97 protein-coding genes and 3 tRNA genes (1 of these 100 running past the window's edge) are annotated in these 115,343 nt (G+C 36.4%); 70 read left to right on the top strand and 30 right to left on the bottom strand.

What is annotated here, in order from left to right; translation table 11 throughout:
• Nucleotides 1-505, bottom strand: the 5' portion of a protein-coding gene (locus ABDJ41_RS14940) for an AraC family transcriptional regulator (protein ID WP_349786868.1). 365 nt of this gene lie to the left of the window's left edge; 505 of the gene's 870 nt are visible here — the first part of the coding sequence; the start codon lies at nucleotides 503-505; the stop codon falls past the left edge of the window.
• A 434-nt stretch (nucleotides 506-939) separates the two neighbouring features.
• Between ABDJ41_RS14940 and ABDJ41_RS14935 the strand changes: the two genes are divergently transcribed.
• From ABDJ41_RS14935 to ABDJ41_RS14920, 4 genes are read left to right on the top strand one after another with little or no spacing between them, the layout of a single operon-like run.
• Nucleotides 940-1,509, top strand: coding sequence for a UbiX family flavin prenyltransferase (locus ABDJ41_RS14935; RefSeq protein ID WP_349786867.1), 570 nt, complete (start codon nucleotides 940-942; stop codon nucleotides 1,507-1,509).
• Nucleotides 1,510-1,556: 47 nt separating this feature from the next.
• Entirely contained in the window at nucleotides 1,557-2,876 is a 1,320-nt protein-coding gene (gene mtaB / locus ABDJ41_RS14930) for a tRNA (N(6)-L-threonylcarbamoyladenosine(37)-C(2))-methylthiotransferase MtaB (RefSeq protein WP_349786866.1), read from the top strand.
• A 30-nt stretch (nucleotides 2,877-2,906) separates the two neighbouring features.
• Entirely contained in the window at nucleotides 2,907-4,061 is a 1,155-nt protein-coding gene (locus ABDJ41_RS14925) for a prolipoprotein diacylglyceryl transferase (RefSeq protein WP_349786865.1), read from the top strand.
• An 11-nt stretch (nucleotides 4,062-4,072) separates the two neighbouring features.
• Nucleotides 4,073-4,864, top strand: coding sequence for an inositol monophosphatase family protein (locus ABDJ41_RS14920; protein ID WP_349786864.1), 792 nt, complete (start codon nucleotides 4,073-4,075; stop codon nucleotides 4,862-4,864).
• Between the two features lie 88 nt (nucleotides 4,865-4,952).
• Here the strand turns inward: ABDJ41_RS14920 and ABDJ41_RS14915 are convergent, their stop codons facing one another.
• From ABDJ41_RS14915 to ABDJ41_RS14905, 3 genes are all read right to left on the bottom strand, one after another.
• The gene (locus tag ABDJ41_RS14915; RefSeq protein ID WP_349786863.1) at nucleotides 4,953-5,504 is read right to left on the bottom strand and encodes a NifU family protein; all 552 of its coding nucleotides are present in this window, start codon (nucleotides 5,502-5,504) and stop codon (nucleotides 4,953-4,955) included.
• A gap of 90 nt (nucleotides 5,505-5,594) precedes the next feature.
• Entirely contained in the window at nucleotides 5,595-6,941 is a 1,347-nt protein-coding gene (purB, locus tag ABDJ41_RS14910; RefSeq protein ID WP_349786862.1) for an adenylosuccinate lyase, read from the bottom strand.
• Nucleotides 6,942-7,043: 102 nt separating this feature from the next.
• Complete coding sequence (locus tag ABDJ41_RS14905; RefSeq protein WP_349786861.1) at nucleotides 7,044-7,256, bottom strand: hypothetical protein; 213 nt, start codon at nucleotides 7,254-7,256, stop codon at nucleotides 7,044-7,046.
• Between the two features lie 466 nt (nucleotides 7,257-7,722).
• Here ABDJ41_RS14905 and ABDJ41_RS14900 point away from each other — a divergent pair, with 466 nt between their 5' ends.
• The 4 genes from ABDJ41_RS14900 (at nucleotide 7,723) to ABDJ41_RS14885 (ending at nucleotide 11,142) form a co-directional block, all read left to right on the top strand.
• Nucleotides 7,723-8,289, top strand: coding sequence for an RNA polymerase sigma factor (locus tag ABDJ41_RS14900; RefSeq protein ID WP_349786860.1), 567 nt, complete (start codon nucleotides 7,723-7,725; stop codon nucleotides 8,287-8,289).
• Between the two features lie 7 nt (nucleotides 8,290-8,296).
• The gene (locus ABDJ41_RS14895; protein ID WP_349786859.1) at nucleotides 8,297-9,397 is read left to right on the top strand and encodes a S1C family serine protease; all 1,101 of its coding nucleotides are present in this window, start codon (nucleotides 8,297-8,299) and stop codon (nucleotides 9,395-9,397) included.
• A gap of 75 nt (nucleotides 9,398-9,472) precedes the next feature.
• Nucleotides 9,473-10,414 carry a DUF72 domain-containing protein gene (locus ABDJ41_RS14890; RefSeq protein WP_349786858.1) on the top strand — a complete coding sequence of 314 codons (942 nt, stop codon included), beginning with the start codon at nucleotides 9,473-9,475 and terminating at the stop codon, nucleotides 10,412-10,414.
• A gap of 92 nt (nucleotides 10,415-10,506) precedes the next feature.
• A complete protein-coding gene (locus tag ABDJ41_RS14885) occupies nucleotides 10,507-11,142 on the top strand; it encodes a peroxiredoxin (protein WP_349786857.1) in 636 nt (211 codons plus the stop codon).
• Nucleotides 11,143-11,206: 64 nt separating this feature from the next.
• On the opposite strand, the gene ABDJ41_RS14880 is transcribed toward ABDJ41_RS14885, so the two are convergent.
• From ABDJ41_RS14880 to ABDJ41_RS14850, 7 genes are all read right to left on the bottom strand, one after another.
• Nucleotides 11,207-11,932: a hypothetical protein gene (locus tag ABDJ41_RS14880; RefSeq protein ID WP_349786856.1), complete on the bottom strand. Its 726-nt coding sequence runs from the start codon at nucleotides 11,930-11,932 to the stop codon at nucleotides 11,207-11,209.
• A gap of 88 nt (nucleotides 11,933-12,020) precedes the next feature.
• Nucleotides 12,021-12,203, bottom strand: coding sequence for a hypothetical protein (locus ABDJ41_RS14875; RefSeq protein ID WP_349786855.1), 183 nt, complete (start codon nucleotides 12,201-12,203; stop codon nucleotides 12,021-12,023).
• A gap of 137 nt (nucleotides 12,204-12,340) precedes the next feature.
• Nucleotides 12,341-13,525, bottom strand: coding sequence for a THUMP-like domain-containing protein (locus tag ABDJ41_RS14870; protein WP_349786854.1), 1,185 nt, complete (start codon nucleotides 13,523-13,525; stop codon nucleotides 12,341-12,343).
• A gap of 5 nt (nucleotides 13,526-13,530) precedes the next feature.
• Complete coding sequence (locus ABDJ41_RS14865) at nucleotides 13,531-14,805, bottom strand: aspartate kinase (RefSeq protein WP_349786853.1); 1,275 nt, start codon at nucleotides 14,803-14,805, stop codon at nucleotides 13,531-13,533.
• A gap of 5 nt (nucleotides 14,806-14,810) precedes the next feature.
• Complete coding sequence (locus ABDJ41_RS14860) at nucleotides 14,811-15,614, bottom strand: DUF3298 and DUF4163 domain-containing protein (RefSeq protein WP_349786852.1); 804 nt, start codon at nucleotides 15,612-15,614, stop codon at nucleotides 14,811-14,813.
• 28 nt (nucleotides 15,615-15,642) lie between these two features.
• Nucleotides 15,643-16,107 carry a GNAT family N-acetyltransferase gene (locus ABDJ41_RS14855; RefSeq protein WP_349786851.1) on the bottom strand — a complete coding sequence of 155 codons (465 nt, stop codon included), beginning with the start codon at nucleotides 16,105-16,107 and terminating at the stop codon, nucleotides 15,643-15,645.
• On the bottom strand, nucleotides 16,108-16,800 hold the full coding sequence (locus tag ABDJ41_RS14850; protein ID WP_349786850.1) for a YggS family pyridoxal phosphate-dependent enzyme: 693 nt from the start codon (nucleotides 16,798-16,800) through the stop codon (nucleotides 16,108-16,110).
• Nucleotides 16,801-16,870: 70 nt separating this feature from the next.
• Here ABDJ41_RS14850 and ABDJ41_RS14845 point away from each other — a divergent pair, with 70 nt between their 5' ends.
• From ABDJ41_RS14845 to ABDJ41_RS14825, 5 genes are all read left to right on the top strand, one after another.
• Nucleotides 16,871-17,440 (top strand): DUF4296 domain-containing protein, encoded by a 570-nt coding sequence (locus tag ABDJ41_RS14845; RefSeq protein WP_349786849.1) that lies wholly within the window; start codon nucleotides 16,871-16,873, stop codon nucleotides 17,438-17,440.
• A gap of 2 nt (nucleotides 17,441-17,442) precedes the next feature.
• Entirely contained in the window at nucleotides 17,443-19,815 is a 2,373-nt protein-coding gene (locus ABDJ41_RS14840) for an endonuclease MutS2 (RefSeq protein ID WP_349786848.1), read from the top strand.
• Between the two features lie 79 nt (nucleotides 19,816-19,894).
• On the top strand, nucleotides 19,895-20,998 hold the full coding sequence (locus tag ABDJ41_RS14835) for a PQQ-dependent sugar dehydrogenase (RefSeq protein WP_349786847.1): 1,104 nt from the start codon (nucleotides 19,895-19,897) through the stop codon (nucleotides 20,996-20,998).
• Between the two features lie 50 nt (nucleotides 20,999-21,048).
• Entirely contained in the window at nucleotides 21,049-21,750 is a 702-nt protein-coding gene (locus ABDJ41_RS14830) for a CoA transferase subunit A (protein ID WP_349786846.1), read from the top strand.
• Nucleotides 21,751-21,767: 17 nt separating this feature from the next.
• Entirely contained in the window at nucleotides 21,768-22,424 is a 657-nt protein-coding gene (locus ABDJ41_RS14825) for a CoA transferase subunit B (RefSeq protein ID WP_349786845.1), read from the top strand.
• Between the two features lie 38 nt (nucleotides 22,425-22,462).
• On the opposite strand, the gene ABDJ41_RS14820 is transcribed toward ABDJ41_RS14825, so the two are convergent.
• Nucleotides 22,463-23,104 (bottom strand): uridine kinase family protein, encoded by a 642-nt coding sequence (locus ABDJ41_RS14820; protein ID WP_349786844.1) that lies wholly within the window; start codon nucleotides 23,102-23,104, stop codon nucleotides 22,463-22,465.
• Nucleotides 23,094-24,293: a LysM peptidoglycan-binding domain-containing protein gene (locus tag ABDJ41_RS14815; protein ID WP_349786843.1), complete on the bottom strand. Its 1,200-nt coding sequence runs from the start codon at nucleotides 24,291-24,293 to the stop codon at nucleotides 23,094-23,096. The genes ABDJ41_RS14820 and ABDJ41_RS14815 overlap by 11 nt, the downstream gene beginning before the upstream one ends.
• 200 nt (nucleotides 24,294-24,493) lie before the next feature.
• Between ABDJ41_RS14815 and ABDJ41_RS14810 the strand changes: the two genes are divergently transcribed.
• Both ABDJ41_RS14810 and ABDJ41_RS14805 read left to right on the top strand, forming a co-directional pair.
• The gene (locus tag ABDJ41_RS14810) at nucleotides 24,494-24,973 is read left to right on the top strand and encodes a Dps family protein (protein WP_349786842.1); all 480 of its coding nucleotides are present in this window, start codon (nucleotides 24,494-24,496) and stop codon (nucleotides 24,971-24,973) included.
• Nucleotides 24,974-25,067: 94 nt separating this feature from the next.
• Complete coding sequence (locus ABDJ41_RS14805; RefSeq protein WP_349786841.1) at nucleotides 25,068-26,900, top strand: UbiD family decarboxylase; 1,833 nt, start codon at nucleotides 25,068-25,070, stop codon at nucleotides 26,898-26,900.
• Nucleotides 26,901-27,002: 102 nt separating this feature from the next.
• Here the strand turns inward: ABDJ41_RS14805 and ABDJ41_RS14800 are convergent, their stop codons facing one another.
• Together ABDJ41_RS14800 and ABDJ41_RS14795 are read right to left on the bottom strand one after the other, a co-directional pair.
• On the bottom strand, nucleotides 27,003-28,541 hold the full coding sequence (locus ABDJ41_RS14800) for an OmpP1/FadL family transporter (protein WP_349786840.1): 1,539 nt from the start codon (nucleotides 28,539-28,541) through the stop codon (nucleotides 27,003-27,005).
• Nucleotides 28,542-28,558: 17 nt separating this feature from the next.
• Nucleotides 28,559-29,581, bottom strand: a complete 1,023-nt coding sequence (locus ABDJ41_RS14795; RefSeq protein ID WP_349786839.1) for a hypothetical protein — start codon at nucleotides 29,579-29,581, stop codon at nucleotides 28,559-28,561.
• 104 nt (nucleotides 29,582-29,685) lie between these two features.
• On the opposite strand from ABDJ41_RS14795, the gene proS reads away from it, so the two are divergent.
• The 5 genes from proS to ABDJ41_RS14770 all read left to right on the top strand — a co-directional run bounded on the left by proS (nucleotide 29,686) and on the right by ABDJ41_RS14770 (nucleotide 34,539).
• Nucleotides 29,686-31,158: a proline--tRNA ligase gene (gene proS, locus ABDJ41_RS14790; RefSeq protein WP_349786838.1), complete on the top strand. Its 1,473-nt coding sequence runs from the start codon at nucleotides 29,686-29,688 to the stop codon at nucleotides 31,156-31,158.
• A gap of 5 nt (nucleotides 31,159-31,163) precedes the next feature.
• Nucleotides 31,164-31,859, top strand: a complete 696-nt coding sequence (locus ABDJ41_RS14785) for a hypothetical protein (RefSeq protein ID WP_349786837.1) — start codon at nucleotides 31,164-31,166, stop codon at nucleotides 31,857-31,859.
• Nucleotides 31,856-32,995: a cystathionine gamma-synthase gene (locus ABDJ41_RS14780; protein WP_349786836.1), complete on the top strand. Its 1,140-nt coding sequence runs from the start codon at nucleotides 31,856-31,858 to the stop codon at nucleotides 32,993-32,995. Before ABDJ41_RS14785 ends, ABDJ41_RS14780 begins: the two co-directional genes overlap by 4 nt.
• A 6-nt stretch (nucleotides 32,996-33,001) precedes the next feature.
• Complete coding sequence (locus ABDJ41_RS14775; protein ID WP_349786835.1) at nucleotides 33,002-33,865, top strand: TIGR02757 family protein; 864 nt, start codon at nucleotides 33,002-33,004, stop codon at nucleotides 33,863-33,865.
• A gap of 155 nt (nucleotides 33,866-34,020) precedes the next feature.
• Entirely contained in the window at nucleotides 34,021-34,539 is a 519-nt protein-coding gene (locus tag ABDJ41_RS14770) for a YdeI/OmpD-associated family protein (RefSeq protein WP_349786834.1), read from the top strand.
• Here the strand turns inward: ABDJ41_RS14770 and ABDJ41_RS14765 are convergent.
• The 5 genes from ABDJ41_RS14765 to ABDJ41_RS14745 all read right to left on the bottom strand — a co-directional run bounded on the left by ABDJ41_RS14765 (nucleotide 34,520) and on the right by ABDJ41_RS14745 (nucleotide 41,143).
• Entirely contained in the window at nucleotides 34,520-35,248 is a 729-nt protein-coding gene (locus tag ABDJ41_RS14765) for a polyprenol monophosphomannose synthase (protein ID WP_349786833.1), read from the bottom strand. The genes ABDJ41_RS14770 and ABDJ41_RS14765 overlap by 20 nt on opposite strands.
• Nucleotides 35,249-35,351: 103 nt before the next feature.
• Nucleotides 35,352-36,905: a peptide MFS transporter gene (locus ABDJ41_RS14760; protein ID WP_349786831.1), complete on the bottom strand. Its 1,554-nt coding sequence runs from the start codon at nucleotides 36,903-36,905 to the stop codon at nucleotides 35,352-35,354.
• Nucleotides 36,906-36,988: 83 nt separating this feature from the next.
• On the bottom strand, nucleotides 36,989-38,761 hold the full coding sequence (locus ABDJ41_RS14755; protein ID WP_349786830.1) for a peptide MFS transporter: 1,773 nt from the start codon (nucleotides 38,759-38,761) through the stop codon (nucleotides 36,989-36,991).
• Nucleotides 38,762-39,037: 276 nt separating this feature from the next.
• The gene (locus ABDJ41_RS14750) at nucleotides 39,038-39,961 is read right to left on the bottom strand and encodes a hypothetical protein (RefSeq protein ID WP_349786829.1); all 924 of its coding nucleotides are present in this window, start codon (nucleotides 39,959-39,961) and stop codon (nucleotides 39,038-39,040) included.
• Between the two features lie 3 nt (nucleotides 39,962-39,964).
• A complete protein-coding gene (locus ABDJ41_RS14745; protein WP_349786828.1) occupies nucleotides 39,965-41,143 on the bottom strand; it encodes an acetyl-CoA C-acyltransferase in 1,179 nt (392 codons plus the stop codon).
• Between the two features lie 350 nt (nucleotides 41,144-41,493).
• Between ABDJ41_RS14745 and ABDJ41_RS14740 the strand changes: the two genes are divergently transcribed.
• The 6 genes from ABDJ41_RS14740 (at nucleotide 41,494) to ABDJ41_RS14715 (ending at nucleotide 45,967) form a co-directional block, all read left to right on the top strand.
• On the top strand, nucleotides 41,494-43,575 hold the full coding sequence (locus ABDJ41_RS14740; protein ID WP_349786827.1) for an HD family phosphohydrolase: 2,082 nt from the start codon (nucleotides 41,494-41,496) through the stop codon (nucleotides 43,573-43,575).
• Between the two features lie 69 nt (nucleotides 43,576-43,644).
• A tRNA-Ser gene (locus tag ABDJ41_RS14735) sits at nucleotides 43,645-43,731 on the top strand.
• A 92-nt stretch (nucleotides 43,732-43,823) separates the two neighbouring features.
• Nucleotides 43,824-43,900 (top strand) — tRNA-Pro (locus ABDJ41_RS14730).
• A 50-nt stretch (nucleotides 43,901-43,950) separates the two neighbouring features.
• A tRNA-Pro gene (locus ABDJ41_RS14725) sits at nucleotides 43,951-44,024 on the top strand.
• Nucleotides 44,025-44,945: 921 nt separating this feature from the next.
• Complete coding sequence (locus tag ABDJ41_RS14720) at nucleotides 44,946-45,665, top strand: pirin family protein (RefSeq protein WP_349786826.1); 720 nt, start codon at nucleotides 44,946-44,948, stop codon at nucleotides 45,663-45,665.
• Between the two features lie 2 nt (nucleotides 45,666-45,667).
• Nucleotides 45,668-45,967 (top strand): response regulator, encoded by a 300-nt coding sequence (locus tag ABDJ41_RS14715; protein WP_349786825.1) that lies wholly within the window; start codon nucleotides 45,668-45,670, stop codon nucleotides 45,965-45,967.
• 21 nt (nucleotides 45,968-45,988) lie between these two features.
• On the opposite strand, the gene ABDJ41_RS14710 is transcribed toward ABDJ41_RS14715, so the two are convergent.
• Complete coding sequence (locus ABDJ41_RS14710) at nucleotides 45,989-46,738, bottom strand: murein L,D-transpeptidase catalytic domain family protein (RefSeq protein ID WP_349786824.1); 750 nt, start codon at nucleotides 46,736-46,738, stop codon at nucleotides 45,989-45,991.
• 265 nt (nucleotides 46,739-47,003) lie between these two features.
• On the opposite strand from ABDJ41_RS14710, the gene ABDJ41_RS14705 reads away from it, so the two are divergent.
• The 15 genes from ABDJ41_RS14705 (at nucleotide 47,004) to ABDJ41_RS14635 (ending at nucleotide 65,025) form a co-directional block, all read left to right on the top strand.
• The gene (locus tag ABDJ41_RS14705; protein ID WP_349786823.1) at nucleotides 47,004-47,960 is read left to right on the top strand and encodes a GDSL-type esterase/lipase family protein; all 957 of its coding nucleotides are present in this window, start codon (nucleotides 47,004-47,006) and stop codon (nucleotides 47,958-47,960) included.
• A gap of 131 nt (nucleotides 47,961-48,091) precedes the next feature.
• The gene (locus ABDJ41_RS14700; RefSeq protein WP_349786822.1) at nucleotides 48,092-48,688 is read left to right on the top strand and encodes a 3-keto-disaccharide hydrolase; all 597 of its coding nucleotides are present in this window, start codon (nucleotides 48,092-48,094) and stop codon (nucleotides 48,686-48,688) included.
• Between the two features lie 83 nt (nucleotides 48,689-48,771).
• A complete protein-coding gene (locus ABDJ41_RS14695) occupies nucleotides 48,772-49,683 on the top strand; it encodes a DUF4886 domain-containing protein (RefSeq protein ID WP_349786821.1) in 912 nt (303 codons plus the stop codon).
• Between the two features lie 170 nt (nucleotides 49,684-49,853).
• Nucleotides 49,854-50,438 (top strand): RNA polymerase sigma factor, encoded by a 585-nt coding sequence (locus ABDJ41_RS14690; protein ID WP_349786820.1) that lies wholly within the window; start codon nucleotides 49,854-49,856, stop codon nucleotides 50,436-50,438.
• A gap of 132 nt (nucleotides 50,439-50,570) precedes the next feature.
• The gene (locus ABDJ41_RS14685; protein ID WP_349786819.1) at nucleotides 50,571-51,773 is read left to right on the top strand and encodes a FecR family protein; all 1,203 of its coding nucleotides are present in this window, start codon (nucleotides 50,571-50,573) and stop codon (nucleotides 51,771-51,773) included.
• Between the two features lie 196 nt (nucleotides 51,774-51,969).
• Entirely contained in the window at nucleotides 51,970-55,365 is a 3,396-nt protein-coding gene (locus tag ABDJ41_RS14680; protein WP_349786818.1) for a SusC/RagA family TonB-linked outer membrane protein, read from the top strand.
• Nucleotides 55,366-55,374: 9 nt separating this feature from the next.
• Nucleotides 55,375-56,808, top strand: coding sequence for a SusD/RagB family nutrient-binding outer membrane lipoprotein (locus tag ABDJ41_RS14675; protein WP_349786817.1), 1,434 nt, complete (start codon nucleotides 55,375-55,377; stop codon nucleotides 56,806-56,808).
• A gap of 9 nt (nucleotides 56,809-56,817) precedes the next feature.
• Complete coding sequence (locus ABDJ41_RS14670; protein ID WP_349786816.1) at nucleotides 56,818-58,110, top strand: DUF5689 domain-containing protein; 1,293 nt, start codon at nucleotides 56,818-56,820, stop codon at nucleotides 58,108-58,110.
• A 17-nt stretch (nucleotides 58,111-58,127) separates the two neighbouring features.
• Nucleotides 58,128-59,504, top strand: a complete 1,377-nt coding sequence (locus tag ABDJ41_RS14665; protein WP_349786815.1) for an NHL domain-containing protein — start codon at nucleotides 58,128-58,130, stop codon at nucleotides 59,502-59,504.
• A 123-nt stretch (nucleotides 59,505-59,627) separates the two neighbouring features.
• On the top strand, nucleotides 59,628-60,161 hold the full coding sequence (locus ABDJ41_RS14660; RefSeq protein ID WP_349786814.1) for a dihydrofolate reductase family protein: 534 nt from the start codon (nucleotides 59,628-59,630) through the stop codon (nucleotides 60,159-60,161).
• A 44-nt stretch (nucleotides 60,162-60,205) separates the two neighbouring features.
• A complete protein-coding gene (locus ABDJ41_RS14655) occupies nucleotides 60,206-60,658 on the top strand; it encodes a DUF2059 domain-containing protein (protein ID WP_349786813.1) in 453 nt (150 codons plus the stop codon).
• Between the two features lie 103 nt (nucleotides 60,659-60,761).
• Nucleotides 60,762-62,099: a BNR-4 repeat-containing protein gene (locus ABDJ41_RS14650; protein WP_349786812.1), complete on the top strand. Its 1,338-nt coding sequence runs from the start codon at nucleotides 60,762-60,764 to the stop codon at nucleotides 62,097-62,099.
• Nucleotides 62,100-62,218: 119 nt separating this feature from the next.
• Nucleotides 62,219-63,076: a COG1470 family protein gene (locus tag ABDJ41_RS14645; RefSeq protein ID WP_349786811.1), complete on the top strand. Its 858-nt coding sequence runs from the start codon at nucleotides 62,219-62,221 to the stop codon at nucleotides 63,074-63,076.
• A 3-nt stretch (nucleotides 63,077-63,079) separates the two neighbouring features.
• Nucleotides 63,080-64,027: an ABC transporter ATP-binding protein gene (locus ABDJ41_RS14640; protein ID WP_349786810.1), complete on the top strand. Its 948-nt coding sequence runs from the start codon at nucleotides 63,080-63,082 to the stop codon at nucleotides 64,025-64,027.
• A 5-nt stretch (nucleotides 64,028-64,032) separates the two neighbouring features.
• The gene (locus ABDJ41_RS14635) at nucleotides 64,033-65,025 is read left to right on the top strand and encodes an ABC transporter permease (RefSeq protein WP_349786809.1); all 993 of its coding nucleotides are present in this window, start codon (nucleotides 64,033-64,035) and stop codon (nucleotides 65,023-65,025) included.
• Nucleotides 65,026-65,041: 16 nt separating this feature from the next.
• Here ABDJ41_RS14635 and ABDJ41_RS14630 read toward each other — a convergent pair whose 3' ends face one another.
• Nucleotides 65,042-65,821, bottom strand: a complete 780-nt coding sequence (locus ABDJ41_RS14630; RefSeq protein WP_349786808.1) for a DUF4846 domain-containing protein — start codon at nucleotides 65,819-65,821, stop codon at nucleotides 65,042-65,044.
• Between the two features lie 88 nt (nucleotides 65,822-65,909).
• Between ABDJ41_RS14630 and ABDJ41_RS14625 the strand changes: the two genes are divergently transcribed.
• The 7 genes from ABDJ41_RS14625 (at nucleotide 65,910) to ABDJ41_RS14595 (ending at nucleotide 76,237) form a co-directional block, all read left to right on the top strand.
• On the top strand, nucleotides 65,910-66,593 hold the full coding sequence (locus ABDJ41_RS14625; protein WP_349786806.1) for a phosphoribosylaminoimidazolesuccinocarboxamide synthase: 684 nt from the start codon (nucleotides 65,910-65,912) through the stop codon (nucleotides 66,591-66,593).
• A gap of 212 nt (nucleotides 66,594-66,805) precedes the next feature.
• A complete protein-coding gene (locus ABDJ41_RS14620) occupies nucleotides 66,806-67,384 on the top strand; it encodes an RNA polymerase sigma factor (RefSeq protein WP_349786805.1) in 579 nt (192 codons plus the stop codon).
• 89 nt (nucleotides 67,385-67,473) lie between these two features.
• A complete protein-coding gene (locus ABDJ41_RS14615; RefSeq protein ID WP_349786804.1) occupies nucleotides 67,474-68,670 on the top strand; it encodes a FecR family protein in 1,197 nt (398 codons plus the stop codon).
• Between the two features lie 202 nt (nucleotides 68,671-68,872).
• Entirely contained in the window at nucleotides 68,873-72,205 is a 3,333-nt protein-coding gene (locus tag ABDJ41_RS14610) for a SusC/RagA family TonB-linked outer membrane protein (RefSeq protein WP_349786803.1), read from the top strand.
• Nucleotides 72,206-72,229: 24 nt separating this feature from the next.
• Nucleotides 72,230-73,714 carry a SusD/RagB family nutrient-binding outer membrane lipoprotein gene (locus tag ABDJ41_RS14605; protein ID WP_349786802.1) on the top strand — a complete coding sequence of 495 codons (1,485 nt, stop codon included), beginning with the start codon at nucleotides 72,230-72,232 and terminating at the stop codon, nucleotides 73,712-73,714.
• A 15-nt stretch (nucleotides 73,715-73,729) separates the two neighbouring features.
• Entirely contained in the window at nucleotides 73,730-75,070 is a 1,341-nt protein-coding gene (locus ABDJ41_RS14600; protein WP_349786801.1) for an SGBP N-terminal domain-containing protein, read from the top strand.
• A 27-nt stretch (nucleotides 75,071-75,097) separates the two neighbouring features.
• Nucleotides 75,098-76,237 carry a DUF4855 domain-containing protein gene (locus ABDJ41_RS14595; RefSeq protein ID WP_349786800.1) on the top strand — a complete coding sequence of 380 codons (1,140 nt, stop codon included), beginning with the start codon at nucleotides 75,098-75,100 and terminating at the stop codon, nucleotides 76,235-76,237.
• A gap of 58 nt (nucleotides 76,238-76,295) precedes the next feature.
• Here ABDJ41_RS14595 and ABDJ41_RS14590 read toward each other — a convergent pair whose 3' ends face one another.
• Nucleotides 76,296-76,619 carry a phosphoribosylpyrophosphate synthetase gene (locus ABDJ41_RS14590; protein ID WP_349786799.1) on the bottom strand — a complete coding sequence of 108 codons (324 nt, stop codon included), beginning with the start codon at nucleotides 76,617-76,619 and terminating at the stop codon, nucleotides 76,296-76,298.
• 121 nt (nucleotides 76,620-76,740) lie between these two features.
• Between ABDJ41_RS14590 and ABDJ41_RS14585 the strand changes: the two genes are divergently transcribed.
• Entirely contained in the window at nucleotides 76,741-76,908 is a 168-nt protein-coding gene (locus tag ABDJ41_RS14585) for a hypothetical protein (RefSeq protein ID WP_349786798.1), read from the top strand.
• 24 nt (nucleotides 76,909-76,932) lie between these two features.
• Nucleotides 76,933-77,418: a YdeI/OmpD-associated family protein gene (locus ABDJ41_RS14580; RefSeq protein ID WP_349786797.1), complete on the top strand. Its 486-nt coding sequence runs from the start codon at nucleotides 76,933-76,935 to the stop codon at nucleotides 77,416-77,418.
• A gap of 51 nt (nucleotides 77,419-77,469) precedes the next feature.
• On the opposite strand, the gene ABDJ41_RS14575 is transcribed toward ABDJ41_RS14580, so the two are convergent.
• Nucleotides 77,470-77,928 (bottom strand): hypothetical protein, encoded by a 459-nt coding sequence (locus ABDJ41_RS14575; RefSeq protein ID WP_349786795.1) that lies wholly within the window; start codon nucleotides 77,926-77,928, stop codon nucleotides 77,470-77,472.
• 91 nt (nucleotides 77,929-78,019) lie between these two features.
• Between ABDJ41_RS14575 and ABDJ41_RS14570 the strand changes: the two genes are divergently transcribed.
• From ABDJ41_RS14570 to ABDJ41_RS14555, 4 genes are all read left to right on the top strand, one after another.
• The gene (locus tag ABDJ41_RS14570; protein ID WP_349786794.1) at nucleotides 78,020-78,601 is read left to right on the top strand and encodes a MiaE family protein; all 582 of its coding nucleotides are present in this window, start codon (nucleotides 78,020-78,022) and stop codon (nucleotides 78,599-78,601) included.
• A 107-nt stretch (nucleotides 78,602-78,708) separates the two neighbouring features.
• Nucleotides 78,709-79,683, top strand: coding sequence for a 3-keto-disaccharide hydrolase (locus ABDJ41_RS14565; RefSeq protein ID WP_349786793.1), 975 nt, complete (start codon nucleotides 78,709-78,711; stop codon nucleotides 79,681-79,683).
• A 119-nt stretch (nucleotides 79,684-79,802) separates the two neighbouring features.
• A complete protein-coding gene (locus ABDJ41_RS14560) occupies nucleotides 79,803-81,203 on the top strand; it encodes a DUF6794 domain-containing protein (RefSeq protein WP_349786792.1) in 1,401 nt (466 codons plus the stop codon).
• A 164-nt stretch (nucleotides 81,204-81,367) separates the two neighbouring features.
• Nucleotides 81,368-82,387 (top strand): OmpA family protein, encoded by a 1,020-nt coding sequence (locus ABDJ41_RS14555; protein ID WP_349786791.1) that lies wholly within the window; start codon nucleotides 81,368-81,370, stop codon nucleotides 82,385-82,387.
• Between the two features lie 69 nt (nucleotides 82,388-82,456).
• On the opposite strand, the gene ABDJ41_RS14550 is transcribed toward ABDJ41_RS14555, so the two are convergent.
• Nucleotides 82,457-83,857 carry an alkaline phosphatase gene (locus ABDJ41_RS14550; RefSeq protein WP_349786790.1) on the bottom strand — a complete coding sequence of 467 codons (1,401 nt, stop codon included), beginning with the start codon at nucleotides 83,855-83,857 and terminating at the stop codon, nucleotides 82,457-82,459.
• 209 nt (nucleotides 83,858-84,066) lie between these two features.
• On the opposite strand from ABDJ41_RS14550, the gene infC reads away from it, so the two are divergent.
• Complete coding sequence (gene infC, locus ABDJ41_RS14545) at nucleotides 84,067-84,633, top strand: translation initiation factor IF-3 (RefSeq protein ID WP_349786789.1); 567 nt, start codon at nucleotides 84,067-84,069, stop codon at nucleotides 84,631-84,633.
• 29 nt (nucleotides 84,634-84,662) lie between these two features.
• On the opposite strand, the gene ABDJ41_RS14540 is transcribed toward infC, so the two are convergent.
• Both ABDJ41_RS14540 and ABDJ41_RS14535 read right to left on the bottom strand, forming a co-directional pair.
• Nucleotides 84,663-85,511 carry a prephenate dehydrogenase gene (locus tag ABDJ41_RS14540; RefSeq protein ID WP_349786788.1) on the bottom strand — a complete coding sequence of 283 codons (849 nt, stop codon included), beginning with the start codon at nucleotides 85,509-85,511 and terminating at the stop codon, nucleotides 84,663-84,665.
• A 31-nt stretch (nucleotides 85,512-85,542) separates the two neighbouring features.
• Complete coding sequence (locus ABDJ41_RS14535; protein ID WP_349786787.1) at nucleotides 85,543-86,688, bottom strand: pyridoxal phosphate-dependent aminotransferase; 1,146 nt, start codon at nucleotides 86,686-86,688, stop codon at nucleotides 85,543-85,545.
• A gap of 214 nt (nucleotides 86,689-86,902) precedes the next feature.
• On the opposite strand from ABDJ41_RS14535, the gene msrA reads away from it, so the two are divergent.
• The 7 genes from msrA (at nucleotide 86,903) to ABDJ41_RS14500 (ending at nucleotide 96,774) form a co-directional block, all read left to right on the top strand.
• On the top strand, nucleotides 86,903-87,394 hold the full coding sequence (gene msrA, locus ABDJ41_RS14530; protein WP_349786786.1) for a peptide-methionine (S)-S-oxide reductase MsrA: 492 nt from the start codon (nucleotides 86,903-86,905) through the stop codon (nucleotides 87,392-87,394).
• Nucleotides 87,395-87,497: 103 nt separating this feature from the next.
• Nucleotides 87,498-88,073, top strand: coding sequence for an RNA polymerase sigma factor (locus ABDJ41_RS14525; protein ID WP_349786785.1), 576 nt, complete (start codon nucleotides 87,498-87,500; stop codon nucleotides 88,071-88,073).
• Between the two features lie 81 nt (nucleotides 88,074-88,154).
• The gene (locus ABDJ41_RS14520; protein WP_349786784.1) at nucleotides 88,155-89,279 is read left to right on the top strand and encodes a FecR family protein; all 1,125 of its coding nucleotides are present in this window, start codon (nucleotides 88,155-88,157) and stop codon (nucleotides 89,277-89,279) included.
• 183 nt (nucleotides 89,280-89,462) lie between these two features.
• A complete protein-coding gene (locus ABDJ41_RS14515; protein WP_349786783.1) occupies nucleotides 89,463-92,852 on the top strand; it encodes a TonB-dependent receptor in 3,390 nt (1,129 codons plus the stop codon).
• A gap of 50 nt (nucleotides 92,853-92,902) precedes the next feature.
• Nucleotides 92,903-94,696 (top strand): RagB/SusD family nutrient uptake outer membrane protein, encoded by a 1,794-nt coding sequence (locus ABDJ41_RS14510; RefSeq protein WP_349786782.1) that lies wholly within the window; start codon nucleotides 92,903-92,905, stop codon nucleotides 94,694-94,696.
• A gap of 18 nt (nucleotides 94,697-94,714) precedes the next feature.
• Nucleotides 94,715-95,929, top strand: coding sequence for a BT_3987 domain-containing protein (locus ABDJ41_RS14505; RefSeq protein ID WP_349786781.1), 1,215 nt, complete (start codon nucleotides 94,715-94,717; stop codon nucleotides 95,927-95,929).
• A gap of 20 nt (nucleotides 95,930-95,949) precedes the next feature.
• A complete protein-coding gene (locus ABDJ41_RS14500) occupies nucleotides 95,950-96,774 on the top strand; it encodes an endonuclease/exonuclease/phosphatase family protein (protein WP_349786780.1) in 825 nt (274 codons plus the stop codon).
• A 54-nt stretch (nucleotides 96,775-96,828) separates the two neighbouring features.
• On the opposite strand, the gene ABDJ41_RS14495 is transcribed toward ABDJ41_RS14500, so the two are convergent.
• The 3 genes from ABDJ41_RS14495 to ABDJ41_RS14485 form a co-directional block, all read right to left on the bottom strand.
• On the bottom strand, nucleotides 96,829-97,149 hold the full coding sequence (locus ABDJ41_RS14495) for a pentapeptide repeat-containing protein (RefSeq protein ID WP_349787084.1): 321 nt from the start codon (nucleotides 97,147-97,149) through the stop codon (nucleotides 96,829-96,831).
• A gap of 179 nt (nucleotides 97,150-97,328) precedes the next feature.
• On the bottom strand, nucleotides 97,329-99,281 hold the full coding sequence (gene hepC, locus ABDJ41_RS14490) for a heparin-sulfate lyase HepC (RefSeq protein ID WP_349786779.1): 1,953 nt from the start codon (nucleotides 99,279-99,281) through the stop codon (nucleotides 97,329-97,331).
• Nucleotides 99,282-99,296: 15 nt separating this feature from the next.
• A complete protein-coding gene (locus tag ABDJ41_RS14485) occupies nucleotides 99,297-100,505 on the bottom strand; it encodes a glycoside hydrolase family protein (RefSeq protein ID WP_349786778.1) in 1,209 nt (402 codons plus the stop codon).
• 314 nt (nucleotides 100,506-100,819) lie between these two features.
• Here ABDJ41_RS14485 and ABDJ41_RS14480 point away from each other — a divergent pair, with 314 nt between their 5' ends.
• The 8 genes from ABDJ41_RS14480 (at nucleotide 100,820) to ABDJ41_RS14445 (ending at nucleotide 115,171) form a co-directional block, all read left to right on the top strand.
• Complete coding sequence (locus tag ABDJ41_RS14480; protein WP_349786777.1) at nucleotides 100,820-102,463, top strand: sulfatase family protein; 1,644 nt, start codon at nucleotides 100,820-100,822, stop codon at nucleotides 102,461-102,463.
• Nucleotides 102,464-102,473: 10 nt separating this feature from the next.
• Nucleotides 102,474-103,970: a sulfatase family protein gene (locus ABDJ41_RS14475; RefSeq protein WP_349786776.1), complete on the top strand. Its 1,497-nt coding sequence runs from the start codon at nucleotides 102,474-102,476 to the stop codon at nucleotides 103,968-103,970.
• Between the two features lie 7 nt (nucleotides 103,971-103,977).
• Complete coding sequence (locus tag ABDJ41_RS14470) at nucleotides 103,978-105,372, top strand: sulfatase family protein (RefSeq protein ID WP_349786775.1); 1,395 nt, start codon at nucleotides 103,978-103,980, stop codon at nucleotides 105,370-105,372.
• A 9-nt stretch (nucleotides 105,373-105,381) separates the two neighbouring features.
• The gene (locus tag ABDJ41_RS14465; protein ID WP_349786774.1) at nucleotides 105,382-108,009 is read left to right on the top strand and encodes a DUF4962 domain-containing protein; all 2,628 of its coding nucleotides are present in this window, start codon (nucleotides 105,382-105,384) and stop codon (nucleotides 108,007-108,009) included.
• 12 nt (nucleotides 108,010-108,021) lie between these two features.
• A complete protein-coding gene (locus ABDJ41_RS14460) occupies nucleotides 108,022-112,086 on the top strand; it encodes a hybrid sensor histidine kinase/response regulator transcription factor (protein ID WP_349786773.1) in 4,065 nt (1,354 codons plus the stop codon).
• Nucleotides 112,087-112,187: 101 nt separating this feature from the next.
• Nucleotides 112,188-113,105, top strand: coding sequence for an ROK family protein (locus tag ABDJ41_RS14455; RefSeq protein ID WP_349786772.1), 918 nt, complete (start codon nucleotides 112,188-112,190; stop codon nucleotides 113,103-113,105).
• A 16-nt stretch (nucleotides 113,106-113,121) separates the two neighbouring features.
• Entirely contained in the window at nucleotides 113,122-114,375 is a 1,254-nt protein-coding gene (locus ABDJ41_RS14450) for an MFS transporter (protein WP_349786770.1), read from the top strand.
• Nucleotides 114,376-114,526: 151 nt separating this feature from the next.
• Nucleotides 114,527-115,171, top strand: a complete 645-nt coding sequence (locus ABDJ41_RS14445) for a peptidase M16 family protein (protein ID WP_349786769.1) — start codon at nucleotides 114,527-114,529, stop codon at nucleotides 115,169-115,171.
• The last annotated feature ends 172 nt before the right edge of the window (nucleotides 115,172-115,343 follow it).

Here is a 115,343-nt window from a genome sequence, read left to right as displayed (position 1 = left end):
ATTGTTTTTCTTTCGCACTGCTTTCAATTTCAAGTAAAGCTTCCATCAGCAATATGATTCTCTGTGAACCTGAAGCGACCAGAATGAGCTCCATAATTGAGGCAATATTTTTTCTATTCGTATCTGAAATCTGAATACCACGCTGGGCTTTTTCTAAAGTCTGTTTAATTCCTTTATTCTCAGGAAGAGATAAGAAATGGTTGCCCCAAAAGTTTTCACAAAAATGAATGACAATAACATCCGCATGATCAGTTTCTCCTTCATTAAAATAGTTGTCATCAAACTTCCAATAATGTGGTAAATGAGCACCTACCAACACTATGTCGCCAGAGCTAAATCTTTTAATACTATCGCCAATAAATTGCGTTCCGCTTCCTTTTTTAAAATAAATCAATTCTACCTCTTCATGATAATGCCATCTGTTATTGATATAAGGGACATTGTCCCTTCTGGCACTGAATGAATTAACAAGATTATTAGAAACTTTTAGCAACTGAGGTTTCATGTGTTCAATTTTATTTCTTTAGCAAGAAGGAAGTCTTTTGATAATTATTTTAACCATGACCACCTCGTAATATCTTAACTCATATTATGAAGATTGAATATATTAAAAATACTTTATATATACATATTTGATGCTGTTTTTGTAATATATTATGCCAATATTGTTTAATTATTTGGCTGTAATATAATTTTTTTGAGATGAAGGATGTTGTGAAAAACTATTAGTTTTTGGATCAACTTTCGTTATTTGATTGTGTGATTATACTAAAAGGCAAATGAGTAGAAAAAAATATGTTTAAACTTTTATTTATTAAAAAAGATTAGTTACATTTGGGCTTACCCTTTCGAGGGTATGTTTTTCATAGGTAGATGTAGGGTCGAAATTAATTTTTCGACCCTTTTTTGTTCAACAGGCTTCCGTATCTTTGCTCTGTTATGGGGAAGAAAAAAAAAGTGATTGTTGCTGTTACCGGGGCCAGTGGGTCTGTTTATGCTAAGTTGTTGCTAGATAGTTTGTTGAAGCTTTCCGGCCAGATTGAAAATGTTGGTGTGGTAATGTCTGACAATGCAAAGGAAGTATGGCGCTTTGAATTAGGTAATGAAGATTATGATAAATATCCTTTTGCTTTTTATCCCAAAATGGATTTTAATGCCCCCTTTGCTTCTGGCTCTGCAAAATATGACACGATGATTATTATTCCCTGCTCTATGGGAACGCTGGGAAGGATTGCTCATGGTATCTCAAATGATCTCATTTCAAGAGCTGCGGATGTTGTGCTTAAAGAACGTAGAAAATTAATTGCTGTAGTGAGAGATACGCCTTTTAGCCTTATTCATATCAATAACATGAAGATTGTGACCGAAGCAGGAGGAATTATTTGTCCGGCTAATCCTTCATTTTACAGCTTGCCGAAATCAATAGAAGAGGTAGCGCAGACCGTTGTAAGCAGGGTAATAGACCTGGCAGGGTTGGAGCAGGATAGTTACCGCTGGAATGAGGAATAAATCACCAAAAACCTTACCTTTGCAGACTTATTAGAATGTCTGGTTAAATGAAGAAAGTTGCATTTTATACATTAGGTTGTAAGTTGAATTTCTCTGAAACATCAACAATAGGCCGTTTATTTACTGATGCAGGTTATGCTGTTGTAGATTTTACAGACGGAGCGGATGTATATGTAATCAATACCTGTTCTGTTACAGAACATGCAGATAAAAAATGCCGTAAGGTTGTGAAAGAAGCATTGAAATATTCGCCACAAGCTTACGTTACAATTGTAGGGTGTTATGCACAGCTTAAACCTACAGAAATTGCAGAGATTGAAGGCGTAGACATGGTGTTGGGAGCTGCAGAGAAATTTAGGATTGTTGAATTTATATCTGATCTTACCAAACAACCCAAGGCAGTTGTTCATCAGCAAAATATAGAAAAAGTAAATCATAATTTTATTGCAGCTTATTCAATTGGCGACCGTACCCGTACTTTTTTAAAAGTACAGGATGGCTGTGATTATCCTTGTACTTATTGTACCATTCCTTTAGCTCGTGGTGGCAGTAGGAGTGATACAATAGAGAACGTGGTTAACCGTGCGAAGCAAATTGCTGAAAGTGGGGTGAAAGAAATTGTATTGACAGGTGTGAATCTAGGCGATTTTGGAATCCGTAATGGACAAAGAGAAGATAAGTTTTTTGACCTTGTAAAAGCACTGGATGAAGTTGAGGGAATTGAAAGAATCAGGATCTCTTCAATAGAACCAAATCTTTTAAGCAATGAAATTATAGAGTTTGTTGCTGGTTCAAAAAGATTTGTTCCTCATTTTCATATTCCATTGCAATCGGGTTCCAATAAAATCCTTGGACTGATGAAAAGACGTTACCAAAGAGAGCTGTATGTAGAACGAGTAGCCAAAATTAAGGCAGTAATGCCAAACTGCTGCATTGGGGTTGATGTTATTGTTGGATTTCCTGGTGAAACACATGAAGACTTTTTAGATACTTACCAGTTTTTAAATGAATTAGATATTTCATATTTACACGTATTCACTTATTCTGAAAGGGAACAAACTGAAGCTGCTGAGATGAAAGGACGTGTTGCAGGAAGCACTCGTTCTGATCGTAGTAAAATGCTTCATATTTTATCAGATAAGAAGCGAAGAGCTTTTTATCAGTCGCAACTTGATACAGTTGGTGAAGTTCTTTTTGAGGATGACCAGAAGAACGGCTTTATGCATGGATTTACAAAGAACTATGTTAAAGTAAAAGCAAAATACGATCCTGTAATGGTGAATGAAATAAAAACCGTAAAACTAGTTGAACTGACTGCAGATGGTGAGGTAGAAGTTGCCGAAACACAAGAAGTATTAGCCCATTAATCCTATATTCGCATAAAACCTTTTTAATTTATGTTTCCTACCGTATCTCATTTTATAGAATACCTTTTCGGAATACAGATTCCGCTTCCATTTAATACGTTTGGTGTTTTTGTAGCATTAGCATTTATTGCTGGTTACTGGGCTTTTTCCAAAGAGTTTAAAAGAAAAGAAGCACTTGGGATCCTTCATCCGGTAAAGAAAAAGGTTACCATTGGTAAACCTGCAAGTACCATTGAATTAGCTTCTAATGCCATTTTTGGTTTCCTTATTGGTTATAAACTGGTTTATGCGCTTTTGAATTATAAACTTTTTGTAGCCGATGCGCAGGTTGTATTATTATCTACTCAGGGAAGTGTTCTTGGTGGTTTGTTTTTTGCAGGTCTGTTTGCTTATTGGGATTATCAGGAGAAAAACAAGGTTAAACTGGATAAACCTAAAACTGTTGAAGTAACTCAACATCCGCACGAACTGATGGGGAACTTGATTGTATGGGCTGCAGTTTGGGGCTTTTTGGGTGCTAAAATATTCGACAATCTGGAACATTGGGATACTTTTGTTGCGGATCCGATAGCTGGCTTACTTTCATTTAGTGGCTTAACTTTTTACGGTGGTTTGATCTGTGGAGGTGCTGCGGTATTGTATATCGCTCGTAAGAATGGTATTAAGCCATTACATATGTTAGATATTGGTGGGCCGGGTATGATGCTTGCATATAGTGTCGGACGGATAGGTTGTCATATGTCGGGCGATGGAGATTGGGGTATTACAAATCTGAACCCTAAACCTTTTTCATGGTTGCCAGACTGGTTATGGGCTTATAAATATCCTAATAACGTAGCTAACGAGGGTATTCCAATTCCAGGATGTGTTGGTAAATTCTGTAATGAACTGGCTCAGCCGGCTTATCCAACACCACTTTACGAAGTGATTGTATGTTTCGTTCTTTTCCTGATTTTATGGAAAATCCGTGACCGCATTAAATTACCTGGGATGATGTTTGGAATTTACCTGATGATGAACGGTGTAGAACGTTTCTTTATTGAATTGATCAGAGTAAATACAAAATATAACGTTTCTGGAATACAATTTACACAAGCCGAACTGATTTCATGTCTGATGTTCTTGTCTGGCTTGCTTCTTGTGCTCTATTCTATAAGAAATAAGGAAAAATTAGCCAATTATTAAACCTGCTGGATTTGAATTACGAAATATTGTGTTCCAAGGTTGTGGCAATTGCGCGACTTACAGGTAATTTTATTAGAAAAGAGTCGATGAACTTTGATGCTGATGCTATAGAGTTCAAAGGACTGAATGATCTGGTTTCTTATGTAGATAAGTCTGCAGAGAAACAATTGGTTAGAAACCTTTCCAAAATTCTCCCTTTAGCGGGATTTACGACCGAAGAAAAGACTATAAACCGTACGGGGAAAGTTTATAACTGGATCATTGATCCTCTTGATGGTACAACCAATTTTATTCATGGGGTGCCTACTTATTCTATAAGCATCGCTTTGTATGAAGAGAACCAGCCTGTAATTGGTGTAGTTTATGAAATCAACAGAGGAGAGATGTTTTATACATTTAAAGGAGGAACTGCTTTTCTTAATAATAAGCCTATTAGTGTCTCAAAGAGAACTGAGCTTGCTGATTGTTTGTTGGCTACAGGCTTCCCTTATTATGATTTTGATAAACAAGCTGAATACATAAAACTGTTTACAGAAATGATGCGCAGGTGTCGTGGTTTAAGAAGAATTGGTTCTGCAGCTGTAGATTTAGCCTATGTGGCATGTGGACGCTTTGATGCTTTTTTTGAGTATAATCTTAATGCCTGGGATGTTGCTGCAGGTGCTTATCTTGTACAGCAGGCTGGTGGACAAATTATGAACTTTAGTGGTGGCGAGGAGTTCATCGAAAAGAGGGAGATTTTAGCAACAAATGGTGGGATTTCTGAGGAGATCCTGGTATTAATGAATGATTACTTCAAATAATATTTAGAGAAATATCTTTAATAAAAGAGAGGGGCTATTCAATTACGAATAGCCCCTCTCTTTTATATTTTGAATTAGTGAATAGTATTTATAATGCTTCAGATATTACTTCTTTAACTTCCGGAACCATACGTTGCAATAAGTTCTGTATACCAGATTTTAAAGTGATGGTAGAAGAAGGGCAGCCGCTACAAGAACCTCTAAGCTCTACGGTAACCACACCTTCATCAAAAGATTTATAGCTAATTGCTCCACCATCCTGTTCAACCGCAGGGCGAACGTAATCGTGCAGAATTTGCTGTATCTTAATCTCCAGGTCTGTTCCTTCAAAAACAGGAGCCTCATCAGAAGTATCTTCTTTAATTTTATATTCAGATTCTACAGCACCTTTAACGAACTCCTTTAAAATCGGTTCGATATCCGGCCATTCCGCATCTTCAGTTTTAGTAATCGTAACGAAGTTACTGGCAAAGAATACACCGTTAACAAAGTTGAACTTAAACAGTTCCTTAGCAAACGGAGAATGCTCAGCACTTTCTTTAGTTGCGAAATCTTCACTGCCATTGATCAATAATTTATTGACCATGAATTTCATTGTAGCAGGGTTTGGTGTTTGTTCTGTATATACGTTGATAGTCATTGTCTTAATATTTTATACAAAAATAGATAATTCATTGCTGCAATTGCAGGGCCAGGTGTCTGTTTTAGGTCATTATATAGGATAACCTGCTTAAAATACTCCTGTATAGTTGAAAGGAGTAATCTGCTTTAACTCTGCTTTTAACTGATCACTTACATTTAAGCCATCAATAAAATTGGCCATTGTAATCGCTGTAATCTGTTGATTTGTTCTTGTCAGGTCCTTCAATGCCTCATAGGGGTTAGGATAAGCTTCTCTTCTCAATACGGTTTGAATAGCTTCTGCAACTACAGCCCAATTGTTTTCAAGGTCTGCAGCTATGGCATCATTATTTAATAATATTTTATTTAAACCTTTTAAAGTTGATGAAATGGCAATTATAGTATGAGCCATTGGAACACCTACATTTCTAAGTACAGTTGAATCTGTCAGATCTCTCTGTAAGCGGGAAATTGGAAGTTTTGAGGCAAAGAATTCAAACAAAGCATTAGCAATTCCAGCATTACCTTCTGCATTTTCAAAGTCGATAGGATTAACTTTATGTGGCATAGCAGATGAACCTACTTCGCCCTCTTTAATTCTTTGTTTGAAATAGTTTTTAGAAATGTAAGCCCAGATATCTCTGTCAAGGTCAATAATGATATTGTTGATTCGTTTCAATGCATCGCATTGTGCAGCAAATTGATCATAATGTTCAATCTGAGTGGTGTGTTGTGCACGTGTTAATCCTAAAGCCTCATTTACAAAACGATTAGAGAATTGTACCCAATCAATATTAGGATAAGCAATGTGGTGTGCATTGAAATTTCCTGTAGCACCACCAAATTTAGCACTGTTAGGGATGTTTTTTAAATTGTTTAGCTGGATTTCCAGGCGTTCTGCAAATACAAGAAACTCTTTACCCAATTTGGTAGGAGAGGCCGGTTGTCCATGTGTATGTGCTAATAGTGGCACTTCTTTCCATTCATTTGCCAGATCCTTTATTTTGCTGATTAACTCAGTGATATTGGGATAATAAACTTCGTTAAGCGCTAACTTAAAAGTGAAAGGTATAGCAGTATTGTTAATATCCTGAGAAGTTAAGCCGAAATGAATAAATTCTTTATAGTTTTCCAATCCAAGATTATCGAATTGCTTTTTTATAAAATACTCAACTGCCTTAACATCGTGGTTCGTTACTTTTTCAGTGTCTTTAACTTCCTGAGCATGCAGATCATTAAATTGCTCATGAATCAATCGTAATTTCGGGTAGTTTGCTTTGTCAAACTGTTCCAATCCGGGTATACCTGCTTCACATAGTGAAATGAAGTATTCAATCTCTACATAGACTCTGTATTTGATTAAAGCATATTCTGAAAAATACTTAGAAAGATTCTGTGTCGTATTTCTATAACGGCCATCAACTGGAGATATGGCTTGAAGTGAAGATAAATTCATGAATGTAACGATTTTTTACGTTGCAAAGGTACATTCCTGAGGGCAATAAAAAAAGGCTTCGGGAAATCCCAAAGCCTTTTTTTATAAGATAACTTATTTAGCTTAGTGAGCTGGAGCAGTTTCAGTAGTTGTAGTAGTTACTGTAGTATCTTTAACAGCTGAGTCAGTTACGTTAGTATCTACTGTAGTTACGATAGCTGAAGTGTCAGTTAACGTAGTATCTGTAGTTTCAGCAGTTTTTTCTGATGATTGACAAGCTGCTACTGATAAAGAAATTGCTAAAGCTAAAAAGCCAAATTTAAATGCGTTTTTCATTCTGATTCTATTTTAAATAATTAATTAATTTTACTGATTAATACCTGAAAGTTTAAAAGGTAACCCAGTTATTTCAAAAAAAGTTGAATTATTTTTAATAACACTTCCTTTTTATTCTAATTCGCTGTTTTACAGTTAAATAAGATTTTCAGGTCCTAATTCCGAGCCGCAAATATATCATCATTTCTTTAAATTCTAATATTTCTTTGTTTTTTATTTTTATGATATAATGGTTTATTCTTATTTGCGTTTGAACCTTAGACAGTTTCGTTTTGATACTCATATTGTTTACTGTAGTTATTAATACGCCCTGATTATGCATTTTTATTGGTGCGGGCAAAAGGATAGCAAAACAATAGCAAAAGGATAGCAAAAGAATAGCAAAAGGAATCTGTACCAATTGACAAGAAAAAATAATTATTTTACTTAACATTGGGTTACCATTCACGTATAAAGGTATTAATTAGTGAGTAATAAGTTAAGCAGTTCAGTTCCAACAGATAGAGAGGTTGTTTTAGGTATCTTAAATAACTCAGAAGAAGCGCTGAATAAACTGTATAGCGGGTATTTTCCGATGGTTTTGCAGTTTATTTTGAATAATAATGGTGATGAAGATGATGCAAAAGACGTGTATCAGGAAGGAATCATTGTTTTATACAATAAGATTAAAGGTGGCAATTTCGAGTTAAGCAGTAAACTAAAAACATATATCTACTCAGTTTGCAGAAGAATTTGGTTGAAAAAGCTTTCGCAGCAAAGCAAAAAATCAAATGATATTTCGGACTTTGAAGATGTGATAGCTGTAGAGACAGATGTAGAACACCATGAAGAGAAAGATCAGCAATTTGAAAAAATGCAATCGGCACTGCTTCATTTAGGGGAACCCTGTAAAACCATTATTCAGGATTTTTATATAAATAACCTTTCAATGCAGGAAATCTGTGAAAAGTTTGGCTATACCAATGCAGATAATGCCAAAACGCAGAAATATAAATGCCTTCAGAGGTTAAAGAAGTTATTTTTTCAATCTTAATATTGATATGAGGAACGAGATAGAATTAGAGGGGATAATTGAAGATTATCTGAATGGTAAGTTAAATGATGATGAAGTTAAGGCTTTTGAAGAACTACGTTTAAAAGACGTTACTGTTGATCATAAGGTTGTAGCTCATAAAGTTTTCCTTGAGTCATTAAATGATTATGCTTCAATTGCTGATCTGAAGAATAAAATGAATGAGGTACATGCAAAAATCGATGTTGCTGCGTTAAGTAATGAGGTTGGTCCACATCCATCATTTATTATAAATATATGGCGTAAGAATAAAGCAGCTATTGCTGTTGCGGCTTCATTTATATTACTTACCGTTGTTACGTTATACTCAATACAACAAACAACACAGCAAAGTGGAAGTGTAGAACTGGTGAGCAGGGAACTTGCAAAAATTAAAACATCTCAAAGTAACCTGATCAGAAAAATAAATTCTACAAATAATTCTGCTAATGTCACGAAAGAGTTAAAGCCTGCAAATTTTGGGGGTACTGGTTTTGCCCTGACTGCAAACGGATATATTTTAACTAATTTACATGTGGTTGACGGGGCAGATTCTGTTTATGTTCAGGATAGTAAAGGTAATTCATACAAGGCAGTGGTTAAGCGCAGAGATTCTCAGTATGATCTTGCAATTCTTAAAATTACAGATGATTCGTTTTCTGCCTTATCAAATTTACCATATCGCTTGAAACAAAATGTAATAGGTATGGGTGAGTCTGTATACACTCTTGGATTTCCTAAAGATGATGCAGTTTATGGACAGGGTTATGTAAGTTCTAAGTCTGGTTATAATGGAGATACTACTCAATACCAGGTTTCTATTCCTGTTAATCCAGGTAATAGTGGTGGTCCTTTATTAGATCATGATGGAAATATCATTGGTGTAATCAGTGCTAAACAAAACCAGGTTGACGGTGCAACATTTGCAGTTAAATCTAAGTACATTCAGGAAGCGTTAAATTCTATTCCAAATGATTCTTTAGGTAAAAAGATTGCTTTCAGTAAAAGAAACTCATTACAAGGCTTAAGTAAACCTCAGCAGGTTAACAAAATAAAAGATTATGTATTTATGATTAAGGTCTATAAATAATAAGGTCTGAAAAAAAGTATTTAAACCCCGAAACTAATTGATAGTTTCGGGGTTTAATTTTATATAGCATTTGATATGGATTTTGGAAAAGTAGCAGAACATGAAATCGCATCTGTAGATTTCACACTTCCAGAAGATGGAAAGCAAACAGCAATAACACTTACCGGACATGAGCCTGTTAAAGATCCTGCATTTTATATAGGTTGTGCGAAGTGGGGAAGAAAGGAATGGCTGAATATGATTTATCCAGCCAAAACTAAAGAAGCTGATTTTTTAGATCAATATGTAAAGCACTTTAATTCTATTGAACTTAATGCAGTATTTTATAGCATACCAAATGCAGAGCTTATCCGAAAATGGAAGCAGAAAGCGGAGGAGAATTCTACCAACGGGTTTATATTTTGCCCGAAATTTTCCAGAACAATCAGTCACATTAAAAGGTTAAAAGACGCTGAAGTTCCAACAGATCTTTATTTATCAAGCATTCACGAATTTGGAAGGTATCTGGGACCTTGCTTTTTACAGCTTGGAGATAATTTTGGTCCGAAGAATTTTGATATTCTGGAGAATTACCTGAAGTTATTACCTGTGGACTTCCAGGTTTTTGTAGAGCTGAGACATGAAGAATGGTTTGCAAATGCGGCTGAACGTGAGCGTTTGTTCGGAATGTTGCACAGATTAAAAAAGGGAGCGGTAATTACAGATGCAAGTGGAAGAAGAGATTGTGTCCACATGGAGCTGACTATCCCTGAAATATTTATTCGTTTTGTTGGAAATGGACAGGATTTTAAGGAGTCTGACTTCGCCAGAATTGATGAATGGGTAGTAAGAATTAAGAATTGGTTAGATAAAGGGTTAGAAAAAGTTTATTTCTTTCTTCATCAGCATGATGAAAAAGATACGCCTGTTTTAGCTGATTATACCATTAAGCAATTTAATAAGCATCTTGGTTCGGATGTTCCTGAAATTAAGTTTTTGTCTGATGATACACCTCCGAAGCAACAGCAAATGTTCTGAGCCTAATTATTACAAAAATAGTATACTTGTTTTGTAGTCTTTATCTGTTTTATTTTGTAGTTTTAAGTTTTAATCTTTAAAAACATAATATTATGAGTTTAAGAATAGGGGACGCAGCTCCCAATTTTAAAGCGGATACATCTATAGGGCCTATTGATTTTTATGAATTTTTAGGAGATAGCTGGGGTGTTTTATTTTCACATCCGGCAGATTATACACCTGTTTGTACTACAGAACTTGGCCGTACAGCGGCTTTAAAAGGTGAGTTTGAAAAAAGAAATGTAAAAGTTTTGGCTTTAAGTGTTGATTCGGCTGAGTCGCACAGAGGTTGGATTCAGGACATTAACGAAACGCAAAATACGGAAGTTGAGTTCCCTATTATAGCGGATGAAGATAAAAAGATTGCTGATTTATATGATATGATCCATCCTAATGCTTCAGAAACGTTAACTGTACGTTCTTTGTTCATTATAGGTCCTGATAAAAAAGTTAAACTGATGCTTACTTACCCTGCTTCTACAGGTCGTAACTTTAATGAAGTATTAAGGGTAATTGATTCTTTACAGCTTACTGCTAATTATAGTGTAGCTACACCGGCAGATTGGGAAGATGGACAAGACGTAGTGATTGCAAACAGCATTAAAAATGAGGACATCCCTGCAAGGTTCCCTAAAGGACATAAAGAGATAAAGCCTTATTTAAGGATGACACCACAACCGAACAGATAATCGGTTTTCAATAAGATTCTAAGCCTGCTACAGAAATGTGAGCAGGCTTTTTTATGTTAAAATTTTAGCTGAAATTCTCTTCCAGTTCTTTAAAACGAATCTTTATTTTTTCGCTTAATTCATTTTGACCGTAACTGGCAGTCATTTTATACAGATTATCAAACTTCATCATATTGTTGTACATCACATCAGTATGGCTACGTTCCGTTTTGTCACGGGTGTCTTTAGGATTTGTTTTAAAAGGAAGTAAGCGCAAGGCATATCCTTCGAGATATAAATAATTGTCCAGGCCAATGTAAGTATCCTTTGATACATTGGTTTCAAAATACACGGGCCTTTCCCAATTGTTATTTGCAAGGATGTCTAAGACGGCCAGGTCTGACTTAAATACATAATCTTTATTGTAAGTCCATTTTTTAGATGGAAGAAAGTTCTGATAAGTGCCATTTGATAATTCTAATTTGTCGGCCTTGTTGTCTGAGGTCATTACAGCTAAAAGGTCTTTTAATTCTACACTATCTTTAAAGCCGTAGTCGAAATAATGCAGGTAATCTCTTACACCATTTACATATTTTTCTTCTGGCATGGATATAGGGAGTGGAGCTGATCTGTTTAACTGAGGTTTCATCTGGTTGATGTAAGCATCGTCTGACAGGTATTGGATGTTTACAACACGGATATCTGTTCGGATACCTTCCACTTCTTGTGCATACCATAAAAGGAAAGTATCATTATCTGCGGTTACAAACAGGATAGCATTTGGTTCGCATGAGTTAAGAACCCTGACCATGTTTGTCATTCTGCCGGCCTGCAAAATTCCACAGGAAATAACGCCAATACATAAAGCCCCAAAGCCCAGGGTATTTACAAAGAACAAATCAGATTTTGCAGCAAACAATACGAAATACTGGATGGCCAACCTGTAGTTTGTCTGCTGCTGTTATAAATTCACCACAGTCCCAAAAACTTACTGTTGGTTCCATAGTAAGCCAGTAAACGAATCCTGATAATCCGAAAAGGCCAAAGCCAATCAGGTTATTAACACGTCTGAAGTTCCTCATAATTTAGTCGGTTATTTAATTAAAAATAACTAAAATATTAGTATTCAAGATCTTGTTGGTGTTAAAGTTTGTTAAAACTGATGGTTGGAGTAATTTAGAACATACCCGGTACAGATTTTATAAGAAGATGTGGTGTATTAATAATGCTGTACAATTGTGGCATCAATAATAAGATAGCCCTCAGTTTTACTTTGTGTGAAGATAAGAAAGCGATGCTGGTCTGGTTTAATTTTATATTTTTTTACCAGGTTCTCTGCTTTGTCTCTGTAATTCCTGGCGATGACATTTCCGGTCAGTTGCTTTTCCTTTTTCAATTCACCAGACTTAATAATTCTGTTGATTTTAAATATTCGACCAGGGAACAGCTTATTTGCTTCGGTAGCTGTATAAAGCTGAGTCTGATTATCCAGTTTTTGCAAACCGTAGGTTTTACCAATGAGATTAAATGCTCCGCTTTTAAGCAGAGCAGAATCAGGTTCATATAAATAAGTTGAAAGAGGGCCTGTAAGGAATGCAGGTCCTGTTAATTCCTCCTCATTTTTAAGAAAATGGAAATGTTTTTCCTGCTCGTTTAATGTCGTACATACAATTTTAGGAGTGCCAGAGGCATGAGGCTCAATAATCCAAAGCAGTTCTTTTACCTCATTTTTAACACTTACAATATGAATTTCAGCTACATTTTGAAGTTCTTTTAATCCTGCACTTAAGTCTAACAGCGGAGCAGTTTTAATGATGATCCGGTTCGATTTGGATAGTAATATATCCAGGTACTCTACTACATTTGGCGTGCAGTCTTTTAACATAAATACTTTTCCGGCTGTACTTCGTCTGGCAGGGTCTATGTAAATGGTGTCAAAAGTTGCTTTACTTTCCTGTATCATCGCAATGCCATCACCAGCAAAAAATGTAATGTTATTTTGGCCGAGTACTTTCGCATTATGAGTTGCTATTTCAGACAACTCTGTATTGATTTCACAATGAGTAACTGTTTTTGCCGTTTTTGCAAAGTATAGGCTGTCGACACCAAATCCACCAGTAAGGTCAATTAAACTATTTCCTTTCACAAGGCTCGCTTTGTAACTTGCAGTAGACTCAGAAGAACACTGTTCAATAGAAAGTAACGCTGGGTAATAAATGCTAGCAGCCTGATACCAGGTAGGTAGCTTACGTTGGGATTTATTTTTAGCAGCAATCTGATTGGCCAGTTCTTTAGCTTCAACAATTGTAAATGGACTTTTAGCCATAGCAATTTTCGCTACATCATCATTTAAGTGTTGATTAATGTATTCCTGAACTGGCTGATCTAAAATATGCTTGTTCAATCCTATTATTCCGTTTCTTTTTTATCCTTCATTACAATCTGGCAGGTATTCCTGCTTTTTACTTCTAAAAGGATGTTTTTGTTGACCGTTACCCGATCTATCGTTTCCTGATTGTAATATCTGATGGTAACCAGTTCTACACCAGTATTGTATTTTATTTTATAGTCTTTAGATAAATCTGTCATCAACTGATCCAGTTTCTTCGCGTCATAGTCAAAGCTGATGGAAAAACTAATGGCTGAGTTGAGCATGGTGTTTATTTTCACCTTATGCTTATGGAATAAGCTAAAAATATCGCTAAGGTTTTCTTCAATGATGAACGAAAAGTCTTTAGGGAAAATTGATAGTAATGCCTGATTTACTTTAAAAATAAAGGATGGTACAGGCAAATGGTTTTTTAAGTCTGTAATCTCGGTACCTGGTGCATCAGGGTTCAGGAAAGACCGTACATATAATGGAATGTTCTTGTTCTGTATCGGTTTAATGGTTTTTGGGTGGATAACCGTAGCACCGTAATAAGCAAGTTCAATTGCATCGTGGTAGGATAGTTGTGGAATCATTTCGGTTACATCAAACCATTTTGGATCAGCATTTAATACTCCTGGAACATCTTTCCATATAGTTACTGATTCTGCATTGAGACAAGCAGAAAATATAGCGGCAGAATAATCAGATCCTTCCCGGCCAAGTGTAGTTGTAAAGTTTTCACTTGTACTGCCAATAAAGCCTTGTGTAACTACAATATTATTCTTTAAAACAGGAGCAAGACCTTTTTGTATTTCTGCTTCTGTTTTTTCCCAGTTTACTAGTCCTTCCCTGTAAGTATTGTCGGTATGAATAAAATTTCGGGCATCTACCCATTTTATATTGTTTTGCAATGTGCTCAGATAGGCAGCAACAATTTTAGTAGATACGATTTCACCTATTGAGACAATCTGATCATAAATATAATCAGGAGCATCTTCGGGTTCTTCTTCAATCAGCCAGTCTATTTCAACAAAAGTATTAATGATATCATTGAATATCGGATGATCATGGTTACTAAAGAGCTGATTTAGCAGGTTAAAATGGTAAAGTTTTACTTCTTCAAAAATTTGGTGAACATCTTCCTGTCCATTTATATAAGCTGAAGTAAGTTCCTCCAGTTTATTAGTTATCTTACCCATTGCAGAAATCACGATCAGTAGTTCATTACCTTTGTGATTCTGAATAATGGATGAAATGTTTCTGACCCCGTCAGCATCCTTAACTGATGCTCCTCCAAATTTATATATCTTCATTTTTTTTATTTCGCCGGATTTAATAAACTATTTGGCTTTGCAATATCCTTAAGTTCAGCAAAAGGAATGAGCAATTCTGTTGTTCCATATACGTATGCTTTAATCTCGTATGGATTGTAAAGGAATTTCAAGCCTTTTTCTGTAATTGTAAAGTTTTGATTTAAACTGAATGTATCGTTCTCAAAGAAATATTTGTCTTTTAAGCTCTCAGTAGGTGACAGCTTCTCATTTTTTCTGAATATTTTTTCCGCTACTTCAGTTAATTCAGGCATAGAATTCGGATTGATGAGGTCATTCAATACTATTTCTTTATGATTTATCGGATCATAATTCAGGTAAGTGAATACACTATTCGGATGTGCCCCTCCTTCATAAGTTACGTAAGTAACTAATGCAGAAAAGTAATGAGGTAGTTTTTCTACTACGTCAATTTTTCCATCCATAAACCAGGTTTGGTTATAGTCTTTATTTTCCTTAACAAAATTATCGTAGTTTTTAATGAAGGCATCGCCGAATTCCTGATAGGTCTTGAAATGTTCTCCTTCATTTGCAAAGGCCATTAGTTTTTGTTCTACGAATTTGTTTAATGCAGTATCAATGGAAACGGGATAGGTTAAGACTGCTTTTGTTGTATCAGTGTTGTTCTCGTTTTTAACAATATGTTTGCTGACAACCTTTACTGAGTCGTAAACGAAAGATATTTCGGCAGATCTTGTCACGCCCGTTGTATCAGATCCATTCCCTGTTTTTTTTTCAGTCTGACAGGCCAGAAGGCTGGCAGATAGTAAAAATAAAGCTAGTTTTTTCATAGTATATAGGTGTAGATGTTAATTAATTCTATTTCATGATTTGTTCCTTCGTGAAAGAGCCATTAAGCCATTCGGGATCAAGATCTGCATGATATTTTTTATAAAAGTTAATTGCAGGTTCATTCCAGTCCAATACCTGCCAGTTCATTCCATTGAAATTTTTGTCTTTTGCGTGTTGCAGAACGGTTTCAAAAAGCAATTTTCCGATTCCACGACCACGATAGGATTCTGTAACGATAAAATCTTCCAGATATAATCTGCGTCCTTTCCATGTCGAATAGCGCGTATAATAAATAGCAAACCCAGCTATAAAACCATTATCCTCGGCAACTATAGCATCCCATACTTTGTTTTGTCCAAAGCCGGCCTCAATAAATTCTTCCAGTGTAACTGTTACTTCATGGGGAGCTTTTTCAAAAACAGCCAGTTCATTAACCAGTTCCATTAATCTTACACAATCTTCTTTAACGGCAGTCCTTACAATAAAGCTCATTTATGATTCGGCTTTGTAATGTTTAATAACACGTTTTCCAAAAATATTACTTCCAATCCGTACCATGGTGCTGCCTTGTTCAATCGCAAGTTTATAATCTCCCGACATTCCCATAGAAACTTCTTTGAAATAATCTACTTTTCTAAAGAAACTCACTTTGATACCATCAAAAAGTACTTTTAACTCATTGAATTCATCTTTAGTCTGTTTTTCCTGGGCATGGTTACTCGCGATACCCATAATACCAACAATACGTACGTTTTGCATCGCTGCGAATTCTTCTGAACGAAGTAACTCTATTGCTTCATCATAGCCAAGTCCGAATTTAGTATCCTCATCGGCAATATAAATTTGTAGCAGGCAGTCAATCACTCTTTTGTTTTTAAGCGCCTGTTTATTAATTTCTGTTAGTAATTTTAAGCTATCTACCGATTGAATGAGGCTTATAAAAGGGGCAATGTATTTGACTTTGTTAGTTTGTAAATGACCAATAAGATGCCACTGAATGTCTTTTGGTAAAACTGCTTGTTTTTCAACAAGTTCCTGGACTATGTTTTCACCAAATATCCGTTGTCCGGCATTGTAAGCTTCCAGAACGGCATCAGCTTCTTTATATTTAGATACCGCAATTAATTTTACGGATAGGGGATCTAATTCGCTTTTATATTTTAATAAGTTATCTGCTATACTCATTTATCAGTATTTTTGGTAAAATTAACAACCTTAGCGAACTTTGTCTAAGAAATAATGATGTTTTAACATAATGAGGAACTTTCTTTATATAGCAATGATACTATTTTCTGTTTCTGGATGCAAACCGGGGGTTCCTGGCGACATCATTCAGCCCGACGAGATGGCTGAAGTGTTGCACGATATTCATATTGCGGACAGTTACCTGGGAATGACATCGCGTTCGGATTCTGTTAAAATAAAAGCTGCTGAATACTACAAGGGGATTTACAAAAAGTATGATATAGACTCAGTACTTTATCATAAGAGCATGGATTATTATTATAAACAGCCTAAAGTGCTAAATGATATTTATGTAAAAGTGACAGCAGAACTGACAAAGGAGAAAGACGGAATTATAAAAGCGGATTCTATTATCCAGGCAAAGGAGATTGCGAAGTTAAGAATGAAGTTTGTTCGAGATTCGACAAGAACTGCTGATTCTACTTTCTGGGCTAACTTTTTGTTAAGAGATACAGCCTTATTGAAAAAGCCAAAGCTTAAAGGCCAGAAAGATACAAGTCAGCAGGATACTGTTGTGAAGAAAAAGATTGATGTGATGATGTTAAAAATGGACTATAAAGGTCTGAAAGATTTAAAATAAGTATGTTATATCCAGAGAATTGTTTGGAGCGTTTGGGGTTTAATGAGGTAAGGCAACTTATTTTAAAACACTGTTTAAGTCCAATGGGACAACAAATGGTCGGGAAGATGCAGGTAATGACCAAATTTGACCAGATCAATAAGTTTTTAAGGCAAACTCATGAGTTTAAAAGTATTCTGGAGAATCAGGAGCCTTTACAGATCAGTACCTTTTTTGATATTAAAAGACTTGCCGAGAAAATCCGCGTAGAAGGAACTTATCTTGTAGAAGATGAATTGCATCAGATGTATGCTTCTTTGCAAACTGTATTTTCTGTGTTGAGGTTTTTTGAAGAAAGAGAAGGTATATATCCTAATCTTGAAGCATTATTTGAGCATTTACCGGTAGAGAGAAATATCCTTAAAAAGATTGAGACAGTACTTGATCCAAAAGGGAAAATTAAGCCGAATGCTTCGCCTCTTTTGCAGGAGATCATTGGTGATATTGCCAAAGCTGAGCAGGATGTACGCAAGCGGATGGACTCTATATATAAGCAGGCAGTAGGTAATAACTGGGTTGCAGATGGCAGCTTAACTATTCGTGATGGCCGGATGTGTATTCCTGTACTCGCAGAGAATAAAAGAAAATTAAGAGGTTTTATTCATGATGAATCGGCTAGTGGGCAAACTGTGTATATAGAGCCTGAAGAGGTATTTACATTAAATAATAAAATACGGGATCTGGAGTTTGATAAACGCAGGGAAATTATCAGAATTCTAATTGCGCTGACCAATGATTTACGGCCATATACCCCACTTTTATTGTCCTACCATGGTTTCCTTACAAAACTCGATTTTGTAAGGGCTAAGGCTTTATTTGCAATTGATATAGAGGCAGATATGCCTGTTTTAATGAATGGGGCGAAAACGAAATTGATTAATGCAAGACATCCATTATTGTATTTGTCCTTTAAAGAGGATAAGAAAACGGTAGTGCCTTTAAATATTCATATTAACGATAACCTTAGGATTGTGTTGGTATCCGGCCCCAATGCCGGAGGTAAATCTGTTTGTATGAAAACCGTTGGTTTATTGCAGCTGATGGTGCAGTCGGGCTTATTAATTCCCGTTCATGAATCAAGTGAGGTGGGGATATTTGATAATATCTTTGCTGACATCGGGGATGATCAATCTATTGAAAGTGACTTAAGTACTTACAGTGCACACTTAACCAAGATGCGTTATTTCGTCGCACATGCCAGTCCAAAATCATTGGTGCTGATTGATGAGTTTGGTACAGGTACTGACCCTCAGTTTGGCGGACCTATGGCTGAGGCAGTATTGGAAGTGTTGAATAACAAGAAAGTAAGAGGTGTAATCACTACTCACTATTCAAATTTGAAGCTTTTTGCAGGTAATACACCTGGTCTTGAAAACGCTTCGATGCTGTTTGATAATGACAGGATGAAGCCATTATATGTTCTGGAAATTGGTAAGCCGGGGAGTTCTTATGCATTTGAAATCGCACAGAATATCGGCCTGCAAAAAGAAGTGCTTGAATTAGCCAGGGCTAAAACCGGTACCAATCAGAATAGAATAGATAGCTTATTGGTTGATCTGGAAAGAGAAAAAAAGCAGATTTATGATACTAAACTCCAGTTGTCGAATCAGCAGAATAAGGTAAAAAATCTGGTAGCAGAGAATGAAAAGCAAAAGGCATATTTAGAAGAAAACAAGAAAATACTGATAAAAGAAGCTAAACTTGAGGCGCAGGCTATCATCAAGAATGCAAATAAACTGGTTGAGAATACTGTCGCCAAGATTAAAGAAAAGCAGGCTGATAATGCAGTAACAAAAGAATTAAGACAAAATCTTCAAAAAGCTTTGGTGCAAAACTATGTGAAAGAAGAGAAAAAGCAAGTGGTAGTAGAGCCCCTGAATACGCCAATTGTGGTGGGCGACTGGGTTCAACTTCGGGATAGTGAAACTACAGGTCAGGTTTTAGAAATCAACAGAGATAATTTAGTGTTGGCACTGGGTGATTTACGTTCAGTAGTAAAGAAAAACAGGGTGCTGAAAATTAGTAATAAACAAGCGAAAAAGGCTGCTCAGACGAATTCCTTTACAGGTAGTATTTCGGATGCGATCAGTAGTTTTAATGCTGAGTTAGATTTGAGAGGGATGCGTGGTGAACATGCTATTCACGAAGTGGAAAAATATATGGATAAGTCGATCATGCTAGGTTTTCCTGTGGTAAAGCTTATTCATGGAAAGGGGGATGGCATCCTTCGAAAAATGATCAGGGAGTATCTTAAAAAATATAGCCAGGTAAACCGATTGGAAGATGAACATGCAGACAGAGGAGGGGACGGTATTACTTATGTTTATTTTAATTAAGTAAACATATTTAAAATGAGTGTGTTATATTTATAATTCATCCTTTAACTGGCTTTTATTATAAATATAACATCATATCATGAAAACACTTGCCCTAGGTATTCTCGCTTTTATATTTGCTGCCGCCTCTTGTTCCAAAAGCAATCCATCTGCTAATGATGATCAGGTATTGCTGCCAGAGGTTGCCTTAAAAACAAGGGTAGTCAGTACGGGACTTTCTCATGTATGGGAAATAGTATATGGTCCGGACAAACAATTGTGGATTACAGAACGTGGGGGTAAAATAAGTCGTGTAAATCCAGAGACTGGTGCAGTAACATTGTTATTGAATGTAGCTGAGGTAGTAAGTCAGAACGAGGGAGGCTTGCTCGGTATGGCATTAAATCCGGAATTTTCTACAAATCCATGGGTATTTATCGTTTATAATTATAATTCACCATCAGGGTATCGGGAGAAAGTAGTACGCTATAATTATTCTGGTGGGACATTAAATACACCTTTAACATTGTTGGAAATGATTCCTGCGGCTTTTGTACACAATGGTTCGAGGTTGATGGTTACTACAGATCAAAAGCTTTTGATTACTACAGGTGATGCAAGTGTTTCTGGTAATGCACAAGACATGAGTTCTTTATCTGGTAAAATATTACGAATAAACCTGGATGGAACAACTCCATCCGATAATCCTTTCCCAAATAGCAAGGTCTGGACCTTCGGACATCGTAATCCGCAGGGTTTAGTACAGGTGGGTAATAAAATATATTCATCTGAGCATGGTCCTAATAGTGATGATGAAGTAAATCTGATTATTAAAGGACGTAATTATGGCTGGCCAAATGTAGAAGGCTTTTGTGATAAATCTTCAGAACAGACTTTTTGTACTGCTAATAATGTAGTAGAGCCCTTGATGGCCTGGACACCTACAATTGCTACATCAGGGCTTACTTATTATAATTCGAATCTTATTCCTCAGTTCAAAAACTCTTTATTACTGTTAAGCTTAAAGGCATCTAAATTTACACAACTTAGGTTGAATGAAGCTGGCGATAAGATAGATGGTAGCAGAGATTTCTTTGTAAATGAATTTGGCCGGTTAAGAGCTATTTGTCAGTCACCCGATGGCAAAATTTATATAGGCAGTAGTAATGGAGGAAACGATAAGATTATAGAAATCGATAAATAAGTTGGTCGGTACGCCAGATATAGTATAATTTAGCAGTAAAATCTAATTATATGATCAATAAAGTTGTTTCAGGTGCTGAGGAAGCTATAAAGGACATCAAAAATGGTGATACTTTAATGCTTGGTGGATTCGGTTTATGCGGCATTCCAGAAAATTGTATCAATGCACTTGTAAAAAAAGGTGTTACAGAGCTAACCTGTATTTCCAACAATGCGGGAGTGGATGATTTTGGAATAGGTTTGTTGTTGCAACAACACCAGGTGAAAAAAATGGTATCTTCTTATGTAGGGGAAAATGCTGAATTTGAGCGACAGTTGTTAAGTGGTGAACTTGAAGTAGAACTGATTCCACAGGGAACATTGGCAACCAGGTGCATGGCAGCCGGATATGGTATGCCTGCAATATTTACTCCGGCAGGGGTAGGTACGGAGGTTGCTGAAGGTAAAGAAGTGAGAAACTTTAATGGTAAAGATTATCTGATGGAATATGCTTTTGATGCGGATTTTGCAATTGTAAAGGCATGGAAAGGAGATACAGCAGGAAATTTGATTTACCGTTCAACCAGCCGTAACTTTAATCCTGTGATGGCTATGGCAGGTAAGATCACTATTGCTGAAGTAGAAGAGCTGGTAGAAGCAGGGGAGCTGGATCCTGATCAGATTCATACGCCAGGTGTATTTGTTCATCGGATTTTTAAGGGAGCAGATTACGAGAAAAGAATTGAACAACGTACAGTTAGAACTAAAGGATAATCCTATAAGATATTTATATGCTGGATAAAAATGGAATTGCGCAGCGCATCGCAAAAGAAATACGTGACGGTTATTATGTGAATTTAGGAATTGGCATACCTACGTTAGTTGCCAATTATATTCCTGAGGGGATAAATGTAGTGTTACAATCTGAAAATGGGCTATTGGGAATGGGACCTTTTCCTTTTGAAGGAGAAGAAGACCCCGATCTGATTAATGCAGGAAAGCAGACCATTACTACTTTGCCGGGATCATCTATTTTTGATTCTGCAATGAGTTTTGGAATGATCAGAAGTCAAAAGATAGACCTGACTATTCTTGGCGCTATGGAGGTTTCTGAAAATGGAGATATCGCTAACTGGAAAATACCGGGGAAAATGGTGAAAGGTATGGGAGGAGCTATGGATCTGGTCGCTTCTGCCAAAAACATAATTGTAGCCATGCAGCATGTAAACAAGGCTGGTGAAAGTAAGTTGCTGCCTAAATGTACTTTACCTCTAACCGGGGTAAAGTGTATTAAGAAGATTGTAACAGAATTGGCTGTTCTGGATGTTTTACCGGAGGGCGGTTTTAAACTGATTGAACGTGCACCGGGGGTAAGTGTTGATTTTATAAAGCAGGCGACATTAGGGAAGCTGTTGGCAGATGATAATGTGCCTGAAATGGTATTCTAAAGCATAAAAAAGGGAGCCGATAGGCTCCCTTTTTTATGCTATTTTGTTTTGCAATATTTCTCTTTTAAATCTACAGATATCTTTTCTGTAATGCTAATGATGTCGTCCGGTGTGTCATGATTATTAACTACAATGGTTTCGCATAAATTTTTATAAGGAAGCAAGAACTCCTGATATGCGGGTACTACATGATGATGCCATTTATAAAGCACATCATCTTCAGGATAGCCTCGTTCCATTCCATCGCGTTTTATGCGACGCTGTAATGCGACACTATCTTCGGCTTCTACGAAGATTCTATGGTTAAGCAATGCTGCGATTTCCTGGAAATGTAAGATGAAAAGTCCTTCTACAATAATAATAGGTGCTGGACTAATTTCCAGGATCTTTGTCACTGCAAGTGGATTATTAAAGTTGTATTCTTTTTTATAGATGACTTCGCCTTTGATCAGTTTTTTAATATCGAGTAAAAATTGCTCATGATCTATAGTACGTGGTAAATCAAAGTTATACAACTTGTTCTCTTCCTGGGTCATTTCTCCTGCAGGATGATAGTAATCATCTTGTGAAACCAGCGTAACTTCATCTTGCTTAAAATGATGAAGAAATGAGTTTAAGAAAAAGGTCTTGCCTGAACCACTTCCTCCTGCAATACCAATAATGAATGGCTTATTGCTCATTGTCTTGTCCGCCGTATGTTAAATTGCAATAAAATCTTTTATCTAATGCACCTAGCGCGTCAGCTACAGCTTTAGTCATTACAATGACAACATCCTTTGTAGATTCATTTTCTGTGAATTTACCTACAACTTTTGCGAAGGTCGAACGGTTAGTCATAGGGTTGGTAATTTTCATTACAGTGCCTATAGGTGCAGACCTGTGTAATACCAACATTTTAGAAGGATCAAGATATGGGTCTGCAATCCATAGTGCAGCTCCCTTTTCATCTATCTGGTTTAAACCATATCGGCTGGCAGGTAACCTTAAAGATGGGTCTTTGATAGAATTTAAGGTGTCAGGTCGCGTATCACCGGCTTGAGATACGTTTTTAGCTGGGTACTGTCCGCTGATTAGTAGTTTTTGACCAACACGCAGAGAATTGTCAGTAAGGTTGTTTTTAGCTTTTAATTGATCCATTGTTAATTTATAGCGAGTTGCTATAGAATACATAGTTTCATTAGAAGCTACAGTATGTTCTATGAATTTTTCAGGTTTACTGTTTTCTGCTTCTTTCTTTTCAGCCTCTTTTCTTTCAGCTTTTGTTGGTTTTTGATATCTGTTCTCTGGAGGAATTTCGGTTTTTACTACCGCGTTTTCTACTTTTTGATTTACTGGCTGTACAGGTGTTTGTACAGGAGTCTGATGTGTTGAAGGTTGTTCTGTAGAACCAGGTACTTTTAAAATCTGACCAATTTGCAGATTGTTATTTTTCAGATCGTTTATCCTTTTAAGTTCATTTACTGTCGTGCCATACATTCCAGCGATCATATTCAGATTTTCCTTTTTCTGAACTGTATGTTCTTTAAACTCAGTTTCAGTAGTTCTTGTGCTTATTGGATTCTGATTTCTATTTCCAGTGGTTGCAGGTGTTTTAGCACTTGCAGTAGCATTGACAAAAGGGATATTTGTAGGTACTTTAATGATGACGCCAATTTGTAAGAATTTGCTGTCGTTAAAGGTCATAATATCTTTAGGAACGACATTATAACGACGTGCAATAGAGTAATAAGTGTCTTTAGCAGCTACCTGATGAATAATTAGTTTCTTCCCTTTGTTGTTTTCCACTCCTATGGAATCTCTGGTGATGGCACTTGCGGCCGACAAGTTCATTAGAAGAGCAAATACGGAGACTATATAATATTTGTGCATTAACGTTTTTGTAAATTTTATTGGGCAATAATACGAATAATATAAATAATGAGCCTAATTCGAATATTAAACGTTCTTTTCTTGCTCCTATTGCACGGTTTGTTGATATTTATAAAAACCATTCTTTGCTTTCGCTGTTATATATATAACAGTGATTATTATAATAATAACACAACTAATAAACAATAAAAATTAACACTATGGCTGCAAATGCAATTAAATTAAGTGAAAATCAAGTGAAACCAGTAGTTGACATGTTGAATGATTACCTGGCTAATTATCATATCCATTATCAGAAATTAAGAGGATGCCATTGGAACATCAAAGGGCAAAACTTTTTTACCTTGCATATTAAGTTTGAAGAGCTGTATACCAATGCACAGTTGACGATTGATGAAATTGCAGAACGAGTACTGACTTTGGGTAAGCCACCACATAGTCGTTTCGCTGATTACATTAAAGAATCAACAATTAAGGAAATTGATACAATAGGTATGAAAGACCTGGACATGGTTAATGCAATTCTGGATGATATGTCTGAACTGATCAAACTGGAACGTGATCTATTGGATGAAACCGATAAAGTAGGGGATGATGGTACTAATGATATGGTCAACAAGTTCATGCAATTCAAAGAGAAAAATACCTGGATGTTACGTTCATTTGCAGGAAAAAAATAAGTTAAAAAGCAAAATGTAAAGAAGCTGTATCATTAATGATGATACGGCTTTTTTTGTATGTGTTTTACGCCTTTCTTTAATATCTTTGGTGACAATGGGATATAAAAGCTTAGCAGATTGTGTTGCTGATTTAGAGAAACACGGTCATTTGGTTCGTATTAAAGAAGAGGTAGATCCATACCTTGAAATGGCAGCTATTCATTTACGTGTTTATGAGAACAAGGGACCTGCATTATATTTTGAAAAAGTAAAAGGTAGTAAATTTCCTGCTGTTTCCAATTTGTTCGGAACACTTGAGCGCTCTAAGTTTATGTTCAGAGATAGTTTGCCTAAGGTAGAACAATTGGTAAACCTCCGTTCTGATCCTATTAAAGCATTAAAAAATCCTTTTAAGTTGCCTGGTATAGGTTTTACTGCGTTGACGGCTTTACCATTAAAGCAATCCTTTAAGTCTGTATTTAAAAAGACCACTATCAGTGCATTGCCACAAATTGTAAACTGGCCAATGGATGGAGGTCCTTTTATTACTATGCCACAGGTTTATACTGAGGATATTGATAAACCAGGGATTTTAAATGCTAATCTTGGAATGTACAGGATTCAGCTTTCGGGCAACGATTACGAGTTAAATGAGGAGATTGGATTACATTATCAGATTCACAGAGGGATAGGGGTGCATCAGTCTAAGGCCAATGCTAAAGGAGAACCGTTAAAGGTAAGTATTTTTGTGGGTGGACCACCTTCACATCCTTTGGCTGCGGTGATGCCATTACCTGAAGGCTTGTCGGAAATGACTTTTGCCGGTGCTTTAGGGAACAGAAGGTTCAGATACTTTTATGATCATGAAGGTTTTTGCCTTTCTGCTGATGCTGATTTTGTCATCACAGGTACTGTGTATCCTCAGGACAATAAGCCCGAAGGACCATTTGGTGATCATTTGGGCTATTATAGTCTTACCCACCCTTTCCCAGTAATGAAAGTGCATAATGTATATCATCGTAAAGATGCTATATGGTCATTTACTGTTGTTGGTAGACCTCCACAAGAAGATACGAGTTTTGGAGCTTTGATTCATGAAATCACCGGTTCAGCATTGCCCAAAGAAATCCATGGCCTGAAAGAAGTTAATGCAGTTGATGCGGCAGGGGTACACCCTTTGTTGTTTGCTATCGGCAGCGAAAGGTATACGCCATATCTTAATGAGCGCAGGCCACAAGAAATCCTGACCATTGCGAATCATATTTTAGGTAAGAATCAGTTAAGTCTTGCCAAGTATTTGTTTATAGCTGCCAGGGAGGATAATGAAACTCTAGATACAAATGATCTTTCTGGATTTATGCAGCATGTGCTTTCGAGAATGGATTTTAAAACAGATCTACATTTTCATACGCATACTACCATAGATACATTAGATTATAGTGGAGATGGACTTAACAGTGGTTCTAAAGTAGTTTTTGCAGCTGCAGGAGCAAAAAAGAGAGAGTTGACGGAAAAACTTCCAGAAAGATTTAAATTACCAGAACCTTTTAGTCATTATCAAATGGCCATGCCTGGAGTATTGGCACTGAAAGGTCATCCTTATATAGATGCTGCACATGCAGAGCAGGAAATGGTTTTGTTAAATGAACATTTAAAGCATCAGGAACTGACAGGTCTGGCACTAATTGTACTTTGCGATGATCATCAGTTTACAGCTGCTTCGATTAATAATCTGGTATGGGTTACTTTTACAAGAAGTAATCCCGCGGCAGATATACATGGGGTAGGAAGCTTTATCCGTGAGAAACATTGGGGCTGTACCGGGCCGGTTATTATAGATGCGCGTAGAAAGCCACATCATGCACCGGAACTGATCAAAGATGAAAGGGTAGAAAGAGAGATAGAAAGATTAGCTGTAAAAGGTGCGTCTCTACACGGAATCCTATAACCTTACAATTATACATATTGTGGATAAAAGAAAAGGCCTGTATCAATTTGCAGGCCTTTTCTTTTATTTAAAATTAAAACTTGACGTTAATAAATGCTTAGTTTAAAATCTTACTCCAAATGTTAAGAATACATTGTTGTTCGAATTTTTAATTGCTGCAACAGGTTCAGCACCATTTAACATATAAGGACTAAATCTGTTTTCAGATTGTACATGTTGATAAGCAATGTCAAAATAATATTCATTGATTCGGTATCCTAAACCACCAGTAAAATACTGAGTGTCAAATATTTTTTTAGTATCATCTTTTACTGGACTGCCATTTAAACCATAACCAGCCCTTAAGCTCAAATCGTTAATTTTATACTCGCCACCCACTCTGTAATTAACAGCAGAGGTATAAAACTTTTTAATTTCGGCATTGTCTGCAGCCATGTCCTGGGTCAGCATTCCGCCTCCATCCATAGAGAATTTTGTGCTTGAATAATCGATGAAATCTACATCGGCAGAAATAATTCCTTGCCCACCAATTACATAACTTGCCCCTAAGGATCCTTTTAATGGTGTTTTCAATCTATAGGTATAGGTGTATGATAGTGGATTAACTGGATTCTCAACTATTGATCCGGATAATGAAGTTAATAAATCTTCTGCAAAATAATCTTCCACATAGAACCATGTAGGTGTCTGGAATGTTGCACCAATTCTGAAATCAGGAACTGGTCTGAATATTAAACCTAATTTACCATTAATACCAGAACCTCTTGTTTCCTGACGACTTGTGTAGGAGAAATTATATTTTTCTTCACCTGTGTAACCTGGAAGCTCTGGAGGAGTAGGGTCATCGTCATAAGGATTTAGAACACCGTTCTCTGTATACTGTGAATCATTAATAAAACGTGTATTAACCATTCCAATAGTTGCACCTAAGTATAGTTGATTAGAAATATTTATTGCACCTGAAAAGTTCAGTTCAGAAGTACCACCGTAAGAAACCGAGTTCATACGCTGTAAGTTCGGGCTAGATGGGGTAGCACTGTAATCAGGAATTCCCCCTCCTGTTGGAGTGATCTTGTTAATTAAAAAGTTTTGGAAGGCCATATTCTCCAGAGAGTTGTTGGCTAGGTTTCCAAACTGATCCTTAGAGTTATTTGCAAGAGCTGCAAAATAATCACGCATTGAGGTTTCTGTATTATTACCACCGTAATTATATTGTTGAGTGAAATCACCGGTTCTGTTAAATCCAATACCGAAGACCACACTTAAAACGCCTTTTCTAGTGTCCTGACCTTCATATTTAAAAGTAGGATTGTACCAGACTACACCGGCCTGATTGATATTCATCTTATCTTTAGATCCGGTTCCTTTCTGACCAAGATAATCTGACTTAGAAGTCGCATTATTAAATTCCGGAGTTAAGCTGAATTCTGATCTGGTAAAAAGACCAAGTCCCGCAGGATTTCCACCCAACGAGCTCATGTCTCCACCAACACCAATCTGAGCGTTACCCATACCTTTAAATCTGGCAGAACTTCCGTAATCACCTTTAGCGGTACGAATTGCATCACCTACGTACTGAGCATATGTTGTGCCTGTGGTAGCTACTGTAGCTACCATAAGCATTTGTATAAATTTCTTCATTTGTGTCTTTCGCTAAATTATCTGCCTCCACCTCTTGATGGTCTGCTTGTACCGCCAGAGCTACCGCCGCCATAACTGCCGCCAGATGATCTTGATGGTGGGTTATACGATGGAGGTGGAGAGTAAGACTCTCTTGTTGGCCTGGAAGCAGGTCTTTCCTGAGGTTGTGGTCTTGATTCCGTTCTGCTGGGTCTTGTAGTTTCTCCTCTGCTTGGTCTGCTGGTTTCAGTGTTCGCAGGTCTTGTAGATTCTCCTCTGTCTGGTCTCGTAGCTTCGCCTCTGCTAGGCCTTGTCGTCGTATTTCCAGTAGGTCTTGAACCATCGTTATTTGATGGTCTATTTATTGTCCCGTTAGAATTGCCCCTTGATGGTCTGGTATTACTGTAACCCGTATTGTTGGATTGTCCTCTTGATGATCTTGGAGAAATTCCGTTATTACCATAGCCTCTGTTACCTGTATATCCGTTCATGCTTCCTCTGCTAGGTCTGGTTCCATAGTTTACAGGGGTTGTTCTGCCGGTATAGAAACCGCCACCCCAATAGCCACCGCCCCAAAGTCCACCACCATAAAAGCCATTACCCCAGTAACCACCGCCATAGTAGTTATGTCCCCAGAAAGGAGAATAGTAGTTACCCCATGAGTTATAATATGGTGAACCCCACATAGAACCATAAAATGGATTATATCCAAAGCCAAATCCTAAAGACATGCCGTAATTGCCATACCATCCACCATCAAAGTAAGGGTCGTAATAACCTCTCCATGATGGACCTCCATAAGAAAATCTATTGATACGCGAAGAATAATCCATATCATAATAAGGATCGCTTGTGCCATAGAATTCATCCTGATTATTGTAATCCGAATCTCTATTCTCCTGATTTCTTACAGGTACTTGTTGCTTATACTCTTTGGCCTGCGCTACAGAGTTATAAACATCGTCATACGAGTTATTCTGCGCAAACCTGGGTGCAGAGCATGACGCAACAACCAGGGTCGTAAGCGCCAGCATACTCGTGATTAAATAATTTGATTTCATAACTATCCCTTCTTTGTGTGTATTTGTGTTTTTTGTAGGTATAAATTTATAGATTTGTAGCCTACATTACAAGTCACTTAATACAAAAAACGTTCCAGATAGTTATGAGCAAAGGTATTACAAGCAAAAACGAAGATTATTCCCAGTGGTATAACGACATTGTTATAAAGGCCGACCTGGCAGAGCACTCATCCGTTAAGGGATGTATGGTAATTAAACCCTATGGATACTCCATTTGGGAGAAGATGCAGGCGGTTTTGGACCAGAAATTTAAAGATACAGGCCACAGCAATGCTTATTTTCCTTTATTCATCCCCAAGTCATATTTTTCTAAAGAAGCATCACATGTTGACGGTTTTGCCACAGAATGTGCCGTTGTGACACATTATCGTCTTAAAAACGACGGAAATGGGAACATTATTGTTGATGAAACTGCAAAATTAGAAGAAGAACTGATCGTCAGACCAACTTCTGAAACTATTATCTGGAATACCTATAAAGGCTGGATTCAGTCGTACCGTGATTTGCCAATCCTTGTTAACCAATGGGCTAACGTTGTGCGTTGGGAAATGCGTACGCGTTTATTTTTAAGAACTACGGAGTTCTTGTGGCAGGAAGGACATACAGCTCATGCAACAGCAGATGAAGCAATTGCGGAAACTAAACAGATGTTGGAAGTTTATGCTGATTTCGCAGAGAACTGGATGGCTGTACCAGTAGTAAAAGGTGTGAAAACACCTAATGAGCGTTTTGCAGGGGCATTAGATACTTATTGTATCGAAGCTTTAATGCAGGATGGAAAAGCTTTACAAGCCGGTACTTCTCACTTCTTAGGACAGAACTTTGCTAAGGCGTTTGATGTGAAGTTTACCAATAAAGAGGGTAAAATAGAACATGTATGGGCCAGCTCATGGGGTGTTTCTACGCGTTTAATAGGTGCCTTAATTATGGCACATAGTGATGACGCTGGTTTGGTGTTGCCTCCTAAATTAGCGCCGATACAGGTAGTTATAGTGCCTATTTACAAGAGCGAAGAAGAATTGCAGAAGATTAGTGCTTTTGTTAATGAACTAAGTGCTAAGTTGAAACGCATGGGAATCTCTGTTAAATATGACGACCGTGATTCGCAACGTCCAGGCTTTAAATTTGCAGAATACGAATTGAAAGGTGTACCGGTACGTTTAGCTATTGGTGGCCGTGATATGGAAAATGGTACTGTTGAACTTGCGCGTAGAGATACACGTGAAAAACAGACTGTTTTACAGGATGGATTAGATATTCACATTGCACAATTACTGGAAGATATTCAGGAAAATATCTTTAATAAAGCCTTAAACTTCAGAAATGAACACATCACAGAAGCCAATTCTTATGATGAATTTAAGGAGTTGTTAGATACTAAAACTGGTTTTATTGCTGCGCATTGGGATGGTTCTCCTGAAACGGAACAAAAGATCAAAGAAGAGACAAAAGCAACGATAAGATGTGTGCCTTTGGATAATAAAATGGAAGATGGCGTTTGTATTTACACAGGTAAACCATCAACCCAACGTGTACTATTTGCAAGGGCATATTAATGGATATGGATACAGATAACTACGGTAAAATATTAAATGAACTTGAGCATAAAGCTTCATTAAAGCAAGCCATTTATAGAAATACTGCAGAGGTATTTGCTTTGTTAAAAAAGCAGCTGTTTAAAACAGCTTCAAAATTGCAGGGTGATTATACGGTGAAAGACCCAAGTGTTGAGGTTCATTTTAAAGAGAGTAGTAAGTTTGAAGCAGAATTGAAATTTTCTGGCGATATGCTGATGGTTTCCATGCACAGTAATGTTTTTAGCTTCGATAGTTCATCATCTATTTTTCAGACCAATTATATTAAATCTGATGAATCGCTGGCTTATTGTGGTGCGATTTACATCCATAATTTTCTTGCAGATTCTGTTAAGTATAATCGTCAGGCAGATCAAGGCTCTTTAATAGCTCGTATTTTAGTGAATAAAGACAAGCATTTTATCGTAGAAGGCGAGGGGACATTAGATTTTCTTTATCAGAATATGGCTGAAAATGTAATTAATGAAGATATTCTTACAGATATCATTGAAAGGTCAATTTTGTTCTGTCTGAATTCTGACCTTATACTACCTCCTTTTGCAGAGATAAAAGATGTAACTTTATATCAGAAACAGACCATGTTAGCTGCAAGTGGTTATCCGACTGGTAAAAACCTGGGCTATCAGTTTAAATCAGAATTAGAGCAAAATAACGACATATGAAGTTTGCAACAAAAGCGATCCATGCAGGACAAGAGCCTGATCCTACAACAGGAGCAGTAATGACCCCAATTTATCAGACCTCTACTTATTGGCAGAAATCGCCAGGAGATCATAAAGGTTTCGAATATTCAAGAGGTACCAACCCAACTCGTGTGGCGTTGGAGGCTTGTTTAGCAGCTTTGGAAAATGCAAAGCATGGACTGGCATTCTCTAGTGGTATGGGCGCTACGGATGCAGTAATGAAATTATTAAGTCCGGGAGACGAGGTGATTACGGGTAATGATCTTTACGGAGGTTCGTACAGGATATTCACTAAGGTTTATGCTAAATATGGTATTAAGTTCCATTTTCTGGATCTTTCCAAACCTGAGAACATTTTACCTTACATCAACGATAAAACGAAGTTAGTCTGGATAGAAACACCTACTAATCCGACTATGCAGATTGTTGACATTGAAGGAATGGCTAAAATTACTAAAGAGCGTAATTTGCTGTTAACGGTCGACAATACTTTTGCGTCCCCATATTTGCAGAATCCTATGGATTTAGGTGCTGATATTGTAATGCATTCCGTTACGAAATATATCGGTGGACACTCTGATGTGGTTATGGGTGCTTTATTGGTTAACGATGAGCAATTGTATAAAGACCTTTGGTTTATTTATAATGCTTGTGGTGCTACACCTGGACCTCAGGATGCTTTCTTAGTACTAAGAGGGATTAAAACCTTGCATTTGCGTATGAAAGCGCATTGTGAGAATGGTGCTAAAGTGGCGCATTTCCTTAAAACCCATCCTAAGGTTGATAAAATATACTGGCCGGGTTTTGAAGATCATCCTAATCATGACATTGCTAAAAAGCAGATGCGCGATTTTGGAGGAATGGTATCTTTCACTTTGAAAGGGGCTGATCTGCAGGAAACCTTTAGGGTAGCGGGTTCGTTTCATGTCTTTACATTGGCTGAATCATTGGGTGGTGTAGAATCACTGATCAATCATCCGGTATCTATGACTCATGGTTCAATTCCTAAGGAAGAGCGTGAAAAGGTAGGTGTTACTGATAACTTGCTGCGTTTGAGTGTTGGTGTTGAGGATATTGAAGATCTTATTGCCGACCTGGAACAAGCACTTAAATAAATAGTATTGGAATTTTTAGAACTTAAGGATTTTCTGGACGTTAAAGTTGAGCAGTACAACAGACCCAATTTTATTCAAAACGACCCGATTTGTATTCCACATCAGTTTGCTAAGAAACAAGATATCGAAATTGCCGCATTTTTTGCGGCAATTTTGGCTTGGGGACAACGCAAAACCATTATTAATAAATGTAATGAGTTGTTTGCCAGAATGGATAATGATCCACATAATTTTATGTTACATCATGATGATGGGGATTTGAAAAGGCTCCTGGGCTTTAAACACAGGACTTTTAATGACACTGATCTTTTATATTTTGTATCGTTCTTTCAACAGCATTATCAGGATTTTGATAGTTTGGAAGCTGCATTTTTGCCTCCGGGAGATATGTTTCAAACGGATTTTTTAACAGATCAGGTTATCGGTAATTATGATGGAAGTTATGCTTCTTCAAGCTGTATGCTTACTGAACTGAATGATCAGGAACCCAAAATTGAGCGTTCGCTTAATTATTTCAGGTCGTATTTTTTCTCTTTACCAGATTTTCCGAGACGCACGATAAAACATGTGTCTTCACCGATGCAGAAGTCGACCTGCAAACGCTTGAATATGTTTTTGAGGTGGATGGTGAGGAAGGATAATAAAGGAGTAGATTTTGGGATATGGAGGTCTATTAAGCCTGCTGATTTGATTTGTCCTTGTGATGTTCATGTGGATAGGGTAGCGCGCAGATTGGGTATGATAGAGCGGAAGCAAACCGATTGGAAGACTGCTGTAGAGTTAACAGCGCGATTAAGAGAGCTGGATCCTCTTGATCCTGTTAAGTACGATTTTGCTTTGTTTGGATTAGGGGTTGAAGAGAAGTTTTAAAGCTTTAAAAAAGGCTTGTTATGTTCGGACTGGAACCTATTGCCTTGAAGAAAGGCAACATTTTCCTATGTCCTCACATTAACAAGCCTTTTTTTGGATGCAGAAAAATCATAGTTTTACCTTCATAAGGGTACTTTTATTAAATTCAGATGAAGATGGTCACTTTTAAAGCTGAAATAGAACGTTTTGCCGAAATGGGAGAGAAGTCTGGCTGGACTTATGTCTTCATTTCACAGGCGATTGCTAATGAGATCAAAGCGGATTGCAAGAAGAGTTTTAGGGTAAAGGGACATTTAGATCAGGTTGAGATTGAAGGCGTTTCATTGGTGCCAATGGGTGGGGGAGATTTTATCATGGCTTTGAACGCTACACTTAGAAAAAAGTTAAAGAAGGACCTCGGTGCTGTTGTGGCTTTAGAATTGGAGGAGGATAAGGATTTTAAAATCGAAATGCCAGAAGATTTGCAGCTTTGCCTTATTGATGAGCCTCATCTGTTGAAAAACTTCTTAAAACAGCCTAAATCTCATCAAAATTGGTATATCAATTGGCTCAATAGTGCTAAAACAGAACCTACAAGAACCAAGCGTATAGTCAAGATTGTATCTGCAATGGATAAGGGCTGGGATTTTGGTACGATGATGCGGGATGGCAGGCCTAGCGATCGTACTTCCTGAACCAGCTAGACACTTTCATCTGGATGACACCAAGAAAAGCTTCTCTGAATATACGGGTGCTCATTTTAGAAGTACCCTCAGTACGGTCAGTAAATATGATAGGAACTTCAACGACTTTAAAGCCGTATTTAATAGCTGTGAACTTCATCTCTATCTGGAAAGCATAACCTACGAACCTGATTTTATCAAGAGGGATAGTAGCTAGAACCTTGCGGGTATAGCATTTAAATCCTGCAGTCGCATCCTGAATGTTAATGCGTGTAATCAACCTTACGTACATGGAAGCAAAATAAGACATCAGTACTCTGCTCATTGGCCAGTTTACCACATTTACACCATTTACATAACGTGAACCGATAGCGACATCAGCACCATTTATACAGGCCGTTTTTAATCGGATCAGATCTTCAGGATTATGAGAAAAATCAGCATCCATCTCAAAAATGTATTGATATTTTGGACGTTCAAGTGCCCATCTAAAACCGTGGATATAAGCTGTACCTAGGCCAAGTTTACCTTTGCGTTCCTCAATATGTAAGGAAGGATATTCAGCCTGTAAACTTTTTACTATATCTGCAGTGCCGTCAGGAGAACCATCATCAATAATTAAAATCTCAAACGCGTCATTCAATGAAAAAACCTTTCGAATGATTTTTTCAATGTTCTCTTTTTCGTTATATGTTGGAATTATGATTAAGCTATCTGACACGGAAATATATTTAATATGCGAAATTATGGATTCTAAATGAGAAACCCTTAGCAAAATGGTCTGCTAAGGGTTAAATATTGTTAAATGACTATTTTTTGAAGTCTTATTTTACATCCTGCATCAGTTTTTTTACCACGGGAGAGATGATTATTAGAATTACCCCAGCAATAAGTGCATAAATTGCAAGTTGTTTGTAGCCTTCGGTATAACTTAAAAGCTTTTGTGTAGGACTGTCATTTTCACTTGCCTGAGCCATTCCGGCACCTAATAAACCAGCAACATACTGTCCATAAGCACTGGCCAGGAACCACATTCCCATCATTACCCCTTGTAGTTTCACAGGCGATAATTTGGTCATAATGGATAACCCGATAGGGGATAAACAAAGTTCTCCCAGAGTCATAACCAAGTAAGCGACAGTAAACAAGTCTAATGATGAAACCCCGTTCTCATCTGCAAAGAACCTGGTGGTATAGAAAATGAAGAATGATCCGGCCAGAAATAAAAAGGCAAGACCGAACTTAATTACAGTATTGGGCTCTAATTTTTTCTTTGCTAATCCAATCCAGATCAAACTGATAATGAATGCGAAAATGATCACAAAGAAAGAGTTTGCAGAGTTGTTAACTCCATTAGGGTCTAGTTTTATAACACCTAACAAGGTGTTATCTAAATTTCTGGCAGCAAAAAGACTTAATGACCCTCCAGATTGCTCAAAAAATGCCCAGAATAAAATGGAGAATATAATAAATATTAAAGCGGCAATAAGCTTTTTACGTTCTGCCCAGCTATACCTGGTCATTTCAAAAAATATGTATAGTAATGTTGCAGGGCCGATAATGTACATAAACCAGTCTGTATATTGAGTCTTGGCAACCATGATCATGATTACAGGAATGATTGCCAGTGAACCTACATAAACGGCATAATCATACCATTTTCTATTGCTTGCTTTACGCTGTATGATTGTCGGCTCAGTGGGTACTTTATCGTCAATCCCTGTCAGATTAATATCTGTTATTTCTTCATCCTGACCAGGAGGTAATCCAATAGGGCCTAAGCTCTTTTGAGTAAACAGGAAAGTAATTAAGCTGATTGTCATTACAATAGCTGCCAGACCAAAAGCCAGGTGCCATGAATACTCTTTACCAATGGTAATACAAGCATATCCACCAAGCAGTGCACCGATGTTTATTCCTGCATAAAACACTGAAAACCCTGCATCTCTGCGGGAATCGTCAGATTTATATAGTTTTCCAACCATGGTAGAGATATTGGGTTTAAAGAAACCAGTCCCTACGACTGTAAAGCTAATTCCCAGAAAAAAGAATTGATGTGGATCATAAGCTAAAATTCCACTGCCTACAATCATAAGAATCCCGCCCCAGAACAAAGACTTTCGGAAACCAAGTATTTTATCAGCGAACAAGCCGCCAATAAAGGTGAAAGCATACACAAATGCTTGTGTAGCACCATATTGTAAGTTGGCGTCTACATCCTTCATAAACAATTGTGTTACCATAAAATAGGTAAGCATTCCGCGCATTCCATAGAAGCAGAAGCGCTCCCACATTTCAGAAAAGAAGAGTGACCAGAGTTGTTTAGGATACTTCCCTTTAAAGTCCTGGATCTCTGCTAATGACAACCGATTAGCCATATAAGTTTTTTTAGAATATAAATGTAAAAATAAAAAAGTCTTTAGAATGTGCTCTAAAGACTTTTAATATTTTGTCATTGGTTTTATCTTACGCTGTGCATCAGCTTTTTAAGTAGTGGATGCAATAGCATTACCAGTACGCCTGCAACCATCGGTACGACAGTGAAAATCAGGAAGAAAGTAGATAGTGAGTATTCTTTGGTAATATTTTCAATTTGACCACCAAGAATGGCAGCTAATTTATTACCAATTGCAATAGCCAGGTACCACATACCAAACATAAAGGCAATCATACGTGCTGGTACCAGTTTAGAAACATATGATAACCCAACAGGAGATAAACATAATTCACCCAGTGTATGGAATAAGTAGGCTAGAACAAGCCAGATCATAGATACTTTTACACCTTCAGCTACACCATGAGAACCAAATGCCAATAATCCGAAGCCTAATGACATGATGATTAAACCCATACCATATTTTACAGCTGCTGGTGGATTGTACTTACTGTCCCAAATTTTAGAAACTACAGAAGCGAAAGCGATGATAAAGAATGAGTTCATGATGGAGAACCAGGAAACTGTTATCTCAGAGGTTTCTGCTGTAAATTCACGGTAAAGCATCCAGATCACAATACCCCAAATAAAGGTAAAGCATACAAATTGTGCAATGTTAGAGCCTGGAGCTTTTTTGAAAGTTTGCTGAGAAAGCTTAATTACTACGTAAGAAATCAGAATTAAAGGAATTACTGTCAGCAGTGTATTTACAATGTTAAATAGAATTAATGAGTTTCCTTGAAGTGTGCGATCAACATTATCACGGGCAAATATAACCAGCGAAGATGCACCTTGCTCAAACGACATCCAGAAAAAGATGGTAAAGAAAGCAAAAACGATTACGGCGATCATACGGTCGCGGATAACTTTTGTATAACGAATTAAACGAGATATAACCAGAAGCAGGAACAATAAAAGACCTACAACAACCACTACCGTTTGTCCTTGCATTCCATTAAATTCAAATGGAAACAGATTAATGTGACCTATTTTGTGTAGTGGATCACCAAAGGCATATAATAAACCGATTAAGGTAGTAATACCGATTAAGATTTTATCAGTTAGTGTAAATGGATTTAATTTATCTTCTTCGTTTGTCGAAGCTTTACTAGCATTATCAGCTGCTAATCTCGAAGCTTTGGTCGGTTTATCTCCAATATTACCAAATATAGGTTTAGCTAACCAAAATTGTAATGTGCCTAAGAACATAAATACACCAGCTAAGCCGAATCCCCAGTGCCAACCAATTTTTTCTGCGAGGTAACCACAAAGCATCATTCCGAAAAATGCGCCAGCATTAACGCCCATGTAGAAAATGGTGTAAGCACCGTCTTTTTTCTCAGGGAAATCTTTATACATCTGAGATAAGATAGAAGTCATGTTAGGTTTAAAGAAACCAGTACCGATCACCAATAAAGCTAGTCCGATGTACAAGAAAACTGGCGATTCAATAGCCATTGAAGCATGTCCGAGTGTCATTACTGCTGCACCAATCACTACAGCCCATCGATAACCAAGGTATTTATCAGCAAGGATACCACCAAAAATAGGTGTGATATACAAAAGCATGGCATAAGTTCCATAAAGAGCACCTGCATTTTCCGCTCCCCAACCCCAACCAGAGAAATGGCTTCCTGATATTACAGCGGTAGTTAGGAAGTTAATCAATAATACCCTCATCCCATAGAAAGAGAAGCGCTCCCACATTTCCGTAAAGAAGAGTACAAACAATCCCGAAGGATGTCCCATCACCTTACTCTCGAAAAAGTTATTTGGTGTGTCCAAACTTTGTGTATTCATATTAGTTTTTTTGTGTAATGAAGTTTAGTTAGTTATTATTAAGTATTTATTATTTCTTGTTTTTTTATGTAGTTTCTAATCATTTGGCAATAGAATCCCATATGCCAATAATGGTTTTGCGTAATTTAAATGCTTATTAATCTGTGTTTTGTTATAGGTCTAAACATTGCTTTCCGCGGTCTAATGAGTTATGGGCCCTATAAACCATCGCGCAAGATAGGTACACTAAGGCAAACTCACAAATTTTAGGGGCTTATTGCGCTTGTAACATATTCGTTAAAACTTTTTAGTAGCCTTAATTTGTTTATCCTTAGGGTCTATATAGTATTCATCATTGGTACTGGGCTCATTCTTTAATTCTACATTTTCTACCAGCTTAAGTCGGCCACCAACAAGCTTATATGCATCAAAGCTCAGGTCAGATGCATAAAATTCAAAGTTGCCCTCCATTTCCGGAGATAAAGGGGCAAGGTGATCGAATACGATCATTCCTACAGTTTTATCCAGTGCCAGAGTCATTGAATTTAATTTGTTATATTCAAAAACCACACGGTTTTTTATGGACTGCCCTTTTAACCCATCAATTATGGCTTTGCCGAATATAGGTTGATTCATTTTATCAAACGAAAGTATTTCTATTACCTTTTTTGATGATTTGGCATTGTTTCCTTTCCAACCTAACAGTACATAGAACGGTTGTTTACCATTTCCTTTAACCGGAATAATGTCGTAATAACGTGCACCGTACCAGTTTTTATGATCAGTAATCTGGTTGATATCCTTTATGTTATTGGTGCCATCAATAAGAGGAAACATTTTAAGCGTTCCATCTTTTGTGGCTATCTGCACACTACCAAAAAATCTATAAGTCCCATCTGAAAGAGGCAACTGCCAGCTAAAAATCCTGAATGAGTTATCTGGTGATTTTAGGATAGAGATTCTTTTTAAGGAATCAAAAGGAAAGCTGAAAGATGAAGGTGTTTTTAATGCAGCTACCAATGTTTTTATGAATTTTGCATTTGCAAAAGACTGATCTTCATTGTTTTTTGCATTATATAAATCATCAATAATCCGTAGGAGGGAGTCTTGATAAGACTTAAGCTGTGGCGTGTTGTTGAGGTTATAGCTATGCTGTGCCGAAATATTCGTTGCTGCACAGCATAGTATAAAAAGTATGATTAAAGGTTTTAAAGCCTTCATGATTTAATTTAGGTTTTCTATAACTATTGCACTTGCACCGCCACCGCCATTGCAAATTCCGGCTACGCCGATTTTGCCATTGTTTTGCGATAAAACGGATAATAAAGTAACTACAATTCTGGCTCCAGAGGCACCTAGTGGGTGACCTAATGAAACAGCACCGCCATTAACGTTTACTTTTTCATCATTAAGTCTAAGTTCCTTATTATTTGCCAGTGAAACTACAGAAAATGCTTCGTTAATTTCGAAGAAATCTACTTCGTTTATGTTTTTTCCTGCTCTTATAAGTGCCAAAGGTATAGCTTTAGATGGGGCAGTAGTAAACCATTCAGGAGCTTGTTGAGCATCAGCATATGAAAGGATTTTAGCCAGGGGTGTTATTCCAAGTTCTTTAGCTTTATGTGCACTCATTAACACCAATGCAGCAGCACCATCATTTAAAGTAGAGGCATTAGCTGCGGTTACAGTTCCGTCCTTTTGAAATACAGGTTTAAGATCTGGTATTTTATCAAATTTAACCGCAAAAGGCTCTTCATCTTTATCAATTAAGGTTATGTTCCCTTTACGATCTTTCACTTCAATTGCAATGATTTCAGAATCGAATTTGCCACTTGTTTGTGCTGCCTGCGATTTTTTGTATGAACTGATGGCAAAAGCATCCTGCTCTTCGCGGCTAAAACCACATTCTTTAGCACATAATTCGGCTGCCGAACCCATGTGATAATCGTTATAAACATCCCACAGGCCATCTTTTACTAGTCCGTCGGTAATCTGGCCATGTCCTAAGCGGTAGCCATTTCTAGCTTTATCCAGGTAATATGGTACATTACTCATGCTTTCCATACCACCGGCAACAATAATATCATTTTCACCCAATGCAATACTTTGTGCAGCCAGCATGATTGCTTTGGTTCCAGATGCACAAACTTTATTGATGGTTGTTGAAGGTAGGTCTGGTAAACCAGCAAATTTGGTTGCCTGGGTAGCAGGTGCTTGTCCTAAATTGGCAGACAAAACATTACCCATATAAACTTCCTGGACATCGTCTGGGTTAATCCCAGCCTTTTCTATAGCGGCTTTAATTGCAAATCCTCCTAGCTGAGTAGCAGAGAAAGCAGATAATGAGCCACCAAAACTCCCTATTGGGGTACGTACAGCAGATACAATTACAACTTCTTTCATTGATGTTTTTTTTAAGTTAGTCTTAGCAAAGTTAAGTATTTACAAGGTATAGGTGGTTAATTTGGAGGTAATTTAACAGCCTTCAAGTTATACTATATCTAAACAGGGTGCAAACAGGGTCTAAACAGGGTGATAACAGGGTCAATCATATGGTTAAGATATGGTTTGAACCGGGTTAATATTATCTATATTTTGACTAAAATATAGATGCTGTTTATTCTTTTATATAAGAGAATGGATTAGTATATACAATTAACGTTTGATTGTATGTCAGAATGGGTGCTAACCATTAAAATAGGATATACTGATGAAATTATATTATTTTTGAATAATAATCAATTTACATCGCTTTGGCTAAGATCAGAAAGAATTCTCATAAAGTACTTTACAGAAAGTATTCCTCAAACATTAAGTATGTGATGATGGTACTTTCCGTTTTGATTATCACAGTGTTTTTACCTAAGCAACCAAGGTTTAGGTATGAGTTTGAAAAAGGAACTGTTTGGAAAAATAAGGATCTGGTTTCACCATTCAGTTTTGCCATTCTGAAAACTAGTCCACAGGTGATCATCGATAAAAAGGATGCACTCGATAATGTTTTGCCAATTTATAAATTTAACAGGGACCTATTTAATGTTGTTGAGGAAGCCTATTTAATTGAGTTTGATGTAAAATGGCGATCTAATGCTTTTCCGGAAAATGAAAGTGCAACTAATAAGCAATCCTCATTTAAGCTATTAAAGAGTATTTACGATAAAGGGATTATTGCTTTAAATATAAAACATCAGAAAAGTTCATCAGGGAATTACGATTTCTCACTGCTAAATAATAACATTTCTAAAACTGTAAATACACAGGATGTTTTTACAGTACAATCAGCGCTGGCCTATTTCAAAAATAACTTTAAGTCGACCAATTTAAAAGAAAAAGAAGTTATTGAAAACCTTGTTGAGGATCATTTACAGCCTAATATTGTTTTTGATGAAAAGCTTACCGCGATTGTACAGAATAGTACAGTGAGCAGTTTATCAACTACAAGAGGGATGGTTCAAAAAGGAGAGCTGATCATATCTAAAGATAATGTGGTGGATGATGAGGCCTATCAGAAATTATATTCATTTAAGGAAGCTTATGAGGCACAAACTAAAACCATTGGTGACAGTAAGGTTGTTTACTTTGGACAAATCCTACTGGTAGGTTTTATTGTGAGCTTGCTGATGGTATTCCTTAAACTATTCAGAAAAGATATTTTTGCCGACAACAGACAGCTTTCTTTGATTCTGTTAGTAATTACTACGATGCTTTTGGCATTAACATGGGCTATTAAACTTAATTTGCCTAGTCTGTATTATATACCATTCTGTATTGTACCCATTATTATCAGGATATTATTTGATACCAGGCTTGCACTATACCTGCATTTGTTGGTCGTGCTTATTGCGGGATTCTTTGTGCCGAATAGTTTTGAATTTGTGTTTTATCAGGTTACAGCTGGTATGGTTGCCATTTACAGTATTCGGAATTTAGTAAAGCGTGAGCAATTGTTACTTTCTGCTTTATTTATTCTGTCAGCTTATTTTATTTCATTCTTTGGGATTTCCTTACTTAGGGAGGGGTCACTTACACAAATTGAATGGCTCAATTTTGTGCCGTTTATTGTAAGCGTATTGTTGTCGCTACTTGCTTATCCATTGATTTATGCTTTTGAGAAGATGTTTGGTATTACGTCCGATATCGCTTTGATTGAGCTTACGAATACCAATAACAGGTTGTTAAGAGAACTTGCATTTAAAGCACCAGGTACTTTTCAGCATTCTTTGCAGGTAGCTAATCTTGCAGAGGCAGCTATCTTTAAAATAGGAGGAAATTCCTTATTAGTTAGGGCAGGAGCATTGTATCATGACATTGGGAAAATAGAGAACCCACAATACTTTATAGAGAACCAGAATACAGGCCTTAGTCCGCACGATAAGCTACCTTATGAGCAAAGTGCTCAGATTATTATTAAACACGTCCATAAGGGTATTGAAATTACCCGTAAGCACCAACTGCCGGAAAGTGTGATTGATTTTATCAGAACGCATCATGGAAATACCCGGGTTGATTATTTTTATCAATCATTTTTAAAGAATTCTCCAGAAAAATTTGTGGACGAAAATATTTTCAGGTACCCAGGACCGATTCCTTTTTCTAAAGAAACGGGTGTTTTAATGCTGGCAGATTCGGTGGAAGCGGCGTCAAGAAGTCTGAAAAATCCGGATGCTCAGAGCATAAATGACCTGGTCGAACGGATAATTAACTACAAATTGGAACAAAATCAATTAGACAACTGCGATATTACATTAAAAGATATTGAGACTATAAAGTTGATATTCAAGACGATGCTAATGAGTATTTATCACGTGCGAATAGATTATCAACAAACTCTGTAATTTTTTTTTGCAAACATAAATGAATTACTATATTTGCACTCCCTCAGCGAGGATACGCAGGGTAAAAAAGGAGAGGTGCCTGAGTGGCCGAAAGGAACAGTTTGCTAAACTGTCGTACTGGTAACGGTACCGCGGGTTCGAATCCCGCCCTCTCCGCTGAAATAAAAAAAAGATGTCAAAGTAGGATTTATCAAATATAAATTGTTTCTTTGCACTCCCTTCGAAAAAGGGGAAACAGATACCAAGTTCGGGGTGTAGCGTAGCCCGGTATCGCGCCTGCTTTGGGAGCAGGAGGTCGTAGGTTCGAATCCTGCCACCCCGACCAAATTACTTGGAAGAGTAATTAAAATTGACCAGTAAAAACAGATACCATTTCGGGGTGTAGCGTAGCCCGGTATCGCGCCTGCTTTGGGAGCAGGAGGTCGTAGGTTCGAATCCTGCCACCCCGACTTAAAATGTTAAAAATTGAAAAAAGAGGCAAAGGCCTCTTTTTTCAATTATACGGCTCTCCGATGGCTATTTTTCTATGGTTCGAAGTAAGTTTATATTTGATTTTCAGTGTTTTTCAAATTGGCTTTAAGCCCGGTTAACTGATGTGTTGATTTATTTTTATGGATAGACTTAATATTATTCGAGCCTTTTTAATGTTTTGATTATTAATATGATGTTTCTTGGTTTTTTATCGAAATATAGATTTTTGCCCAGTCCGAAAGAAAATTTAGTATCGTTAGAGGGCATTGGCTAAAAAAGAGTCATTGTTAAGTCGCTGGCAAGCCAAAAAGGAGCGGAAGCTATCAAGAATACGATTGTCAAGGATATCTCAAAAGTGATAATTTCAAGACACTACTCACAGCCTGCCTTTCAAGTCATCAACCATCCTTTCCTTGAGCACTAAGCCAGCTAATAACCTCAAATCATGTAAAAAAAATCGAAATTTGTATAGGCAGGTCTGGGTGACTATATTGAAAATTTTCCCAGCTGTCTGGCTCCACGTAGTAACAATGGTTTACGTTCAGGGTTGTTTTTCCATTTAATGAGTTCGTGTGATTTGAAGTCGCTATTTTGCTTCAGATCTGATACAAAAGTATTTGGAGTTTTACAATATAGAGTCAGCCAGATAGGACGTGAAGTTAATTAGTTGGAAGCACTAAAGCTGCCAATAACCTCAAATCATGGAGAAAAAGGTTCGAAATAAGTACAGGGAAGACGACTTAAAATGTTATAAACGAAAAAAGAGGCAAAAGCCTCTTTTTTCGTTTATACAGATCTGTTATAGCTATTTTTGAATTCAATTTCATTACTTATCCTATGTCAATGACTGTCTGATGTTCTGGTTGTAATTTTGTGTGATAAATAAGAAAAGGAAAATTATGGCACAGATTGTTTTGCACCAAAATAACACGAGAGGACACGCCAGTCATGGTTGGCTTGATGCCCATCACACTTTTAGTTTTGCTAACTATCACAATCCCGAAAGAATGCATTTCGGTGTGCTTAGAGTATTAAATGATGATCGTATTGACGGAGGGATGGGCTTCGGTACACATCCTCATGATAATATGGAAATCATCACTATTCCTTTAAAAGGTGCCTTAGCGCATCAGGATAGTCTTGGTAATTCGGCTATTGTAAAGCAAGGTGACATACAGGTTATGAGTGCCGGAACAGGTGTAAAGCATAGTGAGTTTAATGCTAATGCGGATGAAGCGGTAAACCTGCTTCAGATTTGGTTATTCCCAAACAAGAAAAATGTGGTACCCCGATATGGACAACTTTCTTTAGATATTGCTGAAAGACACAACAATTTTCAACAAATTTTATCACCGGATCCTGATGATGCGGGCGTATGGATCCATCAGGATGCCTGGTTTTCTTTAGGTCAGTTTGACGAAGGTTTTGAAACTGACTATCAGATCAAAAGAAAGGGAAATGGCATGTATGCTTTTGTCATTAACGGCAAAGTTATCATTGACGGGCACGAACTAAATACCCGTGACGGGTTGGGAATCTGGGATACTGATGCCATTAATTTTAAAGCATTAACCGCCGATGCAGAAGTATTATTGATGGACGTACCTATGGAACTTTAAGAATGAAAAAACTAACCATTCTATATGTCGGCCGCGATGAAGGTATTACTGAAACAATGAACCGCCTGCTCAATGTAAGGAAAGAATGGACAGGTTTAACAGCGTGCTCGGATGGCGAGGCGCTAAAAATATGTCGTGATACAGAGATAGACCTGGTTTTATTGGGAAACGGGATTACAGCTGATGAAGAAGGGAAATTGATAGCTGATTTGAAGTTGATCAAGCCGGATATTAAAATTATTCAACACTACGGAGGGGGGAGTGGATTGTTGTATGGAGAAATTATGTCGGTGAATTTTTAGGGGCTATTTTTACTGTTTTTTCTATTTACTTGCCAAAACTTCGGGAGCCTCACTGTTAAGGTATTTTGAGGTGTAGAACTGCGAGGAATTATTGATAAATAAAACCGTTCTTCCTTCCATAGCATTAACAACTGTTTTAACCAGAGGCTGGGGAACTGCAGGACAGCCCTGGCTACGTCCTAACCGGCCAAGTGCATTAATTGTTCTCTGACTAACATAATCTGCTCCATGTACTACAATTGCTCTTTTTCGAGCGTTTGAGTTAAAATCTTCATCCATACCATCCAATCTTAAAGAGAGACCATGCTTGCCGTAATATTTCTCGCCTGTGATATAAAACCCGATGCTGCTTTTAAGAGATTGTACTACATTTGAGAATTTAGATGCCTTATCAGCACCACTGAATTCCCCGTGCGCAACCCAGGTATTAAGAATCAATTCCTTTTTGTCAAGGTCAATGATCCATAATCTTTTCTCCGTACTGGTCTGGTCAAAATCTACAATGGATAAAACTGCCTTACTTGTCGTCGCTTTGCCATCATTTCTTAAATTATAAAATCCGGTTACAGCTCTTTCGAAAACGGCATAATTAAGTCCGGATTCTGATAAACCAGTACTATCATATATTGATTTAAATGATTCGTTATCTGTTGAATCTGATGATATGAAAGCTGATGACGTTATTTTTCTTTCGGTAGGTTTCCAGCTAATCAAAGTTAAGGCAAATGCAATTGTAATTAATCCTGCTCCTCCTAAAATTCTTCTCCCCATAAGTTATTACTAGTGCTTTTGTTTATGATTTAATCCTTTTTTGTTTAATGTTATTGATTTAATCTTATACAAATGTAGTAGTAATAATTTAAAAATCTATTCATTTACAATGGATTGTGTTTTATTGATAAACGGAATTCTATTGGATTTGGTATAAAATGGAATAAAAGAAAGCAAAGCATAGTGCATTGGTCAATTTAAAAAAGTAAATAAAATATGTGTGTTGATGGGATAAAATGGCACTATATCATATAAAATAAACATAATGAAAGACCAGATTAAATTACTAGCAATACTTTTTTTATTAACATTCAGCGCACAATTATATGCGCAGAAAAAGCTTTCCCTAAATTATTACTCCGATGAAGTATTAAACAAAATACAAGTCACCACGATCCAGAAAGCTACTATTAAAGATATACGGTCAGAACTTGATTTAAAATTATCTGAAATTAAAAATGATCTCGATTTAAGTACTGAAAATAGAGCCAGTAAAAACCGTGAAGCGTATAACACAGCTTATTCAAAATATAATGCTGTTTTGTCTAATGACCAACAAGCAATTGTCAGGAAACTATTATTTGAAATTCAGGTTGAAAATGTAAAAAATGGTTTTGGAACATTCCATGAGAGTGCCCATTTTAAGAAGAGAATGGAGATTTTTAAGAATGATCCATTATCTAAGGGGGGGATTATTTTTCTAGGAAATAGTATAACGGAGCAAGGAGACTGGAAGAATTTATTTCCAGATAAAAATGTTTTTAACAGAGGAATAGGTGGGGATAATACTTATGGTGTATTAGCCAGACTTGATGAGGTTATTTCTAGTAAGCCTGAGAAAATATTTCTTATGATAGGAATAAATGATCTGGGAAGCCGTCAATGGGAGACTTCAGTAATCTTAGATAATTATAATAAAATAGTAGATAAAATTAAAAAGGGGTCGCCTAAAACTAAATTGTATGTTCAGTCTATACTTCCACTAAATGATAATATTTTAAAAGGAGGAACTTACAAAAATAAAGCGGACACTATTATAAAATTAAACAAGGTGTTAAAAAGTATTGGAAATAGTAAATGTGCCGGCTTTGTTGATCTTTATAGTATATTCCATACAGGAGACACTGTGCTGAATGCCAGGTATACAAAAGATGGTATACATTTGCTTCCAGATGGATATCTCATATGGAAAGAGTTTCTGGAAAAGAATAAATATCTTTAGATTTTATGGGTGTCATGCTAGGCATTTTGGTGGCGTTTAAGAAGAGATTTCAGGTATGCCTAACTTAATTTTTTGTCAGGTTTTAGCCGTGATAATAATTTGTAACTTAAGGGGATAAAAAAAACATAAATATGAAAAAATACATTTTAATCATTTTGGGTTTGATAATTACAACTGGGGCTTATGCGCAGGGTTATCAGAGTTTGTTTAATGGAAAAGATTTAGCTGGCTGGACGATTCATGGGACAGAAAAATGGTATGTAGATGCTGGTGAATTGGTTTGCGAAAGTGGTCCTGACAAAGCTTATGGCTATCTTTCAACCAATAAGTCGTATAAGAATTTTATCCTGGACTTAAAATTTAAACAAGAAGCAGATGGCAACAGTGGAGTTTTCATACGCTCTGATATTGACGGGGTAAAGATCAAAGGCTGGCAGGTAGAAGTTGCTCCGCTAAACCTACATACTGGAGGAATTTATGAATCGTACGGTCGAGGTTGGTTAATAAAACCAGATCCGAAAGATGAGAAGATGTTAAAGGTTGGTGAATGGAATCAGTTAAGAATCCAGGCCCGGGATGGAAAAATTACTACCTGGTTAAACGGGAAACAGATGGTGAATATTGATGACGAAAAAATTGGTGCAGCTAATGGCTTTATAGCTTTGCAGATTCACGATGGAGGAGGAATTAAGGTAAGATGGAAAGACATTAAAATTAAAAAGATATAGTAGTAAAAGGTTTGGCAGAAGTCAAAGATAATATGCATTTTGCAGAGACTCAATTAAATTGAGATCCAAATGTTAAACAAATTATGAGAAAAATTGCTTTAAACAGATTCACGAGAATTTGTATACTAGTTTTATCAATTGCTATTCTATCAGGAACCAATAATGTATTTGCTTTTAAACCGATAAAAGGAAAAGGCATTACCGGAATACATAAAGATAGTGTAATTAAGATTCTTGCGATTGGAAATAGTTTTTCAGACGACGCAATTGAACATTATCTATACGGATTGGCTAAAGCTGGTGGCTACCGTGTAATCATTGGGAACTTATATATTGGTGGGGCTCCATTAGATTTGCATTGGAAAAATGCTGAAGGAAATAAAGCGGCATACAGCTATAGAAAAATTGGCTTGGATGGGCAAAAGGTAATAAAACCAAAAACATCCCTGGAAAAAGCATTGGCCGATGAAAAATGGGATTTTATCAGTCTCCAACAGGCGAGTCCTAAGTCCGGACAGTTTGAAACCTATGTAGTACCGCTTCCTCTGGTACTTAATTACGTTAAGCAAAGGGCAAAAAATCCAAAGGTAAAATATGTATTTCACCAAACCTGGGCGTATGCACAGAATTCCAGCAATAAGAATTTCAGTAATTACGGGAATGATCAGATGAAAATGTACAAGTCAATTATGGAAGCCTCTAAAAAAGCAAAAGCGTTGGGGAAATTTGATGTATTGGTACCATGCGGTACAGCAATTCAAAATGCACGCACTTCATTTATAGGTGACAATCTTTGTAGAGATGGCTATCATCTGAATCTGGATATCGGTAGATATATAGCTTCCTGTACCTGGTACGAGGCATTGTTCAGTGAAAGTGTTATTGGTAATTCTTACAGACCTGAAAAGGTTACTGAGAAGGAAGCTGAGATAGGGCAAATTGCTGCTCATAAGGCTATAAAGAAGCCTTTTAAATTGACGAGCTTAAGCAAATAAATCACATAGGTTTGCTTAATTTACTAATATATAGCTAATATATTAGTAACATTAGATATGTTATTTTGCTGCTGTTATTTACTTTTTTATTACTTTTACTCATAGAGTACGGTCTCAAAAGAAAGTTAATGGCAGTAAAATAATAAATCAAAATTTGAGTCTTTAATAATATGCTTCCTTTTCGGACTTTAAGTAACGAGCTAATACAAAGCTATCGAGAAGGTGATGAAGCCGCTTTTAGGGAAATTTATGAATTTTATGCACCCCGGATTAGTAGGTTTGCTTATAGTTTTTTGAAGGATAAAGCACAAAGCGAAGAAATTGTACAGGAAACGTTTATTAGCCTTTGGGAAAACAGACAAAAATTCAATCAGGACAAGGCGCTCGAACCCTATCTGTTTACAATCTGTAAGCGTTTAATCCTAGATGGTTTTAGGAAAGCAACCAGTACAAATCTATTGAGGGAAAAGTTACTCTTGAAAATCTCACAGATTCATAATGAAACCGAAGACGGTATTATACTGTCAGATTTAATGGGATTTGCAGAAAGTGCAATCAAAGAATTACCAAAACAACAACAAATTGTTTTTCGGTTGAGCCGTTTTGAGGGGCTTTCATATGAAGAAATAGCTGAACGTTTAAACTTGTCAAAAAATACAGTTAAAAATCATTTAGTAGTTGCTGTAAAAACACTTAGAACTCAGTTTAGCAATCAGGAAATTATTTATCTGTTGTTTTTTGTGTTATTTTTTTAAAATTATCTGATTGATTATTAGTGTGTTGTTTGTTTTGTAAAAAAAAATAGATAACGAACTAGTCTTAAATTCTTTCTCGTACGTATTCTTAATATAAAGCTCTAATTGGAGAGCTTGAAAACCATTATGAACTTGAAGAACCATAGACTGCAATTTCTTTTGAAATCGCTGGTAGATAATACAATTAGTAAGGAAGAGTTAGATGAACTTGCTGAAATATTGAATCATTCTGGTGACAACGCAGATGTTCATTCTGAAATGAAGAGCATTTGGGAGGAAATGGAATCCTCAAATAATAATCTCAATGAGGACCTTTATGCAGGTATTGTCTCTAGTCCTCGTTTTTTTAAATCTACTAAAAAGAAGTATGCTAAAACTTTAGGATTAAAACGCAATAATTTAATTTATTATGCTGCTGCAATATTACTGGTATGCAGCTTTGGTTTGGGGATTTTCCTCTATAAGAATCAAGTTTCTGTAAACCTCACAAAGCATTATGCTTCTAATACAGATCATAAAAAGGCCCACAATACTGAGCATGTGGTTTTAACGCTCTCTAATGGGAAAAAAATAATTTTAGATCAATTGGCAGATGGGCAGTTAACTAAAGATGATAATGCCCTCATTTCCAAAGTAAACGACGGCCAGGTTGTTTATAATCTGAGTAATCTGAATACTGAAAATAAGGATAATAAGTTAGTCTATAACACTATATCTACCCCTGTAGGTAAAAACTATCAACTTATTCTGGCCGATGGAACAAGAGTATGGCTAAATGCGATGTCTTCCCTCAGGTTTCCTGTCTCATTTGTAAAGGAAGAAAGAGATGTAGAATTGAGTGGTGAGGGTTACTTCGAGGTAGCAAAAGATAAAACCAAGCCGTTTATGGTTGCGGCTAAAAATATGAAAATACAAGTATTAGGTACTCATTTTAATGTTTCTGCCTATTCTGAAGATAACATTGTAGAAGCGAGCTTGCTTGAAGGAGCTATTAAAGCTGACAACGGAACTTCTTCTATACTTTTAAAACCGGGGCAGCAAGCTATACTTCGGAATGGATCTGCAAACATGAAAGTGCAAAGTTTTAATTCTGAAGAAGTAACTGATTGGAAAAATGGCTATTTCATATTTAGGAATGAACCAATTGAGGAAATCATGAAAAAAATTAGTAGATGGTATAATATAGATGTTAAGTATCAGGGTATTATGAGTGAAGAAGCTTTTGGGGGAAAGTATTTAAAGAGCAATTCTCTTTCCGAGCTGTTAAGCAGTTTAGAGCTCACAGGTACTGTGAAATTTAAAATTGATGGAAGGAGGGTAACTGTAATGCAATAATTCTACCACTAACAGTTACAACAAAAAATCAGGAGAGCTTGGACCCTCTCCCGATTAATTCAAAGCATTAAATGCTTTCAGGTAACTAAACTGAAACGAGAAGAGACAGATTAATTAAACCCGTATTCAAATGTATCAAAAATATACTTTTTTAATGCGTAGAATTTTCTATGCGCCCACAAAAATATTGCTCATAATGAAACTAACTCTTGTTTTATTACTTATGGTAGGTTTACAAGTAGCTAGTGCAACTAGCTTTGCTCAGCAAATTACCCTATCTAAGACCAATGCAAAACTAGAAAGTGTACTGGCTGAACTGGAAAAGCAAACAGGTTATAACTTCATTTATAACTCTGCTATGATTTCCAAAATTAACAATGTTACACTATCAGTAAAAAAGGCATCTTTAACAGAGGTACTTAATAAAGCCTTAGAAAATCAATCATTAAGCTTTACCATCAATGGGAATACAATTGTTATTGTGGAAAGAGCCCAAGGTCAGAAGCAGTTAAGAATTACGGGAACTGTAGTTGATAAAGACAACTTACCTATGCCGGGTGTTTCGGTAATGATTAAAGGGACAAAGGTTGTTGAACAAACCAAAGCAGATGGAAATTTTAGCATTAATGTACCTAATGGTGACGCTATTTTGGTATTTAGCTTTTTAGGTTTTGAGACCGTTGAAATTAAAGTTGGCAGTCAGACTAAATTAAAAGTCGTATTAAAAGAAGATGTAAAAGCTCTGAGTGAGGTAGTAGTAACAGCATTGGGTATCAAACGTGAAGAAAAATCTTTGGGTTATTCAGTTACTCAGGTAAAAGGAGAAGAGTTAATGGATGCGGTTTCTAACAACTGGACAGACGCGTTAACGGGGAAGGTTGCGGGTTTAAATATGATTAAATCTGGTGGTGGTCCTGCGGGATCAAACAAAATTATTTTAAGAGGAGAGAGCTCTTTAGGTGGAGACAATTCAGCACTTATTGTAGTGGATGGTGTAGTGGTAAGTTCAAGAATTTCTGAAGGTAATAGTTCTTATTTAGGTACAGAAAATCCAGTTGATCACGGTAATGGCATCAGTGATCTAAACCCGGAGGATATTGAGAGTGTTTCTGTTTTAAAAGGGCCAGGTGCTGCTGCGTTATATGGCTCCAGAGGTTCTAATGGGGCAATTATTATCACTACAAAATCGGGTAAGGAAAGTCAGAAGGGGTTGGGTATTACATTTAATTCCAATGCTACCTTTGGTACTATAAACCGATGGCCGGATTTTCAATACGAATATGGTCAGGGAGCGATAGGAAATGATCAGTATTATTCCTGGGGTGCAACAGAAGATGGAACCAATACAAAAAACACAGGTGCTGCCTGGGGGCCTAAATTCGATGGACAGGAATATTACCAGTGGGATCCGAATTTGTTAACAAGAGGAACAGAGCGGACACCTTGGGTACCTTATAAAAACAATAGAAAAGATTTCTTTGATGTTTCGCAAACATACACCAACAGTCTTTCTGTTAGTGGCGGAAATGCAAAAACTACAGCTCGTTTAAGTTTTACCAATTTAACCAATAAATGGATTGTACCTAATACAGGTTATGACAGAAATACAATTGCTTTAAATGTATCTCAAAAAGTAAATGATAAATTGTCTATTTCCACTAAACTAAGCTATAACAATAAGTATAGCGATAATTTACCCTCAACCGGTTACAACAACCAAACGGTGATGTACAATATTATTGCCTTAGTACCTAATGCAGATATTGATTGGTATAAGCAATATTGGCTACCTGGAAGCGAAGGTTTAAAGCAGATCAGGCCTTTCTCTAATGGCTTAGATAATATTTATCTTTCTGTAAATGAGATGCTTAATAAGTCTAGTAGAAACCAGTTAATTGGTACAATTAGTGCAACTTATGAGTTTACAAAAAATTTAAACTTAATGGTTAGAAGCTCTATTGACTGGTCTGCAGAGGCAAGATCTCAGCTAAAACCAAAAGATGCAGCCAGATTTCCAGATGGGATGTTTCGTACGCAAGACATAGATCAGATGGAAACGAATACAGATTTCCTTTTAAATTATAAACACAAAATTACAAAGGATATTGAAGCTTCTTATTCAGTAGGTGGATCTACGATGATGAATAAGTATAAAATGGTATCGTTAAATGCAGATAAGCTAAGATACCCTGGTATTTACACTTTTGCAAACGTACAGGATAAAGTAGAAGCCAGGTCTAGAACTGCTGAATATGCGGTGAACAGCGTATATGCACTGGCACAATTTTCTTATAAAAATCGCTTATTCTTAGATATCACAGGCCGTAATGATTGGGCTTCTGTTTTAGCGACAGAATTTTCGACAGATAATGTATCGTTTCCTTATCCATCGGTGAATTTAAGTGGACTGGTTTCAGAAATGTTTACTTTACCTAAAGCGGTTTCTTTTTGGAAATTAAGAGCCTCCTGGTCACAAGTTGGTGGTGGTGGTGTCGTTCCTTATTTAACAGGTTATGATTATGATCCAAGAGCAACATACCCTTCAGGTATGGCAAATCCATTGTATATCGCTAATGAAGACCTAAAGAATGAGCTCTCAACCACGCTTGAGTTTGGTACAGATATCCGTTTATTTAATAGCAGATTAGGTGTAGATGCTACTTATTACAGAAGTAATATTAAAGATCAGATTTTAAGAGTTCCTTTAGACAGGGCTACAGGATATAATTATAAGGTAATGAATTCTGGTTTAGTCCAGAATAAAGGCGTCGAATTGGCCCTAAATGGTACTCCTCTTAAATCTAATAAAGGATTAACATGGGATATGACGTTAACTTTCGCTGCTAATAGAAATAAAATTGTATCGTTAGCAGACAGTGTAGATACTTATGTGATGCAAACAGGACCACGTGGTTCTATGGAAGCAAGGGTTGGTGGTAGAATGGGAGATTTGTATGGCTTAGGCTATTCACGTAATCCTGAAGGAAAAATTATCTATAACTCGCAGGGTTATCCGGTGATCACCGAAGAAGCTTTTTACTTAGGAAGGGCAACACCAGATTTTAACTGGGGGTTCTCAAATAGTTTCAGATATAAACAATGGAGATTAAAACTATTGGTGGATGGTCAGTATGGTGCAGTAGCTTATTCGCATACTCACGTAGCAGCATCTATTGCAGGTAAACTAACCAATAGCTTGCCGGGAAGGTATACAGGTATTATTGGAGATGGTGTACAGCTGAACCCAGATCGCACTTATCGGCCTAATGATGTTGTAGCGGAACAAATAGGTACTTATTATAATGAGCATTTTAAAGCTGATAACGTAGAGGCTAATACTTTCAGTACAGATTTTATCAAACTTAGAGAGGCGAGACTAGATTATACCTTACCATTAAAATTTGTAAGGAAATTGAAATTCCAGAAAGCAGTAGTTGGTATTTACGGTAGGGATCTTTTTGTATGGAGCGATTGGCCTGCCTATGATCCAGAGTTTGGAACACTTGGAAATAGCGATATCCAAAGAGGGTTTGAGGTAGCACAATTCCCCTCTACCAGAAATTTTGGTGTTAACCTATCACTTAGCTTTTAAGAAAAAATCATGATGAAAAAAATTATAGCAGCATTATTAATCACAGGGAGTTTAGTTTCTTGTACTAAAGATTTCAGTGAGCTAAATACCAGTAAAGATGGAGCAAAACATACTACTCCGGAAACATTATTAGGCCCTGCCGTACACGATGTACTAAAGAGAAACCTGAACAGATGTTTAAGGTTAACACATGAGTTAATGCAAGTTCATGTTACGCTTTCAGATGGAGATGAAATACACAGATATGTAATCAGGCCACAAGAGTCCGATTATATGTGGAACAATTGGTATATACAATTAACTAATATTAAAGATATTTATAAAGGTGGAGATGTAATAAACAGTAAAGCTTTTATGGGAATTTCTTTAGTATTAGATGCCTGGGTGTCCTCATTATTGACAGATGTTTATGGTGATGTACCTTATTTTGATGCCAATAAGGGACGAGAACTTATTTTACAGCCCCGTTTCGATAGACAGAAGGATATTTATGAGGATTTATTTAAAAAGTTAGAGGAAGCTAATGAGTTATTTAAAACAGCTACGCTAACGGATACGGAAGCTAAGTTAGATCCGATTTACGCTGGCGATCTGGTAAAATGGAGAAAATTTGGGAATAGTCTTTACCTGAGATTGTTACTAAGAGTATCAGGAACCGGTGAATTAAATGCAACCAGTAAAATCCTGGATATTGTAGAAACACGAAAGTCTAACTATCCGATTTTTACAAGTAATAACGATTCTGCAATTTTAAAATTTCAGACCACTGCGCCATATCTTTCTGAGTTTGCCGAATATCGTCCTATCGATTTTCATATTAACAATAGCTTAGGCGAGTTCTTTATTAATAACTTAAATGATTGGGGAGATCCGCGTCGTGAAAAATGGGCTTCTAAAAAAGACAATACGTTTATTGGTATTCAAAGTGGTTATCCGGTAGGGCAGGTTCCTGCTCCACAGTCACAATATCTTGAGACTTTAAAAAGTGAGCCTTTGTTGGGCAATATCATCAATTATCCGGAGTTACAATTTATTTTGGCAGAGTGTGCAGTAAAAGGCTATATAACAGGAGATGCTAAGACTTATTACGAAGCAGGGATAACAGCTGCTTTAAGCATGTGGGGCTATACTGTACCAACTGGATATTTGACAGAAACTACTGCTCAGTGGTATGAAAATGATAATGCTGATCAAAAACTGCATCATATCATGCTTCAGAAATATTATACTTTATTCTTCACCGATTTTCAATCCTGGATTGAGTACCGACGCACAGGTTACCCGGTTTTACCTCGTGGAACCGGCCTACAGAATGATGGGATTATGCCCACCAGATTAAAATATCCAGTAAATGTACAAAGGGTAAACAGAGAGAATTATAGCATTGCAGTAGCCAATATGGGGGGCGATGATTTGAAAACTAAGGTTTGGTGGAATAAATAAAAAATTAATATGAAAAAGGATATAAAATCATTTTTTGCATTTTTCATAGGTATAATAGTCCTTGCTTCATGTTCTAAAAACGAATATGAATCTGATGGCGCTGTTAGTCCGGTTATATATATGAGCTATGTAAAAGCTTTACACAACGGAGACGATGTAATATTAGCTAAAGAGAAATTAATGGGAGCTACACAAATTGCAGGTGTGGTAATTTCTGACAGAAGTAGTGGTAATTTTAATGACAATGAACTCGTAGTGCAAAACACATCAAGAAATAAAATCTCTGGTATCGTGTTTAAGTTTACAGACAATAATACCTCAATTAATTATGGAGACTCTGTTAAAATAGATATTGAGAATTGTGTATTATATAGAGAGAATGGCTCAATGAAAATTAAGGGAGATGGCCTAAGCTTTGCAAAAGTTAATAAGGTGGCATCTGATAAAGTAATTGCTCCACGTATCGTTTCTTTAACACAACTTTATAGCGATTTCTTTAATTATGAAAATACCCTTGTTGAGGTTGCCAATATTGCTTTTCCTGATTTAGTTGGTGGAGAATTATATAGTGGAGATGTGAAGATGGGCGAAGAAGCAAGTGTATTGATCTATTTGAGTACAAAGTCTACTGCTAATTTTGCCCAAAAGTCTTTACCGTTACTTGCTTCTTTTAGGGGGATTCCGACTTACTATAATGCAACTTCTAATTATTATAACACTGCTAAGTTGCTATTTAAGATGAGAAACGAAGAAGATGCCTTTAATGAAACAGGTGCTGCATATGCAAATTTCCCTGAAGATTTTGAATTGGCTGCTGCATCTGCAAAAGCAAGTTATGTAATGCCAGCTACAAATGATATGGTTGCATTTAAAACGGGTACCTGGAGAATTTATCAGGGCATTATAGGTGATGTTGTTAATGTTGATAAGTTTAATCCAACTGGTAAACAAGCGATCAGGTTAAAAGATCAGCTTACAGAATCGGCTTATATAGAAATGAATTTCGATTTGTCTTCTGGTGCTTCTAAAGTTACTTTCTCTTATGGCGTTCCGGCTCTTGGTGCAATTACTCCTAGTACTTTTGATTTAGAATATTCTCAGGATGGAGGAACAACCTGGAAAAAAGTAGGAAATAGCATTACTTATGCAGCTAAGGATGCAAAATTGGCAATATTTAATGTAAATGTTTCCGGGCCCGTAAGATTTAGAATTAACAAATTGGGTTTGGGTCCAAATACATCATCAGTAGATAATGGTTATCTGAATATTGATGATTTTAAAGTTTATCAAAATGTTAACTAAAACTAGTAATTAACAAGATGAAAAATATATTAATTGTTTTTTTAGCAATTGCAGTGTCATTTACAGCATGTAAAGACAAGTCAGGAGATTTTACACCTACTAATCCTTCGATTTCTCAGATTGTGCCCTCAATGGCTCTGGCGAATGAATCAGTAAGTATAAAAGGAAAGCGTTTCTCTAAAGATGCTTCAGCAAATATTGTGAAATTTGCAGGAGTTAGAGCCGACATTGTTAGTGCCACAGATACTTTATTAGTCGTGATTGTGCCAACTAATGGAAGTACTGGCACTGTAACCATTACGGTTAATGACCGCACCTCTAAAGGTCCAATGTTTACCTATGGCGCTGCACAAGTCGAATATGATTTTATCACTTCTACTTATGCAGGTACTGGTGTAGCTGGTGATGAATATGGGCCAATTACAGAGGCAAAATTTATGCTTCCCAATGGTATTGCTTATGATCCGACTACCGGAGATCTAATCGTAACTGATAGAACTGCACAGGCAATAAAAAGAATCTCAAAAGATGGTGTAGTAACTAAGATTGCCGGAACAGGAGTAAGAAGTACTGTTAATGGAGCGCTTTCTGTTGCTACTTTTAATAACCCATATAAATCTGCAGTCGATAGAAATGGCAATATCTATGTCGTAGATAACGGAGCTAATCTTATTAGAAAGATAGATTTATCTAATAATACAGTATCAACTTTGGCTGGAAGTTCTACAGCCGCTTTTTTAGATGGACAAGGAACAAATGCCCGTTTTAATGTGCCAACAGGTATAGCTGTAGATGATGATGGCTATGTTTATGTTGCTGATGCTGCGAATCATGCTGTTAGAAAAATTTCTCCTACGGGAATGGTCACTACGTTAGCTGGAAATGGTACAGCTGGAATTATAGACGGTGAATGGCCAAATGTTAGAATGAATAGACCAACTGCTGTATGCATGGGAAAAGATGGCTTTCTTTATGCGGCAGACAGATATGGGCAAAGGATCCGTAAAATAGATCGTCACACTGGTAGAACAGTTACAATTGCTGGTTCTGGAGGAAATACAAGTAACACGGGTGGACAGGTAGATGGGGAGGCACTAAAAGCGAGATTTAATAACCCCTGGGGAATAGAAATTGACAAGGATGGAACTATTTATGTATCAGAATTGGGAGGTAGTGGTTCAGCAACACACACCATCAGGATGATTAAAGACGGGATTGTAACTACAATTGCAGGAAATGCAAGTTTCAATGCTCCAGGTTTTGTAAACGGCTTGTCGGCTGTTTCCAGGTTTAATAATCCTACTGATGTTGCTGTCGATGACGAAGGGAATATTTATGTTGGTGACATGAATAACTACGTAATTAGAAAAATAGTGAAAGTTCCTAAGCAATAGTTTCAAAATGCAAAGATCAAAAAAGCCTTTATGTTTCAGACTTAAAGGCTTTTTTGTATACCCTATTTGTAAATGACATACCATTCGTTATTTTCGATCGGACATTTAATCAACAATAACGATATGAGAAAACTAATATTAGGATTGGCCGTAACATTGGATGGATACATTGAAGGGCCCAACGGTGAATATGATTGGTGCTTTACGGATCAGGATTATGGGTTAAATGAATTCTTTAATCGTATAGATGCCATTTTCATTGGACGTAAAAGCTACGAAATAGCAAAGCAATATGCCGATAGCAATAATGGCGAAATAATTCCTGGCATGCCTGAGGTAACAGAATATGTATTTTCCAAAACCTTAAAATCTGTAAAGGATGGTGCAGTCCTGATATCAAATGATAGCATTGCTGAAGCGCGAAGAATTAAAGAGCAGCCTGGTAAAGATATTTGGCTGTATGGAGGGGCCTTACTAACTGCTGCGATGATGAAAGCAGGACTTGTAGATGAATTGTGGATGTCTGTGCACCCAATTCTGCTTGGTAGTGGTAAGCCACTGTTTCAGGAACAAAACATCCGTACCCAGCTTACGCTTTTAGATAGTAAAACATATGATTCTGGCCTGGTATCGCTCCGTTACAGTGTTAGAAATTAATGTCTTTCAGCTATATTAGCGTCAACTTAATTTTGCGATAAAACATGAAAATATCTATCTTAACAATACTACTAGTATTAGTTGCAACATTCTCATTTAGTCAGGAAAATAGTACTTACAAATCTTCTTTAAAGAAACTGATTCAAATATCTGGTTCCGAAGCCGCATATAAAGGTGCCTTGGATCAAATGATTTCAATGTTTAAGCAACAACAATCAAATGTTCCTAAAGAGTTTTGGGACGAATTTGCTGTTGAATTAAACAAAGATGCTATTGGTCAGCTGATTAATATGATATTGCCAGTGTATCAGAAGCATTTAACAGAAGCGGATCTGAAAGGCGTAATAGCTTTTTATGAAACTCCTGTGGGTAAAAAATATGCGGAAAAAACTCCTTTGATTACTCAGGAATCAATGCTCGCAGGTCAGGAATGGGGTAAACAAATAGGCGAAAAAGTAGTTGGTAAGCTTAGAGATAAGGGATACTTGAAAGAATAGAAAAACCATTGATTTCTGTATAAATAGTTTTGTGTTAACGAGTTAATTTCTTATTTTCGGGTACGTAACCGTATATCCTTATGGTATGAATTAACTCAAGTTTATGAAACATTGCATAGAACAATTGAACATGGTAAAAAGCTTAATAGTATTGTTAATGATATTAGGCTTTACTACAAATGCATATTCACAAGAAAAAGTTTCTTTGGCTCAGGATTATTCTATTGCGGCTAAAGATGCAACATGGTGCTGGTATGCAGATCCCAGAGCTGTTTATCATAAAGGGAAACATGAAAAGATTTATTATGGCTATATAAGTAGTAAAGGAGACGTTGTTATTAGTTCCAGAGACGCAAATTCTAAAGAGATAGAAACCTTTGTTTTGCATGAGAAACTACAGGTTGATGACCATAATGTACCATCTATTTTGTTTCTGCCTGATGGAAAAATACTGACATTCTATACCGAGCATAATGGTAGATTTTTTATTCGTAAAAGTAAAAATGCCGAGAGCATAAATGAATGGGAAGAAGAAAGAGAACTCACCTTTGGACTAAAAAACGAACTCATATGTTATTCTCATCCAGTAATGCTCTCAGCAGAGAATAACCGGATTTATATGTTTTTTCGATGCAGAAATAAAAGAATAGCTGATAAGCCAGGTTATGCCAATTGGAGCCAGAATTATTCCTACAGTGACAATTATGGCAAAACTTGGTCTGATGCAAAACCTTACCTTAATTCTGATGGAGAACATGATAAAATTCCTTATTTAAAAATCGTTTCAGATAATAAATCAAAAATTCATTTTCTATTTACTGATGGTCATCCAAAGCTAAGAGCATCCTCTGTATATCATATGTATTATGAAAAAGGAAAATTTCATCAGACACAAGGAAATGAAATAGCAAACTTTCAAGCAATTCCGTTAAATATCAGTAAGATCAACAAATTATACGACGCTGAGAAAATGAAAGTTAAGTCCTGGATCTGGGATATTGCATTAGATAAAAAAGGAAATCCGGTAGTGGCTTATGCTCAATATCCATCTGTAAATGAGCATATATATCATTATGCTAATTGGGATGGAAGAAAATGGATAGATCAGAAATTGATAAATTCCGGTAGGTACATAACAAAGCCTGAAAAAAATGGGAAAGTATTAGAAGAACATTATTCTGGAGGTATTGTTCTTGATCACAACAATCCTTCTAACGTTTTTATATCACGACAAGTAAATGAAGTGTTTGAAATTGAACATTGGAAATTAGCCGGAAAGAAATGGAAAACCAAAGCTCTTACCAGCAATTCTATTTTAAATAATGTAAGACCATATGTTGTCGATAACTACAAAGGAATAAAGCCTATTGTATTATGGATGCAAGGAGTTTATGAACACTATACCAGATACAATACTGATCTTTTGATAAATGAAAAGTAATGTTAAAAAATGTTAAATCATTTTGAAAAAAATATTTTCTTTTTTTGATTTGTTCCCGCTTTACGAGCCTATTGAATAGACATTTTTTACCTATTATTATAAATTTTAGTGTTTAGATCATGTTAACAAAAATCTCCTTAACCAAACCTTGTACAAGGTTCAAATCATTATTCGCTTTCCTATTTCTTTTTACATCTTGCCTGGTCTCAAAGGCTCAGAGTCCAGTTGCTATCGTTAACGGCTCATCAGGTTTTACAGCAAAGCTGATAAATATCGAGGCCGCTACGAATGAAACATTTCGTTACAATGCAAGTCTGCATAATGGTTCTGGGAAATTGGCAGTCTTTGAATTCAAAACAAATTTACCAATCGGTTGGATAATTAGTTATAAGGTTGATGGTAGCCAGGTTACGTCTCTTAACATGGATCCCGGTGCTACTCGTGATATAGCTATAGAAGTGAATGCATCAGCAACAACAAAACCAGGAAAATACAATATACCTGTAAAAGCAATATCTAATACTGATACATTATCTCTAAACCTGGAGGCTGTTGTAAAGGGTTCTTATGGGATAGCATTGACTACACCAACAGGAAAATTGAGTGAAGAACTTAGCTCTGGTAGCCAGAAGGAAATACAATTGGAAATAAAGAATTCTGGTACCTTACCATTGAACGACATTGATCTTTCATCGCAATTGCCTACCAATTGGGAAGCTAGCTTTGAACCTGCAAAAGTTAAGCAGTTGGAGCCAGGAAAGTCAATCGCCGTAACAGCAAAACTAAAAGTTCCGGATAAGACAATAGCTGGTGACTATGCTGCTACCTTCACCGCAACAAATAGCAATGGTAATTCTCAGGCTGCCTTTAGAATGGTGGTGACTACCTCATTACTCTCTGGCTGGATCGGCATAATGGTAATCCTGTTGGCTGCTTTCCTGGTGTATTATCTTATCCGTAAGTACGGTAGGAGATAGGCCATGAAGAATCCTATTATACAACTCAAGGGCCTTACTAAGTGTTATGGCTCTCAAAAGGCTGTAAATAATCTTAACCTCGATATCCATAAAGGGGAAATTTTTGGATTGCTGGGACCAAATGGAGCCGGAAAAACAACGACAATATTAATGATGTTAGGACTTACCGATCCAACAAGTGGTTTCGCATATGTTTGCGGTTACAATGCAACAAATAACCCTATTTCTGTAAAGAGAAAAGTAGGTTATATGCCTGATAGTTTAGGCTTCTATGATGACATGACTGCATTGGAGAACCTAATGTATATCGCGAGGCTGAATGGGCTGACTGAAAATGAAATCAAGATTCGTACAACAGAGGTTATGGAGATAGTTGGACTTTCTTCAGTTATGAATAAAAAAACCTCTACATTTTCACGTGGGATGAAACAACGTTTAGGATTGGCTGATGTATTAATTAAGCAGCCCGATGTAATTATCCTTGATGAGCCAACTTTAGGAATAGACCCTAATGGAGTAAGGGAGTTTCTTACCCTTATTAAACGCTTAAGTAAAGAACAGGAACTCACGGTTCTACTTTCCTCACATCATTTACATCATGTCCAACAAGTATGTGATAGGGTGGGAATTTTTGTAAAAGGAGAATTATTAGCCCAGGGAAATATTGATACTTTATCGCGTAATTTATTTGGTAAACCTGAGCATGTTGTATCAATTAGCTTTGCTAATGATATTCCTAAATTATGGTCACTTGAACAAGAATTGCAAAGATGGGAAACCATTAAACAGATCACGATAACTAAAAATACAGTTGAATTTGAATGTGAACAGGTGATTACCCCTGAATTAGTCCGTTTTTTTGTTGAAAAGGGCTACGATATTCTGGGTGTATACCAAAAGGATTATGGTTTGGATGACATCTATCAAAAATATTTTGAGGACATTAATTGAAGACAATGATGAATCAAACTCTTTCTAAGACATCAAAAAAAACACGAATTAACAGCCCTTTTAGTGTAATGGTACACAAAGAAATGGCAGATCATATCAGAAGCTGGCGCTTCATCATTCTGATTGGATTAATAATATTAACATTCATTGCTTCGATGTACGTGTCTTTAGGCAATATTCGGTCAGCCATAGGAAATACTAATGATCCGGATCATACTTTTTTATATCTTAAGTTGTTGACTACCACAGATAATAGTACGCCTCCATTTCATGTGTTTTTGAGCTTTTTAGCCCCTTTATTAGGTATAAGTCTGGGATTTGATGCTGTAAATTCGGAACAGAATAAGGGAACACTTACAAGGTTGATGGCACAGCCTGTATATAGAGACAATTTGCTGCTGGCTAAATTTGTAAGTGCTCTTATGTTGGTAGGCGCACTGTTCTTAATTCTTGTTTTGCTGATGATAGGCGGAGGACTAGTTCTGACAGGAGTAAGAATGGAACCCCAGGAGTTGCTGCGGATAATAGGATTTATTGTAATCAGCATAACTTATGTTGGTTTTTGGCTAAGCTTGTCAATGGTCTTATCGATCAGATTCCGGCAAGCAGCAACTTCGGCTCTGACAGCAATAGGAATATGGTTATTTTTTACTGTGTTTTATCAAATTGTTGTTAACCTTGCAATTAGATCATTGTTACCTGATCCGGCCTTCTTAACACAAGATCAAATGTTGGGTTACAATGAGTTAATTCTGGATATACTACGCATAGCACCTAACCAGCTTTACACAGATGCAAGCACTACCATGCTGATGCCCTCTGTTCGAAGTCTTGGTCCGATGACTATGGAACAAATGGCAGGGGCAATTCCTGCGCCACTACCTTTTAAGGAGAGTTTAATGATCGTATGGCCACAGGTTAGTGGTATGATAGGAGCAACCGTAGGTTGTTTTGCACTTTCATACTATTTGTTTATGCGTAGAGAGATTCGGAGTTAGTCGTAAATCAGGTCTTTTAAGGCCAGCGGTATAGGTCTCCTTTTTTGAAAGTCCATTCAGGTGTTTTTAATTCTCTTGTGATTTTATTGCTGTACCAGGGGCTATTTGAATTAGGGTTTTTTAATATATGGATGTTTTGAGCAGGCATATAGCTTTGAGCTAATAAAAAACGTTTTTCTCCAGCTTTGTTAATAGCCATATCCATTACCATAACAGCATGTCCGGGAGAACCACCTTGTAAAAAAATATCTCCAGGGCGAATATCATCGATATCGGAAACAGGATGTAGTTGTTTAGTCAGAGAGATTGTCCCTGCAAAACTAAATACAGTTTCGAGGTATTTATCAAAGGAAACACGATCACTGGAAGGGCTTGTCGATTTCACCTTGTATAATCTTCCCTGTCGCAAAGTGAATCTATAACCCTGTTGCCAGGAACTATAATCCATAACTGTCCCATCGGTTGCTAAGAATGAAATTTTATCATATTGTTTTTTTGCATATAGCCAATCCGCGTATAAGCGCATACAAGCATCAGCACATTGTTGTAAGTCTCTCTTTCCGATACTGATGTCTAATACAGCATATTGTGCTTGTTGGTTTGGTTTTTTCTTACCATTGTAAAGGTAAACTGTATTATCCTTTTTAAGTTTTGTATTCCGCAACCAGGAAGAAAATGAACCTGTTTCTACATTTATTCTCTTAAAATTTGTTGGGGCAGGTATTTTTCCTGTCTGTTGAGCAAAGACGGAGAAAAATAAAAAAGATAGAATGTTGATCAGGAACAATGTTTTCATAAAATTATAACGTTCAAAAAAAGATAACACTGAAAGATAAGATTATATTGTGTTAGTTTTGCTGCCTGGAATCAATACATAATAATTTATGACATTAATTTATAAAGGCAAAACGAAAGACGTTTATAGCCTGGAAAATAACCAGGTATTATTGAAATTTAAAGATGATGTAACAGGTACAGACGGAGTTTTTGATCCTGGTGCAAATACTGTTGGATTAACTATTGACGGTGCTGGTAAATCTGGTTTGAAAATGACCAAACATTTTTTTGAACTCTTACAAAAGAATGGTGTAAATACTCATTATGTATCTGCAGATATTGACGATGTAAGTATGGTTGTGAAAACTGCGGATATGTTTGGTAAAGGTTTAGAAGTAATTTGCAGATACAAAGCTGTTGGAAGCTTCCTGAGAAGATACGGAGCATACTGTGAAGAAGGACAAGAACTGGATTCTTTCGTTGAAATAACAATTAAAGATGATGAACGTGGTGATCCAACTATTTCTGAAGATGCTTTAGCAATGTTAGGTATCCTTTCAAATGAGGATTATAAAGAAATCAAGGCTTTAACTAAAAGTATTTGTGGAGCAATTAAGACAGAATTAGCCACTAAAAACTTAGAGCTTTATGATATTAAACTGGAATTTGGTAAGGATAAAACAACAGGAGAAATTATGTTGATCGACGAAGTTTCTGGTGGAAATATGCGCGTTTATAAAGACGGAAAATATATTGTGCCATTAGAATTGGAGAGATTCTTTTTGGGTTAATGCTCATGTGAATATTTTAATTCAGCCCTGCTGAGAACAGGCCTTTAGATCGTAAGATTTAAAGGCCTGTTTTGTATTAACATTTTTTGACAGTTTACGATTCCATTGAACTTTAATTTTTTGTTTTTTTATATTAGGTCTGAAACTATTGGAAATGAAATAGAAAATATGATTAGCTTTAATCCTTAGATAAGTAGAATTAAAAACTATAGGTGCATAAAGACTCGGAACATATAAACATTGAACAACTTATTAAAGGAGATGAGTCATCTTTTAATATGGTTTATAATCAATATTCCGAAAAGGTTTACCGACTGGCATTTCGTGTTTTAAAAAATGATGAGCAAAGTGAAGAAATTGTTCAGGAAACATTTATCAGGCTTTGGCTGAATCGTGAGCGATTAGATTCTTCTGGGAACATGTGGTTATATTTATATGTTATTGCAAAAAGATTATCGCTTGATGCCTATAAAATAATCTGTAAATCCTCAGTATTATCAGAAAGATTACTCCAAGAGATTCATGCGATTAGAAATACAACAGAAGAGGAGATATTAGCTAATGAATTGGAGCAGTTTACTGAAAATGTAATTAGCAAATTGCCCAAACAACAGCAGCTTATATTTAAATTAAGCCGCGTAGAAGGCTTGTCTCATCAGGAAATCGCAAATCAATTGAATATTTCTCCAAACACTGTGAAAAACCACATTGTTGAGGCTTTAAAGACGTTAAAAGCACAATTAAAGTATTCAGATCTAATCTATTTTATAGCATTGGTCTATAGCGTTTAAAATTTATTTTAGGTTGGACTAGTCCTATTATCCTCTTTTTCAGTTCTCTTATATAACCATTCCTTATAAAGGAGAAAATATAAACCAATTTGAACAAAGAAAAACTACAAACTCTGTTAAAGTCGTATTTGGACAATACGATTAGCGACGAAGATTTTAGAGATTTGCTTTCTTACTATAAAGAAATAGAAAGAGAGGAACTCGATGAGTTAATTGATCCGCATTTACGGGAGGCAGGTGGTGGCCCATTGTTTCGAGGAGCTAAAGCACAACAAGTTTTAGCACAAATTAAAAAGGATCCGCGTTTCATCGATAACAATCAGGTGAAAATTGTAACACCTATACACAAAAAACTTCCTGGTTATACCTGGTTACGTATCGCTGCGCTAATAGTTATCGCTTTATTTGTTATTTTCTTTATTAGTCGTTCGGGTCAAAATAAACCTGCTCATACTGATCAGGCACAGGTGGCGATTGCTCCAGGAACAAAAAAAGCAATATTGACACTGGCCAATGGACAAAAGATCAATTTAAATGAAGTAGCAGTCGGTGAACTGGCAAATGAAGGAAACGTATCTATCCGGAAAACAAGTAGTGGACAACTGATATATGATCTTTCAAACTCAGGATTGTCAGGACAACTGACCGCAGGTAACAATACTATAGAAACACCTAAAGGGGGAGAATATCATATAATACTACCCGATGGCACTTTGGTATGGTTAAACTCTGCTTCATCACTCACTTTTCCAACTAAGTTCTCTGGTAAAAATAGAATTGTAACTCTTAATGGCGAAGCTTACTTTGAAGTTGCTCATAATAAAAATACACCATTTCATGTGCATGCAAAAGGTAGCAGGGTAGATGTATTGGGAACCCATTTCAATATTTCGGCCTATGATGATGATCCCGATTTTACTACAACACTTTTAGAAGGTTCAGTAAGTGTTTCAAAGAACAATAGAAAGTCCTTGTTGGTACCTGGTCAGCAATCTGTAGTGATGAATGGTTCTGATAATATTTCAGTAAGAACAGTGAATGTGGAGGATGTGATGGCCTGGCATAATGGTTACTTCAGATTTAATGATGAGGATATTAAAAGCATCCTTAAAAAGATATCAAGATGGTATGACGTAGAAGTAGAATATAGGAATACCAAGCAGAGTCAGCAACTAGGAGGCATGTCTTACAGAACCAAGAGCTTAAATGATCTGCTTATTCAACTGGAAAAAATAGGGAATTTACACTTTAAACTCGAAGGAAGGAGGGTCATTGTTTTAGACTGATACCAATCATTTATTACAATTATCTAGTAAAATACCGGAAGTGTTCGTTGCACTCCCGGTTACCGAAAAATCGGGCCAGATAATTTATTTTATTGCGTGAAACAATCAAAATTTTAATTAACCTAACAACCAAATGTATAAAAATTCCACTGCAATATCAAGCAGCAGGCCCGCCTGTGCTTTGCATAAAATTTTGCTTATAATGAAACTGACAAGTGTTTTGTTACTACTAACTATCTTGCAGGTTAGTGCATCCAGTTATGCTCAAAAGATCACTTTGAAAGCAAACGATATGTCTATGCTTGCATTTTTTGCTCAGGTGCAGAAACAGACAGGTTACGATTTTCTTTACAATTCAAAAGATCTGAAAGTTTCTAAGCCGATTACGGTAAATATTGAAAACATGCCATTAAAGGAGGCTCTGGATTTATGTTTCAGTAACCAGCCTCTTAATTTTTACATTGATAAAAATACGGTGTTGGTAAAAAGAAAAGATCTCGAAATTTTCAGAACTGATCAGACTTTTACACAAACTGTATTAACAGGGAAAGTTACAGATACTAAAGACCTTCCTTTGCCCGGGGTTAGTGTAAGACTTAAAGGAACAAATGTTGGAGCAGTTACAGATGCTGATGGAAAGTTTTCTCTCAGAGCACCTAAAGCTACTGCTGTTTTGTTATTCAGCTATATAGGGTTTGAATCTCAAGAAATAGCTGTTAGTAACGAAAACCCAATTACTGTTATACTTCAGTCGATGCCAAGTGCGTTAAATGAAGTCGCAGTAACAGCCCTTGGGATTAAAAGGGAAAAGAAATCATTGGGTTATGCTGTTCAGGAAGTTAAAGGAGAAGCCTTTGAAAAGGTTAAAGAACCAAATATCATCTCCTCTTTAACCGGACAAATTGCCGGATTAACAGTTTATAATAAAACAGGAACCTTTGAGGCCCCATCTTTTAACATCAGAGGTTCATCATCTATATTAATTGTAATTGACGGTGTACCTATGGGAACAGATACCTGGTCTATCAACCCAGATGATATAGATAAAATGGATGTTATTAAGGGAGGAACTGGTGCCGCGTTATATGGCGCTCAGGGTGCTAATGGTGTAATCATGATTACAACTAAAAAAGGAGGTAATAACCCTCAGGGTTTGTCTATCAATGTGAATTCGTCAGCAGTTTTTAATGCAGGTTATGTTGTACTTCCTGAATATCAAACTACATATGGCCAGGGGCTTGCCGGGCAGTATTCTGCCACTGCTAACCAGGTGAACTTATGGGGACCAAAATTAAATCAACCAGATCCATCAACAGCTAGTGGTTTTGTAGAATATGTACAATGGAATAGTCCGAGAGATCCGATAACACAAGAGCTCATTCCTTTACCCTGGATTACCAGAAATACTAATCCGATCAAGGAGATCATGGAAAATGGTTATACACTAAACAATTCATTTTCAATAGGTGGTAACAATGACCAGGGAGATTTTAGAGTCGGTTATAACAATATTTTTAGAAAAGGAAATACACCAAATACCAATCTGAAAAATCAAACATTCGATTTTTCAGGGGGCTATCTGTTTAATAAAAAATTTAGGATAGATGCCAAAATCAGTTATAATAATCTGGCGTCAGATAATTATGAAGATACAGGTTATAGCTGGGATAACTTTATTCTGCATATCGGTAACAACCTTGGTCCCAATGTTGATATTCAGGACTTAAAGAATTATTGGGTTGAAGGAAAAGAAGGATTAACCCAAAGGACATGGGTTTCTTCAAGAAATAATCCTTACTGGATTTTAAATGAAAATACCCATGTTTATAACAGAGATCGGCTTACAGGTTGGATTAAAGCAAATTATGAGTTTAATAAGAATTTGAATTTCCAGGCCCGTATTTCACAACTTTATAATTCTATTCAGCAGGAACAGAAAGAGAATAAGGGAAATCTGGCTGCAACCTCTAACCCTGATGGTAGCTATAGCAATAGTTCTACACGTTCTACAGATATGAATGCTGAATGGTTATTACGGTTTAACAAACGTTATTTCAATGATCAGTTGGGGATAGATGCCCTGGGTGGTGGAAACTATAGATCTATTACGAGTCGCGGACTGTCAGCTGGTGCAGCTTCATTAATTGTATCTGATTTTTATAACCTTTCCAACAAGACTGATTATAATTCAGCTTCAAACAACAGTTCTAAAAAGATAGTAAATAGTTTTTACGGAACTTTAAACCTGGATTATAAATCAAAGATTTATCTAGGCATTACTGGTCGAAATGACTGGTCAAGTGCGTTGAAAAGCCCTTACAACTCTTATTTCTATCCATCAGTATCTTTAAGTGCTATTGTATCAGAAATGGTTCATTTGCCTAAGCAGATCTCATTCTTAAAGCTTAGAGGTTCCTGGGCAGTTGGTAGAAATGATGTTGATGCATTCTGGAACGACCAGGTTTATACAATTGGAAGTTATAATGGTAATCCGACTGCATCTGAATCGGCCAGCTTATTTGCTGCTTCTTTAAGACCTTCAAAGAGTGAAAATGCCGAACTTGGACTTGATATCAGATTTTTTAACAATAGGCTAGGTTTTGATATGGCTTATTTCGAGAAAAAAAGTCTGGATCAAATCAGTACCACGAGCATCTCTCATACTTCAGGTTATACTGGTGTCAGACAAAATGGGGCTGGTATCTTAACGAAAGGATTTGAATATAGCATTACGGGTACGCCAATCAGTAATGCAAGTTTCACTTGGAGTTCTACATTAAATCTGAGTTACTACAAACAATATGTATATGCATTGGCTCCTGGTCAGAATTATTATGCTGATTATTATAGAGTAGGAGAAAGAATAGGTAGAATCAGGGGATTACAGTTTGTGAAAAATGATAACGGTGACATTATCTATGAAAATGGCTTGCCAGAGATGACCACTGTCTATCAGCCGATAGGTGAGAACGAATATTTCGATCCAAAATTAGTATTCGGTTTCATTAATAGATTTAAATACAAGAACTGGTCGATGAATATCAATATTGATGGACGATTAGGAGGAATGATGTACAACTATATGTATGCAAATATGATGATATCAGGATCGGCACTGCAAACTGCACAAGGTGATGTAAGAGAATTGCCTTTTGTAGGTACTGGGGTAAAGGTGATTGGAGGTGAGGTAATCAGAGATGTTAGAGAGAATATAGTTTTTGATTCCAGACAATATGCACCAAATGATGTAGGTGTTGATTATTATGCATGGGTACAAAAGGCTTATAAAAACAATTATAACTTAAACGCTTTTGATGCAACTCATTTAAAGCTCCGGGAATTTGCAATTGGTTATTCTTTCCCTAAAAAGCTTTTGGCTAAAGCAGGAGTAAAAGGTGCTTCAGTATCATTGGTAGGCAGAAACCTATGGTTGTGGACCGGAGTTTTGTATACCGATCCGGATATTGATAATAACGATGCAGGCCAGGGACCTTCTGCCAGAAATATTGGTTTCAATATCAATATTACTTTATAGTGATCACCATTTAATAGCAAAAACATGAAACTTAAATTATTATATATAGCATTATCTGTACTGGCTTTAGGTGGATGTACTAAAGGCTTTAATGATATTGAAAATGAAAACAGTTCTACAATAGTACCACCCTCAACTTTATTTACAGGTATAAGCCGTTCCACTTTTACCAGTGTTGCAGAAGCTGCCCAGCAGGCGTCACAATTTTATGTGAGTTTAAACGGAGGTGCATTAAATGAAATAACATATGAATTCGGTAGAAATGCTCTGTCGGAATATAATATACTCAGAAATGTCGAGAAGCTGAAGTATGAAATCGGACGACAAAATGCCCCTGCCTATTATTTGGGTTTGGTTAAGTTTTTTAGAGCTTATTTATTTGTTCAGGCAACTCAAAAAGTAGGAGATCTGCCATATTCAGAGGCCTTGAAAGCAAGTGAAGGTATCCTTTCACCTAAGTATGATAGTCAAAGAGATATTTATATCGGTGTATTGAAAGAACTGGAAGAGGCAAATGAGTTGATTCCGGCTACTGGAACTATAACTGGTGACATCATTTTTGACGGTACTTTGTTGAAATGGAAAAAGCTGGTGAATACTTTTAGGTTAAGAGTCCTGATGTCATTATCGCTTAAGACGGGAGATTCTGGACTGGATATCGTTAACCAGTTCAAAAGCATTTATGAAAATCCTGTTAAGTATCCGATCATGGCAGGAAATGTCGACAATTGTGAGTTTAAATACTATAATGCTACAGGTGCTTATCACTATTGGTACACAGCTCCAGATGCTAAAAATTATCGGATGTGTACTACCTTGGGTGATGTTTTAAAAACGAATAAAGACCCTCGGTTATTTAAATATTTTGAGGTGCCAACTTCACCCGCTGGATTAAACTCAACAGTTCATGATAATTACAAATCTATTGATCATGGTGTAGCGACAAGTGTTTCTTCACCATTAGAGCTTACTACATCTAAAATCAATTCAAGGTATATTGCACAACCCATTGGTGTTAGCTATATGCAGTTAAGCTACAGTGAATTGCAATTTATTTTGGCTGAGGCTTCTTATAGGGGATGGATTACAGGAAATCCTGAAACTTTTTACAACGAAGGAATAAGATCTTCTTGTCTTTACCATGGGGTAATCACTGCCGATATCAATACATTCTTAGCAGGGAATGTGAAATATGACAATGCTATTGGATTAAAACAAATCAATATTCAAAGATGGGTGGGGTATTTCCAAAGTTCTAATTATGAAGCTTTATGGAACCAGAGGAGAACCCGGGTGAAGGGCTTTGATATTAGCAACACCAGCTCAGAACTTGGTTATCCGGTATTTAGAATTGGTAATGTGAATAAAAATGACGGAAAGATCCCTAATAGATATCAGTATTATTTACAGGAGGCCTATTACAATGAGAAAAATTTAACAGATGCAATTCAAAGGCAGTTTGGAGATGATAACATCAACGGTGTGATGTGGAGTTTAATCAAACAATAAAATATTAGCGGTATTATGAAAAATATAAAATTATTTTGCACGCGATTACTTTTTGCAGTAATGACTGCAAGTATGATGGCTTGTTTGCCTGATACAGAATTGGGCCCGGAAAAAGTGGAAGGTTCAATTATCAGGTTCAAAATTACAAATGTTGAGGGAGCTGTGGTGGCTATGCTGGGTAGGAACATTAATGTGAGTCTACCAATAGGTTCATCTCCTGCAACCCTGATCCCTCAAATTATAGTCGCCAAGGGAACCACTATTTTAAATTATACTGAAGGGCAGAGCATGGATTTTAGCAATGATGTGATTCTAAAAGTCCAGGGAACTAATAGTGCTATTACAGAATATACGGTAAAAACTACAGTTCGACAGCCTAAACCAGGCTTTGATAAAATTGAACTGTTGTTCGAGAAAAAACATAGCAGCTATGGATGGACTTTACATCAGCAATATGCTACGGCTGTTAGTGGTGAAAATGTTTTAGTAGCAAACACCAGTGTTATTCAGGTCCTGGACGCTTATACAGGTGATCCGAAAGGTGTTTTGGCAGGCCACCCTGGTGCAATTCATCAGATTGCAAATGACGAAGCAGGAAGAATCTTTGCCGCAAATGTAATTACAACAGCAACAGCATTTAAAATTTATAAATGGGAAACTGTAAACTCTGCTGCTCCCGAAACAATCGTAAATTATACTATTCCGGCAGCCGATTGGCCGGCTTCTGGAGGAAACTTAGGACGTTGTTTATTGAGTGTTTATGGCGACATTAGTAAAGATGCCGTGATTTACCTTCCACTTGCCAGTTCTAAAATTATTTACAGGTGGGTATATACCAATGGACAATTAAAATCTAATACCCCTGATAAAATAGAGTATACTTTTCCACTGACTATTAAGACTTTTGGTAACATAACAGCTAATGTTAATCCGCTGGGGCCACTACCAACAGATGGTTATGTGGTTAGTCAGACACAAAGAGGCTGGGAATACATTGGTAATAATATTCAGTATACGTTTTCTACAACAGACGGTGTATTACCATATAGAACGATTGTTTTTAATTTCAATGGCGCAAAGTATTACGCAGGTTCCGTGCCTACACCCAATACTTCGTTCTATATTTTTGATATCACCAATCCAAAAGGAATAGAGATGAATGAGACCGAACGCTTTGATGCAGGGATAGAATTTAAGCCTTTTCAAAGTGCAACTTTCCCAGTAGAAAGCACCGGAAATACAACTCCTCATATAGGCTTTTCGTTCAAACAGAATGCAGACGGGACAGGAATATTATATTATCTGTATGCGAATTCAGGTTTGAGGGCTTATAAGTTGACAAAGAAAATTAACTAGTTGTGATACCATTTTATAAACATTAAAATGAAAAGTATATATATAAATATTTTACTCGGGCTAACAATTGCATTATTGATCTTAAATGGCTGTAAAAAGATTGATTATAATATGGGCGTTTCTTTACCGGAAACTATAGCTCCAATGACATTAAGTTCTGCTAAGGCGGTGGATATGATGTTGATTTATCAAGGTGGGTCGCACAGACCTACCTGGACTCAGTCAGAACTGGCACCTTATGTAACCTATCTTGATCCTGAATCTGGTAAAGAAGACTGGTTGTTTGATGGTTTTTTAATTATAGAATCTAATGATGGTGCAGGTAGAGACATGGTTGCCCCAATTTATCCAGATAAGTTTACAGGTAAATTAGGTAGAAAGGTAGAATGGGAGAATCAGTTAGCCAGACAGTTTACTACAGATAATGGAATTGATGCTTTAAATAAATTAGTTACTGTAAAAAGTGCTTTAATCGGGGCACCTAAAAGAAAACGACAGGTGGTTATTTGTTTACCTGAGCCTGCTCCGGGGCAACAAGATTGGGGGGTATTGGATGGGAAACAGTTAAATTTTAGTTCTCAAACAGATCGTTTGAATGCCTTGAAATGGTATATTGACCAGATTTTGCTAAAATGGGCTGCTTTAAATCCTACGAATCTGGAGCTTGCAGGTTTTTACTGGACTCCTGAAACTGCATATATTTCACAGGTGATGTTACCAACGGTAAAATCATATATCCGTACTAAAAGTCCCAATTATAAATTCTATCACATACCACACTGGGGTGCAGGCGTAAGGCCAGACTGGAAAAAGCAAGGGTTTGATATTTCTTATCAACAGCCAAATGTGTTTTTTAAAGATACCAGAGTCATTCAGGTTAAGGATGCTGTAGCTTATGCTAAATTAAATGGAATGTCTTTAGAATTTGAATTTGATGAAAGTGCTTTAGTAAAGTATAACTATAAAAAAAGAGATATTTTTATGGAATATTATAACGATTTTAAAGATGCCGGGGTATGGGAAAGTTTTCCTTTAACATATTACCAGGATCATAAGGCATGGGTTGGTTACATCAATTCAACCGATCCAAAAGATCAGGAAATTACAAGGTTGTTAGCCAGAACGATTGTCGATAGACAAAAACGGGCAGATGCGGAACTGAAGTAATATAAAAACACGACAAATATATTTAAGCCTTTGAATTATAATTCAAAGGCTTAAATATTTACATGATTTCAGGATCATTTTTTGAGATGTTAAGTGCTTTTACCATTTCATCAACAATATTGTCACTATAAATTCCATAGCCGTTTATGAGCGTACCTTTTATTCCATGTTTTTCGGATGATATAGCATATATAATAGCTTCATCTGCAGGGTCAGAAAGTCCTTCAAATCGAAAAGTTCTGTCCACTTCAAATTCTCCTGGCATTAACTGCAAATAATTACCCTGACATTCCAGGCAGTTTTCTTTTAAATTGAAGTCTACAGTATATCCTTCATTTTTTAATTTATTCAGTATTTCTGAAACGGTTGTCATTGGATTCATAGTAAAATCATTTATTGAACTTGTTTAAATTAACTATTTTAAATGGATTTAGTTTTAAGCTATTGAATAAAGCTTATTAATAGGTGTTATATTGCATTGATTCAATTTTTAAATAAAGCAGATGGAGAAGAGAACCATACTAAACATTGCAGTATTTTTATTAGTTATATTGGGTATAGCAATAATTTATTTTGGTATGTCGGGTCCTAAAATCATGTGGCCACCAGTTATTACTGGTGTAGGTTTTTTTGTGATCAGTTGGGTTTTCTCAAAATTAAAAGAAAATTAGCTGCCCAATATAATCAGGGGTATTATGATGTTTAAATTCAAAGCTGAAATAGCAATTATTGGAATCAATCCTTATGTATTATTGCCTGAGGATGTTTTAACCGGAATCTTTGAACAAGCGGGAAAAAATAAAGGTACAATTCCAGTTTGCGGAATGATTAATGAAATCCCTTACAAACAAACTTTATTAAAGTATAGTGGTTTATGGAGACTCTATATCAATACCCATATGCTTAAAAACTCACCAAAACGGATTGGTGAAGTAATTCGTATTTCTATTGAATTAGACCAGTCTGATAGAACGATAAAGCCTCACCCTAAATTAATAGAGGCCTTAAATCAGAATCAAGAAGCAAAAGTGGTATATGAGCGCTTAAGTCCTTCTCTAAAAAAGGAAATAGTTAGATATATTGATAATTTAAAAACAGTACAAAGCATTGATAGCAATATAGCTAGAGCAATAGATTTTTTATTAGGAAAGGGGAGGTTTGTCGGCCGGAATCATCCATAAAAAAGACAAATTAGTTAAATCGAAAACATCTCTTTAACATTTCATTAGTTGTTACAGCTTGTGAAATGCGAATTTTGGACTTTGATAATCGATAGGTATGTTCTTTTTGAAATAATACATACCCATATAAATTTCCATGGCGCCTTGGCCCATAATTAATTTGTTATCTTTTTTTAACAGTGCAATGGGGATAGTATGCCAATTTTCTATTCCATAATGCTGAAAACGGAATGTTCCTTTTAATGTATCTCCTTTTACAATTCCACTTACATCGCCAGAGTCCTTATATAAACCACGGTAATTTATTTCAAGTTGTCCATAAAATTCTTTATCCGTCAATTTTATATTAAGGCTTGCTGTATCGACTTTATTTACAGCATTATATTGTGTTTTTATATCACTTTTATCTACATCTGAATTACTTCCACAGCCAGATGTTATTATGATAAGAATTAAACAAAGGGTATTAACTATTGTTATTGCGGTTTGGAATTGAGCTTTCATCTTCATGAAATGGGGATATAGTTCAAATATACATTTCATGGGGAGATAAAATTTAAGGTTTCTTTGCTATTTTTGGCGAAAAGGAGATACCTATTAGATGCTTGGATTAAAATTATTGACAGACCCGCGTTGGGCAGACATTGCTGAATCGAATTTAGAAGAGATCTTAACCGATCATGCCTGGTGCGAGCAAAAAGCAGCAACAAATGCCATTACCCTGATTGCCAATAACTCGGAACATATGGATTTGGTTGAAGAACTGACTGTTATTGCATTAGAAGAAATGCAGCATTTCCAGATGGTTGTCGACATCATTAAGCAGCGTGGCTATACGCTTGGTCGTGAGCGTAAAGACGATTATGTAGGCCGTTTGGTAAAGTTTAGTAAAAGAGATGGGAGCAGAAACACTGCATTTATTGACAGACTATTATTTGCCGCCATGATTGAAGCAAGAAGCTGTGAACGCTTTAGGGTACTTTCTCAAAACATTAATGATGCTGAACTGGCTAAATTTTATCACGATTTGATGGTTTCTGAGGCAGGTCATTATACTGTTTTTCTAAATTTTGCCCGAAAATATACCATAGATGTTGACGTAGATAAAAGGTGGAAAGAATGGCTTGAGTTTGAAGGAGAACTGATTCAAAGCTATGGCAATAAAGGAGCTATTCATGGTTAATATTCAATATTGAACTGTAAAAAAATTACTATCTTGTCCTGCCAAAAGTTGGAAATCATTGCCAGCCATGGTCCTAAACACAAATGACTATTAAAAATAATTATTTTATGCGTAAAAAGTTTCTTGTATTTGGTATGAGCTGCCTTTTGATGGCTGGTTCTACTAATACTTTGTTTGCTTCTGCAAGCAAAGCTCCTGTTAATCTCCAATCATCTGCTGAACCAAAAGATCTGATTGGACGTTGGGACATTACCGTTGATGAAAATGGTAAATCTGCTCCATCATGGCTTGAAGTAAAGTTATCAGGCTTCAAAACATTGGTAGGATATTTTGTAGCTACTTCTGGTAGTGCACGTCCGGTGTCGGAAGTTAAATTTGACAATGGTAAGTTCAGATTCGAAATTCCACCACAGTGGGAAAGTGGAAATCAGAATATGATCATTGAAGGTGAACTTACTGCTACTGGAATACAAGGTACAATGACAGATTGTAACGGTAAAAAATACAATTGGAAAGGCGTTAAAGCACCATATTTAAAGAGAACTAAGGCACCAGTATGGGGCAAACCGATCGCTTTATTTAATGGTAAGGATTTAACCGGTTGGAAAGCAAGTGGTAAAAACCAATGGGTAGTAAAGAATGGTGTTTTAACTAGCCCTAAAGCAGGCTCAAACCTAATCACTGAGCAGAAGTTTAATGACTTTAAATTGCATGTAGAGTTTAAATATGCAAAAGGTGGTAATAGCGGTATTTATTTAAGAGGTCGTTATGAAACACAAATTGAGGACAGCAATAAGGACGCACATCCAAACAGTGTATTGTTCGGTGGTATCTACGGATTTTTAACAGCTAATGAAATGGTTACATTAGGACCAGATCAATGGCAAACTTATGATATTACATTGGTAGGCCGTTTGGTAACGGTTGTAGCAAATGGTAAAACAATCATTAGTAACCAGGAAATTCCAGGTATTACAGGTGGTGCGCTAGATAGTAATGAAGGTGAACCAGGACCAATTTATCTTCAGGGTGACCACCAGCCAATTGAATTTAGAAAAATTATAATTACTCCAGCTAAATAGGCTGATAATAGTTAATAACCAGCATATATAGCTGGAGAATTTTAGCAGAGGGTATCTTTTTAGATACCCTCTTTTTTTTGAAAAGGATTTTTTAACTTACTTCGTATACATTTAAGGTGATGAAAATAAAATATCTTCTGATTTGGGTTCTCTTTTTACAGGTAACATCGCTGTTCTCTCAGACGAAAATACCCATCACTGAAACTTTCTCTATGAATGGAAAATATTCCCTCAAGTCTATAGCTTATTCAAATGAACATGGAAATACCCTTGGCAAATCTATTGTGCAGAAGGGGAAGAAGGTACTTTATGAAATCGATAGATCTTTTGATGTATTTAGCTACAACCCAATTTATTTAACCATATCAAATGATGGGACAACTATTGCTTATTTTACTGAAAACTCTTCCGCTGGCCCAGGGTTTAAAAATGTCAGTATCTACAAAAATGGTAAGTTATTAAAAACATATACGCAAGCTGAATTTACAAGTTGTGACCCTGAACAGGATAATTGCAGATTTCTTTATGACAATACCAATATTGTTTTTGACTATAAGAAAAACTCAAAAAAAGGCTTGGATAAAGTTCAAAAAGAGGGGGTAAGTGAACAGGAACTGTTTCTAAATGCAAACAGTATTTTGAACCATAACGATATCATTTATTTCACTGATGCAAAAAAGGTAGTCACTGTTTTTGATCTAAAACGGGTTAAAATAATAGCTAAAACACCATTTGATTCTCTTTATCATCGACTTAAAAACTATAAAAGGGTATCTCCTAAATTTGATGATGCAGATTTTTCTTATGAAAGAATTAATGATTTCAAGTTTAAAAATAGTGGTCAAAAATTATCTGATTCAATAGGTGAGATTGCCGGATTAAAGTTTGTTAGTGTTAATGAAGCTGGTTTTTTTAAGTATAAAATTTACAGAATTCAGTTGACAGGCTACCTGGATCATAAGGGGCATTTTGAAATTGAGATGTTAAAATGTGATAAGAACTTTGATGAAAGTAGAATAAGAAAATTGATCACTGAATCGGTGTTTGAATCAGGTTTTATATCTGATAAAATTGAAAAACAACATTTCAAAAGTTTCTTCGGTGGATTTAGAAATCCAAATGATTCTTTAGCGTTAGAGGAAAAGGAATCAGAGAAGAAAGAGCAGGCAAGGGAGTTTGAGCGAAGGTTAAGCATGGATTCAGTTAATCATGTTTATATTCCTGCGAATATGGAGGAATGTATGGTTGAACTTGATAAAGTATTGAACCCTAATAGTAAGAAGCAAATTTTAGCTTACAAAAGTAGAGGTGATATGCTAGGATTACATCATGGATTAGGTATGTGGATCAGGAATAACTGGGGTCTTTGGGGTGGCTCTCGTTTGCTAAAATATTTTAGAGACATAGGGCCTTCTGAACCAGATGGATTATCTTCTATGATATTGTATAATTATTACGACTGGCTGAAAGGAAACAAAAATATTGCAGCAGAATGGGAAATGAAAAGTAAAAAAAAATAGGGCACTTTTCCAACAAGTCGGAAGAAACAAATCATTACGTATTTCTGAAAGTGTATTGCCGTAATTTTGATATTTTAATATTTATCTATAATTTTTCGGCTTTAATCTTTAATACTAAAAAATAGAAGTATGATAATGCTTCTCAACCGAAAGAAAACATACCAATGAAAAAAATTACATTCTTACTTGCAGGATCCTTATTAGCCTTATCATGTAACCAATCTAAAACTTCTGATGGAAATCAGGATGCTAAAGTCCAGAATACTGAAGCCTCTTCAACAACAGCTTCAGCGCAAACATCAACAGGAAATAAAAAGTTTGATATTGAAAGTATTCCGGTTTCAACAATAGATATAGGTGAATTCCCTTTTTTTACTGCTCCTAAAGGAGCAATGTATATTAATAATGTTAAAGTTAAACCCTTTGATTTTATAGTAGCAGCAACTGATGACAGTCTTTTTGAGGTTGAAGGAAAAGTGTTTAGAGCATGGATCCATGAGGATAAGAGCGGTGGCATAGAGATCAGTAATCGTTACCTTTTAAAAAGTTATGAGGATGCCATTCTTGCTGCAGGAGGTGTTAAGATTTTTGAAGGTGAGTTAAAGGGAGATAGGTTGGAGCAATATAATAAGCTGGTTACTTATGCTGGAGATGATGGTAGCTTTATTCCAAGCGATGGTCAACAAATGTTGACTTATGTTATTCGCCGAAATGACGGTAATGTATATATCATTTTAGAAAAAAAGGATTTCGCGACAACATCGTTTCAAATTGTTCAGGAAAAACCTTTTCAGCAAACCATTAAAAAGATCACGGCCGATGATATTGTAAAGGATCTTTCAGAAAAAGGGAAATCAATCTTATATATCAATTTTGCGCTCGACAAGTCTGCTATCACTACAGATGGAAAAGCCATAGTAGATCAAATTGCAAAAGCATTGAAAAATGACACCTCTTTAAAAATTGCAATAGAGGGGCATACGGATAATACGGGAGACGGATCACACAATAAAAAGCTTTCAGATGATAGATCTCTTTCAGTTATGACTCAACTGATTAATAATGGAATTGATAAGACCCGCCTTTCAGCAAAAGGTTTTGGAGCAGAACGCCCTTTGGTAGCCAATGATTCTGAAGAAAATAAAGCTAAAAACAGACGCGTTGAATTAATTAAAGTTAATTAGCGTATAGTTCTCATTTTAAGAGGAAATGAAATAAAGAAGGCCAGATCCTTAAGGGGCTGGCCTTTCTTGTTAAGCGATCACTCCACAAGCCTTCAGCATCAGGTTATGGAGTTCTATATTTTTAACAAATGGTTTCAATAACTCACTTCCTGGACCAAACATAGCAAGCTCTACGTAATCACCAGAGTGATCCATAGATCCCCATCCTACAGAGGTGTATTTAGACTGTACAAGTGCCAGGTCTTTGTAAGGAAGATTTCTCGGGTTATACAATCCTTTCTCATCTATTTTGCCATAATGAACCAATATTTGTTCTGCTTCGGCTTTAGTGATTGCATAACCTTGTGCAGCTTCGAGTTTTTCTATGAAAGAACTTACCGAAGTGTCTTTGTTTACACCATCAAGTACCCAATTATTAGTTTGTTTAAAATTAAAAATCTTTTCAAAATTGCGATCAGCATTTGCACCATAGAATAAACCAGGATTGGCATTTCCGTGGTCGGTAGTAATGACTACCAATGTATCTCCACTCTTTTCTGCGAAAGAAATGGCTTCAGCAACAGCTTCATCAAATGAAATCTGGTCATAAAGCAATCCACCGATGTCATTAGCATGAGCAGCCCAATCAACCTTTCCACTTTCTACCTGTAGCACAAAACCATTCTTGTTTTTGCTTAAAGTTTTAATGGCATTCTTAGTCATTTCAGCAAGTGTTGGAACTTTCTCAATTAATTCCTTATCGCTAGAACGGTCTAATGCATAAGGTAGGGCATCATCTGTAAAAATTCCTAGCAATGGTTTTGAACCATCCTGACTAAGTAGTTGTTTGCGATCTGTTACTACTGTATAGCCCTTCGTACGTGCCTGACCAAATAAGTCCTTACCATCTTTCCTCAGAGAGGGAGAAAAATGTTTTAATCCACCACCCATCACTACATCCATTCCAAGATCCAGATATTTAGCAGCAATACCTGGCTCATCACTGCGTTTTTTACTGGTTACACTAAAACCAGCAGGGGTTGCGTGTGTGGCAGTTACAGTGGTAACTACACCAACTGATTTACCGGCTTTTTTAAATTTTTGGAGAATCGGCAGATTTTCAGTTCCATCCGCATTCACATTTAAAGAACCATTAGGAACTCGTACACCACCTCCCCATGAAGAACTTGCAGCAGCAGAATCTGTAACAATGGAACTTGCAGATGCAGTATCCATTAATGCTCTGGTCACTTTGTTTTCTTCATATAATGACATCCATTTACTTGATATGCCGTTTTTACGGTTTAGTAATGTGTTAGCCATATTCAGCGTGCCTGTACTCATACCGTCACTAACAAGAAAAATAATATTCTTAGCAAGCTTACCCTTACTATCAGGCATTGTAACAGCTGCGATGGTCTCAAAAGGTGATAATAACGAAGACCCCAGGATTGCCAGTGATCCGCCTTTAAAAAAGTCTCTTCTTCTCATGTGACGAATATAATAAATTGATTCTGTTAAGGGCGCTGTGAATAAGACGATTTTAGTTTTTTAATCTTATAATGATTATTTCTTAATATAAGTTTAAAGTCATCAATTGAGTTATTTTCATAAAAGCCCCTTTTGAATTGCTATATTATGGGTGTAGGCCAAAAAAGCTTATTAAAGATTTATTATTATTCACTTAAATATTTTCAAATTTGGTATTAAAAAAAAGAGTAGGATTTAGGGGACGCTTACCCTTTAAAAAGAAAGAAGCAGAACATAAGATTAATGAGTTCATCACTTCGCCTGAAGTGAGAGTAACTGGTGAAGACATCGAGTCAGCTGTTTATCCACTGGCAAAAGCCCTGGAGTTAGCTGAAGAACAAGGATTAGACCTGGTAGAAATCTCACCAACAGCAGTACCTCCAGTTTGCAGAATTATTGACTACAATAAATTTCTTTTCGAAAAGAAGAAAAAAGATAAGGAAATCAAGGCTAAAGCCAAGCAGACTATTATAAAAGACATACGATTCGGTCCGAATACAGATGATCACGATTTTCAGTTTAAGCTTAAACATGCGACATCATTTCTTGAGGCCGGAGAAAAAGTACGCGCATTTGTACATTTCAAAGGTAGGGCAATTGTTTATAAAGACAGGGGCGAGATACTTCTTCTCAAATTTGCTCAGGCACTTGAAGAAGTAGGTAAAGTAGAATTGTTTCCTAAGCTTGAAGGAAAAAGAATGTTCCTCACCTTAGGTCCAAAAACTACCAAAAGGTAGAATACAGGTGCCAGAACGGCACCTGGTAATCAGTTATTTCTGTCAAGCACAGCTTTGATTTTATTTGCATTCTCCATTAACTCGGTCAGGTAGTCCCAGTTTTCTTTTTCAATGCAGGATTTGAATTTACGGAGTTGTGTAATATGCTCATTTAAAACGTCAAGTACATTTTCTTTATTCTGTTTAAAGATCGGCATCCACATGGCCGGACTACTTTTTGCCAACCTCACAGTACTCTCAAAACCCGCACTGGCTAGTTCAAAAATAGCATTTTCTTCTCTCTCTTTTTCCAATACAGTATTGGCCAATGCGAAAGAAGTAATATGTGAAATATGACTGACATAGGCTACATGTACATCATGGTCTTTCCCTTCCATATAAACATTATACATACCTAACAGTGCATATAAATGTTCAACTGTTGCAAGTGCATCTTTATCACTGTCAGAAGCATTACAGATCACATTTGCCCTTCCTTCAAAAGCATCATCAGTAGCAGCTTCAGGTCCGCTGAACTCAGTACCCCACATAGGGTGAGTTGCAATATATCTGCCACGGTTCACATGCCCTTTAGCAGCATCTAGCAGAGATGTTTTAGTGGATCCGGTATCAAGAACAATCTGATGCTGTATCTGGTCTAATACATGAGGTAATAAGGTTGTACAAACACTTACAGGTGCACTTAGTATGATTACATCACTATTAGCTATGGCATTGTCCAGGTCCGTTATTTCATCTGCAATTCCAAGTTCCAACGCTTTAAGAGCATGCTCTTCCAGGTTATCAACACCATAAACTTTAGAAGCAAAACCCTTTTGTTTTAACATCAAGGCCATGGAACCACCAATTAGTCCGAGGCCGACTACTGCTATTTTCATTATATAAATTTTATATGTATGCTAATTAATGCTATTTACTAATGCGGCCTATTGCCTGTTCAAATCTTGAAAGGTCGCCGCAAAGACTAATCCTGATATACTTGTTGCCCTGGCTTCCAAATATTCCTCCCGGGGTCAGGAATACACCCGATCCATAAAGAACCTCATCACTGAGTGCATAAGCATCTTGATAATGATCCGGTATCTTTGCCCATACAAACAAACCAACTTGCTTAAGTTCATATTTGCAACTAAGGATATCCATTATCTGATATACTTTTTCTCTTCTTTCTGCATAGATGCTATTGATATGGTTATACCAGTCTGCGCCCAGACCTAAAGCTTTTGCAGCAGCCAGTTGCAGCGGCATAAACATACCACTGTCCATATTGCTTTTGAATCTCAGAACTTCTTCAATTCTTTCTTTCGATCCGCAAAGTACACCAATGCGCCAGCCAGCCATATTATGTGATTTACTTAAAGAGTTCAATTCCAGGGCTACATCTTTAGCTCCCGGTGTTTCCAACAAACTTATAGGATTGTCGTTTAAGATAAAGCTATAAGGATTATCGTGTACCAGTAAGATATGGTTTTCTTTTGCAAAGCGGACCAGGTCTTCGAATAGACCAGGAGCTACCTGCTGGCCTGTAGGCATATGTGGGTAATTCACAAACATCAGTTTTACTTTGCTCAGATCGGTTGCTGCTAATGCTTTAAGATCTGGATACCAGTTTTTTTCTTCCTGTAAAAGATAATTTACTGGTTTCCCGCCGGCTAACTTAACAGCACTACCATAAGTGGGGTATCCCGGATCAGGAATCAGTGCTTCATCACCCTCTTCAAGGTAGGTCATACAGATATGCATAATGCCTTCTTTTGAGCCTATTAACGGTAATACTTCTGTATCAGGATTCAGACTCACCCTGTACCATTGCTGGTACCAATCAGCAAAAGCCTGTCGTAATGCAGGAATCCCTTTATAGCCTTGATAACCATGTATTGAAGGACTGGCAGCTGCTTCCTGTAAAGTCCTGATTACATCAGGATGTGGAGGAAGATCCGGACTGCCGATTCCTAAATTAATAATGCCTTTACCTTCTTTATTCAGGGTATCAATTTCCCTTAGTTTTTGGGAGAAGTAGTATTCACTTATACCCTCCAGTCTTTTTGCAATCATGATTGAGATTATTTTATCCGTAGTTCTACTTTACAGGCTGGATTACTTTATTGCAATTTCCAAACTATAGAGAGCTCTACGTAGATATTGTTTAGTTTTTTTTAATATTATCCCGAATATTAAAAACGGCCTAAAATAATAATTTTTATTACAGGGTTTAACTTTTGAGTAATATTTAAAATATAGTACCTTTATTTCAAAAAAAAAAGAATATATGAATAAGGAAAAAGCCATTTTAGCCGGCGGTTGTTTTTGGGGAGTAGAAGAGTTGTTCAGACATTATCCGGGAGTAATTTCGACGGTAGTGGGATACACAGGAGGGGATGTTGTCAATGCAACTTACAGGAATCATGGTACACATGCGGAAGGTATCGAGATCATATTTGATCCTTCAGTTTTATCCTACCGTAAACTCCTGGAATACTTTTTCCAGATTCACAATCCAACTACGCTTAACAGACAAGGCAATGATATAGGGACCTCATATCGTTCTGCTATCTTTTATACTGACGAAACACAACATGAAACAGCAAAAGCTTTAATAGCCGATATGGAAGCTTCTGGTATTTGGCCAGGCCCAATTGTTACAGAAGTGTTTCCGGCAGGAGATTTCTGGAATGCTGAAGAGGAACATCAGGATTATTTGCAAAAGAACCCTTATGGCTATACTTGCCACTTTGAAAGACCTGAGTGGAAGATGACCTAGTGTTTTAACATAATGGAAGTATAATATGGGATCTGATTTATATTAATAATATTCTTTTATATTGCCGGCGTATTTCAACAGGAATTAAGTAATGTAGAAAACAATGTCAGGTAGATATGATAAATATTCTGATCAGGAATTGGTGGCTCTCATTAAATTGGGAGATGAACAATCATTTGCCGAGGTTTTTAATAGATACAAAGTGTTACTGTTTAACTTTTCTTATAAAAAGTTAAACAACAAGGATGTAGCTAAAGATGTTGTTCAGGATTTATTTATTAAGCTCTGGAATAATCGTGATGAATTTGAACTAAAAACAAGTTTGAATAGCTATATGTACCGCTCGGTGCTAAATGGGGTTCTTAATATAGTTAAACATGACCTTATTAAAGAAGAGTATGTAAATTCTTTACAACATATGATAGACCAGTCAACCGAAGAGTCTGATCATAAGATCAGAGAAAAAGATATTGAGAATTTAATAGAAATGGAGATTGCGGCATTACCTCAGCAGATGCGTGAAGTTTTCATCATGCGTCGAAAAGAATACCTTTCAAACAAGGAAGTCGCCGAAAAATTAAATATATCTGAACAGACTGTAGAGACACATATGAAACGTGCGCTCAAGGTTTTGCGTAAAAGATTGGGTAAGCTGAGTTATTTTCTATCTGTTATTTAATTTTTTTTTCTCTTCGTTACCCATTCGCTTATTTACAATTGTCTTAGTTATAAGGGCCATTGATAAAAAGTCTTATTGTGAATGAAAAATGCTAAAGAACTCTTGTCTGCTTATAAAGCAGGTCACTGTACAGAAGAAGAAAAACAACAAGTAGAAAAGTGGTTTCTTTTAAACGGTGCCGGAAAAATCAGTGATTTATCTGATAGAGATTTTTTATATGCAGAAAATGACATGTGGTCAATGATCCAACAGAATAAAGTGGTAGCTGCGCCTGTAAGAAAGAAATTATATGCACGTATCAGTATAGCTGCCTCAATTCTTGTTGTGATGAGCTTTTCAGCCTATCATTTTCTTTTGAAGCCTGATAGAATTACCGAACAGTTTCCGGTAAATGATATTGCTCCGGGAGGTAATAAAGCAGTATTGACACTTGCTAATGGAAAAAAAATAAGCCTTACTGATGCGGATAATGGAGAGCTTGTTCAACAGCAAGGGATAAAAGTAATAAAAGATACTGCAGGACGTGTAATTTACGAAATGGTAGCATCTGCCAAGAATACTGATTTACCTATAAGGTATAATACTATTTCTACTCCAAATGGAGGTAGGTACGAGGTATTGTTGCCAGATGGTAGTAGGGTGTTTTTAAATGCAGCTACAACAATTACATTTCCAACATCTTTTTATAGACAGAAGGAACGTAAAGTGACATTAAGTGGCGAAGCGTATTTCGAAGTTGCACATAATAAGTCAGTGCCTTTTAAAGTTGAAATGAACAGTCAGCAAATTGAAGTATTAGGTACACATTTTAATGCGAATAATTATGAAGATGAACCATCCGTAAGGACAACGCTGCTTCAAGGCTCAGTTAAGGTATTAACTTCAGGTGGACAGGTGATTTTACAACCAGAACAGCAAGCTTTGCTAATTAATGGTAAACTAAATGTTAAAAAGGTAGACGCTCAATCCTTTATCGACTGGAAAAATAACATCTTCTCTTTTAATGATGCGGATATACAAGCAGTGATGAGACAGCTTTCTAGATGGTATGATGTGAAAGTTGAATATAAGGGCAAAATTCCTAAGGAACATATTACAGGGTATATATCCCGGGATGTCCCTATTTCTAAAACTTTTTTAATGCTTGAAGAGATTAGCGATATGAAATACACCTTAAATGACAAGAAAATAATTGTCTCCTTTTAGCAAAAGATAAACCAGATATAAAACCTTAATCTTCAAAGAAATGACATAAAAGCTTACTATAAATCAAAAAGAATATGAGGGCTTAAATATCTGCCCCGGTTGGCGCCGGGACAGAATAAATGTTTAAGTCGTCATGGAAAAATCGTTCAACCAATAACTTACAAACTCAAACAAAACAAATGTATGAAACATGCTTTACATTCCTGCCTGGTATGGCAGAAATTCGGTATTGGCTTTTCAAATTGGCCAATATTGAGAAAAATTATTTTCATTATGAAACTTACTACCCTTATTGTTTTGATCATCAGCCTCAAGGTAAGTGCCACAGCTTATTCACAGAAGGTTACTCTAAACGAACATGACGAGAAAATTGAGAAAATTTTTAAGTTGATCCGTAAGCAGACGGGATATAATTTTTTATATAAAAATGAAGTCTTAAGTGACCTTCCTAAAATGAGTATTTCTAAAAGTGGCACTTTAGAAGAAGTATTAGGAGAGTTGTTGAAAGTGCAAAATCTGAATTTTAAAATTATTGAGAAAACTATTCTTGTTAGTAAGTTACGATTAAATTCTAATAATAGAATGTCGAGAGATATTGCAGGTATTGTGAAGGACTCTACAGGTGTAACTTTGATCGGTGTAAGTGTGACAATAAAAAATAAGCCTGGAAAAGGAACCGGAACTGATATAAACGGAAAGTTTATATTAAATGTTGAAGAAACCGATATTCTTGTATTCTCTTATACCGGATACAATACTATAGAAATTCCTGTTAAAGGGAGGTCAATAATCAATGTTGTCATGCATGAAAATAACTCTGTGCTAGATGAACTGGTAATAGTTGGTTTCGGTGCTCAGAAGAAAATTAGTGTAGTAGGTGCACAGGCAACTATTAAACCTTCAGATCTGCAAATCCCAGTCAGAAGTTTAAATAATGCTTTAGGAGGGCGGGTAGCAGGAGTGGTATCTGTTCAAAGAAGTGGTGAGCCCGGTGGGGGTGATAATGCAGACATCTGGATTAGGGGAATTTCAACATTTAGTAACAATCTGAGTAAACCATTGGTGTTGGTTGATGATGTTCCAAGATCTTTTTCAGATGTTGATCCGGAAGATATAGAAAGCTTTTCTATTCTTAAAGATGCTTCGGCAACTGCAGTATATGGTGTTCGGGGCGCAAACGGTGTAATCATTGTTAAAACAAAAAGCGGAACTCCTGGCAAGTCGAAATTTAATTTCAGGTTTAATGAAGCACTAACTTCTTTTACAAAAATCCCGGAGTTTGCAGATGGGGTAACCTATATGCGTATGTCAAACGAAGCTTTGGCAAACAATGGAGCTCCGCCAAGATATTCCGAAGAATCTATTCAGCTTACTGAATCTGGTACTGATCCATACCTATATCCAAATGTAAATTGGTATAAGGAGTTGTTTAATGATTTTGGTAACAGCAGAAGGGCTAATCTGAATATTAATGGAGGATCTGAACGTGCTATATACTATATAGCGACAAGTTATTACGATGAAAAGGGACTTTACAAAACAGATGACCTTGCTAAATACGATTCTCAAGTTAGGTTAAAAAGATATAACCTAACATCAAATGTGACTTTAAAGCCAAGTAGCAGTACCACCATTAAATTAGGTGTGCAAGGCTATCTTTCTAATGTGAATTATCCAGGCTCTAACTCTTCGGATATTTTTGAAAAAGCATTCTTTATGACCCCAATTTTGCATCCACCTAAATATGAAGATGGAAAAATTGCTGATGTGGCTACTTCAAGTTTACAAAACCCATATGGATTATTAACTCAAACAGGTTATGCCAATCAATGGAGGAATCAGCTGTTCTCCAACCTTAGGATAACCCAGGAGCTTGATTTTTTAACAAAAGGTTTATCTGTAACTGGTATGTTCTCTTTTGACGCCTATAATTACGTGAGTTTAAGAAGAACAAAAACGCCTGATACCTGGTTGGCCAATGGAAGGGATAATGAAGGAAACATCATTTATCAACCTATAAGACAAGGGACTGAATATCTTGCTTATGAAAGAAATAATAATGGCTCAAGAACCTTTTATAATGAGGCTGCTTTGAACTATAACCGGACATTTGGCAAACATAGTCTTGGTGCTTTGGCATTGTTTAATCAGAGTGATGAAATCAATACACAAGCAGGAAGTCTGGAAACATCTTTACCATATCGATTTAGAGGGTTAGCAATGAGGACGACTTATGGTTTTGATAATAAGTACTTTGCTGAATTTAATTTTGGATACAATGGATCAGAAAATTTTCTGCCTGAAAAGAGGTATGGCTTTTTTCCATCAATAGGTTTAGGATATGTAATATCTGAAGAAGGCTTTTTTAAGCCATTTAAGGATTATATCCAATTGCTTAAAATCAGAGGTTCACATGGTAAAGTAGGTAACAGCAATATTGGAGGCAGGAGGTTTGCTTATCTGGGCACAGTATTACGCTCCTCATCAACTATTTATTCATTTGGACGTACGCCAAAAGGGTTTAATGGGATAGATATAGATGAATATGCTGTTGATGTAACCTGGGAAACTTCTACAAAAACCAATCTGGGAATTGACTTGAATACTTTTAATAATAATCTTGTTTTTCAATTCGATTTATTTAAAGAGCATAGGGAGGGAATCTTTCTTCGCAGAAATTCACTTCCTTTTTATATGGGTATTAAAAATAACCCATATGCCAATGTTGGTGTAATCGACAATAAAGGCTTTGACGGTTCAGTAACCTATAATGGTAAATTTGGGAAAGACTTTAGTTTTCAACTGATGGGTAACTTTACATTTAACAGGAATAAAGTAATTGAGGATGATTTACCAGATCCTGCATATCCATGGTTGGCAACAAAAGGATTGAAAGTGGGGCAACGTCAGGGGTATGTTGCATTAGGGTACTTCCAATCTGATGCTGAAATACAAAATAGTCCTAGACAATCTGGAACAATCGCACCTGGAGATATCAAATTTAAAGATCTTAATGGTGATGGTGTAATTGATGCATATGATAAGACGGCTATTGGTTATGGACAGGTACCTGAATTGATGTATGGTTTTGGCTTTACATTAGGTTATAAAGCATTTACTCTTTCTACACTATTTCAGGGAGTTGGAAATATGGATATCTGGCTAAATGGTGAAGGATTGGTCCCTTTTCAACAAGGTTTATCCAGAGGGAACTTGTTTAATAATATCAGCGACAGATGGACAAAAGAAAACCCAAATCCGAATGCATTTTATCCGCGTTTAACACCAGGTACCATCAATGAAAATTATGCAAGAAGTACGCATTGGATAGCTAATGGGAGATATGTTCGCTTAAAAACACTGCAACTTAATTACAAGTTACCAAAGAGTTTTGTAAATAAGGTTAAGCTTAGCAATGCCGATATATTCTTTTCAGGTGTAAACCTACTTACTTTTTCTCCATTCAAATTATGGGATGCTGAATTAGGCGATGGGGCAGATGCAGCCTATCCTGGGGGAGCAGGATATCCTAATATCGCAACCTATAGTGTAGGGATAAACGTTAATTTCTAAACATAAGATTTAAAGAGATGAACAAAATAAAATACATAATACTTTTCTGCATGGCGTTGACGAGTGTTTCCTGTCAGAAGGATTTTTTAGATCAGGTGCCGGACGACCGCTTAACTATTGAACAGGTTTTTGAAAGGGAATCAACATCAGAAGAGTATCTTGCCAATGTCTACAGTTTCATTAAAGATGAGACTTACATTACTAATAATGCACCCTGGATTGGCTTATCTGATGAGGGGGATATTACATATGATAGACCAGGATATCTGACTTTTTTAATGAACGTTGGTAACTGGAACCCAGCATCGGGCTACTTTGATAATTATTTTAAGGATTATTATGTAGGGATTCGCTCGGCTACAACATTTATCAACAACATAGGAAATAATAAACAAATGATTGCAAATAAAATTGTGATCAGGACAGCTGAGGCAAGGTACGTACGTGCATTTTTGTACTTCAGCTTATTAAGAACCTGGGGGCCTGTTTTTATTTTAAATAATGATGTCTTACCTCCTGATTTGCAAGTAGGTGATGATTTGTTAAATCTGCCTAGAAATTCTTATGATGAATGTGTTGATTATATAGTAAATGAATTGGATTTAGCTGCACAAGATCTGCCTTTACATTTTACTGCACAAGGTGATCCTGAATTAGGAAGGGCTACTAAACTTGCTTGTATGGCATTAAAAAGTAGAGTATTACTTTATGCTGCAAGTCCACTTTTTAATGGGAATGTAGATTATGCAGGTTTTAAGAATAAGGATGGTAAAAATTTGATGAATACGCAATATGATCCAAATAAATGGACCAAAGCTGCAAAAGCTGCTAAGGATATTATAGATCTGAATATTTTAAGCTTGTATAAAAAGAACAATAGTTCCGGACAGTTTGATCCGTATTTATCGTATAGAGATCTTTTCCTTGAACCATGGAACTCAGAAGTTATTTTCACAAGGATATCCAGTAATATCAACGGATATGAAAGGGCACTTACACCAAGACTGGCAAGTGGATATGCAAGTGTAGGTCCGCCACAACAGATGGTTGATTCTTATCATATGGCAAACGGTTTACGCCCGATTACCGGTTATAATTCGGATGGATCTCCAATTATTAATACACAGTCGGGATATGTTGAAACCGGTTTTACAACTGTTGCAAAACCACCTTATACCCTTGCAAATACTTATAATATGTATGCGAATAGGGAGCCAAGGTTTTATGTAAGTGTAAACTTTAATGGGGCACAATGGATCAATACCACAGAAGGAGTAAAGATTATTCAAACTTATAACACCGGTGAATCCGGACCTGCAGGATCATGGGATCACCCCAGATCAGGATATTTTATAAGAAAGAATGTTTCACCGTCTTCAAATCCAAGAACATCAGTATGGACACCAAGACCTTATCTAATGTTCAGATACGCAGAAATATTACTGAATTATATAGAAGCATTGAATGAATCTGACCCTGGTAATTCTGACATTTTAAAATATTTAAATGCAATCAGAGAGCGTGCTGGAATACCTCAGTTTGGTATAGGAACTGATCCTTTGCCTGTGCCAGCACCATCTGATGTTAAGGAACTGATTCGCCAGGAACGCAAAATAGAACTTGCATTTGAACATTTCAGATATTTCGATACACGCAGATGGAAGATTGCTGAACAAACAGATGGAGGCAATTTTTATGGAATGAATATCGGTGCAAATCCACCTCAGTTCTATAAAAGAGTAGTGTTTGAAAAACGTGTGTTTAGAAAAAGCTATTATTTATTCCCAATACCACAAACGGAAATTAATAAGAATAAAAACCTGGTTCAAAATCCGGGTTGGTAACAATTAAAGCCTAATAACATGAAAATAAAATCATATATAATTGTAATGCTATTTGTAAGTGGGTTGATTTCTTCTTGTAAATACGATACTACTATAGCGAATCCTGACGATTATGTTAAAATATATATGTCGCAGGCAGCAGAATCGCCGGCCAACCGTACTTTTATTATGGCGGACACGCTAAATACTATTATTTTTGGGGCTTCTTATGGTGGCCCTGCTACAAATGAACAAGATATTCAGGTCTCTTTTGACGCTAGTCCGGAATTAGTAGCTGACTACAATCAGACTAACGAAACCGATTATGATGTTTTACCAGCTGGCAGTTATGAATTTGAAAATAAATCAGGAGTCATCAGAAAAGGGCAATATTCGACTGATCCACTTAAAATCAAAATCAAAACGAAGGGAGCTCTGCAGCAATTTAAACAATATCTGCTGCCAGTAAGTATTGTACAGGTAAGTGGAAATAAGCCAGTAAATGAAGCGCTTAAAACGACCTATTTTAGGGTTGAGGCACAACGAGAAGGTATGTCCTTTAAAGTTTTGAGTTTTGGTAAAGCGGGAGGGACAATAGATATGAATGCCGTGGCCAATATTGTAAATGCACAGGGGGCAGATATTGTTCTGGTAAGAGAAATGGATATCAAAACTACCCGTAGTGGAGGTGTTGATCAGGCTGAAGTCCTATCTGGACTTCTTGGGATGCCTAATTATGTCTTTGCTGAGTCTATTGCGTCCTATCAGGGTGGAAAGTATGGAGCAACAGTGTTTACAAAGTACCCAATTGTTAAGCAAGAAACATTTATCCTGCCAACTGGAAATACAAGCGCGGAAAAAGGGCCGCTTGCAGTGCTTGAATTGCAAATTAATGAAAATCAGCGTATTACTTTTGCTGGTACGCACCTTAATGCCTCTGCAGCAGTTAGAGATGTGCAGCTTGCTGAATTGATTAGGATTACGGAGGATTATAAAGATAAACCAATGATCCTTGCAGGTAATTTTAATGACCGGCCTGTGGGTGGACCCATTTATACAGCTATGGCAATCAAAGGATGGGAGTATCCTTGTACTACATGCCCTCCCAATTCACCAGTTGTGAACCCGCTAAACTACTCTGATTTTATCATGTATAGAACATCTCAGGATTTTAAGGTTTTGAGCTATACCGTTGGCACTACATCTACTAGTACTCATTTACCGGTAATTGCACAATTCACATTATACAAGTAACCAAAACAACGACAATAACTATGAGATTTATTTATTTCACACTATTATTTATAATCACAGCATCATGTGGTAAAAGTAAATCAGAGCCGACAAAACCTATTGATCCTATAAAAGGAGGACCAGTGATTAAAGTTATGACTTATAATATTCATATCGGTAACCCTCCTTCAGAGGTAGCTTCTGCGAGGAACCTTCAGGCAATTGCCAATGTCATTAATTTACAGAAACCGGATTTGGTGGCTTTGCAAGAAGTAGATGTAAACACTACAAGATCGGGAAAAGATGTAGATCAGGCAAAGGAATTGGCCAGACTTACTGGAATGTATTATTTTTATACTAAAGCTATCGATTATCAGGGGGGGCAATTTGGTGATGCGGTTTTATCGCGCTTACCAATTATTGAAAGTAAAAGATATGAACTTTCAGTAACACCTGAATTGGGTGGAGAACTTAGATCTGTAGCTATGATTGTTGTTGAAAAAGAGGGGATAAGGTTTAATTTTGCTTCAACACATCTGGATCATTTGAGTTCTGACGCAAATAGAGATCACCAGGCGAAGGAATTGATAAATCACATTAAAGTTTTAGACAAACCTTTAATTATTGCAGGTGATTTAAATGCACAGCCAACATCCAATGCAATTAAGATTTTGCAACAACAACTAACTTATGCCTGTTCGTCAAATTGTCCGTTTACATTCCCATCAGTAAATGCTAACCGGACAATTGATTATATTATGTTGAATAAGCCGGAAAAATTCACAGTGAAAGATTATAGGATTGTAAATGAAACATATGCTTCAGATCACCTTCCTGTAGTAGCAACTATTGAACTTAAAAAATAGCTCTACCATTACAATTGTTTATGAAGCGCCTGGAATAATTTTCAGGCGTTTTTTTTAATTATCATGGTCAATGTCCAGGTTGAAGTGATAAAGCAAGCCAGCAAGATTTAAAGCTGAAAATTTAGCCTGTTTAACCTTATTTACTGCAGGATCGAAACCAAAATTACGCGCCGTACGGAAATCTACTTTTTCTAAAACAGTGCGTACAAAGCTGGTGCCCGACAAATCACAGTTGTCAAACACACTGCCAGTGAGATCAGCTTCTTCAAAATCTGTTTCTTTAAGGGAGCAATCAGTAAACTTGGTTTTTTTAAGTTTTGTACCATAAAAAGTGCTGTAATCTAGCTGACTTTTCTCAAACTTAAATGAGAACAGAAACTTATTGCATTGCTGGTAAATGTTTTATCCTGGTGTAAGGTTGTTTCAGAAGATTCGCTCATAATTTCTATTCACAAAGATACCGAACGAAGGATTGGATTCAAATAAAAAAGCTTCTCAAAATGTTCAGAATTTCTGAACATTTTGAGAAGCTTGGTACTCCTTATAGAGGATGTTTATTGATTAGTTAGTTGTGCACTTATCTGTTGCTTTTTGCCATCAATAGTTAAGGATATATTAATATTGCCCTTTATATAATCATTACCATTATTTTCTTTGATGCTGATTTTCGGTGCTTTCTGACCATCAAAAGGATAAACAACAGTTACAAAAGCCTGGGTTTTATCATCGGCTTTCTGTTTTTCAAAAGCCAATGCAGGACGGGGGATTTCTTTATTGTAGAAATAGGAAACACTTGTTTCTTCCTGTAATAAGCTTACTTTATCCGTGTTTAAAGACTGAATCAGTAAATTGTTTCCATCATCATAAGAGGTGGTAACTCTGTTATTATTTTTATCATAAACAGGTTTACTGTCTTCTTTAAGGTGGAAGCGTACATCAAGTTTCCCTGTTGCTTTACCTATAGCTAAATCGATGATAACAAAGTATTTCTGGTCAATAAAAAGCACACTGCGCTGATGGTTTAATCCATTATAGCTTGGATTAATATAACTTAATACATCAAGATTCTGATTAGTAGCCCATTTATTTACCTTTGCCTTTGTAATAATCATGTTCTCATCATTTAAGGTTAAAGTATTATGAACTCGAGTTTGACGAAACCAATTTCTCTTTTTCATAATTTCCTCATCACCACTATAAACATATACACCGGCATCTGGAGTGAAATTGCGTCCTTTTACCCAAAGTTCAAAGGTGCCATTATCTGGCTGAGCATGGAATTTTCCCGGTGGACTAGCCTTTAGTACCATTACAGTGGAATTATTAGCCCATCCGTTTCTAAATGAATAGAAACCAGCGGTAGTCAACCCTTTTGATAAGTAATTAGGTAAAGTGCCTTTCTTTCCATCTGTTGCATAATATTGAATTACTTTGTTGTCGGGAAAAGCTTTTGACCAATCATTATATTGCTTTATCATCTCTTTTTTCTTTCCTATCCAGGCATCCCCAAACATTGGAAATGTATAATCAGGAAAAGAGAAATTGATGGTTGCCATAATCATATTTTCTACCGTATTCTTATAGCTTGAAGGAAATTCCTTTTCTACACCAGTTAATTTTGCCGCATTGTATGCATTTAAGAAAATATTGATGGCTGCATTGTGATAATTCGGAGATAATTCAAATTGTAGTCCATCTGGATAAACTTGCTTTACAATTTCAGTATTAAGTACCTCAATACCAATTTTACGCCATTTTTCTGAATTTTTATATTCAGGGAAGTTAGCACCAGCTGTTAGTGTACGTTGTGCCTCAAACAAACGGTGATTTCCTATAGCAGCAAAATTTACCGACAGATGGTCTGTTTGTTGATGGTAGCTTTTTAAGAATTCCATTAAGAAAGCAGGGGTGAAATTTGGAGAGTTTACAAACAAATTAAAAGTACCCACTAAACTTTGAATGCGTTCAGAAATTTCTAAAGGTCTCCAGGCATAACGATCATTTTCTGCCGATAATCCCAAAGGGTTTTTTCTCACCCAGTCACGGAATTGGAAGACCCATTCTTTCGCATATTTTTCATCACCACTATTGCGATAAGCCAGGCCCATCGGCTGCCACCAATACACCCTATGCAATTGCCAACGAACCTCATTGTCTTTTACAGGCCAGTAGCTCCAATTGATGTCTTTTCCATAATCAAAAAATCCATATCCTTTTTGTGGCTTAAATTTGTGTAACAAGGCATTGTCTGCTTTTTCCTGATCCTCAGCACTAATAGACTTATCTCCTTTTTTATTTGCAGCTGGTTTACTACGATAATATTTAAGTAATTGATTTGCTGCCTCAGTATAATTGCCTGCAGTAAATGATTTATTTACCTCTTCTAAACCCGGATAATTCAGATTCAGATTATTGAAACTTTCTTTCGTAATCGGATTGCCTGATTCCTGCGCAAATAGTAGCGTAGGAGTTAAAGCAAGCAAAAGGATAATCTTTTTTAAGTTCATAATTATCGGTTGGTTTTATGACTGACTAAGTGTTTTTAAGTCAATTTTTTTAATCTCAGCATATCTTTTTAATGCTTCCATAAAGTAATAGTCCGCATAGTTTAGTGGCGTATCTATTTCTGAATTATATAAGAAAGCACCTACACTATGTTTAAGAATAAAAAACTGATTCTCACCTGGTTTAGCTAAGTATTCATCAGATGAAAGGGTTTTTAATATATCCTCTGCAAACTTAAAATATTTCTGACCATCTTTTACCTGTGTACTTAAATCTAATAAGGCAGAGGCAATTACAGCAGCAGCGGATGCATCTCTTGGTGTACGCTCTTCAGTATGTACATCGAAATCCCAAAGTGGAATTTTATCCTTAGGCATTTTAGGGTGGTTCATGATAAACTTAGCAATATGCTCAGCCTGATCAATAAACTTTTTGTCTTTAGTATCTTTAAAACTCATGGTATAACCATAAAGCCCCCAGGCCTGACCTCTCGCCCATGCAGACTCATGTGTAAGCCCCTGGTGAGTTTCTCTTTGTAAAACTTTACCTGATAGAGTATCATAGCTGATTACATGATAAGAACTATAATCTTTTCTGAAATGGTTTTTCATAGTAGTTACAGCATGTGTTTTAGCTGCATTAAACCATTCTGGTTTTTTAAACTCATTTCCTGCCCAGTATAAATACTCCAGGTTCATCAGGTTATCAATAATTACAGGAAATTGCCAATGTCCAAAGTCCCATGAACGAATTGCGCCAACTTTTTTATTGAAACGAGCATACAAATTAGCAGCACCATTTTCTAAAGGCTTGCGGTAAATCTGATCACCAGTTAATCGGTAAGCATTACCATAAGAACAATAAATCATAAAACCCAGATCATGTGTATCTTTTATATACTGCATAGTATCTAAGCCTAGTGTAAACCTTCTTGCCTCAGCAGCTAGGTTTTCATCACCTGATAACTCATATCCGTACCATAGAGTACCAGGGAAAAATCCGGTAGTCCAGTCGCGAGGATGAGCTAACCTTACTGTACCATTATTATTGATGGATCTCGGATTCATACCCGGAGTAAAAGTTTGTGCAGCTTTGGTCAATTGATATACTGCAGCTTTTGTAGATTTCTTTAACCAATCCTCCCCGTTGTCATTCGTGACTGCCATACTATTTGTTGAGCCCATCAGTGCGATGGAAGCTACAAATGCGCTTAGTAGTTTCTTCATTAGTGTAAGTTTTTGTTCGTTTTAATTGTTTTATGAAGGTAGGGCGCGCAAAAATGATAAGCTTTAGGAATTGAGCTAATTTATTCAGGATTTGATGAATATTGATGAAAATACAGTCTTTAAGGTTGTGATTAACCAAAACTGATATGAATTTAAACAATATCTAAATCCATTGTTGTCTTACTCATCTACATTCGTTCTTATCAATTAACCAAATAAATAAAACCAAAATGTTATGAAACATCTGTTTTATCCAATCTCATTTGGAGCGTGTGATTTGAATCCAAACCTTTTAAAAAATCTTAACTATTAAAATGGGTAATTTGAAAATAATTATTTCCTGTTTGATTACTGGAATGGCATTAACGTCATGTCAGCAATCAAAGACTGAACAAAATGTTAAACGACCAAATATTGTGTTCATTATGACAGATGATCACACTATTCAGGCAATGGGTGCCTATGGTAGTAAACTCATTAAAACACCTGGACTAGATAGGATTGCTAATGAAGGAATGCTGTTTAATAACTGCTTTGTCACTAATGCAGTTTGTGGTCCTTCCAGAGCTACTATTTTAACTGGCAAGTATAGTCACCTAAATGGATTAACGGACAATTCAAAGGTTTTTGATAGTACGCAGGTTATATATCCGCAATTGTTAAAAAAAGCAGGATATCAAACTGCAATGATAGGCAAATGGCACCTTGGTTCAACTCCGATGGGTTTTGACTATTATAGTATTTTACCTAACCAGGGACAATATTATCAACCAGAATTCTTTGAGAATGGAAAAGTAGTAAAGGAACAAGGCTATGTAACTGATGTGATTACAGATAAAGCAATCGGATTCTTAGAAAAAAGAGATCATGATAAGCCTTTTATGATGATTTATCAGCATAAAGCGCCTCATCGCAATTGGTTACCAGCACCAAGACACCTTGGTATGTTTGATAATACTGTTTTTCCTGAACCAGATAATCTTTTAGATGATTTTAAAAATAGGGGAAGAGCAGCTAAAGAGCAATTAATGAATATTTCTACAGATATGTGGGATGCATGGGATCTTAAATTGCTTTCGTCTGAACAATTGGACTCTATGGGTAAATTACCTATAGAAAAGATATTTAAAGATGCAAAGGGTGATGATTACAAGCAAGCTAACGATCCTACATTAGATAAAGCTCGTTTCTTTGAGGTGTACAACCGTATGACAGATGCGGAGAAAGTCAATTGGAAAAAAGTATATGACAAACGTGTTGCTGAATTTAAAAAGTTAAACCCTAAAGGTGCTGATCTGGTACGCTGGAAATATCAGCAATATATGCGCGATTACCTGGCATGTGTTGTTTCTGTTGATGAAAACGTAAGCCGGCTAATGGATTACCTTGAAAAGATAGGAGAGTTAGACAACACCATTATTGTGTATACTTCAGATCAGGGATTCTTTTTAGGAGAGCATGGTTATTTCGACAAGCGCTTTATGTACGATGAGTCATTCAGAACACCTTTATTGGTACGTTATCCAAAATCTATCAAAGCAGGATCAGTAAGTAATGCTTTTGCCATGAATCTTGATTTTGCCCCAACATTTTTAGATTATGCAGGAGTAAAGATACCTGATGATATGCAAGGTGTTTCACTACGTCCGATATTAGATAATGCTGGAAAAGCACCAGAAAACTGGCGTAAAGCAGTTTATTACCATTATTATGAATATCCAAGCTGGCATATGGTGAAAAGGCATTATGGTATCAGAACTGAACGATATAAACTTATCCATTTTTATAATGATGTTGATGAGTGGGAGTTATATGATATGCAAAAAGATCCAAAGGAAATGAATAATTTATATAGCAATAAAGCTTATCAGCCAGTTATAAAAGAATTAAAAGAAGAACTTGTAAAGCTACAGAAGCAATACAAAGACACTAATCCGACGGAAGCCGTTACTAAATAATTTAATAAAGATGAAGTTTAATAATTTGAAATACATTCCAGCTGCACTAATCATGGTGCTGACCTGGGCTTCCTGCACAACAGAGAAGAAGCAAGATCGTCCTAATATTCTGATGATCATGTCTGATAACCAATCTTGGAATCATGTTGGTAGTTATGGAGATAAAATAGTTCGTACGCCTAATATGGATTTAATTGCCAGTCAGGGTGTACGCTTTACTAATGCTTTTTGTAGCTCCCCATCTTGTACACCTGCACGGGCGGCTATGTTAACGGGACAAGATATTTGGAGATTAGAAGATGGCGCTAATTTATGGGGTGTTTTACCAGTTAAATACAAAGTATATCCGGATCTGCTGGAAGAATCTGGTTATGCTATAGGTTACCAGGGTAAGGGTTGGGGACCAGGTAGCTTCGAAGCTAACGGGCGTCCGAGAAATCCTGGAGGGAACAAGTATAACAGCTTTGCTGATTTTCTTAAAAATAAAAAGGAAGGTCCATGGAGTTATTGGGTAAGTAGCTTACATCCGCACAGACCTTTTGAAGTAGGCTCTGGTGCTAAAGCAGGTATCGATTCAAGTAAAGTTACTGTTCCAGGATATTTACCGGATCATCCTGATGTACGTCAGGATATAGCAGACTACTATGCTGCAATTGAGGCCTTCGACAAGGAGTTGGGGGAAATTATGGCAGAACTGAAAGCAACCGGGCAACTTGATAATACTGTTATCGTAGTGTGTAGCGACAATGGATGGCAAATGCCTAGAGGTTTAGCTAATCTTTACGATTTTGGTACACATGTACCATTAATCATTTCATGGCCAGGTAAATTCAAGCAAAATGTAGTTAGTGAAAATATGGTCACATTAAACGATCTCGCGCCAACATTTCTCCAGTTAGCAAATATTACTGTTCCTGCAGTTATGACTGGTAAAAGTTTATTACCTATTGTGGAAAAAGGGAAAGAAGAAAAGTCAAGAGATTTTGTTGTATTAGGTCGTGAACGTCATGCTTTTGTACGTCAACATGGTTTGGGTTATCCAGGCAGAGCAATTCGTACTAAGGACTATCTGTATATTAAAAACTATGAGCCGAATAGATGGCCGGCAGGTGACCCGCCGTTTTATGGAGACATTGATCCTTATATGTTCAATTGGCCAGGTGAAACTAAATATTACCTGATAGAGCATAGAGATGACAAGAAAGTTAAGCCCTTTTTTGAACTGGCAATGGGTAAACGACCGGCAGAAGAATTATTTGACGTTAATAAAGATCCAGATCAGATACATAATCTGGCTGCGATCCCGGCTTATCAAAAGATAAAACAAGAATTACTTGCTCAAATGCGTAATTATTTAGTAGAGACTAAGGATCCAAGAGAAACAAATGGAAATGTAAAGATTTGGGATACTGCTGATTATTTTAGTGAGGTAGATAAAACACCCAAACCAAGCAAAGAGATGCAAAAACGATTTAATCTGGATTCTAGCTATAATTATTTAAAATAAGTAAGATATGAGGATGTACAAAACAAAAGGATGGCTGCTTAGTGCAGCCTTACTTGCATTATTAGGAGGTACTGAAGCACAAGCACAAAAAGCAAATGTTTCAAAGCCTAATATCATTATTATTATGACAGATCAGCAAACTGCTGATGCCATGAGTAATGCTGGAAATAAGGATTTACATACGCCCGCAATGGATAAGCTTGCGGCAAATGGTACTCGTTTTACACGGGCATATTGTGCACAGCCACTTTGTACACCATCACGATCTTCCATTTTTAGTGGTAAGATGCCACATGAGTCTGGTTTTAGTGGGAATGCACCAGAAATGGACGGACAGTGGCCGGATTCCGTCTTGATGATGGGCAAAATATTTAAGAATGGTGGTTATAAAACAGGGTATGTAGGTAAATGGCACCTGCCTATTCCAGCTGGTAAAATAGAGCAACATGGCTTTGAAACGATACAAAATACGGCTACAGGTGATTATACAGATGCTGCAACACCATCATATTGTGCTAATTTTATTAAGAAAAATAAGAATAATCCATTTTTATTAGTAGCCTCTTTTTTAAACCCTCATGATATATGTGAATGGGCAAGAGGTGATTATTTGAAAATGGATTTGATAGGTTCACCACCAGATCCTTCTCTTTGTCCTGTAATGCCAAAGAATTGGAAAATATCACCAAATGAACCGGAAATTATAAGAGAACAGCAGAAGGTGAATTTACGTACATATCCAACAATCGGATGGACTGAATCACAGTGGAGACAATATCGTTGGGCATATAACCGCTTGGTAGAGAAGGTGGATGATTATGTAGGTATGATTTTAGGATCTCTGAAAAAACACGGATTAGAAGACAATACCATAATCATTTTTACAAGTGATCATGGAGATGGTTATGGTGCACATGAATGGAACCAAAAGCAGGTATTGTATGAAGAATCAGCTAAAGTACCTTTTATTATCTCTAAAATAGGACATTGGAAACCTAAAACAGACGATCAGTTACTTTGTAATGGTATAGATATTATTCCAACAATATGTGGCTATGCGGGTATTGAAACTCCAGCATATCTAAAGGGGGTAGATTTAAAAAAACGTATGGATAATCCAAAAGTTAGCTTGCGTGACACTCTAGTAATAGAAACAGATTTCGCTGATAATGAGGTGATGCTTGGTATTAAAGGTAGAGCAGTATTGACAAAGGATTTTAAATATATCGTATATGATAAAGGGAAAATCAGAGAACAGCTGTTTGACTTGAAAAATGATCCTGGAGAAATGAATAACCTGGCTGTGAAGTCAACACATAAAGCTAAATTAAACCAGATGCGTGAGTATTTGAAAAAATGGTGTATAGAACATCAGGACTCATTTTATGCATTAAAAAAATAAATCTTACCTATGAGCTTTGCTATTATCCTTCAATCAGCCTTATTGTTAACCTCTGTAAAACAACAGGCTGTACAACAGATTGATACTGGAATGTTGCACCCTCGTATTCGAGAGTGGGCATATCCGGTTAACCGTGTTGAAGTTGCTGATGATAGTCCGGTTCTGTTATGGCCTGGTGTAAAGGGTAAAACGGTAAAATATAAAGTGTTGCTGTCAAGGGATAGTCTTTTCAAAAATAACTTGATTGCAGGTAATGAACAGCGCTGGGCAGTATATCCTTTACATCAAAGCTTAAAGCCAGGACGCTGGTTTTGGAAATACGCCTCTTCAGATAAGGCAGGTGGTAAATGGAAATGGTCGCCTGTCTACGATTTTATCGTTAAAAAGCAGGCTAAAAATGTAGGTGTTTCTCCTGCTATAGCTACTATATTAGAAAAAGGAAAAGCAGCTCATCCGAGGTTGTGGGGGATGAATAAAAACGCGGAAGCTTTTTATATCAATAATAAACAAAACCCTGAAGCTAAGTCTTTTATTTCTGCTTCAACTAAATTGATAGGACAACCGCTTCCAGAAGAAAAGCCAACAAGACCAAGAGATACAACCGGCATGAACGCTTTACAGCGTAAACAAATGATTGAATTTATGTATCATGGTTTCGGTGAAAAAGTAGGCGCCCCCATACGTAATCTTTGTATTGCTTTTCAGCTGACTAAAGATGATCGATTTATTAAAGAAGCCATAAAACAAGCAGTACATGTAGCTAAAATGAATCCAGATGGTTACGCAACGCGTGACGATTTCAACAATGGAAATATTCTTGAATCTATTGCATGGCTTTATGATGCAGGATTTAAATATTTAACGGCGTCAGAAAAAAGCTTATTGAAGCATACAATTGCAGTTAGAGGGCAACGCATATATGAAGATTTGCCTAATCGTTTTGAATTGCAAATGTGTGATAACCATGTTTGGCAGCATATTTTACGTAATTTCTCCATCGCTGCGGTTGCAGTTGCGAATGATTTACCGGAAGCAGATGAATGGTTAACGTATGTGTACGAGGTTTGGTCGGCACGTTTTCCTGTTTTAGGTTCAACTGACGGAGGCTGGCATGAAGGTAACGGGTATTTCCGTACGCATTACGAAACGCTGATTTACTTACCTGAACTTTTTGGTAATATTTCTGGAATGGATTATTTCAAGCAAACATGGATGAAGAATCTGCCTTATTACATGTTATACAGTTATCCGCCAAATTCTACATCAACAGCAGTAGGAGATATGCATGAAAACCTTGCCGGTACAGTTAAAATGCAGGCTAAATTTGCAGAGGCCTTAGCTTTAAAAGTTGATAACCCCTTTTTAAACTGGTATGTTGCTGAAATTAGAAAAACTAAGCCCGAATTTTTTAAAGGAACAGATGATTTCGTGCTTTTCAGGTTGTTAAATTATAATCCAAAGAGCATAAAGCCATTATCTGCACCAAACACACTTGCTAAAGGCAGAGTATTTAAAGATATAGGATTGGTGGCTATGCATTCCAATTTAGCAGATCCATCTAAAAACCTGGGCAGTTATTTAATGTCTAATCCTTTTGGTGCAGCTGGACATGGTCATGCGGCGCAAAATGCATTTACCATTAATTACAATGGGAAAAAGGTATTTGGTGGAACAGGATTTTACAGCAATTTTAGTGATGCACACAACCTGTTGGATTATCGCTCATCAAGAGCCTATAATACTATTCTGGCCGACAGCCTCGGACAAAGGATAGGAGAGGATGGATATGGATGGATTCCACGTTTCATGACTGGCAACAGAATTCAGTATGCTTTAGGTGATGCTTCAAATGCCTATGGAAATGTGACAACCGATTTTTGGTTAGACCGCTTTAAACAAATAGGTTTAAAAGCTGATAAAAGCAGTGGTTATGGTGACTCTGGTGTGAAACTTTACAGGAGACATATGTTGCAGCTAGATAGTAATTATGTAATTTTATATGATGAACTTGAAGCTGTGAAACCGGTAAAATGGACCAGTCAGATGCACAGTCCCTTTATGATGGATGGCAAAACAATTTCTGGTGCATCTGAACAAAGCTTTAAATTAAAAACTAATCTTGCTCATGTTAGCACAACAGTTTATGCGCATACTCCATTAAAGTTGGTTCTGCATGATAAGTATAATTTCCCAGCTAAAAACTGGAAAGGTAAAACAGATGACGAAGGCAATATTATAGAATTCACAAATCAGTGGCATGCAGGTATTACTACAGTTAATCCTTTAAGGACAAACCGTTTTTTAACTGTAATTCAGTTAAAGGATAAAACCGTTGATGTAATTAAGGTAATTAGCAATGTGAATGGTTTGTATCATCTGAAGGTTGGACCATGGGAAATTAAAGCGGCATTAAATGCATCTGATGTAGCTAGCTTAATTGTGAAATCAGCTAATGAAAATGCAGTGTTCGGCTATGGTTCTGAATCTCTGGAAATTAAAGGACATGTATATAAACATAGTATAGATGGTAGTTCAATACTGATAGAAACTAAAAATAATTCAATTAATAAGCAGGAAGTAGTGGATAGTTTGCCAGATGTAGTTAATTTTGACTTTGGTTTTAAACGTAAAAAATAAAATGTACAAGCAATGAAGCGGAGGATTACCATTTTTTGTCTGTTTGCCTCTCTAATATTTGTCGGGCATATTGCTGCCGCTCAGTTACAAACTGAACAGACTCTAAAACGGTACTTTAGAGGTATATCCGTAGAAAATGGTTTGTCGCAAAGTACTGTCTTTACCATGGTACAAGATACTCTGGGTTTTATGTGGATGGCAACTCAGGATGGCTTGAATCACTATGATGGAGAAACTTTTAGCGTTTATCGTCCCTCCAAAGCTGATAAAAATAGTTTACAGTCTAACTACATCAGAAGTCTTTTTCTTGATCATAAAGGTTTAGTTTGGGTTGGAGGAAATCAGGGCGTAAGTCGTTTTGATTATACTAAAGAAAACTTTCAGAATTATAAATTCCCCCGTAAATCAGGTGAGTGGTATATTTCTTCAATCGTAGAAGATGCAAATAAAGTGGTGTGGGCAAGTTCAAGTTCGGGTGAGATTTTTTTCCTCGATGCCTCAACTGGACAATTTAAACAAGTTAATTTTGATGCCTCTGCTTTTGATATAAAGAGTGTTACTCGTTTGGCATTAATCAAAAACAACTTGTTTGTAGGTACAGACGTAGGCTTGTTTAAGATGAATATGGCTGGCAAAAAACTGAGTTTAATAAATTTAAGTCTAGGGAAACCCAGGATTAATGAGCTCTTTGCAGATAGGGAATTGCTTTGGATTGGAACTGAAGGGAAAGGCTTAATTCAATACGATCTGAAAAAGGGAACTACGGTTAATTATAAACATATTGCAGGACAAGAAGCTAGTCTGGCTGATAACGATGTGCGGGGGATAAGTAAGGATGAGCAAGGTAATTTGTGGTTAGGCACTTTTAATGGTCTTTCAATTCTAAATCTTAAAGACAATACTTTTCAAAACTATTATCACAGGGCCTCTGTACCTTATACTATAAATCAGAATTCCGTTCGTTGTGTTTATCGTGACAAACAGAATGGTATGTGGCTGGGAACTTTTTATGGGGGGATAAGCTATTATCACTACAATGATATTAAGTTCAATTTATTAAATCAGAGCACGGGTGCATTGTCATTAAATGATCAGGTTGTAAATGTGATTAAGCAAGATAGTAAAGGTGATTTCTGGATTGGTACGAATGATAAGGGACTTAATTATTGGGACCGAAATGCCGGAACTATTAAGTATTATACTTTCAAGGAGACCGGACATGGCTCATTAAGCTCTAATAATATTAAATCTATAGCTTTTGATGAGGCTGGTAAGCTATTGGTAGGAACACATAATATGGGCTTAAACTATCTTGATCCCATAAGCAGAACTAGTAAAGTGTTCAGACATAATCCGGCAGATTCTAAAAGTATTGCTGGCGACATGGTTTATGCCTTATTAAAGGATCACAAAAGTCGTATTTGGGTAGGGACAAGAACTGGTTTTGACCTGTTTAATACTTCAGACCAATCTTTTAGCCATATTTATATGGATAAAGCTGGAAAGCGTTTAACATCTGACGAGATTACCTATTTGCTCGAAGATTCTAAAAAACGTATCTGGATAGGTACAACGAATGGTGTAAACCTGTTTTACCCGGATAATATGCTTTTCGATAACTTCCCAGGTAATATGCTAAGCAATGATGTGGTAAGCTGTATTGCCGAAGATGCTAAAAAACGTATCTGGATAGGAACAAGAGATGGTCTGAACTTATTTGATGAAAATACCCGTAGTTTCGTAACTTTTAACATCCGTAAAGATTTCCTTAAAGGCACCATTTATGGCATCCTGCCTGATGATGAAGGGAATTTATGGATTTCGACTAACAAAGGTCTTGTAAAATTTCATCCTGACAGCCGCAAACTGCAGGTTTTTGATAATAAGGATGGATTGCAAAACAATCAGTTTAACCTCTATGCATTTTGTAAGGCAGCAGATGGGATGATGCTTTTTGGTGGAATCAACGGGGTTTCTTATTTCTATCCAAAAGCTTTAAAACAAGATCCCTTAAAATTAAAAGTAACCTTTACCGGACTCGAAGTTTTTAATAAAACCGTTGTACCGGGTGATGGATATGATGTTTTAGATCAACACATAGATCAAGCTAAAAAGTTAACATTTAAACATGAATTTAAACAATTTACCATCTTCTTTAATGCTTTCAACTACATTTCACCCAATAAAACAAAATATTGGTACAAACTAGATGGTTTTGATAAGGAATGGCAGGTTACAGAAGATATTTCTAAAGCAAGTTATACCAATTTACAACCTGGTAAATATGTTTTTCATGTTAAAGCTGTAGGCCCTCAGGGCGAAAGCAGTGAAGTGAAAACGCTGGACATAGTAGTTAGACCTCCATGGTATAACAGTAACTGGTTTTACTTGTTAATGACTGCATTTGCAATTGCAGCTGGTTATGTAGTTTATAGGGTGGTTTCAGAGCGGATCAGAACATTACACCAGTTAAAAATGGAAAGGATGGAACGCGAGAAAGTCAATTACATCAATCAGATGAAAATGGATTTCTTTACCAATATTTCGCATGAATTTAGAACTCCTTTAACATTAATATTGGCTCCGTTGGAAGAAATTCTAAGCAGGCCGGTTGCAGATAAAAGCTTAAGAAAAAATCATGAGTTGATGATGCTGAATGCAAAACGACTATACCATTTAGTAGATCAACTTTTTGAGTTTAAAAAAACAGAACGTGGTACCAAGAAACTTAAAGTAGGTAAGGGTGATATGGTTAGTTTTATCCATGAAGCTTACAGCTCTTTCATTACACTTTCTGAAAAGAATAAAATCAAATACACTTTCCGTTCCACAGAAGCAAAATTATCTTTTTACTTCGATAAGGATGCAATAGAAAGAATCTTATTTAACCTGCTTTCAAATGCCTTTAAATACACAGAGGAAGGTGGAGCGATAACAGTAGAGTTTGCAAGAAGAAATAATGATGCTGTGATCAAAGTAACAGATACTGGGATGGGAATTGATGTGCAACATCAGGAAAGAATTTTCGATAGATTTTATCAGGTAAGTGGTCAGGAAATGAACCTGGGCTCTGGTGTAGGTCTGGCATTTACCAAGCGATTGGTAGAGTTACATCACGGTACCATAATGGTTGAAAGTGCTTTAGGTAAAGGGAGTGCGTTTGTGGTAACAATTCCTCTGGGAGATGATAGTTACGATACCGATGAACATGTTGACGGTCAACATTATGCCCTTTCTATTGAAAATGAATTGTCGGATGATGAAGCCAATATAGGAGAGGACGGAATTGAAAAAGTTGATGGCCCGGAAAAAGAAAAATTGCTCGTCGTTGATGATAATCCTGAAATTGTAACTTATTTAAAAAATTATTTTAGTAAAAGTTACGAAGTAATTGTCGCTTATGATGGAAAGGAAGCACTTGATCTTCTTGATGAACAACAAGTTGATTTAATCATTTCTGATGTAATGATGCCTGAAATGGATGGAATACATTTCTGTAAAAAGATTAAGCAAAATATCCAGACCTGTCATATACCGATAATCCTGTTGACAGCTAAGAATGAAACTAATCAACAGATAAAGGGTTTAGAAGTTGGGGCAGATGATTATGTTACCAAACCTTTTTCTATTGCCCTTCTTGAAGCAAAGCTGCAAAATATTACTCGCTCACGTAAAAGACTTAAAGAGTATTATTCAAGCTCAAAAGAAATTATTCCGGAAAACATTGCTTTCAATACACTTGACGAGGATTTTTTAAGAGATGCAATTGCTATTATTGAAGCACATATCACCGAGTCTGATTTTTCAGTAGATAAATTTAGTCGTGAGATCGGTATGAGCCGTTCCAATCTTTATTTAAAACTTAAAGCGATAACTGGTGAATCTGCAACAGATTTCATCAAGCGCATCAGATTCAAGAAAGCTGTAGAATTGATGGAATCCAGACAATATACTATTGCCCAAGTTGCCTACATGTCCGGTTTTAATTCTCCTTCATATTTCTCAACAGCATTTAAGCAATATTACGATTGTATGCCTACAGAATACCTTGCAAGGAAAGATGGGGAAGATATTTAATTGAATTAGCACAAAACCTAAATCATTAAAGACATTATTAAAATCCCTTAAAAGGCTTTAAAGTTAATTTCGGTAATTAAATAATTGAAATCTTTAAAGAATTGACAGAATCTTACGCTATTGGAATTGATGTGGGCGGCTCCTCATTAAAATGTGGACTGGTAAGTAACACAGGAAAGGTGATTTATTCATTTTTGTTTCCCCTGGATAATATTTTTACAGAGGGTGAGGTGATTGCATTGATTAATGCTGCTATCCGAAAATGTGTAGAACATGCACCAGAAAAGGTAAGGGGTGTCGGAATTGGCTTCCCTGGTATTGTTGATCAGAATGTAGTCATAGGTGGTGCAGATAATTTGCCCGGCTTTAAAAATGTTGATCTGGGCAGCATTATTTCCGCTTCGACAAGTTTAAATGTGGTAATCGATAATGATGCAAACCTGATGGGCTTGGGAGAACAGTTTTATGGCGCAGCCGCAGATTGTACAAATGTAGTTTTCCTTACTATCGGAACTGGAATAGGTGGTGGTTTAATCATTGATGGAAAACTTTATGGTGGATACAAGAATCGAGGTACTGAACTAGGACATATCACCATACAGCAAGACGGTGCTAAATGTTCATGTGGCTTATTCGGATGTTTAGAAGCTTATGCTTCTACAACCGCATTGATTAATCACTATGCTGAATTACGCGGTTTAGATGCTGAAAATATAAATGGAAAAATGATTGTCAATAATTATCTGGCCAAAGAACCTGAAGCGGTAGAGGCTATGTATAAGCATTTCGATCATCTGGCTACAGGTATTGCAAGTATGATCCATGTATTTAGTCCGCAGAAGGTAGTGTTGGGGGGAGGTATCAGTGAGGCCGGGCAATTTTATATTAGTGAGATTAAAAAAAGAGTACTTAAGAGGACAATGCCAGATACAGTACAACATACCCAAATTGTGGCTGCACAATTAGGGAATAAGGCAGGTTTATTAGGATGTGCAGCAAGAGTTTTTTCCAAGTTTTAATTTTAAATGAGTTTATATGCAGCGTAATAATTTTCTGGTAGGTGTTATTCTATTGATCTGGTTTGTTATATCATTTGTAACCAATATTCTTGGACCTTTAATGCCCATCATTATCCAGACTTATAATCTGAGTCTTACAATGGCGGCATTTTTGCCTTTTTCATTCTTTTTAGCTTATGGCATTATGTCTATTCCCTCTGGAATAATGATAGAGCGGATTGGAGAGAAAAAGTCCATGCTAATCGCTTTTACCCTTAATTTTATTGGTGTAACGGCATTCGGATTATTTCCACAGTATGGCATAGCTTTGGCATCCTTATTTATTATTGGTATAGGAATGGCGATGTTGCAGGTTATCATTAATCCTTTAATGCGTACAGCGGGTGGTGAAGAGAACTTCGCATTCTTCTCGGTATTAGGGCAACTTGTATTCGGATTGGCTTCATTTGTCAGTCCTTTTGTATTTTCTTACCTGATGACTGAGCTTTCTGCAAGTCCGATCAATAACCCTTTAATCGGTGCATTGGCTAGTCTAGTAAAAGATAATTTATCATGGACTGCATTGTATTGGTTGTTTAGTTTTATATTCATTTTAATTTTATTGTTACTTTCTTTTATTAGAATACCAAGAGTAGAGCTAAAAGAAGATGAGAAATCAGGTGCTGCAGGAATTTATCTGGCTTTACTTAAAAATAGAGATGTACGCTTATTTTTTATTGGTATAGTTGCTTATGTTGGTACTGAACAGGCATTGGCCAATTGGATGTCCGAGTTTTTGAGAAGCTATCATGAGGTAGACCCAAATAAGGATGGTGCACAGGCAGTAGCATGGTTCTGGGGGTTGATGTCATTAGGTTGTCTGCTTGGACTTGTTTTATTGAAATTATTTGATTCAAAACTTATCCTTAAACTTGCAGCAATAGTTTCAATGGTATTTGTTACCGTTGCTTTATTCGGTTCTAAAGATGTGGCATTGTATGCTTTTCCTGCAACAGGATTTGTAATTTCGGTAATGTTTTCTATTATTTTTTCTCTGGCATTGAACTCTGTTGCGCAACATCATGGTTCTTTTTCAGGTATTTTATGTTCAGGTATTTTTGGTGGTGCACTAGTTCCATTAATAATAGGATCATTGGGCGATGCCATAGGATTGAGGTATGCACTCATGTTTCTTTATATAACTTTGGCTTATATTCTTTTTCTGGCTTATTATGCAAAGCCTATGATTAATAACAAGACCATCAGTCTTAAGGAAATGTTTAATAAATAGCTGTCCGGATAGGCATTAAAACTCCAAAGTGTTTTAATGCCTATTCATCGGGTAGAAATGCCTTTCTACCTATTCTTCATTTCAGGATTCGGTAATGCTCAATACTTTTGAATCATCAACCAATTGTAAAACAAATTTAAATCCCCCTGTTATGAAAAATTTAAAAAACATCTCAATTGCAATCGCTCTTCTGTTATCTGTTCAATTCAGCTTCGCGCAATCTGTCATGAAAGAACCTGTTAGTTATAAGTTAAAAAATGGGATGACAGTAATAGTTGCCGAAAACTCTGGAACACAAAAAGTATTCTCAGTTTTAAGTTTTGAAGGTACAAACAAGTATGTTGCAGAAAAAGCAGCAGTTCAAGAGCTGGTAAATATCATTTTAACTCAACAATTGCCAGAAATACATAAATCATTAAGCTTTACAGATAGAGGAATAAATCTGGCAGCTGCAAATGCGGATGAGTTTGAAGATGCATTAGCTGCTATGTCTACTTATATTACTGCACCTCATTTTACAGAAGAGGCTTTAGCTAAAGCAAAAGCAGACATATTATCACATATCTCTGCTCAAGATAAATATTATGCTGAAAGCATTACAACTTTATCAGTTCAAAATTTGAAACTAAACGATGTAAATGCATATTACAGTGCAATAGTTAATCCTACAACAGCTTATTTAACAGTGGCCGGTAACATTAAACCCGCTTTAGTTAAGTCTTATGCAAAAGCAATAAACCAGATTAAGGTTACAGATGATCAAAGTTCAAAAACATATTTTGTAGCTAACTATTAATCAATAAAATAACTGAAATTAAACAGGGTGTCTGGGACTTCGGTTTGAAGTGAACCCCAAAAGTTAGACAAAAACTTTTGGGGTTCACTATTTATGACAAAACACACATTTGAAGAGAAACTAGATATAGTTTCTCAAGTAAGAAAGGGAAAGCCGATTCTGCGCATATCCC

This window comes from Pedobacter sp. ASV1-7 (genome assembly GCF_040203335.1).
Lineage (GTDB): Bacteria > Bacteroidota > Bacteroidia > Sphingobacteriales > Sphingobacteriaceae > Pedobacter.
The sequence above is the reverse complement of the archived record's forward strand: the minus strand, read 5'-3'. Positions and strand labels throughout refer to the sequence as shown.

Bases quoted from the DNA above. Each gene is read 5' to 3' on its own strand.
- ABDJ41_RS14935 (WP_349786867.1), top strand. From the start codon at position 940: ATGGGGAAGAAAAAAAAAGTGATTGTTGCTGTTACCGGGGCCAGTGGG.
- mtaB (WP_349786866.1), top strand. From the start codon at position 1,557: ATGAAGAAAGTTGCATTTTATACATTAGGTTGTAAGTTGAATTTCTCT.
- ABDJ41_RS14925 (WP_349786865.1), top strand. From the start codon at position 2,907: ATGTTTCCTACCGTATCTCATTTTATAGAATACCTTTTCGGAATACAG.
- ABDJ41_RS14915 (WP_349786863.1), bottom strand. From the start codon at position 5,504: ATGACTATCAACGTATATACAGAACAAACACCAAACCCTGCTACAATG.
- purB (WP_349786862.1), bottom strand. From the start codon at position 6,941: ATGAATTTATCTTCACTTCAAGCCATATCTCCAGTTGATGGCCGTTAT.
- ABDJ41_RS14905 (WP_349786861.1), bottom strand. From the start codon at position 7,256: ATGAAAAACGCATTTAAATTTGGCTTTTTAGCTTTAGCAATTTCTTTA.
- ABDJ41_RS14895 (WP_349786859.1), top strand. From the start codon at position 8,297: ATGAGGAACGAGATAGAATTAGAGGGGATAATTGAAGATTATCTGAAT.
- ABDJ41_RS14890 (WP_349786858.1), top strand. From the start codon at position 9,473: ATGGATTTTGGAAAAGTAGCAGAACATGAAATCGCATCTGTAGATTTC.
- ABDJ41_RS14885 (WP_349786857.1), top strand. From the start codon at position 10,507: ATGAGTTTAAGAATAGGGGACGCAGCTCCCAATTTTAAAGCGGATACA.
- ABDJ41_RS14880 (WP_349786856.1), bottom strand. From the start codon at position 11,932: ATGGTCAGGGTTCTTAACTCATGCGAACCAAATGCTATCCTGTTTGTA.
- ABDJ41_RS14875 (WP_349786855.1), bottom strand. From the start codon at position 12,203: ATGAGGAACTTCAGACGTGTTAATAACCTGATTGGCTTTGGCCTTTTC.
- ABDJ41_RS14865 (WP_349786853.1), bottom strand. From the start codon at position 14,805: ATGAAGATATATAAATTTGGAGGAGCATCAGTTAAGGATGCTGACGGG.
- ABDJ41_RS14860 (WP_349786852.1), bottom strand. From the start codon at position 15,614: ATGAAAAAACTAGCTTTATTTTTACTATCTGCCAGCCTTCTGGCCTGT.
- ABDJ41_RS14855 (WP_349786851.1), bottom strand. From the start codon at position 16,107: ATGAGCTTTATTGTAAGGACTGCCGTTAAAGAAGATTGTGTAAGATTA.
- ABDJ41_RS14850 (WP_349786850.1), bottom strand. From the start codon at position 16,800: ATGAGTATAGCAGATAACTTATTAAAATATAAAAGCGAATTAGATCCC.
- ABDJ41_RS14845 (WP_349786849.1), top strand. From the start codon at position 16,871: ATGAGGAACTTTCTTTATATAGCAATGATACTATTTTCTGTTTCTGGA.
- ABDJ41_RS14840 (WP_349786848.1), top strand. From the start codon at position 17,443: ATGTTATATCCAGAGAATTGTTTGGAGCGTTTGGGGTTTAATGAGGTA.
- ABDJ41_RS14835 (WP_349786847.1), top strand. From the start codon at position 19,895: ATGAAAACACTTGCCCTAGGTATTCTCGCTTTTATATTTGCTGCCGCC.
- ABDJ41_RS14830 (WP_349786846.1), top strand. From the start codon at position 21,049: ATGATCAATAAAGTTGTTTCAGGTGCTGAGGAAGCTATAAAGGACATC.
- ABDJ41_RS14825 (WP_349786845.1), top strand. From the start codon at position 21,768: ATGCTGGATAAAAATGGAATTGCGCAGCGCATCGCAAAAGAAATACGT.
- ABDJ41_RS14820 (WP_349786844.1), bottom strand. From the start codon at position 23,104: ATGAGCAATAAGCCATTCATTATTGGTATTGCAGGAGGAAGTGGTTCA.
- ABDJ41_RS14815 (WP_349786843.1), bottom strand. From the start codon at position 24,293: ATGCACAAATATTATATAGTCTCCGTATTTGCTCTTCTAATGAACTTG.
- ABDJ41_RS14810 (WP_349786842.1), top strand. From the start codon at position 24,494: ATGGCTGCAAATGCAATTAAATTAAGTGAAAATCAAGTGAAACCAGTA.
- ABDJ41_RS14805 (WP_349786841.1), top strand. From the start codon at position 25,068: ATGGGATATAAAAGCTTAGCAGATTGTGTTGCTGATTTAGAGAAACAC.
- ABDJ41_RS14800 (WP_349786840.1), bottom strand. From the start codon at position 28,541: ATGAAGAAATTTATACAAATGCTTATGGTAGCTACAGTAGCTACCACA.
- ABDJ41_RS14795 (WP_349786839.1), bottom strand. From the start codon at position 29,581: ATGAAATCAAATTATTTAATCACGAGTATGCTGGCGCTTACGACCCTG.
- proS (WP_349786838.1), top strand. From the start codon at position 29,686: ATGAGCAAAGGTATTACAAGCAAAAACGAAGATTATTCCCAGTGGTAT.
- ABDJ41_RS14785 (WP_349786837.1), top strand. From the start codon at position 31,164: ATGGATACAGATAACTACGGTAAAATATTAAATGAACTTGAGCATAAA.
- ABDJ41_RS14780 (WP_349786836.1), top strand. From the start codon at position 31,856: ATGAAGTTTGCAACAAAAGCGATCCATGCAGGACAAGAGCCTGATCCT.
- ABDJ41_RS14770 (WP_349786834.1), top strand. From the start codon at position 34,021: ATGGTCACTTTTAAAGCTGAAATAGAACGTTTTGCCGAAATGGGAGAG.
- ABDJ41_RS14760 (WP_349786831.1), bottom strand. From the start codon at position 36,905: ATGGCTAATCGGTTGTCATTAGCAGAGATCCAGGACTTTAAAGGGAAG.
- ABDJ41_RS14755 (WP_349786830.1), bottom strand. From the start codon at position 38,761: ATGAATACACAAAGTTTGGACACACCAAATAACTTTTTCGAGAGTAAG.
- ABDJ41_RS14750 (WP_349786829.1), bottom strand. From the start codon at position 39,961: ATGAAGGCTTTAAAACCTTTAATCATACTTTTTATACTATGCTGTGCA.
- ABDJ41_RS14745 (WP_349786828.1), bottom strand. From the start codon at position 41,143: ATGAAAGAAGTTGTAATTGTATCTGCTGTACGTACCCCAATAGGGAGT.
- ABDJ41_RS14720 (WP_349786826.1), top strand. From the start codon at position 44,946: ATGGCACAGATTGTTTTGCACCAAAATAACACGAGAGGACACGCCAGT.
- ABDJ41_RS14715 (WP_349786825.1), top strand. From the start codon at position 45,668: ATGAAAAAACTAACCATTCTATATGTCGGCCGCGATGAAGGTATTACT.
- ABDJ41_RS14710 (WP_349786824.1), bottom strand. From the start codon at position 46,738: ATGGGGAGAAGAATTTTAGGAGGAGCAGGATTAATTACAATTGCATTT.
- ABDJ41_RS14705 (WP_349786823.1), top strand. From the start codon at position 47,004: ATGAAAGACCAGATTAAATTACTAGCAATACTTTTTTTATTAACATTC.
- ABDJ41_RS14700 (WP_349786822.1), top strand. From the start codon at position 48,092: ATGAAAAAATACATTTTAATCATTTTGGGTTTGATAATTACAACTGGG.
- ABDJ41_RS14695 (WP_349786821.1), top strand. From the start codon at position 48,772: ATGAGAAAAATTGCTTTAAACAGATTCACGAGAATTTGTATACTAGTT.
- ABDJ41_RS14690 (WP_349786820.1), top strand. From the start codon at position 49,854: ATGCTTCCTTTTCGGACTTTAAGTAACGAGCTAATACAAAGCTATCGA.
- ABDJ41_RS14680 (WP_349786818.1), top strand. From the start codon at position 51,970: ATGAAACTAACTCTTGTTTTATTACTTATGGTAGGTTTACAAGTAGCT.
- ABDJ41_RS14675 (WP_349786817.1), top strand. From the start codon at position 55,375: ATGATGAAAAAAATTATAGCAGCATTATTAATCACAGGGAGTTTAGTT.
- ABDJ41_RS14670 (WP_349786816.1), top strand. From the start codon at position 56,818: ATGAAAAAGGATATAAAATCATTTTTTGCATTTTTCATAGGTATAATA.
- ABDJ41_RS14665 (WP_349786815.1), top strand. From the start codon at position 58,128: ATGAAAAATATATTAATTGTTTTTTTAGCAATTGCAGTGTCATTTACA.
- ABDJ41_RS14660 (WP_349786814.1), top strand. From the start codon at position 59,628: ATGAGAAAACTAATATTAGGATTGGCCGTAACATTGGATGGATACATT.
- ABDJ41_RS14655 (WP_349786813.1), top strand. From the start codon at position 60,206: ATGAAAATATCTATCTTAACAATACTACTAGTATTAGTTGCAACATTC.
- ABDJ41_RS14650 (WP_349786812.1), top strand. From the start codon at position 60,762: ATGAAACATTGCATAGAACAATTGAACATGGTAAAAAGCTTAATAGTA.
- ABDJ41_RS14645 (WP_349786811.1), top strand. From the start codon at position 62,219: ATGTTAACAAAAATCTCCTTAACCAAACCTTGTACAAGGTTCAAATCA.
- ABDJ41_RS14640 (WP_349786810.1), top strand. From the start codon at position 63,080: ATGAAGAATCCTATTATACAACTCAAGGGCCTTACTAAGTGTTATGGC.
- ABDJ41_RS14635 (WP_349786809.1), top strand. From the start codon at position 64,033: ATGATGAATCAAACTCTTTCTAAGACATCAAAAAAAACACGAATTAAC.
- ABDJ41_RS14630 (WP_349786808.1), bottom strand. From the start codon at position 65,821: ATGAAAACATTGTTCCTGATCAACATTCTATCTTTTTTATTTTTCTCC.
- ABDJ41_RS14625 (WP_349786806.1), top strand. From the start codon at position 65,910: ATGACATTAATTTATAAAGGCAAAACGAAAGACGTTTATAGCCTGGAA.
- ABDJ41_RS14610 (WP_349786803.1), top strand. From the start codon at position 68,873: ATGAAACTGACAAGTGTTTTGTTACTACTAACTATCTTGCAGGTTAGT.
- ABDJ41_RS14605 (WP_349786802.1), top strand. From the start codon at position 72,230: ATGAAACTTAAATTATTATATATAGCATTATCTGTACTGGCTTTAGGT.
- ABDJ41_RS14600 (WP_349786801.1), top strand. From the start codon at position 73,730: ATGAAAAATATAAAATTATTTTGCACGCGATTACTTTTTGCAGTAATG.
- ABDJ41_RS14595 (WP_349786800.1), top strand. From the start codon at position 75,098: ATGAAAAGTATATATATAAATATTTTACTCGGGCTAACAATTGCATTA.
- ABDJ41_RS14590 (WP_349786799.1), bottom strand. From the start codon at position 76,619: ATGAATCCAATGACAACCGTTTCAGAAATACTGAATAAATTAAAAAAT.
- ABDJ41_RS14585 (WP_349786798.1), top strand. From the start codon at position 76,741: ATGGAGAAGAGAACCATACTAAACATTGCAGTATTTTTATTAGTTATA.
- ABDJ41_RS14580 (WP_349786797.1), top strand. From the start codon at position 76,933: ATGATGTTTAAATTCAAAGCTGAAATAGCAATTATTGGAATCAATCCT.
- ABDJ41_RS14575 (WP_349786795.1), bottom strand. From the start codon at position 77,928: ATGAAGATGAAAGCTCAATTCCAAACCGCAATAACAATAGTTAATACC.
- ABDJ41_RS14570 (WP_349786794.1), top strand. From the start codon at position 78,020: ATGCTTGGATTAAAATTATTGACAGACCCGCGTTGGGCAGACATTGCT.
- ABDJ41_RS14565 (WP_349786793.1), top strand. From the start codon at position 78,709: ATGCGTAAAAAGTTTCTTGTATTTGGTATGAGCTGCCTTTTGATGGCT.
- ABDJ41_RS14560 (WP_349786792.1), top strand. From the start codon at position 79,803: ATGAAAATAAAATATCTTCTGATTTGGGTTCTCTTTTTACAGGTAACA.
- ABDJ41_RS14555 (WP_349786791.1), top strand. From the start codon at position 81,368: ATGAAAAAAATTACATTCTTACTTGCAGGATCCTTATTAGCCTTATCA.
- ABDJ41_RS14550 (WP_349786790.1), bottom strand. From the start codon at position 83,857: ATGAGAAGAAGAGACTTTTTTAAAGGCGGATCACTGGCAATCCTGGGG.
- ABDJ41_RS14540 (WP_349786788.1), bottom strand. From the start codon at position 85,511: ATGAAAATAGCAGTAGTCGGCCTCGGACTAATTGGTGGTTCCATGGCC.
- ABDJ41_RS14535 (WP_349786787.1), bottom strand. From the start codon at position 86,688: ATGATTGCAAAAAGACTGGAGGGTATAAGTGAATACTACTTCTCCCAA.
- msrA (WP_349786786.1), top strand. From the start codon at position 86,903: ATGAATAAGGAAAAAGCCATTTTAGCCGGCGGTTGTTTTTGGGGAGTA.
- ABDJ41_RS14525 (WP_349786785.1), top strand. From the start codon at position 87,498: ATGTCAGGTAGATATGATAAATATTCTGATCAGGAATTGGTGGCTCTC.
- ABDJ41_RS14520 (WP_349786784.1), top strand. From the start codon at position 88,155: ATGAAAAATGCTAAAGAACTCTTGTCTGCTTATAAAGCAGGTCACTGT.
- ABDJ41_RS14515 (WP_349786783.1), top strand. From the start codon at position 89,463: ATGAAACATGCTTTACATTCCTGCCTGGTATGGCAGAAATTCGGTATT.
- ABDJ41_RS14510 (WP_349786782.1), top strand. From the start codon at position 92,903: ATGGCGTTGACGAGTGTTTCCTGTCAGAAGGATTTTTTAGATCAGGTG.
- ABDJ41_RS14505 (WP_349786781.1), top strand. From the start codon at position 94,715: ATGAAAATAAAATCATATATAATTGTAATGCTATTTGTAAGTGGGTTG.
- ABDJ41_RS14500 (WP_349786780.1), top strand. From the start codon at position 95,950: ATGAGATTTATTTATTTCACACTATTATTTATAATCACAGCATCATGT.
- hepC (WP_349786779.1), bottom strand. From the start codon at position 99,281: ATGAACTTAAAAAAGATTATCCTTTTGCTTGCTTTAACTCCTACGCTA.
- ABDJ41_RS14485 (WP_349786778.1), bottom strand. From the start codon at position 100,505: ATGAAGAAACTACTAAGCGCATTTGTAGCTTCCATCGCACTGATGGGC.
- ABDJ41_RS14480 (WP_349786777.1), top strand. From the start codon at position 100,820: ATGGGTAATTTGAAAATAATTATTTCCTGTTTGATTACTGGAATGGCA.
- ABDJ41_RS14475 (WP_349786776.1), top strand. From the start codon at position 102,474: ATGAAGTTTAATAATTTGAAATACATTCCAGCTGCACTAATCATGGTG.
- ABDJ41_RS14470 (WP_349786775.1), top strand. From the start codon at position 103,978: ATGAGGATGTACAAAACAAAAGGATGGCTGCTTAGTGCAGCCTTACTT.
- ABDJ41_RS14465 (WP_349786774.1), top strand. From the start codon at position 105,382: ATGAGCTTTGCTATTATCCTTCAATCAGCCTTATTGTTAACCTCTGTA.
- ABDJ41_RS14460 (WP_349786773.1), top strand. From the start codon at position 108,022: ATGAAGCGGAGGATTACCATTTTTTGTCTGTTTGCCTCTCTAATATTT.
- ABDJ41_RS14450 (WP_349786770.1), top strand. From the start codon at position 113,122: ATGCAGCGTAATAATTTTCTGGTAGGTGTTATTCTATTGATCTGGTTT.
- ABDJ41_RS14445 (WP_349786769.1), top strand. From the start codon at position 114,527: ATGAAAAATTTAAAAAACATCTCAATTGCAATCGCTCTTCTGTTATCT.